Consider the following 115,343-nt stretch of genomic DNA (forward strand, 5'->3'; position numbering starts at 1 on the left):
AGTCGGACAGGAACGGGATCGCCGACCGGATGATGTGGGCCTTCTGCAGCCAGGTGTTGACCAGGCCCTGGTCGCTGAGCAGCCACTGCCAGCTCAGGCCGACGACCACGCTGGAGGCGAGGACCGGGGTGTAGAAGGCGGAGCGGAAGAAGCCGATGCCCGGCAGGTTCTTCTCCACCAGTACGGCCAGCATCAGCGGCAGCAGCACCATCAGCGGGACGACGATCAGCGCGTACAGCACGCTGTTGCGGGTGGCGAGCCAGAAGTCGGAGTCGCCCAGCATCCGCGTGTAGTTGTCCAGGCCCACGAACGAGGCGGCGCCGCCGAGCGGTTTGGCGTCGGTGAACGACAGCAGGAGCGTGTTCAGGAACGGATACAGACCGAAGACGCTGATGCCGATGATCGCCGGTGACATCCACAGCCACGGCAGCCACCAGCGGCGGTACAGCGCGGCGCCGCCCGCGTCGGCGGAGGGGCCCGGCCTGAGGGCCCGCAGCAGGCGGCGCCGGCCGCTCGGTTCCCCGGGGCGGGGGTCGCGGGAGGAGACCGCGACCCCCGGTCCCTTGGTGGGGGGAGAGAGGGTGGTCATACTCAGCTGCCCTGCTCGATCAGCTCGTTGGCCTTCTTCTGGGCCTCGTCGAGGGCGTCCTGGGCGCTCTTCTTGCCCTGCATGGCCAGCTGTATCTGGGCCGTGATGGCGTTCAGCTCACCCGGGGTCAGGGCGATCTCGTCGGCCGTGGAGGTCTTGCGGTCGCTCGCGACGATCTTGCGGGCCTCGGCGAACGGGTCGTCGCCCTTGACCGACTGGAAGAACGGGTCGTCCAGGGAGGCCGTGGTGGAGGGGAAGATGACGACGTTCGGGTCCTTCGCCCACTCCAGCTGGTTCTCCGCGTTGGTCAGGAACTGCGCGAAGGACAGCGCGGTCGCCGCGTTCTTGCTGGTGGACGCGACGCCGATGTACTGCGGGGCGCCGACGGTGTGGCCCAGGTCGTCCAGTATGAAGCGGGCGACACCCGTCTTCTTGTAGACGCTCGGGTTGTTCTGCTGGATGAAGCGCAGGAAGTTGGGGTTCGTCGGGCCGTAGACGAGTTTGCCCTGACCGTAGACGTTGGCCGGGTCCTGGGTGGAGGAGAGCGAGTCCCGGGGCATACCGCCGGCCTTGTAGAGCTTCGTCATCGCCTCGACCCACTGTGCGGTCTTCGGGTCGTCGGCGAAGGTGAACTTCTTGCCGTCGGACGACAGGACCTTGATGTCCATCTGCTGCCAGTCGGCCGGGATGCGCAGCTGCGGGTTGGCGAGGAACGCGTAGTACTTGCCGTCCGAGACCTCGGCGATCTTCTGGGCGTCCTCGAACAGGCCGAGCACGGTCGTCGGAGGTTTGGCCGGATCAAGGCCCGCCTTTTCCATCAGCTCGGTGTTGAAGGTCTGCACGATGCCGCCGGAGTACCAGGGGAGCACGCTGTGCACCTCGGCGCCGGAGGAGTCCGCGTACCTGCTCGACTTCCACAGGTTGGGCACGAACGGTTCGCCCGCGTCCGGGGCCTTCTTGTCCAGGTCGAGCAGATAGCCGTTCTTGGTGAGCGCGATCGCCGTGTTGACGTTGATGTTCACCACGTCCGGCAGTGTGCAGCCCTGCGCGTCGGCGACCAGACGCTGGGTGAAGGTGGCGTCGCCCGGGTCGTCGACCCACTTCACGGTGGTGTCCGGGTGCGCCTTCTCGAAGGCCTCGATGACGCCGTTGAAGTAGTCGCCGAAGTCTTTCTTCAGGTTCGTCGTCTGGAAGGTGATCGTCCCCTTGACGTCGCCGGTGAGCTTCCCGGAGCCGACGTTGCCCTTGTCGACCTTGCAGCCGCCGGCCGTGGCCTCCCCGCTGTCGGAGCCCCCGCCCGACAGGCCGCAGCCGGCGGCGGTCAGGGTGAGGGCGATGACACCCGCCACACATCCGGTCAGTCTTCTCGCGCGCATGTTGCCTCCTGCGATCAGTCAGCTGCTGGTTCAAATCACCAACTTGGACTTCGATTGATGAAAAGGTGGACCAGAATTCATCGGAGGTCAATGGCTTGCCGTGTTGCTTTTCGGTTCCGAGTCGTTTGCCGGGTGTTCGGGGCCGACACGCGAGCCTGCCCGCTGAGTTCAGTGCCGGTGCTCGTGATCCGGGTGGGACGGGTCGCCCGGGTGCTCGTGCCCCGGCGCGTACTCCACGCCGGCGCGGGCCCGGTCCAGCCAGTCGAAGAAGGCCTGCCGGCCCATCGTCCGCCGCAGCTCCCGTACGACCTCGTCGTGGACCTCGTCGTACGGCAGGAAGTCCCCGGGGCCCGCCCCGCCGTACGGGTCGACACCGCGCCGCAGCGCCTCGGCCGTGAGGAAACGGTCCGGATTGCGGTCGTAGTAGCCCCGCACGGCCTTCTCCGGGACCGCCTGCTCGGCCTCCAGTGCCGCCAGGAGGGTGCGCGCGGCGGGGGAGTGGGCGAGCGTCACCGCGATGATGCTGCCCAGGTCGGCGACCTCGGTCCCGGACACCGCGAGGACACTGGCCGGTGACACCTCGGCCGGCGGCGCGAGCCCGCGCGCGGCGCAGGCCCTGCGGGCGAGTTCGTCGGCGACCACGATCTGCGTCGCCCACCGCCGCCGCTGCCGCTCCGCCCGCGCCCGCCCCTCCGGCCTGGCCTCCCGGTCCCGCGCGGGCACGGCGTCCAGTACGGCGTCGACGCGCCCCCGGGGGACGGGCTCACCGCCCACGAGCACGGCGTGCCCGCCGGGAACCGGGTGCGCGTGCGACGCGGAGTGGCCGCCGTGGGCCGAGTGCCCATGGGGAGGGCGGTCGCCCGGCCCCGAGTGGCTGCCGTGTGCCGCATGTCCGATCCCGCTCTCCGGGTGGTCGTTCACGGCCTCACCTCCAGTACGAGCGCCTCGGTGTAGGCCACGCAGCCGTGCCAGCCGGCCTTCGCCATCAGCCAGTACGACCCCGGGGGCACCGCCGAGCCGTCCACCTCGACCAGGCATTCCGCGCGCTCGCCGGCCGCGAGGGCGAAGCCCTGGAGCCCTGGGGCGACACCCGCCCAGGTCCCCCAGGACGACAGCGCCCACAGCGCCCCGCTCACCGGCCCCCGGGTCGTGTTGCGCACGCTCACCGGCACCCGCACCCGTTCACCCCGGCGCACCTCGATCCGGTCGACGCCCAGCTCCATCACCAGACCCGGCCCGGTCCGCCCGTCGGCCTCGCCCCGCGCCGCCTCGCCGGGCACGTCCAGGGCGACCACGTCCTCGAACGTCTGCCCGCCGTACGTCAGCCGCGCGGCGAGCCGGTGGCGTCCGGGCGCCGGGTCCGGCGGTGGCGTCACGGTGACCTCGGTGAGCGAGAAGCCGCCGGGGCCGAGCGCGTACGGCAGTTCGGCGGGCTCGGCGCTCCAGCCGTCCGGCACCTCCAGCGCCACCGTGCCCGAGACCGGCGCGTCGGTCAGCTCGGAGGAGACGCGCACCGCCGCGGTGACCGGGCCGTCGGCGGTGAGCGAGGCCGGCGAGAGATAGACGGCCACGGGCATGTTGCCCCGGGGCGCGGGACCGGAGTTGTGCAGCCAGTACCGGGTGTGCACGGGCTGCGCGGGTTCGTACGCGGCGACGCCGGGACCCTCGGCGGGCCGTCCCTCGACCGGCGAGGCCAGCACGGTGGCCACCTCGAACCCCGTCAGGTCCAGCTCCAACGCCCCGTCCGCGCCGGGGGCCAAGGCCTCACCGGGCCGTTCCAGAACGTCCGCCCGCCTCCCCTCGGCCCACGCCGACGGCCCCGTCACCCGCGCCCGCACCGGCCGCCCGTCCACCTCGTGCGCCCGTACGACGACCCCGCGCACGGGGTCCGCCGGCGCCGTACCGCCACGAGCCAAGGGCGACCCGGCCGCCTTCAGCGCGTCCAGCAGCACCCGGCCCTCGGGCTCCAGCGAGAGCAGGGCGACGGTCCTCGGCAGGCCGGCCGGTGCCCCGGCGGGCTCCCGCAGCCGGGCCGTGAGCGGATGATCGGGCTTCCGCAGCCGCGCCGTCAGCGGATGGTTGAACGCGTGCCCCGCTCGCGGCCAGCCCAGGTCGCGCCAGTCGCCCTCGCCCGCGACTACCGCGTACGCGAAGGTGTGGGACCAGCGTTGGAGCTGGAAGCCGGAGCCGTCGGGGGCGGTGCGGCGCGGCGGGTCGACCCAGATGCCGGAGGGCCACCCGGTGCAGGAGCGCATCAACGACATGTAGAGGTCGCCCGACGAGGTGACCACACAGCCCGGCGTGCCCCGGTTGAGGAGCGCGAAGCCCCGCCCGTCCCAGGCGTCGCCCGGCGGCAGCGCCTCGCCGCCGCCCGCCGCGGTGGCCCGTACGGTCGCGTCGTCCAGGTCGGCGATCAGCGCGTCGACGGCCTTCGCGTCGTCCTCGGGGCGGGCGCCCGCCACCACGAGCAGCGGCAGCCGCTCCAGGTCGCGCAGGTCGGCGCCGGGCACCCACTCCTCGCGCAGGGAGGCGCGGGGTGCCACCCACACGGCGGCGAGGCCGTCCTCGGCGAGCTGACGGCGCACCTCGCGCGCGGCCGCCGGGTCCCAGCCGAGGGCCTCGGCGACCAGGGAGTTGCGCTCCGGTCCGCCGACGGCGATCCGGATGTCGGGCAGGTTGGAGTCCACCTCCAGGTCGCCGTAGCGCGGGCCGCCCGCGATGGTCGAGGTGGCCGTGACACCCGTGCGCACCAGGGCAGCCGCCAGTGGGGTACCCAGTTCACCGGCGGTGTCCCAGTCGCTGAAGACCAGCTCGGCGACGCCGATGGACCGGTGGCCGAGCAGCGCTCCCGTGCCGTCGTGGACGGCGACGCGGGCCGTGGAGCCCAGCCCGAACCAGGTGTTCGCGGGGTTGTCCAGTGTCCATGGGAACTGCTCGCTGTCCACCTCCACGAAGCCGAAGCCACGCCCGATCACCGCGTCCGCGACCTCGTGCACCGGCAGCCCGCCGCGTACGTCCGAGGGCCAGCGCACCCGGATCAGCCGGTCGGCGCCGTCGTAGCCGTCGACGGTCGTCGTCACGTCCAGCCGGTCGACGCCCGCCCACAGCGTGAGCCGCTGGGTGTACCGGAAAAGGCCCAGGTCGGCCCGGACGGTGATGCGGGAGCCGGCCGGTGAGTGCTCGACATCGATGTCAGCGGTCACGTCCCGGCTCCGGGCGGCGGTGGTGCCGGTCGGGGTGAGGTGCCAAGGGCCCTCGCCGAAGCGCGGGTGCCTCGGGTACTCCTCCTGCACCACCAGCTCGTTGCCGATGTCGCCGGCGCGCAGCAGCTCCCGGCCGCCCCCGCCGCCGCCCCGGGCTTCGGTGAGCGCGCGGAGACTGCTGACGCCGCCGCCTCGCGCGGGGTCGACGGTCACCTCGTAGAACTCGTTGCGGATCGTCGTCCCCTCGCCGGCCGTCCAGCCGGGGACAGCACCCTCCGCGAGGGAGAGCGCCTTGAGGCCCATGCCGGGCACCTCCGGCACGACGACCTTCAGTTCGCCGTCCTCGCTCACGGCCGGCAGCGGCAGCCCGGTGTGGTCCAGCGGGATCCGGCCGGGGTCGGCGACGGTCAGGACGTCCTTCCGCTGCCAGGTCGCGGAGTTGAAGACGACCAGGTCGGCGCCGTCGCCCGGCAGCGGCACGACACGATCGGCGAGCGCCTGGGTGGCGTCGGCGTGCACCTCCTCCGCCAGGTCGTGCAGCTCCCGCCAGCCGGTGAGCAGGTCGATATAGACCTGGTCGGACTCGGAGCCGGTGATGGCGTCGTGATGGGCGCCGTAGATCAGCTGCCGCCAGGCCTTGTCGAGGGCCGCGTCGGGATAGGGGTGCCCGGTGGTGAGGGAGGCGAGGGTCGCCCAGGCCTCGGCGTCGGCGAGCAGCGCCTCGCCGTGGCGCTGGGCCTGCTTGGTGTCGATGTAGGAGACGTCCTTGCCGGTGTAGACCGGGTTCATGTCGCGGGTCTGCGGGGACGCCGTGCGCCCCTCCCGCTCCAGCTCCTCCCGTACGGCGGCGAAGAAGTCCCGGGGGACGCCGCTGATGAACCGGGGCCAGACATACCGCTCGTTCCAGTCGCGGTGGATGCCCATCACCCAGCGGCACGGCGGCGCGTAGTCACCGCCGACCGGCAGCAGCACGTTGCGGGTGAGCGCGACCTTCTTCAGCCCCCGGAAGAGCTTGAGGGCCGCGGCCTCCGCCTCGGGGAGCGTGGGCGCGTTGTCGATGGCCCAGCCGGCGCCGTAGTGGTTGACCATGTAGGCGGTCAGCAGGCCGCGTCCGCTGGGGGCGATCCAGCTGAACTCGGCCGGGAACTGCATCCGCCGGGGATCGCGCGGTTCCTCGCCGAACACCGACAGGGTCGGCCCCCACTGGTGGAAGGGCCCGCGCGCCCACGAACTCGACGTGACCCCCGCGTCCGCCATCAGCCCAGGGAACTGCGGGTCGTGCCCGAACGCGTCCAGCTGCCAGGCGGTCTCCGGGGAGGCCCCGATGATCCCCCGCTGGAAGCCGTCACCGTACAGCGCGTTGCGCACGGTCGCCTCGGCGCCGGTGAGGTTGGTGTTGGGCTCGTTGTAGGTGCCGCCCATGATCTCGACCCGGCCGGTGCGGATCAGCTGCCGCAGGAACGCCCGCTCCTCGGGGAAGGCGTCCCAGTAGGGCTTGAGGTAGTCCACCTCGGCGAGCACGAAGGTGTACGCGGGGTCGCGCCGGGCGAGGTCGCAGTGGGCCCGCACCAGGCTCATGCCGCTCTGGCCGCGCGAGTCGAAGGTCCGGGCGGGCAGACCCGTGACGGCCGGGTCGTCGGCGACGTCCCAGGTCTCGGTGTAGGCGGCCTGGGTGTTCCACCAGACGGGGTCGTAGTGGAAGTGGCTGACCATGAACATGGTCCAGCCGGGCTCGGCCACCGTGAACTCGGCGCTCTGCCGGGCCACTTGGTCCCCGTCGAGGGCGGTGACGGCGATCTCGCGGCGGTCGCCGGGAGCGAGGCCGTCCGTGGCCACGGGTAGCTCCGCGCGTACGGTCCCGTCCTCGCCGACGGTTACGACGGTCTCCCCGACGCCGTGGACGTCCGGGCCCTCCACGCTCAGCCGGACGGACCGGCCCGGGGTGTGCCCGACCTCGACGGCGACCACCTGGTGCGGCTGGTCCTCCGTCCCGACGAAAAGCTCGGTCGACTCGACAGAGATGACGCGCATGGGGCTCCTACGAGTGCTCGGCGGAGCCCCATCCTGGCAGCGCGGGATGGTTCAATCAACCATGCGTCGGAATATTGGTTGATTCATCCATGCAGGGCCGGTCGGGCGCGGCAGCCGTCCTTCCGGCAGGTCAGCGGCTGCGCCGGGACTTCACCGCGTGTGCGCCCGCGATGTGGTCGGTCAGTGCCAGGGAGGCGCTCGCGCGCTGGTAGGAGAGCTGGCCGACGCGGACGTAGAGGCAGTCGATGAGCATCAGCACCGAGTGGCGGGCGCCGATGCTGCCGGTGCGGAAGCTGGTCTCCGAGGAGGAGGAGATCAGCCGGATGTCGGCGGCGCGGGCCAGCGGTGAGCGCGGGTCGGCGGTGAGCGCGACGGTGGTGGCGCCACGCTCCTTGGCCAGCTCGAACGGCTCGATCACCTCGCGGGTGGCGCCGGAGTGGGAGATGCCGATCGCCACGTCCGCCGGGGTGAGCAGGGCGGCCGAGGTGGTCGCCGCGTGCACCTCGGTCCAGCCGCGCACCGCGCAGCCGATGCGGAACAGCCGGGTCTCCGTCTCCTGGGCGACCGCCCCGCTGCCGCCGACGCCGTACACGTCGACGCGCCGGGCGCGGGCCACGGCCTGGGCCGCGCGCTCGATCGAGTCCAGGTCGATCCGGTCGATGGTCTGCTGGATGGCCCGCAGATCGGCGGTGCCGACGACCTGGACGACCCGCTCCAGGCTGTCGTCGGGGGAGATGTCCGGGCCGATCTCGGCACTGCCCCACTCGCTCGACTCGCCCCGGCCCCGCTCCTGGGCCAGCTCGATCAGCAGGTGCTGGTAGGAGTCGAGGCCGATGGCCCGGCAGAACCGGGTGACGGTCGCCTGGGAGGTGCCGGTGCGGCGGCCCAGCTCCGCGGCCGAGCAGTGGGTGACGGCGGCCGGATCCTCCAGGATCAGCTCGCCGACCTTCCGCAGGGAGCCGGCCAGCCGGGGCAACTCGGTGCGGATCAGGGTGGTGACATCGGTCGTGGGCATGCAGAGAAGGTACCAGCCACCCGTTGACGCGGCGGCTGAATACCAGGACCGGGGAGCGCAGGCGCACGTGGGGGTGAACTGCGCCATTGCCCCCGATGCAGGGGCTGTGATTCAGTGATTCACTGATAGGTGTGTATGGGGTGGTTCAATCCACCAGTGGGGAGTCTCAGGTGTCCGTCGAGTCCGCCAACGAGTCCGGGACCGAGCCGGTGAGCGCCGACCGCTTCGCGCGCGAGGGCCTGGCCGTGCTGAACCGCCTCACCGAGTCCGCCCGCGCCGACGTGAGCGCCGCCGCCCGGCTGATCGCCGACTGCGTCCGTGAGGGCGGCGTCGTCCAGGCCTTCGGCACCGGCCACTCCCAGGCCCTGGTCCTCGAACTCGCCGGCCGCGCGGGCGGCTTCGTACCCACCAACCGCCTCCAGATGGCCGACCTCGTCCTCTACGGCGGCGATCATCCCAGCGGTCTCGACGACCCGCTCCTCGAGCGCGAGCCCGGCATAGCGGTCCGCCTCTACGAGCTCGCCGATCCCCGGCCCCAGGACCTCTTCGTCGTCATCTCCAACTCCGGCGTCAACAACGTCATCGTCGAGATTGCCCTGCACGCCAAGGAACGCGGCCACCGCCTCCTCGCTCTCACTTCCCTCGCCCACACCGGCTCCGTGCCCGCCACCCACCCCAGCGGCAAGAAGCTCGCCGACCTCGCCGACGTCGTCCTCGACAACGCGGCCCCGCGCGGCGACGCGCTGCTGGAGCTGCCGGGCGGCGGCGCGGTCTGCGCCCTCTCCACCCTGACCGGCGTGATGCTCGTCCAGATGACGGTCGCCGAGGCGACCGCCCAACTCCTCGCCTCCGGTGACCGCCCCCCGGTCTATGTCTCCGCCAACGTGCCCGGCGGCTTCGAGGGCAACCTGGAGCTGGAGAGGCGGTACGCCGGACGGATCCGGCGTACCGCCAGCTGATCACCCCACGGGTACGGGCGTCAGCGCGACCGCCAGCGGATAGGCCCCGGTCGTCAGCGGGGCCCCGGCGGTGCCGGAGGCCGTGTCGACCGGCACCAGCTTGTTGCCGTCGGCCGTGGTGACGTAGGCCGTGGAGCCGTTCCAGTCCAGGCCGACGTCGAAGGCGGACCTGTCGACGGTGACCTTCGCGCCGGGGGCGCCGGTCACCGTGTCGACGGGCGTGACGTAGTCCCCGGTGCTGGGGCTCACCCACAGCGTCCGCCCGTCCGGCGACAGACCGAGACCGTACGCCTGTCCGGAGACGAGCAGCGTCGGCTCGGTGTCGTTGGTGGCGGTGTCGATCGGAGTGACCGTCGAGCCACCGGAGTTGGACACGTACACGGTCTTCCCGTCCGGCGCGGCGACGACGTTGAAGGGGCGGGGCCCGACCGGGACCGCCGCCCCGGCCTTCCGGGCGTCGAGGTCGACCGGCGTGACGGTGTTGTCGTGGATGTTCGCCACGTACAGCGTCCGGCCGTCCGGAGTGATCGCCATGTTCTCCGGCCCCGACCCGACCGTGAGGGTCGCGCCCGCCTCCAGGGTGCCGGTGTCCACCGGCTGGAGCGTGCCGTCCGTGTAGTTGGCGACCCACAGCGTGCCGCCGTCCGGCGTCAGCGCGAGCCCGGCGGGGACGCGGCCCACGGCGACCGTGGCGGTGACCGCGCCGCGCGCCACATCGATGACGCTGACCGTGTCGGAGCCCTGGTTGGCGGCGTAGGCGGTACGGCCGTCGGCACTCACGACCACCTCGCCGGGGTTGTTCCCCACGGCGATGTCCGTGCTCCTCCCGGAGGAGAGATCGACCGAACTGACCGACGCCCCACTGAAGTTGGCGGTCAGGGCCCTCGGCGCGCCGTCCCCGTCGGTGACCTGGACCGGGAGCGCCCGCTCGAGGACGCCCGAGCCGGACACCACCACGGAGTGGACGCCCTCGGTGACACCGGTCAGGGTGACGGTGGCCGAGGCGCTGCCCCCGGCCGGGACGTCCGCGCTTCCCTCGGCCGGCGAGGCGGTGACACCGTCCGGCACGTCGAGCTTCCAGCCGACCGTCCGTGCCTCGTCGGACGAGAAGCGGAGGGTCACCGCCTCGGAGGCGCGGGGCTTCAAGGAGAGCGAGCCCGGGGCGAAGGAGGCGTCGACACCGGGGTCGGGGGCGTGCTGGAGTATCGCCGTGTAGAGGAACTGGTCCATCACGCCCGGCGACACCTGCTGCGGTATCGCGTCCAGCGCCTTCCGCTCGCCCCGCAGCCGGTTCCAGTACGTCGACACGGCCTCGGCGTCACCGCGCTTCCCGGCCAGCAGCAGATCCACGGCGGTCAGTCCGGCGGTGCCGTAGGACCCCAGCTTCTCCAGCCACGGCGAAGTCTCCTTCAGGAACCCGGGGTTGGCGAGCCGGGCGCGCAACTTCCCGGGCGTGGCGGCCATGTCCGTGAAGTACGCCCGCAACGCGACCGCCGCCCGGTCCAGTCCGCTGTCGTCCTCGTACGCCTTGCGGAAAGCTGCGATGAGCCGGGCCAGTGTGGGGGACTCGGTGGTGTCGAGCTGGGAGGAGTAGCTGTTCTCGGCGAAGATCCGCAGCCATGGCGCGGCGCCCGGCCCCGCCAGATCCCGGACGGAGGCCAGGAAGGCCGCCCGGGGGTCGTAGGAGTCCGGGTTCCACAGATAGGCCGCCGACGTGAACAGCGCGAGCTTGCTCGCCTCGGCCTGGACCATCGGGTTGGCGGTGACACCGACGGCCTCCCGCGCCACGCCGGCCTCCCTGCCCGTGTAGGGGCCGAGCAGCAGACGGCTGGTGACGTAGTCGTTGACCGGGTAGTTGTCCCAGACCAGGATCGGATGCCCGTAGACCTCGCGGGCCTGCCGCACCTGCGCGGCGGTGATGGTCGGCGCGATCACGCCCACGCCGGTCCACTCGACGACCACGTCCGGGTCCAACCGCTCCCGCAGCGCCTTCTTGTACGGGGTGTCGGCGAGGTCGGAGTACTCGGTGGGGACCATCTCCAGCGCATCGAGCCCGGTGCGGCCGGCGGAGAACTCCTCCCACACCCGGTTCAGCAGATAAGCCTGGGCGGCACCGGCGGCCCCGCCCCCGCTGCCGAACTCCTCCTCGTCCGCCGCGCAGTTCCACTTCGTGTAGCTGATGTCGTCCAGCGGGATCGCGAAGGAGCGCACGCCGATGTCGTAGAGCGAGGCGAACTTGCGGACCAGCGCGGTGATGTCGCTGTCCGAGGAGTAGCAGACCGACAGTCCGGGGGAGAGCGCGTAGGTGAAGCGGACGTGGTTGGCGGCGGCCCGGCCGACGAGTTCGCGCAGCCGGTCCAGGTCGGCGGCCGGGTACTCGTCGCGCCAGCGCTCCCGCAGATACGGGTCGTCCTTGGGGGAGTAGACGTACACGTTCTGCTTGGTGCGGCCGTAGAAGTCGAGTTGGCTCAGCCGCTCGGCGTGGGTCCACGGGGTGCCGTAGAAGCCCTCGATGACCCCGCGCAGCTTGGCCGTGGGCCAGTCGCGGACGGTCACCTCGGGGAGGCGCTTGCCGGTGAGGAGTTGGCGGAGGGTCTGGGCGGCGTAGAAGGTGCCGGTGGTGTCGGTGCCGGAAAGGGCGAGCAGGGCGCGGCCGGCGTGCCTCCCGGAGGCCAGTACGTACCCTTCCGCGGGTAGGCCGGCCGGAGACTTGACGCCGAGTCGCCGCAATGCGCCCTCGGTGGCCGGGTTCTCGCCGGCGCCGCCGACGAAGACGGTGAGTCCGGCGGTGGGCGGTCGCTCGCCGGCCGGGACGGTCACGATCCGGTCGGCCCCGGCGGCCCGTAGCGCCGCCTCGACGACCCTTCTGGCGGCGGGATCGGTGTCCGGGCCGACGACCTCCACCACCCGCCCGGGGACGGTGAGTTGACGTCCGTCGGACTCGATGTGGCGGGGCTTCGGCCACACCTGGGGGACAGCGGCGGCGGCCGACGCGGCGGGCGTGGCACCGGCCGGCTGGATGGAGGAGAGGGCCAGCCCCAGGGCCAGGAGGAAGGGCCGGTGTAGGCGCGGAGACCTGCGCAGTCCCTGAGACCCATGCGGTCTGCGGGGTTTGTGGGGTCTGCGGAGCCGTTCGGGGCGCGAAAGGAAGGAGATGATTGAAGCCATCGAGAAAGGCTAGGGCTGCTGAATCAAGCATTCAATAGCGCCGCTGCGCGCCAGCCCCGAGTCCTCGTGACAACCGCTGGCCCGGCAGCCGGGCGAGCCCCACAGCGGAGAACATGACGATCTCCGGCCCCGCCTTCGTCTACGGCCTCGAACTCTCCCGTCCCTCCGGAACAGCGAGCGCACGGCGTTGGTGTTGTGGCGGCGCGAAGGGGCCCTCGAGACGGCGGCGTTGACGCTGCCGCAGGTCGACGGCCGGTCTCGGTGCTGTTCGAGGCGGGGGAACGCACGAGGTTCGACTGGGACGAGGACGAACACACGCTGCGTGTGGGCCTGCCGGTGGAGGATTCGTGTACCCGACAGGCGAGGTGCACCTCGTCCCCGTCGGGGAACGCGAACGCTGTCACCTCGTCGGTGCACTCCCCCCACTCCAGGAACACGCACCGCGCGAGTGCCGCCTCCGCCCCAGACGCGGTCCCGGTACCGGCTTCGCCGTACATCCAGCTCTCGGCGATGCGGAAGGACTCGGACGGCGAGGTGAACCCCACCGGCGGCGCGGTCGGCGTGCGGAAGCGACTGAGCTCGTCCTTGAGCTTCTTCACCAGCAGTGGCGGGTAGAACGCGTTGTCCCACGTGTTCACATGCAGCCCGCCGACGAAGACGTCGACGCACAGCAGCCCCGGGTCCAGTTCGAGGTGGAACTCCAAGCCGAATCCGGCCCGCGATCCGAACAACACGGCGACCTCCCCAGCCCTGGCGTGACACCCGTCACGACCCGACCCTACTGATCCCCAGATCGCCCACGGGTGGGGACGCGAGCCGCAGTGGAGGTCCTACTCCCGGTCGTCGTCGAAGAGTGCCGCCGTGGCCGCTGGCAAGTCGATGATGTCGGTCAAGGTCCACAGGCCGCCGCCTGCGTGGGGATCGCTTCCGTGTGGTACCCCGACTCGGTTCACGCCAGGAAGTCCTCGATCAGCTCGGCTGGGTTGGCGGCCTTGGTGGCCTCCTCCTCCCAGCCTGGGCAGTCCATGTCGAACACGACCACGGGCAGTGGGCGGCCGAAGATCCTCTCGACGGTGCCGCTCGCGTGGAGGTGACGGGCGAGGTCGATGACGGCGTCGTGGAAGTGGAGTCGGAGGAGGCCGGACTTGGCGCGGAGCTCATCGTCCTCCAGCATCCGACCGAGATCGAACTCGCCGTCGTACCAGATGCCGAGGTCCCTGGCCTCCTCCTCGAAGAGGGGGCCGCCGGCCGGGTCCTCAGGGACGTTGCCGAGCTTGTCAAAGCCCTCGAGGATCCAGAAGGCATAGTTCCAGCGCACCTCCCGGGGATCGCCGTTCCGGCGCATCTCCTCCTCGTACTGGCTCTCCGTGTTGTAGCCGATGTCCACGTAGGGGTGGCGGCCGTCGGAGTCGATGCGCCAGACGTTGAGGGCCAGGACGTATATCTCCCGCTTCAGCTGCGCGGGGACGCGTTCCAGGATGCCGGTGGTGGCCTGCCGCAGATGCGTCTGGAAAGTCTTCCGTTGCGTCACGGCGACAGCGTCTCACTCACCCGCCCCGAAGCCCCACCGCCGTGGCTACGACCCTTGTGGGCGAGCATGGGATCCAGCGGTCATGTCGGCCGGGGTGACCACGGGCCGTCCGGCTGAGCGACCACGTCGCCGGGCCGCGCCCGTTCTGATGACAGTTCGCGAGCCGCCGGGACGCTGCCACCCACCGCTGCGGCACAACCCGCCTGTTCGGCGCAGGACGCTCCCCTCGGGTATTTTTCGGACGTCGTTCCCCCTCCGATCTCCGATGTGGCGTCGACCCGAACGGTGAGTACGGATGACCTCGAATCCCGCCGATGCCCCGCCTCCCGGGCCGACCCCCGGCACCGGCAACGGACCCGCCGTCTCCCGCCGGGAGTTCGACGCGCTCTTCGCGGCGGTTCGTACGTGGGGGCGCTGGGACCGGGCCGACCGTGGTGCCTGGAACCGGGTGACCGAGGACCACGTACGGCGGGCCGTGGCCGGCGTACGGTCCGGTGAGGTCGTCCCGCTGGCACTGCCCTGGAACACCCGGCCGGGCCCGGACAACCAGAAGCCCGCCCTGCACCACATGACCGATCTCGGTGACGTGGAGAGCCCGGAACCCACGACCCACAAGGACTTCATCGCCGCCGACTACCACGGGAAGGGCGTCACGCATCTCGACGCCCTCAGCCACATCGCCTACGAGGGGCGGCTCTACGACGGCCGGTCAGCGCGTGAGTCCGTCGACGCCGCGGGCGCCCGGTTCGGCGCGGTTTCGGCGCTCGGGCCCCTGGTCACGCGAGGTGTGCTTGTCGACCTCCCCGCCGTCCTCGGTGTCCGCTGGCTGGAGCCGGGCCGGGCGGTGCGCGCCGGCGACGTTCTCGCCGCGGAGCAGGAACTCGGCGTCTCGATCGGCGAGGGCGACGCGGTGCTGCTGCGCTCCGGACACGGCCGCCGCCGCGAGGAACTCGGCGCCTGGGATCCCGGCCAGGCGAGCGCGGGGTTCCACGTGGACGCCGTCCCCCTGCTGGCCGAACGGGGTATCGCACTGCTCGGCGGTGACGGCGACAGTGATGTGCGGCCCTCGCCGGTGGAGGGTGTGCACTCGCCCGTCCACGCCCTGGCCCTGGCCGCGATGGGGGTGCCGCTGTTGGACAACCTCGACCTGGAGGCGCTCGCCGACGCGACCGCCGAGGCGGGGCGGTACGAGTTCCTGCTGGTCGTGGCCCCGCTGAACGTCCCGGGCGGGACGGGCTCGCCCGTCAATCCCGTCGCGGTCCTGTGACACCGGCCGCCCCCCGTCACCGTGCGTGAGAGAAGCCGCCAACCGTGACTCACGTTGCCGATACCCGTATCCTCGTCAATGCCAGATATTTCCGATAAGCGGATTGTCCAGGGCGCGAGTGAGGCCAGCGTGGTGCGGTCCGACGGCGAGCCGGTACTCACGGGACGTGCGACAGACGGCACGGGCCCCACCCTTTTCCGTGAGCGCTTTCTGCAGGGGGAGCCGCTGCAGTCGGGCGTGCGCACCTCGATCCTCAACTCCTGGCGGCGCTGCCGGTCCCTGGGGCTCTCGCCGGACGCGTCCGACCTCCCTTTCCGTGACGACTTCGACCGGGACGGCCGGATCGCCCGCGCGGCGGCCCCGGTGCTCGACCGGCTGGAGGCCAGGTTCGCCGGCAGCGCGATGAACATCTCCGTCGCCGACGCCGACGGCACGGTCCTCCTGCGCCGCTTCGGAGAGGCGTCCCTGGCCCGAGACCTCCCGGACATCCAGACCGTCCCGGGGTACGTCTTCGCCGAGCGGTTCGCCGGTACCAACGGCATCGGTCTCGCCCTGGCGGAGCGGCAACCGATCCGGGTCTACGGCGCCGAACACTTCGCCGACCGCTCCCAGGCCAGCGCCTGCCGCGCGCTTCCCGTCCGCGACCCGCTCAGCGGCCGTATCGAAGGCGTCCTGTGCTTCGGGTATCCGCGCACCTTCGAGCACCCGGCGCTGGACGCCGTGATCCGCAAGGCGGCCGCGGCCATCGAGCGGCGGCTGCTCGGGCAGAGCTCCGCACGTGAGCGCTCCCTGCTGAGCGCGTACCTGGACGCCGGGGTCGCGGCCGGCGCCGGCCCGCATCACAGCGTCGGGGTGGACGAACTGGCCCTCGGGCTGCGCCCCGGCGACCGGGCTACGCTCCTGGAGAAGGCCGCCGAGCTGATCTCCCGCGCGCAGCGCGCCGCCGTCGAGGTGCCCCTGACGGACGGCCGGAGGGTCACCCTCGTGAGCCGCCCGATGACGAGCGTCTCCGGAGTGTCGGGCATCGCCGTCGAGGCCGTCCTGCCCGGCCTCCCGGCACACGAGCCCCTCTCCGTCCCGCGTGGGCTCGACGCGGTGCCGGGCTTCCCCGTCACGGCCGTCGAAGCCGTCGGGTCCGCCGGCACCCCGGGCGTCCGGCGCTTCGAGGACGTCCCCCTGCCTGTCGCGCCCGGTCCGCTGACCGCCGTCCCGGCGCCCGGCCACCTGCGCGACAGCGAATCCGGCGGCATCACGGTGGAGGTCGACGGCGCCGCGACCGGCACCGGCACCGGCCATGAGGCCCTGCCCACCACAGACGGCGCGTCGGACGGCGTTCACCCTTCCCCGCCCCCCGGAAGAGGACTCCTGATGGTGGGGGAGCCCCACGTCGGCACCTACGCCCTGGCCGCGCGTCACCGCCTGGAACTGCTGTCCGAGGCCAGCACCCGGATCGGCACCACGCTGGACGTGCGCCGCACCGCCCAGGAGCTGGCCGAGACGGCCGTCCCGCGCCTCGCCGACTTCGTCACCATCGACCTCGCCGAGCCCGTCCTGCGCGGCGAGGAGGCCGCCGACCCTCGCACCGACCTGCGCCGTACGGTGGTCCACGGCATCCGCGACGACCTCCCCTTCAGCCCGGTCGGCAAGCAGGTCGACTACGGCCCGACCGTGCCCCAGCTGCGCTGTCTGACCAGCGGGCAGGCGGTGCTGGAACCGGACCTGAAGACGGCCGCGGGCTGGCTCGCGCAGGACCCCGAGCACACCGAACGGCTGCTGAGCCACGTTCACTCCCTCATCGCGGTGCCCCTGGTCGCCCGCGGTGTCGTCCTCGGCATCGCCGCCTTCTACCGCGCGCAGGACCCCGCACCCTTCGGGGACGACGACCGCTCACTCGCCCAGGAGCTCGCCAACCGCGCCGCGCTGTCCATCGACAACGCCCGCCGCTACACCCGCGAACGCACCATGGTCCTGGCCCTGCAGCGCAGCCTGCTCCCGCAGGGCCTGCCCGACCAGGACTCCGTCGAGGTCGCCCACCGCTATCTGCCCGCCGAGTCCGACGTCGGCGGCGACTGGTACGACGTCATCCCGCTCTCCGGAAGCCGGATCGGCCTCTTCGTCGGCGACGTCGTCGGCCACGGCATGCTCTCCGCCGCGACCATGGGCCGCGTCCGCACGGCCGCCCGCAGCTTCGCCGAACTCGACTTCCCGCCGGACGAGGTCCTCACCCACCTCGACAACCTCGTGGGGCGACTGGACCGCGAGGACCCCGTCTCCGACGGCGGTGGCATCATCGGCGCGACCTGTCTGTACGCCGTGTACGACCCGACGTCGCAGCAGTGCACCATGGCCCGCGCCGGCCACCCGCCGCCCGCCCTGGTCGACCCCGACGGCACCGTCTCGTTCCCCGAGCTGCCCGCCGGCCCTCCGCTCGGCCTCGGGGGGCTGCCCTTCGAGGCAGTCGAGATGCACATGCCCGAGGGCAGCCAGCTGGTCCTCTACACCGACGGACTCATCGAGGACCGCGACCGTGACGTCGACGTGGTCCTCGACCAGCTGCGCGGGGCCCTGGCCCACCCCGAGCGCACACCGGAGGAGACCTGCCGGGTGGTCCTGGACACCGTCGCGCCCGCCCACCCCGGCGACGACATCGCCCTGCTCGTCGCACGCACCCACGCCTTCGACCCGCGCCGCATCGCCACCTGGGACCTGCCCGCCGACCCGGCCCGCGTCAGCGAGGTCCGCGCCGCCGCCCTGCGGCAACTGGCCGACTGGGGCCTCGACGAGGCCGCGTTCGCCGCCGAGCTGATGCTCAGTGAGCTGGTCACCAACGCGGTCCGCCACGGCGCCGGGCCCATCCGGGTACGGCTCCTCCACGACCGCTCCCTCATCTGCGAGGTCTCCGACACCAGCAACACCGCCCCGCATCTGCGCCGGGCGGCCACCACCGACGAGGGCGGCCGCGGCCTGTTCCTCGTCGCACAGCTGTCCCAGAGCTGGGGCACCCGCTACACCCAGGAGGGCAAGGTCATCTGGGCCGAATGCGGGCTCGACGGCGGCTGACGCGACCGACGCCCTGGGCGGCCCACTCACCCGTTGGGGTCACAGTGAACGGCGAAATGCCTTAAATGTGGTGATATGTGCGGCTAGTATCGCTGACGCAAGTCGGGAAGAACCCGCCAGGCCGAACCCCGGAGCTGTCCGTGCACGACGCTCACGACACCTCTGCGCAGCCGGCCCCGCCCAGCGGGGCGGAACCGCTGGTCCGCATCCGCGGGCTCGCCAAACGGTTCGGCGGAACCCAGGCACTGGCCGGGGTCGACCTCGACGTCCACGCCGGCAGCGTCCTCGCGCTCCTCGGCCCCAACGGGGCCGGAAAGTCCACCCTCATCAAGATCCTCGCCGGCGTCCACCACGCCGACTCGGGCCGGATCACCGTGGACGGACACGAACTCGGTACGCACGCCGCCTCCCGCCGTATGTCCTTCATCCACCAGGACCTCGGCCTCGTGGAGTGGATGACGGTCGCCGAGAACATCGCCCTGACCACCGGATACGCACGCCACGCCGGACTGATCTCCTGGCGGCGCACCCGGGAACGCTGCACGGAGGCCCTGGGGCTCGTCGGCGGCCACCTCGACCCCGACACGCCGATCGCCCACCTCGCCCCCGCCGAGCGGTCGCTGGTCGCCATCGCCCGGGCCCTGGCGGCCCGGGCGCGGCTCATCGTCCTCGACGAACCGACCGCCCGGCTCCCCGCCGCCGACTGCGCCCGGCTCTTCCGCGTCCTGCACGCCCTGCGCGACCGGGGCCACGGCATCCTCTACGTCAGCCACCGCCTCGACGAGGTCTACGAGGTCGCCGACACCTTCGCCGTCCTGCGCGACGGCCGCCTCGTCAGCCACGGCTCGACGGCGGGCCACAGCCCCGTCCGCCTGGTACGCGACATCACCGGCGAGGAACCGTCCGGCCATGGCCCCGTCACCGCCCCGTCCCGCCTCGGCCCCGTCACCGCCCCGGCGGTCCTGACCCTCGACGGCGTACGGACCTCCGGCGCGGGCCCGGTCGACCTGGAGCTGAGGGCCGGGGAAGCCCTCGGCCTGGTCGGCCTCTCGGGCGCCGGACACAGGGACCTGGGCCGGGCCCTCGCCGGTTCCCGGCCCCTCCTCGGGGGACGGGTCCTGCTCGACGGCCGCCCCTACCACCCCCGTACGGTCGCCGACGCCGTCGGACGCGGTGTCGGCTTTGTCCCCGGCGACCGGCAGCGGGAGGGCTGCCTCGCCGAGCTGAGCGTCCGCGAGAACCTGCTGGCCAACCCCCGCGCAGGAGACGGGCCGGCGCCGCGCTGGATCGGCCCCCGACGGGAGCGCGCCGAAGCGGCCGGCCTGATCGAACGGTTCTCGGTGCGGCCCCGCGACAGCGAGGCCCCCATCGCCACCCTGTCCGGCGGCAACCAGCAGAAGGTCATGATCGGCCGCTGGCTCCGGACCGGCCTGCGTCTGCTGATCCTGGAGGAACCGACGGCGAGCGTCGACGTCGGCGCCAAGGCCGCCGTCCACCGGCTGCTCGACCAGGCGCTGGCCGACGGGCTCGCGGTCCTCCTCATCTCCACCGACTTCGAGGAGGTCGCGGGAGTGTGCGGGCGCGCCCTGGTCCTCGTCCGCGGCTCCGTGACCACCGAGCTGAGCGGCCCGGCCCTCACCGTCGCGGGACTGACCCGGGCGGCCTCGGCCATGCCCTCCTCCGGCACCGCGACGCACCCGTGACCGCCCCGCCCTCCCCGCGCCCGCGCCGTCCGGCGCCGTCACGCGGGTCCGGCCCGCGCGGCGGCGCCGGCGGCCACTTCATCGGGGCCTACGGCCTCCTGGCCCTCACCGCCCTGCTCGTGCTGGTCTTCTCCCTCGCCCTGCCGCGCACCTTCCCCACGCTGAACACCGTCGACTCGATCCTCTCCACCCAGTCGATCCCGGCCGTCCTCGCCCTCGCCGCCATGGTCCCCATCGTGACCGGCGCGTTCGACCTCTCCATCGGCTACGGCCTCGGCCTCGCGCACGTCATGGTGCTGTACCTCGTGGTGGAGGCGGGCTGGACATGGCCGCTCGCCTGCCTCGCCGTGATCGTCGGCGGGCTGGTCGTGGGCGTCCTCAACGGCGTCATCGTCGAGTTCGGCCGGATCGACTCCTTCATCGCCACGCTCGGCACCGGCAGCATGATGTACGCCGTGACCGGCTGGATCACCGACGGCGGCCGGATCGTCCCCGGCCCGGGGGGCCTCCCGGCCGCCTTCACCGACCTCTACACCTCCACGTTCCTGGGGCTCCCGGTGCCCGCGTTCTACGTGCTGGCGCTCGCGGTCGCCCTCTGGCTGGTGCTGGAGCGGCTGCCCATCGGCCGGTACCTGTACGTCGTCGGGTCGAACCCGCGCGCCGCCGACCTCGTCGGCATCCCGGTCCGCAGGTACACCGTCTGCGCCTTCGCCGTGTCCGGTCTGATCGTCGGCTTCGCCGGAGTGCTGCTGGCGGCCCAGCAGCAGCTCGGCAACCCGAGCGTCGGCCTCGACTATCTGCTGCCCGCCTTCGTCGGGGCGCTCCTCGGCTCCACCGCGATCAAACCCGGCCGCCCCAACGCCCTGGGCACGCTCGTCGCCGTCGCCGTCCTCGCCGTCGGTCTCACCGGCATCGCCCAGATGGGCGCCGACTTCTGGACGGTGCCGCTGTTCCACGGCGGCACCCTGCTCCTCGCCGTCGGCCTGGCCGGGTACGCCGCGCGCCGCCGGGTACGCACCGGCGTCCACGCGGCCCGTGACGCCCCGGAGCCGCCCCCTGGCAGTGACCGGACGGGCCGCGCTCCATGACCCGGGCCGCGCACGACCCCGCCGTACCCCGGCCGCGTTCTCCCGCTCGTCCTTCCGCGAGGAGTCTCCGTGCACCATGACCCCAAGGCCGACTTCGGCGCGCACCACAAGGCCGACACCAGCGCGCGCCACGAGGCCGCCCCCGGCACGCGCCACAAGGCCGCCCCCGGCACGCGCCACAAGGCCACCCCCGGCGCACTCAGGGCCAGGCACGCGGCGGCCGCTCTGCTGGCCGCGACCTGCGTCGTCCTGGCCGGCTGCGAACGCGGATCGTCCAGCGGCGCGGACGACACCGCCTCGGGCACGAGCGGCTGCCCCGAGGCCCACGCCGAGGCCCGGGCGGCCGTCGCCCGGGCGGAGCGGACCGACGTCCCCTGGAACGGCCCGACGGCCGGCCCTCCGGCGGTGACGGGCGGACGGACCCTCGTCTACGTCGCCCAGACCATGACCAATCCCGGAGTCGCCGGCGCCGCCGACGGCGTCCGGGAGGCCGCGCGGGTCATGGGCTGGACCCTCCGGGTGATCGACGGAGGCGGCACCCCCGCCGGCATCCAGGCGGCGATGAGTGAGGCCGTCGCCCTCGGGCCCTCGGGCATCGTCATCGGCGGCTTCGATCCCAACGCGACCTCACAGCAGGTCACGCGGGCGAACGAGGCGGGCATCCCGCTCATCGGCTGGCACGCGGTCGCCGCCCCCGGCCCCAGCCGCCGGCCCGCACTCTTCACCAACATCACCACCCAGGTCGAGGACGTGGCCAGGATCAGCGCCCAGTGGGTCATCTCGACCTCCGACGGCGACGCCGGGGTGGTGATCTTCACCGACGCCTCGATCCCCTTCGCCAAGAACAAGTCGGACCTGATCAGAAAGGAACTCGCCACCTGCGCGGGCGTGAACCTGCTGTCGTACGAGAACATCCCGATCCCCGACGCGAGCAGCCGCACACCCCGCGAGGTCTCCTCGCTCCTGTCCCGCTTCCAGGACCGGTGGACCCACTCCGTCGCCATCAACGACCTGTACTTCGCCGACGCCGCGCCGGCCTTCCGCGCGGCCGGCAAGGACGGCGCGGGCCCGCCCTTCAACATCGGCGCCGGGGACGGCGACCCCTCCGCCTTCCAGCGCGTCAACGGCGAGCAGTACCAGTCGGCCACCGTCCCCGAGCCGCTCACCCAGCAGGGCTGGCAGATCGTCGACGAGTTCAACCGCGCCTTCTCCGGCCGCCCCGCCAGCGGCTATGTGGCCCCCGTCCACATCAGCACGGCCGACAACAGCGACGGTGCCACGAGCTGGAATCCCTCGGGCTACCGGGAGGGGTACCGGAAGATCTGGGGCAGGTGACGGCCGCCGCCGAGCCCTCGTCGGCCTCCGGCGGCCGGTCACAGGCGCAGGACGATCAGCGCGGTGTCGTCGGTGTTGCCCGAAGGGGGAAGGAGGTCGGCCAGGAGGGCGTCGGCCAGGGTCTCCGGGTCGTGCTTCCGATGGCGGGCGAGGGAGTCGGCGAGGCGGGCCAGCCCGGTGTCGATGCCCTCGGTACGGCGCTCGATCAACCCGTCGGTGTACAGGACCAGGGTGGCTTCGTCGACGAAGGGCGTGCGGGCCTCGGGGCGGGCGACCTGGGTGGGCCGGGCGGCGAGCGGCGGGTCGGTGGCGCGGTTGAGGAAGGTGACGGTGCCGTCGGGGTGCACGAGCGCGGGCGGCGGGTGCCCCGCACAGCTGTAGGTGATGGTGTGGCTGTCCCAGTCGATGAACGTCGTCACGACGGTCGTCGACTCGGCGCCGTCGACGGAACGGGCGTAGAGGTCGAGGGCCTCCAGCGCCTCGGCCGGGCCGTGGGCGACGCGGGTGGACCCGCTCAGGGCACTGCGCAGCTGGCCCATCGCGCAGGCGGCCGCCAGACCGTGGCCGACCACGTCACCGACGGCGACCGCGAGGCCCTCGCCGGGCAGGCCGACCAGGTCGTACCAGTCGCCGCACACGTTCAGTGCGCCGATGGCCGGCCGGTACCGCACGGCCGCGCCGTGGGGCCCGGTCGGGCCGGGCGCGGGCAGCATCGCCGCCTGCAGGGCGAGGGCAACCTCGCGTTCGTGGGCGTGTGCCGTGCGCAGCCGTTCGTTGACCTCCTGCAGCTCGCGGGCGCGGGTGTACAGCTCGGCCTCCAGCACCCGGGCCCGGTCGTCACCGCCGCCCGGGCCGCCGCGGGCCCGGATGAGCTCGGTGACCTCCTCCACCCGGTGCACGATCAGGGCGACCTTCCCGTCGGGGCCCAGGACGGGGGCGTTGACCGGGCTCCAGTAGTGCTCCTGCCAGTGACCGGGCCGCGCGCGGTCCTCGATGTCGTAGCGGAGCAGCGCCATCGTGTCGCGCTCGCCGGTGGTGACCGCGCGGAGCATCGACGCCTCGGTCTCCCGCATGCCCGCAGCGGCCGGTTCGTTCGGGTTCTCCGGGAAGACGTCGAAGATGTAGCGGCCCAGCAACTGCTCGCGGGTACGCCCGGCCAGTCGCAGGAAGTCCTCGTTGGCGTCGACGTACACCAGGTCGGGGGTGAGCAGCGCCACCATGCCGGGCAGGGCCCGGAAGACCTCCGCATAGTCGATATGCGGTTCCCTCATGTCCAGCCTGCCTCGGCGCCGAGCGTCAGTGTGCCGTTCCACGATAGGTGTGAACACCCCGTGGGACCCGACAGACCGAGTCTTCGGTGCCGAGACCCTCGCGATCCGCCGCTCCCGCCGTGGCCGGGGCCGGAGGCCGACGTCCGCCGGCGACCGGCCGTCCGGACCGCGGCTCCGGTGGGGACCGAAAGAGTGAAGCCCGTACGACAAGAGTGAAACCCGTACGACTCCTCTGCTGAGGCTCGGCGGCGGACGTACTGCGCCCCGGGCAGGCCCCTAGCGGCCCAGGCCCTCGACCGCCACCGTGGCGGCCTTGGCGAGGAGGGCGTCGTCGCGGGTGGCGCCCTGTTCGTCGCGGCTGGACATGACGGCCATGACGATGGGGTTGCCACCGTCGTCCGGCCACACCACGGCGATGTCGTTGCGGCCCCCGTACCCGGCCGTGCCGCTCTTGTCGGCCACGTCCCAGCCGTCGGGGACGCCCGCCCTGACGAGGGTCCGGCCGGTCATGTTGGTCGTCATCCACTGCCTGAGCAGCTCGCGTTCGTCCCGTTCCAGGGCGTCGCCGAGCAGGAAGGCCCGCAGGCTCCCCGCCATCGCACGCGGTGTGCTCGTGTCGCGGATGTCGCCCGGCCTGCCCTCGCTCATGTCCGGCTCGTACCGGTCCATCTCGGTGACGTCGTCGCCGAGATCCTCAAGGACCTTCTCCAGACCGTCCGGACCGCCGAGTTCGTCGAGGAGCAGATTGACCGCCGTGTTGTCGCTGTACCAGAGCGTCGCCGCGCACAGCCCCCGCAGGCTCATGCCGGTCTCGACGAAGTTCTCGGACACGGGCGAGTTCTCGACCAGGTCGTCGCGGGAGTACTTCACCACCTTGTCGATGCCCTCCGTCCCGTACTTCCGGAGCACCGCGCCCGCCGCCAGCGCCTTGAACGTGGAGGCGTACGCGAACCGGTCGTCCGCCCGGTGGCCGACGGACCGCCCCGTGCCGGTGTCCAGGGCGTAGACACCGAGCCGCGCGTCGAACTCCCGCTCCAGCGCCCGGAACTCGGGCGCCGTGCGCTTCGTGGCCGCCGTCGGCGACGCGGACCGCGTCGTACCGGCGGGGGAGCCGGCCCCGGACGCGGTCTCCTGACCGCACGCCGGAAGCGCGGCGAGCGCGAGCACGCCGGCCGCCGCCCAGGCGGCACGCCGGCGGATGCGAAGCGAATACGTCATGGAACGGACCTCCGAGGTGTCGAACGACAGGGGGAACCTGCGTGCCCCGGGGAAAGTCCCTGGGGCGAGGACCACTCTCCGGCCGGTGGGGTGCCGGGGTCCAAGACGCGGACGCTCAACTCCATGCTGTTTTGGCATAGTTGGGATCATGGATCTTGTCGCGGCATGCCGGGCCTTCGTCAGCGTGAGCGAGCACGGCAGCTTCACGGTGGGCGCCGCGGCGGCCCGTACGGCCCAGTCCGTGGTGAGCCGCCGGGTCGCCGCGCTCGAGCAGCGCCTCGGCGAGCGGCTTCTCGACCGGTCCTCGCGAGCGGTGACACTGACCCCCTTCGGCCGGGACATGCTGCCGACGGCGAGGCAGCTCGTGCGGCTCGCCGACCGGTTCGAGCACGAGGCGGAGGCCGCACGGCGCCGTCCGCTGCGGCTCGCCGTGCCGGCCGACTGCCCGGCCGGCGCCCTCGCCCGCCTCATGGCACGGGCGCGGGAGCGGGGAGTCCTCCTCGACCCGTTCCCCGCCGGGCCGGCCGAGCGGACCGACCTCGTCACGTCCCGGCAGGTGCGTGCGGCGCTGCTCGCGGTGGCTCCCACCGAGGCGATGTGGACGGTGCCGCTGGGGTTGGCGGTCGCGCACGACCCGGGCGTGGGGCCGATCTACCTGGACACGCTGCGGCCCGGCCGGGCCGACCGCGACCGGCGGCCCCGGCACGTGTGGCTCCAGCCGGAGGACGACGTGCCGCACGTCCGGGACCGGCTCGCCCGTCTGCGCGACGCCGTCGGACTGCGCCCGGCCCAGGTGGCCGTCGCCCCGGCCATGGCCGCCGCCGCGGCGGACGTGCTCAGCCATGGCGACACACTGCTCTGCTCGGCCGCCCAGGCCCGCGAACTCCGCCTCCACTGGCGGCCCGTCGGCGAACTGGGCCCCGGCTTCGCGCGCGGCTTCTCCCTGGCCGTCGCGGACGAGGCGGACGTCGACGCGGTCCGCGTACGCCAGGCGTGCGCCCACGACCTCGCCCGGTGCCTCGGCGCTCCGGAGCGCCCGGAGGCGGTCGCGTGATCACCGGCACCGAGCGACTGCTCGGGGAACTGCGCCGGGCCCTGCGCGACGGAGGTCTGCACGGCTCGTTCCTCGTCCGGGACCTGGAGACGGGCGAGGAGATCGGTATCGACCCGGACATCGAGTTGCCCGTCGCCTCCCTGGTGAAGATCCCGCTCGCCCTGGCGACACTGGAACGCATCCGGCGCGGGGAACTCGACGGCGCCAGGACGATCGAGGTGGCGCCGGGGCGGATCACCACGCCCGGTCCGACCGGCCTGAGCCGGTTCCGTCACCCCGCCCACATCGCCGTGGAGGACCTCCTCTACCTCAGCACCTGCATCAGCGACAACAGCGCCGCCGACGCCCTCTTCGAGCTGACGCCGCCCCACCGGGTCGGGGCGGTCCTGCACGCGTTCGGACTGCGCGGCATCGCCGTCCGGCACACCATGCGCGAGCTGATGGAAACCCCGGTGGAGCGTTTCGACCCGGCCGACGCGCATCTCGCCCATGCCCTCGCGATCGACGCCGGCACCCCGGGGCGCGGCCACCGGGTGCCGCAGCTCGACATCTCGCGGGCCAACACCGGGACGGCACGGGCCTTCGTCGACCTCCTCCAGGCCCTCTGGCGGTCACGGTCCGCGGACGAAGACGCCGGGTCCGTCTCCGAGGCCGCCGAGCCCCCGGCGATCCACCCCGAGGTCGCGGCACACGTCCGCGGCCTCATGGCCAACAACCTCGTACGCAACCGCCTCGCCCCGGACTTCGAATCCGACGCCTCCACCTGGTCGTCCAAGACCGGCATGCTGCTCAACCTGCGCCACGAGGTCGGCGTCGTCGAACACGCCGACGGCCAGACCTACGCGATAGCCGTCCTGACCGAGTCCCGCGTGGCCGCCGGCCGACAGCCCGGGGCCGACGCCCTCATGGGCCAGGTCGCCCGACGACTGCGCGACGCACTCCGTTCGCGATGGGTATCGGAGTAAACGGTTTCTGCTCCAGAGGGCTGCTGACGCTTAGGCCGACGTTCGTTCGGCCCTCATTCCGTGTGAGGTTTCTGCTCACGGGCGGTCGGGCCACGGTCACCGGCGATCCCGGCAACGCGGAACTCTGGTACGACTGCAACCCGGCTCTCCGAGTACCGGGAGCACGGCGCCCGCGCCGCCGTCACCTTCGTGGCCGGCGCCTTCTCCGCGCAGGCCCCGCCCGGCCTGCGTACCGCCCACATCCGCACCATGCTGGGCACACCGGACCACGTCGTCGCCCAGGTCTACGCCGGCCTGTACACCGACCCCGGCGCCGTGGGTGCCCGGCCGCGGAGCGAGGACCGCACGATCCGGCTCATCCACGCCTGGGCCACCGGGGAGCCGCCCGTCACGCGGTGACGGTCACACCGCGCACGGCACCAGCCTGACCACGACGCCCTTGGAGGTCGGGGTGTTGCTGATGTCGGCGACGCTGTCCAGCGGCACCAGCACATTGGTCTCCGGGTAGTACGCGGCCGCGGACCCCGGTGTGGTGGGGTAGGCGATCACGCGGAAGCCGTCGGCCCTGCGCTCCACGCCGTCGTGCCAGACGCTGAACAGGTCGACCATGTCGCGGTCGGCCAGCCCGAGTTCCGCCAGATCGGCCGGGTTGACCAGGACGACGCGCCTGCCTCTCTTGATGCCTCGGTAGCGGTCGTCCATGGCGTACGGGACGGTGTTCCACTGGTCGTGCGAGCGCAGCGTCTGCAGGATGAGATGCCCCTCGGGGGCCCGGAGCATCGTGAAGTCGTTGCGCGTGAAGACGGCCTTCCCGCTGGGAGTGTGGAACCGCCGCTGGTTGACCGGGTTCGGCAGACGGAACCCGCCCGGTCGTCGTACCCGGGCGTTGAAGTCGTCGAAGCCGGGGACGACACGGGCGATCCGGTCGCGGATGGTGTCGTAGTCGGCCTCGAACTCCTCCCAGGGAAGGGCGGGCCGACCGTCCAGGACGAGACGGGCCAGTCGGCTGATGATGGACACCTCGGCGAGCAGCCGGTCGGAGGCCGGAGCGAGTCGGCCGCGGGTGGGGTGCACCTCGCTCATCGAGTCCTCGACCGTCATGAACTGCTCGCCGCCCGCCTGCACATCACGGTCGCTGCGGCCCAGCGTCGGCAGGATCAGCGCGGTCCGGCCGCACACCGCGTGGGAGCGGTTGAGCTTGGTGGAGATGTGCGCGGTCAACCGGCAGTTGCGCAGGGCGCGTTCGGTGGCGTCGCTGTCGGGGGTGGCCCGTACGAAGTTGCCCGCGACCCCGAGGAAGACCTTCGCGCGGCCCTCCAGCATGGCCCGGATGGCGTCCACGGAGTCCAGGCCGTGCTCCGTGGGCGGGGTGAAGGCGAACTCCCGCTCCAGCGCGTCGAGGAAGGGCTGGGGCATGCGCTCCCAGATGCCCATGGTGCGGTCGCCCTGGACGTTGCTGTGACCGCGCACCGGGCACACGCCCGCTCCGGGACGGCCGATGTTCCCCCGCAGCAACAGGAAGTTGACGACCTCGCGGATCGTGGGCACACCGTGCTTGTGCTGGGTGAGTCCCATCGCCCAGCAGACGATGATCCTGCCACTGTCGCGTACGCGTGCGTGGACCTCTTCGATCTCCTCGCGGCTCAGCCCGGTGGCCTCCAGGACGTCGGCCCAGTCGGTCTTGCGGATGTGCGCGGCGAACTCGTCGAAACCGGTGGTGTGCGCGGCGATGAACTCCCGGTCCAGGACGGTCCCCGGCCGCTCGTCCTCGGCCTGGAGCAGCAGCAGGTTGAGCGCCTGGAACAGGGCGAGATCGCCGCCCGGCCGGATCTGCAGGAACTGGTCCGCGATGGCCGTGCCCCGACCGAGGACGCCGCGTGCCTTCTGCGGATGCTTGAAACGCAGCAGCCCCGCCTCGGGCAGCGGGTTCACGGCGACGACCCGGCCGCCCCGGCGCTTGGTCTCCTCCAGGGCCGACAGCATCCGAGGGTGGTTGGTCCCGGGGTTCTGCCCCACGACGAAGACCAGATCGGCGTCGTGGATGTCGTCGAGGCTGACGCTGCCCTTGCCGATCCCCAGCGTCTCGTTCAGGGCCGAACCGCTGGACTCGTGGCACATGTTGGAGCAGTCCGGCAGATTGTTGGTGCCGAAGGCGCGCGCGAAGAGCTGCAGCAGGAACGCCGGCTCGTTGGCCAGCCGGCCGGAGGTGTAGAAGAGGGCCTCGTCGGGGCTGTCCAGGGCGCGCAGTTCGTCCGCGAGCAGGCCGAGGGCCTCCTCCCAGCCGATCGACTCGTAGTGGTCCGCGCCCGGGCGCTTGACCATGGGCTCGGTCAACCGTCCCTGCTGGTTGAGCCAGAGGTCCGACGCCCGGCCGAGTTCGTCGACCGAGTACCGCCGGAAGAAGTCGGTGGTGATCCGTCGTGAGGTGGCCTCGTCGCTGATGTGCTTGGCGCCGTTCTCGCAGTACTCGTTGCGGTGGCGCTGCCCCGGCGCGGGCTCCGGCCAGGCGCAGCCCGGACAGTCGAAGCCCTTCGTCTGGTTCATGTTCAGCAGCGTCAGGGCCGTGCGCCGTACCGTGGTCTGCCCCAGGGCGTAACCCAGGGCGTGCGTGGCGCCCGGTACCCCGGTCGCCCATGTCTTGGGGGCCGAGACGGACAGGTTCTCCTCGCCGGGATCCTCGATGCCGTTCATCGAACCGCCACGCCTCTCGTCGACCGCGCGGGCCCGCTGCCCCGCCTCCCGGCACTCTGCTCCGTCGAATGATCACGGTCAAAGAGCTGTCTGCGATCACGTGATCGGCGGCGCTTATCACCAGGCGTGTGACGTGCCTGATGCGAGGGCGGCCCGACAGGAGGTAGACCAGTGACGTGCTACTTCGCCAACTCGAATACCTGGTCGCCCTCGCGCGCGTACGGCACTTCGCCCGGGCGGCCCAGGAGTGCTACGTCTCCCAGCCCGCGCTCTCCGAGGCCATCCGGAAGCTGGAGGAGGAGCTCGATGTGCCGCTGGTGCGTCGCGGCCGCAGGTTCGAAGGGCTCACTCCGGAGGGCGAGCGGATCGTGGTGTGGGCGCAGCGCATCCTCGCCGACCGTGACGCCATGAAGGAGGAGGTACGGGCGTTGCGGGGCGGGCTGAGCGGCCGGCTGCGGATCGGATCGGTGCCGACGGCCTCGACCGCGGTGTCCCTGCTGACCGAGCCCTTCTGCACCGAGAATCCGCTGGCCACCGTCCAGGTGATCGCCGATCTGCAGGCCGAGGAGATCGTGGAGAAGCTGCAGGCGTACGAGCTCGACGCCGCCGTCACCTACCACAGCCCCGCCGGCGCCGGCCGCTTCCGGTTCATCGACCTCTACCGGGAGCGGTATGTGCTGCTGACCCAGGCACCGGCCGACGGCACACCGTTGTCCGAGGTGAGCTGGGCGGAGGCGGCGACGAGGCCCCTGTGTCTGCTGCACCCGATGATGCAGGGCCGCCGGGTGCTGGACGCCGTCTTCGAGGAAGCGGGCACCGTCGCCCGGCCCCGCGTGGAGACCGACTCCATCGCCTCCCTCTTCGCCCAGGTCAGGACGGGACGGTGGGCGAGTGTCGTCCCGCACGCCTGGCTGCACGTCTTCGGCGTACCCGTGGGCATGCAGGCGGTCCCGCTGGTGCACCCGGTCCGCACGGAACGCATCGGACTCCTCGTCCCGCGGCGCGAGCCGGTCCCCGTGATGGGACAGGCCCTCGCCGAGATCGCGGACCGCGCGGACATGGCCGCCAGGCTGGAACAGGTACCGGGGCGCCTCTAGCCTCAACGCCGTGCCGCGGGAGGTGGATGGTTCCTTCAGGCGCAGAACTCGGCGGACACGACGGTCTTGCCGCCGCCGACCCAGTCGCCGTTGAAGTTCAGGGTGATCATGTGGCGGCCGTCCCGGGTGCCAAAGGCCTGAGTGGAGGAGCCGTGGATTCCGCCGGAGTGGCCCCAGACCTTGACACCGCAGGTCGTCTCGTACTCGATGAGGCCCAGACCGTAGCGCTGGCTCGGCAGGTTGCCCTCGGTCGAGACCGTGCTCGTCATCTGCCGGAGCTGGGCGGGGCGCAGCAGTCTGCCGCCGAGGAGTGCGGTGTAGAAACGGTTGAGGTCGGCGGAGTCGGTGACCATCTCGCCCGCCGCCCAGGCCCAGGACGGGTTGAGCTCCGTCACGTCGTAGGTCCTGCCCGGGTCCTCGGTGAAGGTGGAGTAGTGCCGGGTGGGCGCGGGCACGTGGGGGTCGCGGCCGGGGAAGTACGTGGCGCGCATCCCGAGCGGCCGGGTGACGCGCCGCTCGACCTCCTCGGCGTAGGGCCGGCCGGTCACCTTCTCGAGGATCAGCCCGATCAGGAGGTAATTGGTGTTGGAGTACCGCCAGGAGGTGCCGGGCTCGAACTGCGGAGGGTTCCGCAGGGCGAGGGCGATGACCTGCTGCGGGGTCCAGTCGTCGTAGCGGGTCTCGAGGAAGTCGATGCCCAGCACCTTCTTGGCGAACGTGGCGTCCTCGGTGAAGTTGAAGATGCCGCTGGTGTGGTTCATCAGCTGACGCACCGTGATCCTCGTACCGTCGTGGCCGTTGCCCCGTACGAGTCCGGGCAGGTAGTGGTCGACCGTGGCATCGAGGTCGACCCTGCCTTCCGCCTGGAGTTGCAGCATGACGGTCGCCACCAGCGACTTGGTGACGCTTCCGGTGCGGAAGCTGTCGTCGGCCCCGCGTGGTTGCCGTGTGGTGAGGTCGGCGACGCCCGAAGTCCCCTTCCACACACCGCGGGTGTCGCGTACTTCCGCCACGACTCCGGGTACGCCCGCCGCCACGGCCGCGTCCATGGCGGCCTGGGTGGCGTCGTGGGCCGACGCTCGCGTCTCGGCGGCGGGCACCGCGCGCTCGGCCGCCGCCGCGGGTGTGGCCCACAGGGCCGTACCCGCCGCCGCGATCGCTGTCACGCCCGCCAGCGTCGTCCGTATCAGGCGTGTCGACATCGACATGGGCACCAACCTCTCTCCGGCTTCGGGACTCGCCGCATCGTGTCGACCGCCCTTAACACGCCGCCAACGCGCCGCCAACAGCGATGCCCGTGGCGCCCGTTGATCACGGGCCGGTGCTGAACGAGGATGATGTCTTCGATCGACATCAGTCATCGACATCGACGTCGGCCATCGGACGTCGGCCATCGGACGTCGGCCGTCGGGCGTTCGGGGTGCCGGGTCCGGCGCGGGGGAGTGCCTTGAGGTTCTCAGTACTGGGATCGCTGACCGCGGTCGACGACGACGGCGTCGCCGTCGTCGTCCGAGGGGCGAAGCCCCGCGCGTTGCTCGCCGTCCTGCTGCTGGAGCCGAACCGCACCGTGCCGCTGGACACGGTGATGGCGGCGTTGTGGGACGAGGACCCGCCGCCGACGGCCACGGCCTCGCTGCACAACCACCTCGCCCGGCTGCGGCGCGGCCTCGGCGACACCGGCGGGACCCGGCTGCGCACCATGCCCCACGGGCTCGAACTGCGGGTCGATGAGGGCGAGTCGGACCGCGACGAGTTCGAGGGAAAGGTGCGCCGGGCGCAGGAGGCCCTCAACCGGGCCGACTGGGAGGCGGCGGAGCGCGAGGCCTCTGCCGCGCTCGCGCTGTGGCGCGGTACCCCGTTCGCGGACGTGCCCGCCCTCGCCGGCCACCCCGTCGTGACGTTTCTCCAGGAACAGCGGCTGCAGGCGCTGCAATGCCGTGTCGAGGCCCTGCTGCACCTCGACCGCCTCGACGGGCTCGCCGCCGAACTGGGTTCCCTGGTCGAGGAGCACCCGTTCCGGGAGACGCTGCACCGCCAGCTGATGCTCGTCCTCGGCCGCACGGGCCGCCAGGCCGAAGCCCTGGCGCTCTTCCGGTCCCTGCGCCGAACCCTGGTCGAGGAACTCGGGGTGGAGCCAGGCCCGGCCCTCCAGGACGCCCACCGGGAGGTGCTCCGCAGTGCGGCCGTCCCCGTCCCGCATCGAGAACCGCCCGGGCCCGCCGCCCCGGCCGCCGGCGCCCGGCCCCTGCCGGCGGGTGTGCCCGCGCGGCCCGAGCAGCTTCCCGCACCACCCGGTGGGTTCGTCGGCCGCGCCGAGCACATCGCCGAGATCCGGGCCGCGCTGGAGTCCGACCGCGGCCGTACCGCGCTCGCCGTGATCAGCGGAATGCCGGGCGTGGGCAAGACGGGCCTCGCCCTGCACCTGGCGGAACGACTCCGGCCTGCCTTCCCGGACGGCCAGCTCTACCTCAACCTGCATGGAGCCACACCCGGCATGACGCCCCTCGCACCGGCCGAGGCCCTCGCCGCGCTTCTGCACGGGCTGGGGGTGGACGCCCGGCGGATCCCCTCCGACGTGGCGGCCGGTTCCGCCCTGTTGCGCTCCGCGCTCGCGCCCACCCGCACGCTGCTCGTCCTCGACGACGCGGCATCGGTGAGCCAGGTACGTCCGCTGCTGCCGGCCGGCGCCGGGTGCGCCGTACTGCTGACCAGCCGGCAGCCGTTGGCCACCCTGGGAGCCTCCGCGCAGATACGGCTCGACCCGCTCTCACCGCAGGAGGGCGCCCTCCTGCTGGAGCGGGCCTCGGGCCGGTCCTGGGCCACGTCCGAGGCCGAACCGGTCGCCCGGCTCGCGGCCCTGTGCGGCCATCTGCCCCTGGCTCTGCGGGTCTGCGCGGCCCGCCTGAGGAGCCGGAGGGCGCTTCCGGTGCGGCATCTGGTGGAACGCCTCGCCCGGCAGGAGGACCGCCTGGACCACCTAGAACTGGAGGACCTCAGCGTTCGGCGCTCCCTCATGGCGGCCCACGAGGCGCTCCTCGGCTCGGGCGACCCGCGCGACGGTGACGCGGCCGTGGTCCTCCGCCTCATCGGCGCGCTGGACCTGCCCGAGTACGGCGCGCCGCTGATGGCCGTCGCGATGGACCGCACCGAGCGGAGCGCCGAGCAGGCCCTGGACCGTCTGACGGAGGTGGCGCTGCTCCAGGAGACGGGCTGGGGGCGTTACGCCCCGCACGACCTCGTCCGCGACTTCGCCAGGGAACTCGCCGCCCGACCGGACACGGAGGCCGTGCACGCCGACGCGGTCGAACGGTCCCTGCGGTGGTACCAGCAGCGGCTCACACGCTGCGCCACGACACTGCGGCCGGGACGCGGACGAGCGCCGGATCGGCCTGGGGGTGGTGGTGTGGGTGTGGCCGGGCAGTGCGGGGGCGGTGCGGGCGTGCCCCGGCAGTCCGGGGGTGGCGTGGATGTGGCCGGGCAGTGCGGGGGTGGCGTGGGTGTGGCCGGGCAGCCCCGGGACGGCGTGGGTAGGCCCGGAGAGCCCGGCGGCGGTGCGGTCTTCGCCGACGCGGCGGCGGCACTCGCCTGGGCCGACATGGAAGCGGCGAACCTGCTCCACCTGGCTGGCTCCGGTGCGCACGGGCCCCTGGGGCCGACCCGCACCCTGGACCTGATCCATGCCCTGTTCCCCTACCTGCACGACCGTGGCCGGGCGCGAGATCTCGAACGCCTGACCCGTCACGCCATCACCCTCGCCAGGTCCAGCGGCAACGCCGAGGCCGAAGCTCGGGCACTGGGCCAGCTCGCCGCCGCGCACTACTCGGCCGGACACGTCCGCCACGCGCTGCTCCTGCTCGACGAGGCCGTCGAACTCAGCGAGCACCTCTGCGACGACGCGGCCCGGGTACGTCACCTCGGCAACCGGGCCGCACTGTTGAGGGAGCTCGGCCGGGACACCGAGGCCCGGGCGACGCTGGCACGGTGCCTCGCCCTGCGCCCCGACACCCTCACCCCCGCCGAGGAAGCGACGCTCGTCGGTCACCAGGGGTACGTGGCCGAACTCTCCGACCTCTCCGCGGCCCTCTCTTTCCACCGGCGCAGCAGGGAACTCGCCCGCCGGGCCGGGAGCCCGGTGATCGAACAGGTCGCCCTGTGCAACACGGGCCGCGCCCACCTGACCCTCGGCGACCCCGCCCGCGCCCTGCGGAGTTTCGACGAGGCACTGCGCGTCATGGCGTCCGGCGCGACCCACTGGAACGCCGAACGCGAGACCCGCCTGGGCCGCGCCCAGGCCCTGCGGGCCCTGGGCCGGCTCGCACCGGCACGGGAGACGTGCACGGCGCTGCTCCGGGAAGCCACCGAGCGCGGCGACTCCTACGGTCGCGGCCTCGCCGAGTACGAGTACGGCCATGTCCTGAGCGCGCTGGGCGACGACCGGACGGCCCTGACCCACTGGCACAGCGCCCTGAACGCCCTCCAGGGCACGGACGCGCGGATCCTCCCCGACCTGCGGACCCTGACGAGGGACGGGACCGGGGCGCCGATGCGTTGAGATCCGGCAGGGCGCGGGTTCGGGCCGTGGGCGCGGATCTACCGCCCCCCGACGGGCTCGCCGAGCCGGTTCCGGGCTCAGCTCGCGGATCGGTCCAGGGCGTCGAGGTAGAGAGAGAGCTGACCGGCGGCGTACAGCTGGGCCGTTCCTCGGGACCTGAGGGCGAGCCGCCACTCTTCCAGTGCCGTGGCGAGCGCTTCGAGGCTGCCGGCGTCGCGGAGTTGTCCGAGGACGGTGGCGATGGTGCCCAGGGGCTGCCCACCTCGGCGCAGCAGGTGCGCCAGTTCGGCGTCGCGCACGTCGAGCGCGAGGTACTGGCGGTGCCCGGTGCGCGGGTCATGTCCTGGGGTGAGAACGCCGGCGCGTTCCCAGGCCCGCAGCGTGGCCGGGTTGAGCCCGAGGTGGCGGGCGAGTTCACCGATGCTGTAGGGCGCCCGAGTGCCGGCCGCCGCATCCGGGGTGACGGCTCCGAGAGGGGCGAGTGCCGCTTCGACGGTTCGCAGCGTGTCGCGGTCGCGAGCCAGGAGCGCGTGCCCGGCGTCGATGTGCTCCAGTGCCTCGTCGAGCTGACCGCTGGTGACGGCATGCATGACGCGCCGGCTCGTCGAGTGGCCGAAGGCGGGGACGAGCGCCAGGTAGGCCGTGAGGGCGGCGGCATGAGTGGCGGTGTAGTCCCGGTACCCCGTCCGGCTGCGGCGAGCAGGCGGAATGATGCCGGCGTCCTCGTAGTTGCGAACCGCCTGCGTGGAGAGGCCATGCTGACGGGCCAGATCCACGGGCCGCATCTGACCTCCGGTTGAGGGTTTTGGACACACACGCGCGGAAACCGGGCGCAAAGTCTCCACCGAGCATTCAAGAATACAATTCAGGGACATGGCACAGAGCACACACACCGTGTCCGGAGACTTCGAGCTGACGATGGACGAGCTGCGCGTCGTGGCGCGTTACGTGGTCCGGCACGCGGAGGACGTCCTGCCGGTCTTTGAACAGGCTGTTCCCGACGATCCACGCCCCCGTGCGGCGATCGACGCGGCCTGGGCGTTCATCGACGGCGCCAGCAGGACGAAGTCGCAGCGCGTCACTTCCCTCGAAGCTCATCGAGCCGCTCGGGCCGCGCCCACCGAAGCCGCGCGACTGGCCGCCCGGTCCGCCGGTGACGCCGCGTCGGCCGCCTACCTGCACCCCATCGCCCAGGCCGGCCAGGTCGGCCACATCCTGCGAGCCGCCGCCAGTGCGGCGCGCATCGGGGAGATACAGGCGGGCGATGACCCCGCGACGGGGGATGCCCTGGTGGAGCGGTCGCTGCGGCATGCGCCACCTGTACTCATCGACGTGCTCCGCCGCTACCCGCCCGTGACAGGCGGCAGCAATCGTGTCGCCGAGCTGATGAGCACTCTGGATCATCGCCTGCGCCAGGAGGCTGACCGTTCGGCAGGCCACCCCGCGGGGAGCCGCGCCCGTGCCGTCAGCAGGGAGCGCGAGTCATGATTCTCCCGGAGATCCGTGACCCTCGCTTGGTGACGATCCGCCGTGGGGGGACTCTCACCGATGCGGACCACCGGCTCCTTGCCCTCTGGGCCGCCTCGTGCGCGGAACACGTCCTTCATCTCTTCGAGTCGGTTCAGCCCGGGGACCCGCGACCGCGCCAGGCGATCGAGCACGCGCGGGCCTGGACACGCGGTGAGGTCAAGATGATGCGAGCGCGCGCGGCGGGCGGCCATGCGATGGGGGCCGCCCGAGACCTGCGTGGGGCGGCACGGCATGCCGCTTACGCCGCAGGCCAGGCCGGGGCGGTCGCCCACGTCGCCGCGCACGAACTCGGCGCCGCCGCCTACGCGATCAAGGCCGCACGTGCGGCGGCGCCGGAAGGCCGCGGGGAGGCCGCCGGGCGGCTTGAGTGCCAGTGGCAGCGTGATCAGCTCCCGGAGGAGATCCGCGAGCTCGTACTGGATGACCAGAGGTTGCGCAACGACATCTGCTGGTCGGTGTTCGACTGCTGAAGCCCAACCTCGGCGTCGTTGTCGGCCAAGCGACCGGAAGGCCCCGACCGGTGTCCGAGCCCGAGCTGTGCGGTGGCGTGCCCTGCGCTGCCCTGCCCTCACGACTCGTGCGCCCCTGGCCGCGGCGGCTCGATCACATACGGGCCGCCGCGGCGTAGGCCGTGAGGCCTGCGAGGAGCAGGACGTCGCATCCGCGCTCACCGGCGCCGACGGCGAGGTGCCTCGGGGGCGGGACCGGATCACTCCTCGGGCTTGACGCGCCCGCGCCAGGCGCCGGACTCGCCGCCGCGGCCCTCGATGTACTCCTTGAAGCGCCGCATGTCGCCCTTCACACGCCTGTCGATCATTCCCAGCATGTCGCCGGTCTTCTCAGCGGCGCCGGTGGGCTCGATGTCCATGACGAGCTCGACCCGGGTGTGCGTGTCGTCCAGGCGCTGGAAGCGGACCGTGCCCTTCTGCCTGGTGTCACCCGTGGTGGTGCGCCATGTGATGCGCTCGTCGGGGAGCTGGTCGACGATCTCGGTGTCGAATTCGCGTGCCACTCCACTGATCTTGGTGGTCCAGTGGTTGTGCCGGTCGTCCAGCTGCTTGACCTCCTCGACTCCTTCCATGAACCGGGGGAACTCCTCGAACTGGGTCCACTGGTTGTACGCGGTGCGCACCGGGACCTCGACTTCCACCGCTTCCTTGACCGTGCTCATCAGAGCCTCCTCTCAGTACTGGGGGCGAGCGGCCCCGCGGGCACCGGCCGGCCTGCCTCTGTGCCCGCAGTTCGCTGACGCTGACCCGAGGCAGAGGTGAATACCCGGACGAAGTACCCAGGACTCGCGCAGCTAACCGGCGCCCCTGCGGCGGCGTCCGGCTCCCGGTGGACCGGCCTCCGGCTGCCCATGGACCGGCGTCCGGATCTCCGTGGACTGGCCTCGCCTCCCGGTGGAACGGCCTTCGGCTCCTGCGGCCGAGCGCGACTTGAGCAACACCTTCGGTCATGGAGACGCGCCCGGCGGCTACGCCCAGTTCCAGTGAGCAGGCTTACCCCAGATGCCGGGCCGCCACCGCCTCGTCCTTCAGCCTTGTGCAGGGCCTCGGTCGGTCAACCTCCTAGCGACACCGGCTCCCGCCTCGTGGGACCTGCCGCCCAGCCCCGGGATCAGCACCGCCGCCACCGCCAGGTGCATCAGAGCGAGGGAGAACCGGGTGCCGCCGTCCATGCCGTCGCCGATGAACGGCAGGAAGGACACGGCCAGTACGGCGCCGGCCACCCCGGTCCAGATGGCGCGGGCGCGCCGCGCCCCGAACCGCTCCAGGGTGGCCAGCAGCCCCCAGCCGGAGAGTGACGCGAGCAGTGCGACGACCGCCACGGGCACGGCGCCGATGTCGAGCGTCTGCTCACCGTCGGCGATCCGCAGCCGGTACCCCAGCAGGGGGTCCGCGACCAGCCACACCAGGACGGGGGCCAGGACGGCCAGGGCCGTAACCCCCAGGCGCCTTCTTCGCGCGCTCACTTGGCGCCCCCCGAGAGCGCCCCGTGCAGGAAGACCTCCACCAGCTCCTGCGGAGTCAGGTCGGGCTCGTCCTCCGTACGCGGCTGGGTGAAGAGCAGCCCGAAGAAGAGGGCCGCGATCTGCTCCGGCGGTCGGCGCAGGGCGGCCTTCTCGGGCTCCAGCAGCTCCGCGAGGGCCGCGCGGATACGGGTCGTCGACTCGTTGCGGCCCGCGCCGCGCACCGTGCCGGGGTGCTTGCCGCCGCGATGCCCGAGCGAGCCGAGGATCGCGCCCATCCTGGACATGTGCGCCTGCAGCGCCTCGGCCGCCTCCGCGAGCCGGTCGGGCAGCGGCTGGGAGACGTCGATCGCGTCGAGCTCGCGGACCGCGTGCTCGGGGGAGAGCGCCTCGGCCACGCAGGCCTGCAGCAGCTCCTCCTTGTCGGCGAAGACCCGGAAGATCGTGCCCTCGCCGATACCCGCGGCGCGGGCGATCTTCGCGGTCGTCACCGCGGCGCCGTACTCGGCGATCAGGGGGATCGCGGTCTGGATGATCATTTCGCGGCGCCGCTCCGGCGACATGCCGGGGGCGCGGCGGCGGGTGGTCTGGTTCTCCTTGGGTGCTGTCATGACCGCAAGCGTACGGAGTGAGTACTCACTCCGTCAATGAGTGAGTACTCACTCCGCTCAGAGTCGCTCAGGGCCGACGTCCTGGTGCGCTGTCGAGCCCGAGGTCAATGGGGTGGCGTGACCGGGGGCCGCACGCCGAACCACTGCTCGGCGCCGTGGGCCTCGAACCGCTCCACCTTGATGGACGGGAGCCTCCACCAGGGCCGCCATCCGGACCGCCGGTGTGTACCGGAATCCCGCAAGACGGGAACTGCGCGACGGCCTTGTCCGCACCGGGGTCCAGCGCGTGGTGTCCCTCGGCGGAGCGGGCGGCATGCCGCCGGTCCTCTCCCGCGACGGCTTCTCCCCCCTGCAGCGCCTCATGCGCTGGGTGAACGGCGAGTGATCCAGGGCACCGCGAAAAGGGCCCGACTATTGACCGGTCAATTGAGTGATTGTACGGTCTAGGTGTGGCCGCTGCTCTATGTGCAGCAGGCGGGAGACCGGCATGACGAATCCGGCAGGGGCTCAGCCTCTTGCGCTCGACCGGCTGATGGAGGATCTCCACCGTGATGTTCCGGAACGCTCCAGATGTCCTGGCGTCATCGGCGGCTCGGCTCCGGGGTCCCCCGTGACCCCGCCGGCCGGGTGGTGACGCCCAGACCGACTGGTCAGCTCGCCAACACCAGTCAATTGAGGGAATGTACGGTCTCACCATGACCGTGCCCCTCTACGTACAGATCAGGCGAGAGATCGAAGCGAAGATCCGGGCAGGGGACCTTCCTCCCGGCGCGCGACTGCCGACCGAGAAGGACCTCTCCACCCGGCACGGCGTCAGCCGGGCCACAGCCCAACGGGTCCTCAACGACCTGGCCGAGGCGGGACTGGCGGTCCGCCTGCGGCGCCACGGGACGTTCGTCGCGGACGTGAAGCGGCAGATCAATCTGCTCAACTTCATCACCCCCGCGGTGGCCGCGAAGGGCGTACCGGGCAGACACGAAGTCGTCTCCGCGCGGATCGTCAGGGCCGCGGACGCCACCCTCGCTCTCCCCGGCGCCTCCGCCGACACGGCCGTGGTGGAACTGGTCCGCCGCAAGCTCGACGTGCGCGAGGAGCCACAGTCGGTCGAGCGGCACGTCGTTCTCTTCGCCGTGGCCCCCGATCTGCTGAACGAGAACCTCGAAGACCTCGTCAGCCTCCCGTATCTCCAGCGCAGAGGGGTACCGATCGACGCGATCCGGCTCTACCTCGACCCGGTGACTCTCGACGAACACGACGCCGCCTTGCTCCACAGCGAGATCGGGACGCCCGCCCTGATGAGGCGCAGGGAGTTGCGTGCCGATGACGGAAGCATCGTCGAGGTGGTCACGACCCTCGTGCGTCCGGGAACAGCCGAGTTCTTCCTGGAGCTGCCCGTCCCTTCCCCATGAGCAGCGTGTCGCTGCGAGAAAGGAAGTGCGTGAACAATGAAGGTCATCATCATCGGTGCCGGCGTGCTGGGCCTGAGCGTCGCGAGGCACCTCGCCGTCGCAGGCGAGGACGTTCTCCTGCTCGACCAGTGGGGAGCCGGCGCAGGTACGACGGCGACCACCTTCGCCTGGACCAACTCCAGCCGGAAGCGCGACCCGGACTACCACCGGCTGAACCTCGCGGGGATGCGGGAGCACGCCGGGCTCGCCGAGCAACTGCGCGGCGCGCCGTCGTACTTCCCCAGCGGGGCACTGCAGTGGGCGGACGCCGCGAACGAGCAGCGGCTCGCCGGCAACGTGGAACGACTGCGGTCCCTGGGCTACCCCGCACACTGGGTCACACCCGAGGAAGCGACACGGATCGCGGGCGACCTCCGCATCCCGGCGACCATCACGTCCATCGCACACTTCCCCAGCGAGGGATACGTTCTGCCGGACCTCTTCGTGGGCGCCTTGATGGCGGATGCCGAGCGGCACGGAGCGAAGTTCGCGATCGGCGAGGCCGTGGCCGTCGACGACAGGCCTGACGGAGTGTCCGTCACCCTGGCCGGAGGCCGGGTCCATACGGGCGACCGAGTCGTCCTGGCGGCGGGCCGCTGGACACAACGGCTCGCCGCGGGGGCCGGGATCGACATTCCGATGGTGACGGATGTCGGTCGCGGAGCGCAGACCGTCGGTCTGCTCGGCTACGCCAGGTCGCCGGAACTCGACCTGCGCTGCGTGATCCACAGCCCCGGCCTCAACCTCCGCCCCGCGGGCGGCGGGCGTACGGTCCTTCAGGCTCTCGATCTGAACGCCGACGTCGATCCGGCGGACCCTCCGTCCCCGGACGGCGACATCGCGAGCACCCTCGCGCGCCGGTTCTCCGCACTGCTGACCGATCCGAGCCGGCCACCGAGGATCGACCTGCGCATCGGTTTCCGCTCACTGCCCGCGGACGGCCACACCGTCGCCGGCTATGCCTCCGCGCCGTCCCGCGTCTACTGCCTCGTCTCGCACAGCGGGGTCACCTTGGCGCCGATCCTGGGACGGCTGGCCGCGACCGAGATCGCGACCGATCAGGAACAAGACCTCCTCCGGGCCTTCCGGCCCACACGATTCACCGGCGCACGGCGCTCGGACATCGAGGTGGATCAACACGCCACCAGCCTTGGTGAGCAGTAGCCGACACGTCCAGCAGGCTGGCGCGCGCGTCGGCGTCGAGGACGTGCTCGCGGCCGTTGACCCGCAAGGTCGCCCTCGCCGTCTCCGGCACTGCCTCGGTCGGCCCGGCCGGCGCCCCCGCCACGGCGTCACCCGCGCCCAACGCGGTCGCGGTCACCGCCGCCGCGCCGCCGACGGGCTACGAAGAGACAGCGGCCTTCAGCAAGGCGCTGGACAACCCCGACCCCGGCCGCTCGTCGACGAACTCCTCACCGACAGCCGCCTGTTCCGGGCGACCTCGCCATCAGCGCGTCAGCACCGATGTTCAAGGTCGAAGGTGACCTCGACGTCCCAGGTGTGGAAGTCGACTCGTTGAGCCGCAGGCCCGCCACCGTGGCCAGGTCCACGGGCATCGGCAGGAAGCCCAGGTCGATCCGCAGATCTTCACGCGTCCAGCGTGCCCACACCGATCTGTTGAAGTCCGCGTTCTTGGGGCCGGTGCCGTCCAGAGCGCCTTCGAGGACGGTCAGGCCGATCTCCGCGCCGCTGCCCAGGTGGCTGAGCACCTGGGACACGTCCCACACCGACGCCCGGGACTGCCGGGTGAGGTCGGCGGCGCCCAGGCAGCGCACCAGCGAGGCGAGATGGTCGTGTCCGCTGCGCAGGGCGGCGATGATCTGGTCGGCGCGCTCGCTCATGAGCGTCTCCGCTGTTCTCGTAAGGACTGGCGGGGCGGCGGGGCAGGGCAGGGCAGGGGGTGCTGCCGGTGGTTCGAGGGCCGGCGAGCCGACGGAAGCCGCTGGAGGACAGCGGGCGCGGGTTCCGGTGTCGGCGTGGGCCCCGCGGTGCCCACGCCGACGGAGGAGGTGGTGACCATGGTGAGCGCGACCGCGGCGATGATCCGGAACACGCCGGGGCATCCGACGGCTGGCGGGGGGATCGGGATCGAGTCCGAGACGGGGCAAGGTCTGGTGGTGATCAGGCAGGATGCGGAGGACACGAGCGCGGGTGGCTCACGTCACCGGCCGATGACGACGAGATATTTCGCCCGCTAGGGTGAGACGCAAGCGGACAGCAATCCGATATGGGGAACGTAGCGGACGGGAGTCCGGTTAGCGAGGGCTTCAGACGCAAGCCCGGAGGAGGGCACATGGAGCCGAGGGGCGAGGGACCCCAGCGGTCGGACGCGCAGCGCAACCGGGAGCGCATTCTGGAGGTGGCGCTGGTCGAGCTGTCGCGTTCCGTGGACGTCCCGATGAGCGTGATCGCCAAGAAGGCGGGAGTCGGGCAGGGCACGCTCTACCGCAACTTCCCCAGTCGTGAGGCGCTCATCCTGGAGGTGTACCGCCACGAGGTGCAGCAAGTCGCCGACCGCGCGGCCGAGTTGCTGAAGACCGCGGAGCCCGACCAGGCCCTGCGCGCATGGATGGACCGCCTCGCCCGCTTCATCATGGCCAAGACCGGACTGGCCGACGCGCTGCGTCAGGCCTCCAGTACCGCGGGAGGGCCGGAGTCGTCGGGGTACGCGCTGGTGGTCGAGTCGATCGAGCTCCTGCTCAACGCCAACCACGAGGCCGGCACCATCCGTCCGGGGGTGACCGCCGACGACTTCCTCCTCGCCATCGCCGGCATCTGGCAGATCGATGTCCGCGGAGACTGGCACGCCCAGGTCACCCGGCTGCTGGACCTCGTCATGGACGGCCTGCGCGCGGGGGCCCCGGGGCGGCGCTGAGGGTGGGTCAGGCCCCTGCGGGGCAACGGCGAGCGGCGGCTGGAGGATTCCCTCCGGCCGCCGCGCTTTGTTGCCCGCCCGCTGGTTCCGCCCGGTCCGCTCGGTGACTCCACCTGCCCGGTTCCTTGATTCCGCGCCCCGGCGCCGGTGCCTGTTGCCTGTGTCGGTCAGTGCCAGTGACGGTGCCAGTTGCCAGGCGCCACCGGGTGCCCGTACTCGACTCGCGCCCGGATCCGGCCTTGCTAACCGGACGGCAGTCCGCTACTTTCCCTCTAGTGGACAGTTGTCCGGAACGGCCCCCTCTCTGTGGTCGCGGCTGGCATACGGCCGACGCCGCGACAGGCCTACGCCCATCCCTGCTCCTCCACCCTCACGGAAGATTCCCTTGCCATGAAGCTGCTCATCCTCGGTGCAACCGGTCCCACGGGCCGTCACGTCGTCGACCTGGCCCTGCGGGCCGGTGACTCGGTCACCGCCTTCGTACGCAACCCGGCGGCTCTCGGTGACCTGGCCGACAACGTCACGGTGGTCACCGGAGACGCCACATCACACCGCGACGTCCTCGCCGCCACGGCCGGGCAGGACGCGATCGTCTCCGCCCTCGGCAGGGGTACCTCGATACGCGCCGACGAGTTCTTCACACGCTCCTCGGCGGCCGTGATCGGTGCGGCCAAGGAAGCGGGTGTCCCCCGGCTGGTGTGGCTGTCGTCGTTCGGCGTCGGCTACACCTTCGACGAATCGAGCACCACCCAGAAGGCGATCTACCGCACGCTGCTGCGGTCGATCTACGCCGACAAGGCGATCGCCGACGAACGCATCCGCAACAGCGGGCTGGACTGGACCGTCGTCTACCCCACCCGGCTCACCCACGGCCCCGCGATCGGCACATACAGCGCGGGGACCGACTGCCGATGAAAGGCAACCCGACCATCAGCCGAGCCGACGTGGCCGCCTTCATGCACCAGGCGGCCCACAGCAGCGAGTGGATCCACCGCAGCCCTGTCATCACCGACTGACGAGCCTCTTCCCGCCATCGATCCGCTCGCGCCCCGGGTGCCAGGGCAAGGAGGGCGCGAACCGCGCCGCGCCTCACGTGCCCAGGTTCTCGAACAGGACCATCCCGGCCGCCGTGTTGGAGGCGGGGACGTGGTAGGCGTCGTGCACGCGGCGGATCCGTGGCCCGAGGGCGCCGCGCATGATCAGCCACATGATGAGCTCGATGCCCTCGGAACCGGCCTCGCGGATGTAGTCCTCACGGGTCAGCGCGGCCAGCTTCTCCGGGTCGTGTTCGATGGCGTCGAGGTACATCCGGTCGAAATCCTGGTTGATCAGTCCGGCGCGGGCGCCCGCGAGCTGGTGGGACATGCCGCCGGTACCGAAGACGGCGACCCTGAGATCGTCGGGGAAGGAGCGGATCGCCTCGCCGAGGGCCTTCCCGAGGGCCAGACAGCGGGCAGCTGTGGGCTGCGGGTACTGGATGACGTTGACCAGGAGGGGGACCACGGCGCACGGCCAGCTCTCCCCGGGGTCGGGGCAGTACACCGACAGCGGCACGGTCAGGCCGTGGTCGACGGCGAGATCGTGGAACACCGTGAGGTCGAAGGAAGAGTCGATCAGGCTTTCGATCAGATGGTCGGAGAACTCCGGGGCGCCCACGACGGTGGGGACGGGGCGACTGCCCCACCCTTCGTCCGCCACCTCGTACGAGGCCGCCGCGCCGATCGCGAAGGTCGGCGTGAGGGACAGGTCGACGGCGTTGGCGTGGTCGTTGTAGACGACCACCGCCACGTCAGGAGTGTGCCGGGCCATCCACTCCCGGGCCGGCGTGTACCCGTCGAACAGTGGCTTCCAGTACGGGTCCTCGGTCTTGCCGCGGTCCATCGCCGCGCCGATCGACGGCACGTGCGAGGTGGCCAGTCCCCAGATCACCTCAGCCAAAGCTCCGCCCTCCCGCTCTCAGCGCCTGGGTGAACTCCTCGGTGCTCATGCCGGTGAACACCCCTCCGAGGTACTGCATGGACTTCTGGTCCAGGACCGCGAGTTTGAAGACGTAGAAGATGGAGCCGCCCAGCTCCAGCATCCTCGTCCAGTCCCGGCTCAGGACCGCCTTGCGCTGCTCGGCCGTGAGCCCGTACGCCTCGCAGTACGCGTCCTCGTCGGCGCTGAACCTCGCCCGGTTGCCGACGTCCTTCAACGACCCGCAGAGCCGGTTCAGTGCCCGGCCTCGACGGTTGTCGGCGGTGTCGAAGACGTAGGTGCCCGTGATCCGGGGCGTGCTGGTGGACATGGGTCTTCCTCTCCCTTCCTCTTCTTCCGCAGCCGTGCCACGGCCGGTCAGCGGAGCAGACCGCCGCCGTCGCAGACGAGCGTCCGGCCGGTGACCACGGCCGCGTCCGGTGAGGCGGGATACGAGGTCACAGCGCCTTCTCCTGCGGGTGGGTGGCCAGGGCCTCGACGGTGATGTCCATCCACTTCCACATGGGCAGGGACACCAGGGCGTCGTGCAGTTCCGCCGGGTCGGCCGCCTCGTACAGACCGATGGTCGCGTTGCGCCCCGGCACCCGCCACAGCCGTTTGAGGATCCCGGCCTCGCGGAGTTCCCGTGCCCGTGCGCGCTCGCCCTCGCGCAGGCCTTCGCGGACGTCGTCAGGGGTGTCGGGGGGCAGGGTGTTCTCGGTGCGGACGAGGAATTCCATGGGTGGTGTCCTCCCTTTCAGGGCCTTGAGCCTTCAGGGCGTTGAGCCTTCGGTGCTTCGGGCCAGATCCAGCAGCAGGTCCGCCAGTTCGTCGGGCGCGGTGACCATGGCCTCGTGTCCGGTGGCGATCTCGTGGACCGGCCAGCCCCGGGCGGCGGCCCGCTCGGCGTGCGGGGTGAACACCCGCATCCAGTCGGTGCACTCGACGAAGACGCCGGGTACCTGCTCGGCCTTGCCGGTCAGCCGCAACGGCTCGGTGTACGTCAGCCACGGGTGCGGGGTCAGCCGGGGGCCGAGCCAGTCCAGGTCCGACTGCTCCTCCACACCGAGAACGCTCAGTGAGCGCACCGGAATGAGCCAGCCGAAGCCAGGCCCTGCCACGGACTCCCGGTAGTGGCCCGCGATGGTGGCGGGCTGCAGGTCGATCGCCGCGTCCCCGTCGTCGCCGACGAAGGCGTCCAAATAGACCCGCTGGGACAGCCGCTCCGGGATGCGGTCCGCGACCCCGGTGACGACCTGGCCGGCGTAGCTGTGTCCGACGAGCACCACATCCCGCAGGTCGTGGGCCTCGATCAGGGCCACGACGTCCTGGATGTGCGTCGTCAGGCCGACTTGGGGACCGAGCAGATGGGCGCGGTCACTCACCCCGGTGAGGGTGGGGGCGTGCACCTCGTGTCCGGCGGCGCGCAGCCTCGGGGCCACGCGCTGCCACACCCAGCCGCCGTGCCAGGCCCCGTGCAGGAGGACGAAGACGCTCATGCCGGCACGTCTCCTCGCTGCTCGCGGGCGAGCATCTTCGCCAGCGCCCGGCGCCCGCGCAGGGCGGCCAGATCGGAGCGGATGCTGGACTCGACGGTGCCGCCCGGGTCCGTGGCGTACATCAGCTCCTGGGCCTCCAGGGCGTCGACGTCCTCCTGCATCACCGCGAGCTGCTGCTTGTGCTGGAACTCGGTGAGCTCCTCGTCGTCGATGAGGTAGTCGCGGGCCAGGGCGTAGAAGTCGTGGGTCTCGTTGCCCAGGCCGGGCGTCATGCCGTACAGCACCTTCATGTGGAAACCTTCCGGTTCCTCGGTGCCGGTGGCCGCGACGCGGATGTGGAGGACGAAGATGCCGGGAGGGTGGAACTCCCCGTCCTGCCAGCGGTCCACCGGTGAGGTCAGGCCGCAGGACTTCTCGTAGAACGGCGGGGCCTCGATGCCGGTCATGCGGCGGCTGAAGCCGACCCGGTCGCCGTCCACGGTGACGTCGATCGGGGTGGCGGCGACGGCCGCGTTGCCGATGCTCGTCGGGTGCAGGAACGTCTCGTGGGTGAGGTCCAGCAGGTTCTCCACCAGCAGCAGGTGCCGTGCCTTCAGCGGGACGACGCCGTGCACATGGGTCCAGGCCGGGTCGGTCAGCCACGAGGTGTCCGGCAGCAGGCCCGCGTCGGCCGGCTCGGGGTCGCCGGGCCAGATCCAGATGGCGCCGTCCTTCTCCACCAGCGGGAAGCGGCGCAGCGTGGCCTTGGGCCGGTCGGCCTGCTCGGCGACACCGACGCACACGCCCTGCCCGTCGAAGCGGTAGCCGTGGTAGTCGCACTGGAGGGTGCCGTCGTTGTCGAGATGGCCGAGCGACAGCGGGTACTTGCGGTGGGGGCAGCGGTCCTCGACGGCGGTCACGGTGCCGTCGGGCAGCCGGTAGAAGCAGACCGGGATGTCCGTGATCCAGCGGCGGGTGAGCGTCCGGCCGATCTCGTCGGACCAGGCTCCCAGGTACCAGCCGTTGCGCACGTGCTGAGTGAGCATGGAGGCTCTCTCCTTTCAGAAGTCCGGTCAGAAGTCCGGTCAGAAGTCCGGTCAGAGGTCCAGGACGAGGCGGCCGCCGCGGGCGCGGGAGACGCAGATCAGCATGGTGTCGCCGGCGGCCCGCTCGTCATCGGTGAGCAGGGAGTCCCGGTGGTCGATCTCGCCCGCCAGGACGGCGGTCTCGCAGGAGCCGCAGATGCCCTCCTCACAGGAGGACACGACCGGTGCGCCCGCCGCTTCCACGGCCCTGAGCACCGACTCGCCCGGCCCCACGGTGAGCATCACCCCCAACGAGCGCAGCTCCACCTCGAACGGTTCGTCGCCCTCGCCGTCACCGGGGTGCCGCCCCGGGACCGCGGCGAACCGCTCCACGTTGAGCGACCCCGCCGGCCAGGTGGCGCAGTGGGCCTCGACCGCGTCGATCAGCCCGGCCGGGCCGCAGCAGTAGACCAGGGTGGAAGGAGCGGGTTCACCGAGGTGGCCGGCGAGGTCGAGGAGGCCGTACTCGTCCTGCGGCCGCACGGTGACGCGTTCGCCGTAGCCCTCCAGCTCGGACAGGAAGGCCATGGTCGCGCGGCTCCGGCCCCCGTAGAGCAGGGACCAGTCGGCCCCGGTCGCGTCGGCCTCGGTGATCATCGGCAGCAGGGGGGTGATGCCGATGCCGCCGGCGACGAACAGGTACCGCCTGGCCCGCCGCAGCGGGAAGTTGTCGCGCGGGCCGCGTATCCGCAGCTCGCTTCCCTCGCGGACGTTGTCGTGGATCCACTGCGATCCGCCGCGTCCGTCGGGCTCCCGCAGCACCGCGATGCGCCAGCGGTCGGTGACGGCCGTCGGGCCGCACAGCGAGTACTGGCGGACGGCGCCCGTGGGGAGGACCACGTCGATGTGCGCGCCCGGCTGCCAGCGCGGCAGGGGTACCCCGTCGTGCGGTGCGAGCACCAGGGAGATGACACCGTCCGCCGCCGTCCGCCGGGACACCACGGTGACCGTGCGGTCGTACCCGGTCCCGCGTGACGCCGGGGTGGTGGCGGCCGCGACCGCCCCGGGCGGGAGCGCGTCCGGGGCGGCGGTCGACGGGCTCGTCATATGCGTCATCTCCTCGGCACGGTCGGTGGTGCGGTGGCACGTTCGACGCTAGTCGTGGGGAACGCGCAGGTCGTCGCGCTAATGACCGGACCCGGACGGCGGAAGGTCACAACCCGCCTACGTCATCCGTCGCGCCCGCCGGGCTTCCGGCCGCGGCCCGGGGGCTGGTCGAGGTGGATGTGCAGCGGGTGGTCCGTGGTCCAGAGGGCCTCCACCACGGCGTGCAGATACTCGGCGTCGACCCGCCACAGGGGTTCGCCGTAACGGTCGTCCCGCGTGACGCCGTCCGACGGGACGACGTCGGTCAGCAGCTCCTGGTGACCGGGGGCGCCCTCCGGGTCGTCCGCCCCCCGCGCGAACTCCACGAACAGGAACGTGTCGCGGAAAGGCACCCAGATGTGCGTGGCCGACGTCATGCCGGCACCCCCGTCGTCTCGGGGAAGAGCCGCACGTACGCCTCGCCCATGGTCCCGTGCGAAAGGCCCAGCCACTCCACGGCCGCGCGTTTCCTGTCGAAGACGGTCGTGATGCCGACCAGGACGTTCGGCTTGAAGCCGCACGGCTCGGGCAGGTGCGGCTCGAAGAAGAACTCCGGGGGAGCGCCGAGCGGTTGGAGGCTTCCCCGCCAGGCGAGGTCGCCCGCGTGGGCGCTGATCACCAGCGAGGCGCCGTCGGAGGCTCGGGACGTGGTGGGGGCCATCGGGACTCCTCGGGAACGGATCGAACGGACGCGCGCTCGGCGAGACGGGGTCGGTCTCACCGGGGATGGTCAGGGCCGGGCCGCCCGTCGCCGCCGCGGAGACGTGCTCGTCGCCCTGGGACACCGACCCGAAGCCGGCGGGTCGACGAGTCAGTCCCCACCGAGGCGAGGTCTACGGCGACGGCGCCGCTGGTGGGCCGGCGATCAGCAAGCGTTCGGTGCGTCTGCGCCCTGCCCTCCGCCTGGGCCTCTCCCTCCGCCTGCGCTTCCGCTTCCGGACAAGCCGGCCGAGGCCTTCTGGACCGTGCTTCTGGCCCAGGCGACTTCGAGCTTGCCCGTCGGTGTACGGGGCAGGGCGCCCGTCAGCACGACGGACCGCGGGACCTTGTAGCCGGCGAGGCTCCGCCGGACCCAGTCGGAAAGTTCCTCACCGGTGGTGGCGGCACCCGGCGCGACCGCCACGACGGCCCCGACCCGCTCACCCCATGTCTCGTCGGGTACACCCACGACCACGCAGTCCGTCACATCGGGGTGCGCCAGCAGCACGTTCTCCACCTCGTGCGGGTGCACCTTCTCCCCACCGGTGTTGATCACCCCCGAGCCCCGCCCGAGGAACCTGATCGCGCCGTCGGCCTCGATCCGGGCGAGATCGCCGGGGAGGGAGTACCGGACCCCGTCGATGGTGCGGAACGTCTGCGCGCTCTTCCCGGTGTCCTTGTAGTAGCCGAGCGGCATCGGCCCGCAGTAGGCGAGAATCCCCGTCTCACCGCTGCCGGGCTCGACGAAACGGTCACCGTCGCCGATCACCCTGGTCGCGGACACCGGATAGAACCGGGCCGGCAGCTCCTGCACCGACGAGGTGACCGCCAGGGCGAAGGGACCACCCTCGCTGGAGGCGATGGCGTCGACGACCGTGACGGCGGAGCGTTCGTGCAGCGCCGCCTTCAGCCGGTCGTCGAGCGCTGTGCCGGAGCTGAGGATCGTACGAAGGGAACCCAGGTCGTACGGAGTGCCGGCGCCTTCGGCGCGCACCAGTTCATCGACAAGCGGTCGGCAGACGGCATTACCGGCGACGAGCAGTGTGTCGACCTCACGTTCGGCGAGTGTCTTCCAGACGTGGACCGGATCCAGTCCGCCCTGCCGTGCCATGACCGCCCGGCCGCCCACCAGCAGGGTGCCCATGGTGTTGAACAGACCGGTGGCGTGCATCAGAGGCACGACCGGCATCGTGGTGGGCGCTCTGCCCGCGTGGCGGGCGGCGAACGCGAGCGACGCGGCTTCGTCGACCGTTTTCGGCAGTTCGACGACGCCGGCCTGCCGGAGGATCGGGATGGAGTGGAGCAGGTCGCCGAGCTGCCACATCACGCCCTTGGGCTTGCCCGTGGTGCCGCCGGTGTACATGAAGAGCCGGTCCGATGCGGGCCGGGGCCGGGCCGCGCGGGGGGCGTGCGCCGCGAGCAGCTCTTCCAGCTCGGGCACGTCCGGCCCGGCGGGGCCCTCGGCGGGCGGATCCCCCGCCCTCACGAGCAGCTTCAGGGTGCGCACGTGCCGGGCGGCGTGCGTGACCCGGTCGGCCAGGGCGCCGCTGAAGACGAGTGCCGCCGCGTCGGCGTCCGTGAGCAGCTCCGACAACTCCTCGCCCGTGTAGCGGTAGTTGGCGTTCGCGGGGACGGCGCCGATCTTGAACGCGGCGTAGACGGTCTCCAGATAGGCGGCGCCGTTGTACAGGTAGCAGGCCACCGTGTCGCCCGCCCGCACCCCGGCGCCTTCCAGCGCGGCGGCCAGCCGTGACGCGCGATCGTCGAACTCCCGGTAGGTCAGTTCGCGACCGGGCTCGACGATGGCGACGGCATCGGGCAGGGCGCGTGAGACCGCCTCCCAGATGGTGCCGATGGACACGTCCAATGCTCGGACCTCCTCGTCCTGTGAGCTCGGGCACCCGGTCGGCGCGGACTCGGACCGGCCGTGCGGCCGAGTCAACCCCGTGGGCTGCCTCGCTCATCCCGTCCGGAGCACCGGGACACGGCGAGGTGGAAGCCAGGCTAGGCACGTGCGACCCGCAGGGGAACGCGAGCAATGACTGAACCCGTTCGGCGCTTCGGCAGGCGATGAACAGGTCAAATGACGTAGCACCGCCCTGGGCGCGCCGGGCTACGATGCTGCCGTCGGCGTGCCCCGACCCCCTCCCCCCGGCCACCAGGTCCGTCCGCGAAGGCAAGAGCACCTCATCCCGTGGGGCGTCGCGCAGCTGAGGAGGTAGGCCATGCCCGGTTCACCACTCGTCGGGTGGGGAGATGTCGCCGCCGCGGCGATGGACGGCCTCGCCGTGGTGGACGGCGCCGGACGCTTCGTCCAGCTGAATCCCGCGGCGGTCGCGCTGTGCGGCGCACGCGAGGAGGCCGACCTGATCGGTGTCCCCGCCCCGTTCGCTCTCACGAGGAAGCCCACGGCCTGCCCGGGGTTGCTGGAGGACGAGCCGGACGAGCAGGTGGCCCCCTGGGCGACCGGCTCCGGGGAACGGCGCGAGTTCGCCTACCGGGCCCGCGGCCTGCCGGGAGACCCGAGTCTCAAGGTCGTCTCGTTTCGCGACGTGACCGACGAGGGACACCGTCACCGCAGGGTCGCGGCCATCGCACGGACCTCCGTCGCCCTGGCCTCCGAGGGATCACTCGGTGCCACCCTGGACGCCGTGGCCCGGCAGATCGTCCAGACCGACGGACTGGCCGGAGCGCAGATCCTGACCCTGGACAGCACAGGCCGGGAACTGCGCCTGATGGGCTCTGCGGGACTACGGCGCTCGGACACCTTCCTCGACCGCCTGCTGGAGTGCCGCGACCGAGGCGCCCGGCTGTGCATGCTGGACACCTTGAGGCAACGCCAACCGATCGTCGTCCCCCACCGGTGGGACCAGATCCGCGAGGACCCGGCCTGGGAACCGCTGCACGACTACCTCGCCGAACTGACGTGGGACTCCTTCGTCAGCGTCCCGCTGACAGTGCGCGGTCGTGCCGAAGGCGTGCTCAACGCGTACTTCGCACCGGGACAGGAAGTCGGCACCCGGACGTTGGAGTTCCTCGCCGCCATGGCCGAACAAGCCGCCCTCGCCGTCGACTACGCCACACTGCTCCAGAGCGAGCGCGACGGGGCCAGACAGGACGAACGCCAGCGCCTCGCCCGGGATCTGCACGACTCGATCGTCCAGCAGGTGTTCTCGATCGGCATGCAGGCCAACGCGGTGGGAGTCCTGGGGGCGCGTGGTGTGCCGGTGCCCGCCGAGGCCGTCCAGCGCTTCGCGGACGAGATCGGAACGCTCTCGCGGACCGTCCTCGCCGACCTGAGGGCGATGGTGCACGAGCTGCGCCCGTCCTCCACCGCCGGCCTCGGGCTGGAGGAGACGGTGAACACGCTCGTCAAGAGCACCGAGAACCGGACCGGTCTGTACTTCCGGCTGCGGTTCGGACAGGGGCTGGACACGCTCGACCCCGAACTCGCCGAGGACGCCTACCGGATCGTCGCGGAGGCCATCCACAACGTGGTCAAACACGCGGAGGCCACCTTCGCCACCGTCCGCCTCGGCGTCCACGGCCACACACTGACCGCGAGCGTCTCCGACAACGGTCGCGGACTGCGGGACCCGAGCGGGCACCCGGTTCCCCCGCAGGGCGACCGGAGCGTCGGCCCAGGGGGAGGCACGGAGGGCTACGGACTGACCACGATGCGGGAAAGGGCGGAACGATGGGGTGGCACCATGAGGATCAGGTCGCGCGCGGAGAAGGGCACGACCGTGCGCGTGGTCATACCCCTGCCCGTGCGGGTGCCGGACCCGTCCCCCGGGGACCCGGACAGCTCCCCGAACACCGCGCTGACGGTGTCGCTCTGAGCAGCGGACAACCCCGGCCGACCCGGGTGCTGATCGTGGACGACCACGCCGTCGTACGCCGCGGCATCCGCGCCTACCTGGAGGTCATGGACGACATGGAGGTCGCCGCGGAAGCGGCCGACGGACAGGAGGCGCTCACCCGGCTGGACACGATGGCGGCCCACGGCGAGGCGCCGGACGTGGTACTGATCGACCTGCTCATGCCCAGGATGGACGGGTCCACCGCGATCGGTCTCATCAAGGAACGCCACCCCGGGGTGCGCGTCGTGGTGCTCACCAGCTTCGGCGAGATGGAGCGTGTCCACGCCGCCCTCGCGCAGGGGGCCGCCGGTTATCTGCTCAAGGACGCGGAGGCCGGCGAGGTGGTCTCCGCGATCCGCGCGGCGGCCCGTGGCGAGGTCTTCCTCGACCCCGCGGTGGCCCGGGGGCTCACCCAGGAGATCGTCTCGCCGCCGACCGGGCTCGGCTCGCTCACCAGCCGGGAGCGAGACGTCCTCGTCCTCGTCGCCGAGGGACGGTCCAACCAGCAGATCGCCAACGAGCTGGTGATCAGCGAGCGTACGGCCCGTACGCACGTCAGCAACGTGCTGCGCAAACTCCGTCTCACGTCCCGGACCCAGGCGGCGCTCTTCGCCGTCCGGCAGGGACTGGTACCGCCCCGCGGCTGACCGCCCCGCGGTGCGCGTCGGCCCGCCCTATCCGCTCTGCCGCAGGAGATGGGAAAGTGCGAGCCGGGACGAGACCTCGAGTTTGCGGTAGACGCGGGACAGGTGTGTCTCCACGGTGCGGGGGCTGAGGAAGAGGCGTTCGGCGATCTGCCGGGTGCGCAGCCCCGTCGCCGCGAGTTCGGCGATCTCCCGTTCGCGGTCGCTGAGCAGGCCGAGGGGGTGTACGTCGTGCTCATCGTCCGACAACTCGGCACGCGTGTCGGTCACCCGCTCCTGGACGAGCAGTACTCCGTAGGCGTGGGCGACCGACTCGGCCGCGTCGAGGTGACCGAGGGCCGTGGCCCGGCCCTGTGCCTCCTGGAAGGAGCGGGCGCCGGTCGCCAGGGTCCAGGCGTACTGCACGGGCATGTCGGCTGACCGGAGGGCCTCGGCGGCGAGTTCGAAGAGTTTGGCCGCCGCGTCGTGTTCACCGTCGGCCATGTGGAGCTGGGCACGGGCCCCGCGCACGTGTGCCTCCTGCACCGGCAGCCCGAGCCGGTCGGCCTCCGCCTCGGCGGTCCGCACCAGTCGGTGCGCCTCCTCGCGGTCCCCGCACTCCAGTGTGGCCGTGGCCAGCAGGGTGAGCAGGAAGGGCCGGGAGAACGGCCGGACTCGCGGCAGCCGCTCGCCGCCCCCGCCCTCCAGCAGGGTTCGCCGGCACCCGGCGGCGTCACCGGCGAGCAGCCGGGCCTGGGCCAGCAGCCCCCTCGCCGAGGCGGCCCACCAGCCGTGGCCGTACGGGGCGGCGCTCGTCGCCTCCTCGACGAGCGCGATGCCCTCGTCGGCGTACTCCCGGCCACGGGCCCATACGAACGCCGTCGCGCGGATCGCCTGCGCCAGCGTGACCGCGGGCTGGGCGCCGAGGGAGCGGGCCAGGTTCTCCACCTCCCGGGCATGCCGCTGGGAGGCGTCCAGGCGGCCGGTCCACTGCTCGGCCATGGCGAGCCCCAGGAGCCGGTGGAGCAGGATGGGCCGCTGGGGACCCGCGTGGTCCGCTGCCAGCCCCCGGCTCAGATGGCGGGCCGCGTCCGTGAACCGCTCCGGATAGAGCTCGGCAGCATGTGATGCGCGCCAACCGGCGCGGCCGCGGTCAAGCCAGCACAGCGGCATCCGCACGCAGCGGGATCGGGCTGCGCTCTGGGGGAGGGGGTCCAGATGCCGATGGTGGCCCCAAAGGTGTGGCGATCCTGGGCGAGCTGGTACCAGCGGTCGGCGAGGACGTGGGGATCACCTTCGCCGGCCCCGGGGGTGATCGGTACGCCGATGCACAGGAGGCCGACATAGACGCCTTCGTCGGCGGGGCAGTTGTGCAGACGCTGGGCCCACGAGCGGAGGCCGGCCAGGGCGATGCCGGAGTTGCTCATGCCCGGAAGCGGGGTGAGGTCGGTGGGCCGGTGGTGAACAGCAGGGCGCCATCGAGGGCCTGGCGGCATGGGTGTTCGCAGAGCACACCGATGACACCAGCGACATCGTCCATCGACTGAACCCGTGTGAGACGTGGCCCGACAACGGCCGTGGCGTGAGGGAGAGTCTCGACCGGATCGGCGGCAAGTGGTCGGTCCTGGTCGTCGGCATCATCAGCCGCGGTCCACAGTGCATGTCGAACGCGACGGAGCGGTCTTCCGCACCGGTTACGCCGTGCTGGGTCCCGCCGATGCGAACCGGGTGCGGTGCGCGAGGCCGTGGACGCCGCTGCATGGCCGGAGTGCCGAAGGGGTATCTCAGCCGACGGGTCCGTGCGGCGCCGACGGCCGCCGACTTTACGGGGGGAGCCAATGGGACACGGCGCGCTCTTATGCCGCGCGGACGGTCGGCCTCACCGAGGCCCTTCGTGAGGCTGTCGCCGATCGGGACGCAGCGCGCGTGGGGTGGCGAGCGGCCATGGCGGGAAGCCTGGATGTGCGGTGGTCCATGAGGGAGTGGTCAGTAGGTGAGTGCGTCCTCGGCGGTGGCGAAGAAGCCGGTGACCTGGCCGTCGTTGACTGTGACGGGGCCACCGTCGATCGACACGGTCGCCGGACTCTCGGACGCGGTGAGCGCGACTTCCACCTTGTCGGCGCTCTTGCCGCCCGCCGTGTCGGTGCGGGAGAACATGATTCCGGCGTAGGCGCTCTCTCCGGTCTCCAAGATCCAGTCCGTGTTCTCCGGTCCCATGTGTTCGGCCGCGCCGTCGAGCCCCGGAATCGTGATTACCAGCTCGTTCGCCGGCAGCAGACAAGGGTCACCGCTCTTGTTGGTCGCGGTCAGCAGGGCGTGGTTGACGGGCTTGGACGCGACGGTGACCTTGTAGCTCATGTCGGTGGTCTCGCACATGCCCACGCCTCCGTCCTGGCCGTCGTCCACTCCGGCCTCCGTAGCGGGTGGGGCGCTGTCGGAGGCGTCGGACGAACCACCGCTGTCGTTTCCACCGTCACCCGGCTCGGCCGTCGAGGCCGTGCCGGCGTCCTGGTCCGACTCGGTGCCCGTAGCTGCGGACGAGCTCGCGGCCGCGCTTGGTGCGGCCGTGTTCTTGCCGTCCTCGCCCTTGCCGATGCCGTCGCAAGCGGTCAGTGCCATGAGGCTGAGCGAGAGAACGGCGAGTACGGCGGCGGTACGGCGTGAACGAGCTGTGTAAGCCATGAGAAGTCCCCCCGGGAATCAGAAACGTGCGGTGATCGTGCCGCATGTGAGCGGTACTTCGACCCGCTCACATCGAGAGGGAACCGTCTTCGAACAGATTGGTGACATTGTGGGCTTTGTGCCTGTACCGCGGCCGGGGCCTGAGGGGAGGCCCCGGCTGCGGTGGTGTCAGCCGGGAGGAGTCCCGGCTGACCGGGGGCGAGTCGCTCAGCAGGTCGAGTTGGTCTGGGTGAGGAGGCCGAGCCGCCATGGGAGCAGGTTGTAGTCGCCGCCCGCGTTGGGGTTCATGCCCTGATAGAGGTACTGGAGTCGGCAGGAGGGGATGGTCAGTGTCTGGTCGTAGCCGGCGCGGATCATCTCACCGTGGCTGACGTCCCTGGTCCAGGCCCCTGACGGGAACGTGACGTTGTTGGCCCTGGCGAACGGGTTGCTCTCGGACGCGGCCAGTTGTGTCCAGGAACCGGCCAGGCTGTTCGAGGTCCAGGAGCGGAAGTAGCGTCGGCCGTCCGATCCGATGGCCTCGACGAGGAGCAGGTACTGATGGGAGCCCTGCACCTTGTACACGTTGCTCGCTTCGAAGAGCGCGTACTTGGAGTCCCGGGCGGCGATGACGGTGTTGGTGAAGCCGTTGGGGAACTGGCCGACGGTCGTCTGGGACCGGTAGAGGTGCCCGTTGTCGTCGGACGAGAACAGGTAGCAGTTGGCGCTGTCGCAGATCACCCACATGTCGACCCAGTGGCCGTTGCCGATGTTCTGCTTGATGATGTCCGGCATGGAGGAGTAGAAGTGGCGCGGTGCGCTCCACCCGTTCGGATTGCTGATGTCGGGGTTGGTGGAGTACGACGCGTTGCCGGTCTGGTACACGAGGTACCACAGGCGTTGCGGCGCGTAGTAGAAGACCTGCGGGGCGGCCCGGTACCCGCGTCCGATGGCGCTGCGGTCCAGGTAGTGGTGCGTGGCCGAGCCGGCCTGCGACCAGTCGCTGAAGTTCAGGTACACCAGGTTGTATCCGGAGGAACTGGCGGTGCTGGCGAACACGTGGTACTTGCCGTTGTACCGGACGACCGTCGGATCCTTGATGCCGGCGATGTTGTGGGTGGCGTCCGACTTGGGGGAGATCAGCTGGCCGCTGGAACTCCAGGAGAAGCGGGAGGGCAGCGCGGCGGCGGAGGGGGGCGAAGAGGCGTCGGCCTGTCGTGTCGTGGGCGTAACGCCCATGGTGGTGAGCGTCGACCGGTAGGCCGGTTTCTTGTTGCCGTTGCGGTCGAACAGCAGCGGGTTCTCCCCGGCGCGCCAGGAGTCGCTGTCGCGGATGCCCCAGACGGTGATCCCGGTACAGCGCGCCACGTTCAGACAGGCCCTGACCGTGTTCGCGTACGCGTTCGGCGGTGCCTGCGCGATGTCCAGTTCGGTGATCTGGACGTCCACGCCGAGGGCGGCGAAGCTCGACAGCGTCGTCTGGAAGCTGGCGGGCGGGCCGCCGGCGCCGAAGTGGGCCTGGAGGCCGACGCAGTCGATGGGCACGCCGCGCGCCTTGAAGTCGCGGACCATGCGGTAGACGCCCTGGGTCTTCGCGGCGTTCCAGTCCTCGATGCTGTAGTCGTTGTAGCAGAGCTTGGCCGCCGGGTCGGCCGACCGGGCGGTGCGGAACGCCTGCTCGATGAAGCCGGTGCCCAGCACGTCCCGGAAGACCGAGCTGCGCATCTGTCCGCTGCCGCCGTCCGCGAAGGCCTCGTTGACCACGTCCCAGGAGTGGATGCGGCCTTTGTAGCGGTTCATCACGGTGGTGATGTGGTTGTTCATCACGCCGCGCAGCGTGTTGGCGTCCCTGATGGCGTTGACCCAGCCGGGGAGTTGGGAGTGCCAGACCAGGGTGTGGCCGCGGAGCCGCTGACCCCGTGCCGCCGCGCGGTTCACGATCTGGTCGGCGGCGCCGAAGGTGAACTGTCCGCGCGACCGTTCGGTCGCGTCCCACTTCATCTCGTTCTCGGGTGTGACCGAGTTGAACTCGCGGTCCAGGATGCCGGTGTAGGTGCCGTCACCGAGCCGTCCGGCCGCCACGGCCGTCCCGAAGTACCGCCCGGACTGGGCGGCTTGGGCGCCCAGGGTGGACGCCTTGACCGCGTCCGGCGCGCCGGACGCGGCGCCGGGCGTCACCAGTGCCATGAGGGCTGCCAGGCCTAACACCGAGGCCCGGCGCCGGCCGAGCCGTTTCAACGGGTCCATCGCTCTCCTCGTACGGTCGGGTGCGGGTGCGGGTGCGGGTGCGGGTGCGGGTGCGGGTGCGAGTGCGAGTGCGAGTGCTGGTGCTGATGGTGCTGTGGTGCGGGTGGTGCTGGTGGTGCGGGTGCGGAGCTTCAGGGTGTGGACAGCTCGAACCGCGTGACGCGGACCGCGCCGCCGAGTGCCTGTGTGGCGTGGTTGAAGAGGGCGAACCGGTAGCCCATGAAGAACCGCCAGTCGTTGCCCATGGCGAAGGCGGGGCCGAGACGGGTGAAGTTGACGCCGTCGGTGCTGTAGGAGAAGGTGCCGGGCCGGGGCGCTCCGGGCCGGATGTCTGCGTTCGCCCGCAGCCACAGGCGACCGCTCGGCGACGCGCTCGCGCTCGCCCGCTCGACCCCGGTGCCGGTGGTGTTCCAACTGCCGTCCATGGTCAGCCCGTCGACCATGACCACCCGTGTCACGCCGGCGTCGCGCTTGAGTCCGATCCACGCGGAGGAGTCCCGCAGCAGGGCCAGCCCGGCACGGTCGCCGTCCCGCATCGCCGAGTGGTCGAGCTGGACCGTGGCGGTGGAGGTGGGGCCCTGGATGCGGTGCGTGAGCGTGTTGCGGGCCCAGTAGAGGTCGCCGGTGACGGTCGCGGTCCGCAGGGTCAGGCCGTTGTTCACCGACCACTTGGTGTTGTCCGGGTTGTGGTTCCACTCCCACTTCGGCTTGAGGATCGTGCCGTCGAAGGTGTCGACGCCCACCATGGGGGTGACCGGGCGGGGTGGAGGGGGCACGGCCGGGCTGGGGTACGACGTGCCCCACGCGCCGTTCACCAGCTGCACCACCGGCCAGCCGTCGGAGGTCCAGGTGATCGGCGCCAGAGCGGGCACCCGGCCGCCCGGGTAGGCGTCCACGAAGGCCAGGTAGTACCAGGCGCCGCCCTGCGTCCGCACGAGCCCGCCCTGGTGCGGGACACCACCGCCGGGGATCGGCCCGCGCAGGTCGAGGAGGACCTGACGCATCGTGTACGGACCGAAGGGGCCGGTGGACGACTTCAGGATGTACTGGCCGTTGGCCGGCCGGGTCAGGAAGATGTAGTACTGCCCGTTGATCTTGTAGAAGCGGGCCCCCTCCAGGGTGCCGACACTCGGCGGAGTGGTGAACACCTGCTGTGCGCGGACCTGGGTGCGGCCGTCGGGCGAGAGCTGGGCCACGCTGATGGTGGTGTTGCCGTACGCCACGTACAGGGTGTCGTCGCTGTCCACGAGCAGTCCGGCGTCGTAGTACGGCGTGTTGATCGTGGTCAGTCTGCTCCACGGACCCTCGACGGCGGTGGCGGTGTAGATGTACGTCCTGGCGAAGTCGATCTGGCCGAGCCAGTAGAAGGTCCCGTTGCTCGGGCGGTGGGCCAGCGACGACGCCCAGATGCCCCGCACATAGCCACGGGCGCCGTTCAGGTCGTACTTGGCGCCGAAGTCGAGAGTCGGCACCGAGTGACCGGCGATCTCCCAGTTCACCAGGTCGTACGAGCGCAGGACGGGTGCGCCCGGCGAGTAGTGCATCGTGGAGGCGGAGGCGTAGTAGGTGGCGCCGACGCGGATGACGTCGATGTCCGCGAAGTCCTGCCAGACGACCGGGTTCGTGTACTCCGTGGCCGTCGGCCCTCGGGTGGAGCCGGAGGCCGCGTCGCCGCGCGATGCTCCGGCCAGGGGGAGGAGGGTGCCCGTCATCAGACCGGTGGCCGCGGCCAGCGCTTGACGGCGATCCAGATGCTGACGAGGGCATGACATATCCATGTCTTCTCCTTGCGCGGCCGGGCTGTTGTGGTGGGCACGTACGGCCGCCGTGAGCCTCACGGCTGAGGGGTGCGTGCTGTGCCGACGTGCGGTGCGCGGCGGTGCCCTGCTGCTTCTCGCGTTCCCACGTCCCCACGTCCCGCGGTGCGTGGCACCGGATGTCTCTGCACTCCACCCGGTTCGTGATGTCGGACACCGATCGACTCATCGAGCACTTCGGATGATAGGAGGCCGGTGAACCCCGTCAATACCTCTCGCAAAATTCGCTCGAGCCGTCGAAATTTTTCGTCACCCTGGACGGAGCGGAAAAGGCCCTCGTCGATCAGGCCTCCGGTGCAGGTGTTCCCTGGTCCGTGTGCGTTCGAGTGCCGGTGTCGCGATCGTGCGGTGGGGGAGTCCTCGGGTGTTGACATGTCCTCCCGCCTCTCTATGGTCCCCGACCACCTGGCGCCCGCACACGTTCGATCGCGAACGTGACCGAATCTTGCGCCCTTGATGCGACCGACCTGTCAGGTGCGCGACATGAGATCCCTTCCCGGAAAGGGGAGTTACAGCGCCCACCCTGTCTTCGGCTTCCACGGGCTGGGCGGCACTTCCACGGACGTCTCCACGGGCCGCACCGTGGAGACGGGCACGTGGGCCCACTACGGGCTGCAGCCGCTGGCGAACAACAGCGCCGTCCTCGTCGCGCCCCAGGGCCTCAACAACGGCTGGGCCAACGCCGACGGGGAAGATGTCACCTTCGTCGACGACATGATCAGGCGGATCGAGGCGGACCTGTGCGTCGACACGGCGCAGCGCTTCGCTCTGGCTTCAGCTACGGCGGCGCCATGTCCTGCGCGCTCGCGTGTTCCCGGGCGACCGTCTTCCGCGCGGTGGCGGTCCTGGCCGGCGGGCAGCTCAGCGGATGCGCCGACGGCACCCAGCCGATCGCCTACCTCGGGGTGCACGGCATCAGGGACAGTGTCCTCACCACCTACTCGGGGTGCTCGGCCGGACGTCCGGTCGCCTGGGCGCGTTCGACGAGGGGCACATCGCCGCTCCGCAGGACGGAGCCCCCGGTTGCAGCGGCTCCAGGACCTGGCTGCCCGCCGAGGTGTGGACGTTCTTCACACAGTTCCAGAACTCCACCCCGTCGTCCGGGACTTCGTCCTGCCGGGTCACTCACACCGTCACCGGATGGGCGACCGGGCTCACCTCGAACATCACCCTCACCGGGACCACCCCGATCGACGGCTGGTCCCTGGCCTTCACGCTGCCCGGCGGCCAGACCATCACGTCCGGCTGGAACGCCGACTACTCGACCGAGTCCGGCCGCACCGCCTGTGCGATGGCGGAGAGCTCGACGAGGTGAGCGCGGGAGGCGGTCACGCGTGATTCGCCCGTGGGGTTGGTGAGCGCCCGTTCCGCCGGGCCGCATTCCGGCCGGGTGCCTCGCGGCCACAGGCCGGCGCCGGACGCCGCGCGAGCGTCCGGCGCCGGTCACGTCATGTCCGGGTGCAGGCGGTCCCGTTCAGGCTGAAGCCGCCCGGTGCGGCGAAGGTGCCGCTGTAGGTGCCCTGGAACCCGAACGTCTGGCTGCCGCCGGGGGAGATGCTCGCGTTGTGCGTCAGACCGCTCGCCGTGACCGGTCCCGAGGACGGGGAGACGGAGGCGTTCCAGGAACTGGTGACGCTCTGGCCGGACGGCAGGGTGAAGGCCAGCCGCCACCCGTCGACGGGCGCCGAACCGGTGTTGGCGACGCTGACGTTCGCGGTGAAGCCGCCCTGCCACACGTTGGTGGTGTACGACACCGCGCAGGCCGTGGTGCCGCCCGGGCCACCGGGGCCGCCACCACCGGTGTTGACGGCCGACGAGAACGAGTTCACGGTCAGCCCGGTGCCGTTCTGCCAGGGCTCGAAGCCGGCCTGGACGCTGGTCAGGTACCAGTTGTTCTGGGCCAGTCCCCGGGACACGGCCTGGCGGACGAAGTCCATCACGTCGAAGCTCCAACCGCCGATCGCCGACGGGGCGACGAAGGACAGCACGTCATTGGTGCCGTTGCCGCCCGACCACACCTGCCATGAGCGTCCGCCCACCGTGGCCGTGCCGACCTGGGAGCCGATGGGCTGGATCGGGCCCACCTTGTTGAACCAGATCATGATCTCGGTCCGGTTCACCCCGTCGGTGCGGGGCGTCGGGTCCAGCCAGATGTCGTACGAGGCGTTGTACACGGCGTCGCCGACGTAACCGTACGAGATGCTGCTCGGCGCGCTGGAGATGGCCGAGAGCTGGGCCGGGAGGCTGGTTCCCGGCGAGCAGTTGGTGTAGTGGCAGCCGTTGAAGACGGACGGGTACGACTTCGGCGCGCCGTTGGTGGGGACGGAACCGTCGGCCCGGGTGACCCGGAAGCCGTTGTCGGTGGTGGTGACGCACTGGGGCTGGCTCGTGCCCCAGCGGTTGTTCTGGACGACGTAGCGCCCCTGGATGACGCTCGATCCGTACTGTTCGCAGACGGTCGTGTCGGCCTGGGCCGACGGTGTGGCGGCGAAGAGCGCCGCGAGGGTCGCGAGCGTGGTGACGAACGCGCCCCACACGGTGCGCGCGGTACGCGGGACATGCGGTAACGGTCGCATGGGGGACCTCTTTCGGAGGTACGGCCGGAGGCGGGGGTGCTACGGGCGCTCCTCGGTCTCCCCCGCTTGGGAGCGCTCCCATTCCGTTCTGCTCTGGGACTGTAGGAGTGAGGGCATGCCCCTGACAACCCTGCTGCGGACGTCTTCCTGTCGGGGGACGCCCCCGGCTGACGGCCGATGGTTGACCGGCTGACAGCTGACAGCTGACGGCCGACGCGTCCGCGCGCCGCCGGTTGAGCGGGATGCGCCGCGGCGGGATGCTGGAGGCATCGCCTTCGACCGGTGAGCAGCGCCGTGGACCTGCGGCAGGAACGACGTCGGTGTACGCCCATGGACAACGAGCCCGACACGACCGCACGAGCGGGGGGAACAGCCGCACCCGACGACTTCGCGGTGGTCATCGACGCCCGCGGAGCCGTCATGGTGTGCAGCGCGGGAGCCGGAAGGCTGCTCGGGTACGAGCCCGGGGACGTGGTGGGCCGGCCGGTCTCGGGCCTGCTCGCCTCGACGCTTCCCTTCGCGATGCGGCGCCACCTGGCCGCCGTCGAGCCCTGGACGAGCGATCTGGCGCTGCGCGGCCGCGACGGCGACCGTGTCACCGTGCGGCTCCGCGGCACCCCGCTGGGGGACGCGCGGGGCAGGACGCACTGGGTCGTCACACCGGCGACGGTGACCTACCCCTCCGGACCCTCGGACGTGGAGACGGCGGAGCTCTGGGACCTCACGCTCGCGCAGCTCCCGCTGCCGGTGGCCATCTACGACGGCGAGGCACGGTTCGTCACCTGCAACCAGGTGATGAGCCAGGCCATGGGCCTGAGACCGGAGGAGATGAGAGGGCGGACGCTGTGGGAGATCTATCCCGCACCGCCCCTGGACGAGATCGACCGCCTTCAGCACCAGGTGGTGCGCACCGGCGAGAAGATCTTCCGCGAGGAGCAGCCGTTCCGAGCCTCCGGCGAGGTCCGCGATCACGCGTGGTCGCTGTTCCTCTCCCCGCTGAAGGACCGGGCGGGCGGGGTGCTGGGCCTGTCGGCGCTGGTGATCGACATCACCGAGCAGTACTGGGCCCGGCGTCGCCTGGCGGTGCTCAACGACGCCGGTGTGCGCATCGGCAGCACTCTCGACGTGACCCGGACCGCCGAGGAACTGGCCGAGGTGGCGGTGTCGGGGTTCGCCGACTTCGTCACCGTCGACCTGCTGGAATCGGTCGTCCAGGGCCATGAGCCGCAGCCGGTACCGCCCGACACGCCGGTCGTCTTCCGCCGCAGCGCGCAGCGCTCGGTGCTCCCGGGATGCCCGGAGTCGGTGGTCCCCGCGGACGGCACCGACGTCTATCCCCCCGGCTCACCACCGGCGCAGGCACTGATCACCGGCCGGGGTGCCCACTACGCCGCGGGCGACCCACTGCTGCGCGCGTGGACGACGGCCTCCTCCGCCCGCGCGGAGAGCATGCGGCGATTCAAGATCCACTCGGTGATGATGGTGCCCCTGCGCGCCCGGGGGGTGAACCTCGGCGTGATGCAACTGATGCGGCACCGGACCGAGGACGTCTTCGGCCCGGACGACCTGATGCTCGCCGAGGAGATCGCCGCCAGGGCCGCCGTGAGCATCGACAACGCCCGCCGCTACACCCGCGAACGCCGGACCGCGCTCGCGCTCCAGCGCAGTCTGCTGCCCGAGCGGCTCCCGCACGCGGAGGCCGTGGACCTCGCCTACCGATACCTCCCCGCCGACGCGGGGGACGAGATCGGCGGAGACTGGTTCGACGTCATCTCCCTGTCCGGGGGACGGGTCGCGCTGACGGTGGGCGACGTGGTGGGCCACGGCGTGCACGCCTCGGCCACGATGGGCCGTCTCCGCTCCGCGGTGAGGACCCTCGCCGACGCCGATTTCTCGCCCGACGAGCTGCTCACCCGCCTGGACGACCTGGTCATCCGTCTCGACCAGGAGGAGGGCCCGGAAGCGCGAGGGGAGTCGGAGAGCGCCTCGGGAGAGGTGGGTGCCACCTGTCTCTACGCCGTCTACGACCCCGTCGCCGGCCGGTGCGACCTCGCGCGGGCCGGGCACCCGGCACCGGTCCTGGTGACCTCCGACGGCACCGTCCGCGTCCTGGACCTGCCCGCCGGCCCATCGCTCGGCCTGGGCGGACTGCCCTTCGAGTCGGCCCGGATCGACATGGACGAGGGCAGTCTGCTCGCCCTCTACACCGACGGGCTGATCGAGGCGCCGGGCCGCGACATCGACGTCGGACTGGACCTGCTGGGCGAAGCGCTGCGCCACCCCGCCGCCACTCTGGACGAGACGTGCGAGGAGGTGATGCGCAAGGTACGGCCCGACCCCCCTGCCGACGACATCGTCCTGCTGCTGGCCCGCACGTCCACGCTCGGCGCGGACCAGGTACGCACCTGGCAGCTCCCCCCGGATCCCGCGGCCGTCGCCGGGACCCGCCGGATGGCGGGCGAACAACTGGCCGCCTGGGGCCTGGCCGAGCTGGAGTTCGCCACCGAGCTGATCGTCAGCGAGCTCGTCACCAACGCCATCCGCTACGGCGCCGCCCCCATCCAGCTGCGGCTCATCCGTGCCGGCGCGCTCATCTGCGAAGTCTCCGACGGCAGCAACACCGCCCCCCACCTGCGGCGCGCCCGCACCTTCGACGAGGGCGGCCGCGGGCTGCTGCTCGTCGCCCAGGTCGCCGAGCGCTGGGGCAGCCGCCAGACCCCCGTCGGCAAGACGATCTGGGCCGAACAGCCCCTGCCGGATCAACACCCGCACGAGGACGGCCGCCGGCTCGGCCGCTGAGGTCCGGTCCGTGGCCGCGCGGGTCAGTTCCCGCCGGACGGCGAGTGAATACGTTGCCTCCCAAGACCCGTGAAGCGGGATGGACGAGGAGGCAGGCCCGTGAAGAAAAGCCAGTTGGACACGTGCGTGATCGGGGCCGGACCCGCCGGGCTGGCCGTCGCCAGGGCCCTGGCGGAGCGCGGGCTGCCGTACACGCACCTGGAGCGGCACACCGGGCCCGGCGGGATCTGGGACATCGACAACCCCGGCAGCCCGATGTACGAGTCGGCCCACTTCATCTCCAGCAGGACCCTCTCCGGCTTCGGCGGCTTTCCGATGCCCGACCACTTCGCGGACTACCCGCCGCACCGGCAGATCCTGTCGTATCTGACATCGTTCGCGGACGCCTACGGGCTGACGGACCGCATCGAGTTCGGCACCGAGGTCGAGGCCGTCGAGAAGAACGCGGACGGCACCTGGACGGTCACCCGGGCTGACGGGCGGGAGAGCGTGCACGGGCAGGTCGTCGTGTGCACGGGCTCGCAGTGGCACCCCAACATCCCTGATCTGCCGGGGGAGTTCAGCGGGGAAATACGGCACACCGTCGGCTACCGGGACGCGGAGGAGCTGCGGGGCAAGCGGGTCCTGGTCGTGGGCGCGGGGAACTCCGGCTGCGACATAGCCTGCGACGCGGCCCGGACCGCCGACCACGCGGTGATCAGCATGCGACGCGGATACTGGTTCATTCCCAAACACCTGTTCGGCCGACCCGTGGACACCATCGCCGACAGCGGGCCGCACCTGCCCATGTGGCTGGCGCAACGGCTCTTCGGAACCCTCCTGCGGATCATCAACGGCGACCCGGCACGCCTGGGGCTGCCGAAACCGGACCACAAGCTGTTCGAGACCCACCCGGCCATCAACTCGATGCTGATCCACCACCTCCAGCACGGCGACATCACCGCCCGGCCGGGGATCGCCCGCGCCGAGGGCAGGACCGTGCACTTCACCGACGGCACCAGTGACGACTTCGACCTCGTCCTGCTGGCCACGGGTTACGTCCACAGAGTGCCGGTCGCCCAGCGGTACTTCGGCGACGAGCAGCACCCGGACCTGTACCTGTCGTCGTTCTCCCGCGAGCACGAGGGCCTGTTCGGCATCGGCTTCGTCGAGACCAACTCCGGCGCGTACCGGCTCTTCGACTCCCAGGCGCAGTTGATCGCCGCATTCCTTCACGACGCACGGCACCGGCTGCCGAACGCGGAGCGGTTCGCCCGGATGATCCGCGCCGACCGGCCGGACCTGTCCGGCGGACTGAAGTTCGTCGACTCGCCCCGCCACACCGGCTACGTCGACAGCGGGGCCTTCGTGAAGTACCTCGGCAAGGTCGCCCGCGAGATGGGCTGGCGTACCGAGGGCCGGCCGCCGGCCGTGCGGTCCCCGCGACGCGTGGAGGCGACGGCATGAGCCGGTACGACTTCACCGACAAGGTCATCGTGGTGACCGGCGGCGCGGGCGGGATCGGCAGCGCGCTGTGCCGGCGCTTCGCTTCCGGCGGCGCCCGCTGCGTCGTCGTCGACATCGACGCGGTCCGGGCCATGAAGGTGGCCGCGGACCTTCCCGGCGCCGGGCACACGGGCATCGGATGCGACCTGACGGACCGCGCCCAGGTGGAGCGGCTGTTCGAGCTGGTCGCCGATGACCACGGCCGCCTCGACGTACTCGTCAACAACGTCGGCATGACCAGCGCCCAACGCTTCGACGTCCGCAGTGTCGAGAGCATCGAGCGGGAGATCACCCTCAACCTGACCTCACCGCTGGTCGCCACCCGTATCGCCGTCCCGCTGCTGCAGGCTTCCACGGACCCCCGGGTGGTCACCACGGTCTCCCTGGGCGGGATCTTCCCGCTGGGCGAGACCCCGATCTACACCGCCTCCAAGTTCGGGCTGCGCGGCGCGATGCTCGCCATCGGGCTCGACCTCGGGAGCCGGGGCATCCGGGCCGGTTCGGTCCTGCCGTCGGCGACCGACACCCCGATGCTGCGCCAGGAGGCCGTGGACAGCGGGAACTCCCTGCAGTTCCAGGACCGGCCGCAGCAGCCCTCCGACGTGGTCGCGGCCGTGGTGAGCCTGCTGAACAGACCCCGGCTGGAGGCCTACCCCCGGCCCGGCGAGTCCCGTCTGGTGCGGTGCGCGATGCTCGTGCCCAACCTGCTGCCCCGGATCCTGCCGCTGTTCCGCAAGCGCGGAGACCGGGGCATGGCCCGCTATCTGGAGGAGCTGCGCCGACGCGGACTGGCCCGTCGGACGGACGGGCGCTGGGAGCTGGTGGAGGAGGCATGACCAGGAACGACATGCTCCGGGTCGTCAACCCGGCCACCGGGGAGCCGATCACCACCTTGCCCGCCGCGAGCGCGTACGACGTCACCAAGGCCGCCGAGCGGGCCCGCCAGGTCCACGAGGCCGGGGTCTGGTCACGGCTGCCCGTCCGGGAACGCGGCGCGGTCCTGCTGCGACTGGCCGACCTGATGGAACGCGACGCCGAGATCCTCGCCCGGCTCGACAGCGAGGACGCGGGCAAACCGATCACGGAGTGCCGTACGGGCGACGTACCGGGCGCGATCGAGTCGATCCGCTGGTTCGCGGAGGCCGCCGACAAGGTGTTCGGCCGCCTCGCGCCGAGCGGACCCGACGGTCTCGGCCTCGTGAGCCGCGAACCGGTCGGGGTCGTCGCGGCGATCCTGCCGTGGAACTATCCGCTGGCCATGACCGCCTGGAAGGTGGGACCGGCCCTGGCCGCCGGCAACTGTCTGCTGGTCAAGCCCGCCGAGGCGACCCCGCGTTCGGCGCTGCACCTGACCGCCCTCGCGGCCGAGGCGGGCCTGCCCGACGGGGTACTCACGGTGTTGCCCGGATACGGCAGGGAAGCCGGAACAGCCCTCGCTGTCAACCCCCTCGTGGGGGCGCTCTCCTTCACCGGGTCCACCGCGACGGGGCGCCGCATCCTCAAGGACGCTGCCGTGAGCAACTTCAAGCGGGTCTCGCTGGAGATGGGCGGCAAGAGTCCTCAGGTGCTGATGGCCGACGCGCTCTCCTACGGCGACGAGCTCATCGACCACATGATCGAGGCCGCGTTCCTGACCATGGGGCAGAACTGCACGGCCGGCTCCCGGATCCTGGTGCACCGCGGCATCGCCGAGGAGGTTCTGGAGCGGTTCACGGCCGCGGCGCGCGAACTCGTCGTCGGCGATCCGGCCGACCCGCGCACGCGGATGGGTCCGCTCATCGACCGCGCCGCGTTCGACCGGGTCTCGTCAGCCGTGGAGGCCGCCCGGTCCGGCGGGGCCCAGATCCACACCGGGGGACTGCCTCACGGGCTCCCACCGCGCGGCGCCTACTACCCGCCCACCGTGATCACCCGGGCGCCCGACGGCAGCGACGTCCTCACCAAGGAGCTGTTCGGTCCCGTCGTCACCATCCAGACCTTCACGTCGGAGGACGAGGCGGTGCGGATGGCCAACGCCACGGACTACGGTCTCGCCGCCTCGGTGTGGACCCGTGACCTCGACACCGCGCTGGGGCTGGCCCGGGGCATCGAAGCCGGCGTGGTCTCCGTCAACGCCTACAGCGAGGGTGCCATCACCACGCCTTTCGGCGGCTGGAAACAGTCGGGATTCGGCGGAGTGGAGAAGTCCACCGACGCGTTCGACCAGTGGACCCGGCAGAAGACGGTCTGGATCCGCACGCGTTGACGTGACGTGACGACATGTCATTCCGTGTGCCCCGCCCTCCGGAGCATCCGCTCCCGCAGCTGGACGGGGGAGCTTCCGTGCCAGCGGCGTACCGCGCGACGCAGGGCCCGCTCGTCGGAGAACCCCGCCCGGCGGGCGACGTCGCGCAGCGTCAACTCCGGTCTGAGCAGCAGCTGTTCGACGCGTTCCCGTCGCACCCCCTCGACGAGTGCCTCGTACGTCGTGCCGCACTCGGCCAGTCGGCGGCGCAGCGTCCGCTCGCTCGTCGCGTGCCGCCGCGCCTGCTCGCCGAACGAGGGCACCACCGGCAGGCTCTGCGCGACGGAGATCTCCAGCACCTCCAGCAGGTCCTGCTGGTCGCGGCGGGAGGCCACCTGCGCGTCGAGCGTCTCCAGCGTGGAGGCGTAGCTCACCGGATCCCGGCCGGGCATCCGCGTACGGGCCCACGTTGCGTCGAACACCATACGGTTGGCGGGGGCGCCGAAGCGCACCGGACAGGCGAACAGGGCGCCGTACAGGCCGGGTTCGCGCGGTGGCGGAAGGACGAACTCCACCGCCCTCGGCGTGAGGGCGGGGTCGACGGCCAGCCGGGACAGGGTGATCACGGAGGCGAACGCCTCCTCGACCAGGAAGGCGGCCACGGCCGGGTCCATGGCGGGATCGGGAAGGTCGGCGCGCAGCACGAAGGCGTCGTCCTCCTCGCCCGCGCCCGCCGACCACACCACCATCGCACCGGACAGGTTCTGGTACTTCACCCCCGTCTCGATGGCGTGCCGCAGCGTGTCGTCGGCCATCAGGGCGAAACCGAGGAGCCCCCATGCGGTCAGGTGCTGCGCGGCGCCGACCCTCAGCCCCAGGCGCTCGTCCCCGGTGAGCTCCAGCGCACGGCGGATGACCGCGCTGCCCTGCCGGTACGACACCCGCAGGGCGGCGGAGCGCATGACCGTCTCGTCCAGTCCCATCCGCTTGAGCAGAGGCCGCAGATCGACGCCGCGCTCGTCGGCGACCGCGACCAGATAGCGCAGGATGTTCGGCTGGATGGTCGCCGACGTGCTGCGGCTCGTCCCGGGGGAGTCTGGGGGGCCGGAGCCAAGGGACATCGCACTCACCTTCTTCTCGGACGTCCACGGTAGGCAGCGGACATCGCCGGTCGCACATCGTGGCCCCCGAGGTCCCCTGTACGGCCTCCGGCGTCCTGAGCCCGTCCTCCGCGCCCTGGCTACGGTTTCCGCGACCCGCACGGTATGCGGCTCGCCGGTCCTCGACCGACCGCTCCAGCGCACACAGGAAACGAAGGTGCCGGCACCATGTCCCTCAACGCTCCAGCCCGGACGAGGGCCGGACTCCCGGTCTCCAGGCACGGCGCCCGAAAGGGCGCGACCCTGGCCTTCGCCGCACAAGGTGTCTCCGTCGCCGCCGTCTACACCACCGTCCCGGCTGTCACCGAACGCTTGGGACTGGCCCCCCTCCTGACGACCACCCTGATGGTCGCGGTGGCGCTGGCGGCGGGGGCCGGCAGCTTCCTGGGTCTGGCGGCGATCCGCCGCTCCGGTCCCGTCGCCACGATGCGCGGGGCCGCGCTGACGGCCGCCGTCGCGCTGGTGCTGATCGCGTGGGCTCCCGACGAGGCGACCGTCGGCTGCGCGTACATCCTCTTCGGCCTCGCGGTCGGCGCCCTCGACGTCGGGGTCAACACCCGGGCCGCGGCGATCGAACGCGCCTACGGCCGCAGCATCTTCGGCTCCTTCTACACGGCATGGAGCGTGGGTGGCGTGGTCGCGGCCCTGCTCACCGCCGGGGCCGCCCGACTGGAGTGGCCCCCGGCGGCCGGCCTGAGCACGCAGGCCGGCATCGTGCTGCTCCTCGCCCTGGGCATACGAGCGCACGCCCTCCCGTCCTCCGTGCCCTCCGCATCCGCGAAGCCGTCGGACACGCAGCCGCAGCCGGGGCGTCGCCTGTGGATCCGGCTCATCCCCTTCGGCCTGGTCCTCCTCGTCGTCTACGTCGTCGACTCCACCGTCTCGGCCTGGTCGGCGGTGTACCTGCGCCAGACCCTCGCCGCGTCCCTCACGGTCGCACCGCTGGCGTACGCGTCCTACCAGGCCGGCACGGTCGCCGGCCGGGCCGCGACCGACCGCCTGGTGCGACGGTTCGGCGCGGTCGCCGTCGTCCGCACCGCCGCCCTGCTGGTAGCGGTCGCCCTGGCCGGCATGGCCGCCGCACCGAGCTGGCCGTTCGCCGCTCTCGCGGCCGGGGCGGTCGGTCTCGGCGCCTCCGTACTGGCCCCGCTGTGTCTGGCCGCCGCCGCGCGGCTGCGCCCCGCCGACTCGGAGACGGTCCTCGCACGCCTGAACCTCTTCAACTACGTCGGTGTCATCACCGGCGGTGCGGTGAGCGGACTCCTCGGCGCCACGGGCGAGTTCCGTCTCGCCTACGCGGCACCGGCCGTCCTCGCGGTCCTTCTCCTGGCCGCCGCCCGCCACTTCACCCCGCCGCCTCCGAGCCCGGCCGTCGACGACTGATCGACAGCGTGGTGAAGCCGGCGCTCGGCGACCACGTCTTCCCGGGCGGGGCACCGGCCCGTGTTCAGGACGTCGTGCCGGTGACCGTGCTTCCCGACGTGGTCACGTAGTGCGTCGTCGTGGCGCCGCTCCAGAAGTGAAAGGTGAGTTTCACGCGCGTGTCACTCTGCACCGCGTCGAGGAAGGCGGGGGTGAGGCGGATGGCCTTCTTGGCCGGGTCCGGCGCGAACGCGGTGTTCCGCCAGGGGACGCCCCGGGAGAACCCGGCCCGCAGTGTCGCGTCGACCCCGTGCGAACGGTCCCCGACGAGCCGGGTGAGCGCGGCCGACTTCAGGGGCAGCCTGTTGTCGGCAAGGCTGTAGTCCCTGCCCTTGACCAGCTTGGTCGTGCCGTGCAGGAGGGCCTTGAAGGCGGCGCCGTTCAGGCATCGCCTGAATGCGGGGGCGACGGGTGCGCCCCGTGCCGGTCGAGGACGAGGCGAGCCGTACGGGCCATGGCCTCGTCGACCATCTCCCCCCGGAACGTCACCGCGCCCGTCCCGTTGCGCTGGGCCGTCTCGACCGCCGCGATCAGGTCCGCGCAGCGGGCGAGTTCGGCCGGGCTGGGAGCGAACACCTCGTTGATCACGGGGACATGGGAGGGATGGATCGCCATCATCCCCTCGTAGCCGAGGGAACGGTTCTGTTCGGCGAAGGCACGCAGCCCCGCCAGGTCTCCGACACGCGTCCACAGTCCGCCGACGGGACACGGCACTCCGGCTGCCCTGACGTCCAGCAGAACCCGGGAACGCAGTGCCACCGTTTCGGTGCCCTCAGGGCTCCAGCGGTAGCCGACGGCACGCTCCACATCGCCGCCGGGAGCGGTGAGAGCGCCCAGGTAGGCGATGCGCGGGGCGGCTCGCGCGATGTCGTACGCCTCGCGCAGGCCTCGGGCCGTCTCCAGCAGGGGCACCAGGGCGACCCGTCCCGGGGGCAGCCCCTGTTCCCGCTCGCACCAGTTCAGCAGCTGGTCGGCGAGCCTCACGTCCTGGGCGGAGCGGACCTTGGGGAGCACGATGCCGGCGAGCCCGGGCCGTACGACCGCGCGCAGTTCCTCGGCGCCCGCCCAGCCGTCCAGCGGGTTGACGCGGACGAACAGTGCCATCCGTCCCGCCTGATCGGCCGGCGCGGTGGTGGCCCGCGTGATGGCGTCGGCCACCTCTGCACGGGCGGCGGGCTTGTCCGCGGCGGGCACCGCGTCCTCCAGGTCGAGGACGGCCGCGTCGGCGCCCGCCGCACGGGCCTTGGGCAACCAGTCGGTTCTGGTGCCGGGGACGAAGAGCAGCGAGCGCAGCGGGGGCCGGTCGCGCGCTTCCGCGTCGCCCCCCGGAGAACTCCGCGCGCACGCCTCAGATGACACCGCTCTGCTCCAGGTCGGCCAGCTCGTCCGCACCGAGTCCGAGCCACTGCCCGTAGACCAGGTGGTTGTCCTGCCCGAGGGCGGGCCCCGTCCGCCAGATCCGGCCCGGCTGCCGGCGGAAGTGCGGGATCACCGCCTGCATACGCACCGGCCCGAGGTCGGGGTCCTCGACGGTGACGATGTCTTCCCGTTCGGCGTACACGGGGTCGGCGGCGATGTCCGCCGCGTCGAACACCCGTGAGGCCACGACCTCGGCACGGGCGAACGCGTCGAGGCACGCGCCCGTGCCGCGCTCCGCCACCCAGTCCCGCAGCCCCTCGTCCAACTCCCCACGTCTGTCGTACTGTTGCTCCGCCGTGGCGAACTCCTCCTCCGGCAGCCCCAGCAGGCGGGCCACGTTGCGCACCGAGCGCAGCGTCGCGGAGGTCACCGTGATCCACTCACCGTCGCGGGTGCGATAGGTGTTGATCACGGCCCCGGGAGCGACCGCCAGCTGGTTGCCGGAGCGCTCGGGCACTCGTCCCAGCTGGTCGTGGACGATGACCTGCCACTCGACCAGACGGAACAGGGACTCGAAGAGGGCCAGGTCGATCCACTCGCCGTCGAACCCCGGGTCGTGGTCGCGGCGGTGGAGGGCGGCCAGGACGGCGTAGGCGCCCATCAGGCCGGTCACGGCGTCGCCGTGCGAGAAGCCGGTGTGGACGGGCGGGCCGTCGCGAAACCCGGTCAGATGGACGACTCCGCTGCGCGCCTCGCCCATCTTGCCGAAGCCGGGGGCGTCCGCCTGCGACGAGGTGGCACCGAAGCCGGAGATCTGCAGCAGTACGGCCCGGGGGTTGATCCGGTGCACCGAATCCCAGTCGAGCCCCCACGCGCGCAGGCGTCCGGCGCGCAGGGTGACGATGACGACGTCCGCCCAGGCGACGAGCCGGCGCGCCACGCTCCGGCCGGCCTCGTGGTGCAGATCGAGGGTGACCGAGCGCTTGTTGCGGCCGGCGACCTTGAACCACAGCGGGACACCGTCACGTCGGGGCCCCATGGCACGGGCCGCGTCACCGGCTCCGGGGGGTTCCACATGGACGACGTCGGCCCCTTGGTCGGCGAGCATCGAGCCCGCCAGTGGCCCGGCCACCACATGGGCGAACTCGACCACTCTCAGTCCCCGCAACTGACCCCGTCCGGCGCTGTTCCGCTCGTCGTCCGACACCGATGCGCTCCCTCACGGTCGTTGCGGTCCCGGACCTCAGACTGCCGGAGCGGCGAAATGCCTGTCGAGCAACAGAAGGCCATCAATCAATGCGGAAAACGCATGAATCGGGGAGAGGGCGTACGAGGGCTCATGCCCACGAAAGACCTGGCGGTCTGACGCGGCCTCATGTCCACGAAGCGCTGGGAGGTCTCACGCGGCCTCATGCCCACGCAACCCCGGGCGGAAGAGCGCGCCTGTGGCGGCGGAACTCCTCGAGCGTCTCCAGGAACCGCTCCGTGACGGTCGGGAGCGTTCGCCGCACGCGCACCGCGATGTCGAGGCGCCGGTCGACCACGGGGTCCACCAGAGGGCGACAGACGACGGGCCCGGCACCCATCAGCGGAAGCACGAGGGCAGGCATCGCCGACACCCCGAGACCGGCCGTCACCAGTCCGCCCACGGTCGCGACACTGCCCGCCTCGGCCGCCGGTACGGCACGCGCGTCGATCTGGGCGAACGCCGCGTCGGTGAGCCGTCGCACGCTCGAATCGCGCCCGACGGCCAGGAACGGGTGGCGAGCGAGGTCGTCCCAGGCGATCTGGTCGCGTTCGGCGAGCGGGTGGTCCTGCGGCAGCACGGCGACGAAGCGGTCCCTGACCAGGGGGCGGTGCTCCAACTGCTTCGGAGGGTCCCCGACGGTGGTGATCGCGAAGTCGGCGTCACCGGACAGGACCCGGTCAAGTACCGGCCGTTCCAGGCCGTCGAGGAGGCGTACCGCCACCTGCGGCCGTCGATGGCGGAAGTCGGAGATCACCTGCGGCAGGAGCACCGCGGCGACCGACGGGAGGGTGGCCACGGCGACCGTTCCCGACTCGCCGAGCAGATAGCGCCTGAGCTCCCGCATGCCCGCCCGGTGAGCGGTGACGATCTGCTCGGCGACACGCAGGGCCTCGACACCGGCCGCGGTCAACTGCACGTTACGGGTGTCCCGTTCGAGGAGCTGGACGCCGAGCTGTCGCTCCAGATCCGCGACCGCACGGCTGAGCGAGGACTGGGACACGTGCATCTCCGCGGCGGCCGCGGTGAAGCTCGCGGCGCGGGCGACCGCCGCGTACGCAGCCAGTTGACGCAGGGTGGTGGCCTCCATGGCGGACGAGCATAGGGCGCGCCCCCGCATTGATGCGCTTATCGCATGGACAGATCTCGGTTTGATGCTGGACACCGATCCACCGGTGCTCCGAAACTCTCGCGTAACACCTCGGCCTGCCCGCTCAGCTCCAGCCCACCGCCGCCGAGGGCCGTCCCGGAGAAAGCGAGCGCCGCCATGCTGGCAGCCCTGGGCTTCGCCACGATCGCCGTCCTCCTGCTGCTCACCATGACCAGGCGCGCCTCGGTACTGGTCGCCCTGATCCTGCTTCCGGTGCTGGCGGCGCTCATCGGCGGCTTCGCGGGCGATCTGGGCGAGCTCATACTCGGCGGGCTGTCCAAGGTCGCCCCCACCGGCATCATGATCGCCTTCGCGGTCCTGTACTTCAGCCTGATGGTGGACGCCGGACTCTTCGACCCGCTGATCCGCGGGCTGCTGCGGGTGGCGCGTGGAGACCCGTTGCGGATCACCGTCGCCACGGCCGTCCTCACACTGTGCGTGGCCCTGGACGGCGACGGCGCCTCCACCTTCCTCATCACCGTCTCCGCGCTGCTGCCGGTCTACAAGAGGCTCGGCATGAACCCCCTGGTGCTGTCCGGAGTGGTCTGCCTGGGCGCGGGCGTGATGAACATGGTCCCCTGGGGCGGCCCGACCGTACGAGCCATGGCGGCCCTGAAGCTGGACAGTTCCGAGGTCTTCAACCCCGTGCTGCCGGCGATGGGCTTCGGTATCGCCTGGGTGCTGGTGGCCTCCTACCTGCTCGGCCGCCGGGAACGCGACCGTCTCGCCGCGCTGTCCTCGACGACGGCCCCGGCCGCCGCGACAGCTGAGCCGGGCGGACAGGCCACGACCGCCGCGACAGCCGAGCCGGGTCGACAGTCCACGCCCACGACGGCCGACGCGCAGGAGCCCGAGGCCCTCCCATCCCCCGGGGACGGGCCCGGCACCGTACGGGTCGTGCCCCCGCCGCGGACCTGGCTGAACATCTTCAACCTCCTGCTCACGATCGCCCTCGTGGTCTGCCTGATCCAGGAAGTGATGCCGCTTCCGGTGCTGTTCGTCCTTGGCTTCGCGATCGCGCTGCTGGTCAACCACCCGACCTGGGAACAGCAACAGGCGCTGCTCGACAAGCACGCCAAGAACGTGGTCCTGGTCACCACGATGATCTTCGCGGCCGGCGTGCTCACCGGAATCCTCAGCGGCACCCGGATGATCGACGAGATGGCCGAGGCCTTCGTCGCCGTCGTCCCCGACTCCGTCGGATCGCACCTGCCCGTCGCGGTGGCCGTCACCGGCATGCCACTGAGTCTGGTCTTCACCCCGGACGCCTACTACTTCGGGGTGCTGCCCGTCCTCGCGGAGACCGCGAACGGCTTCGGCACCGACCCGGCCGAGGTCGCCCGGGCCGCCATCCTCGGTCAGATGACCACGGGGTTCCCGCTCAGCCCGCTCACCGCGTCCACGTTCATCCTGGTCGGCATGAGCGGTGTGCCGCTCGGCGAGCACCAGCGCTTCATCTTCCGCTGGGCCTTCGCCACGACCCTCGTCATGACCGCCGGCGCCCTGCTGACCGGCGCCTTCTCCCTCTGACCGCCGAGAGCCCGGAGCCGGGCGACCGGAGATCCCCACCCAACAGGCACCTGGTCCGGGTGCCCCACCGAACGAGACGAGGCCCCATGACACGGATCAGCAGACGTACGGTGCTCGCCGGCACCGCCGGTGCGGTCGCGGCACCTGCCGTGAGCACGGCGGGTGCCGCCGCGGCCGACACCACGAGATCCGACACCACGAGATCCGACACCACGACGGGCGCGCCCGAAGGGCGACCAGCGGCCCCCGGACGAAATCCCGTCCTGCGCACCGACCTTGTGACACGCGTGACGCCGAGGAACAACTGGCTGGTGACAGCCGTGGCCCTCCAGTACGCGCATCGCATCGACTTACGCGGCGGGGTCGTCCCGCCCTCGGCCTTCGAGGTGAAGGCAACGGTCGGCGGACAGACAGCGGCTCGCAAGGTCACCCGCGTCTACACCAACTCCACCGCCGCGGTGGACGTCCGACCTCACCCCGGACGGCCGGGGGACCGCCTGATCCTCGAACTCGACCCGAACGACCCCAACGCGCGGGCCGCCGGCACCGACCCCCTGCCACTCGACCGCGCCTACTCCGTCAGACAGACGGCGGACGTGCACACCCCGGAAGGCCAACCGGTGCTCAGGGCCGGTCCGTTCGCGAGCCGGAACGACGACGTCATCACTCCCGTCGTCGACGACTTCGCCGCAGGCTCCTTCACCGACTCCGCGGGTTTCGAACTGGACTTCCGGCTGTACCGGCCCGAGGGCTTCGTACGCGACCCGCGAACCCGCACCCGATACCCGCTCGTCGTCACCCTGCACGGCGGTGGTGAAGTCGCGGACAACAACATGACCCAGCTCACGTCCAACCGCATCGCGGTCACGTTCGCCGGAGCGCGACGCCGGCGCCGCGACCCCGCGTTCGTCCTCTCCCCGCAGATCCCCCTGCCCCGTCCCATGGACGGACCCGACGGCACGGACTGGACCGACGCCAGGGTCCAGGCGGCGCTGATCGAACTCATCGACACCTTCGTGAGCGAGCACTCCCGGAACGTGGACACGGCCCGGCTCTATCTCGTCGGCCTGTCCTCCGGCGGACGCGGCATCTACAGCCTGCTGGCCAAGCGACCCGACACCTTCGCGGCCGCCCTGCCCACGGCCGGCTGGGGCGAGACGGCCGCCATGGAACGCATCACGCACATCCCCATCTGGGCCGACCACTCCGTCGACGACCCGGTCGTTCCCTACCGGGAGGGCCGGTTCGGCAAGCCGGGCACCTGGACACTGATGAACGCGCTGGAGACGGCCGGCGCACGGGTCACCCGTGGGGAATGGGCCAACGATCTGCCGAAGGAACAGTTCGAGGCCCGATCCCGGGCGCTCCTGCGGCAGGCCCGGGCCACGCGCAGCCATGTGCTCTTCACGAGCTACACCCCCGGAACGACACCGGTGAACCCCCACCTCTCATGGGCCCAGACCTACGAGAACGACGTGGTCATCGACTGGCTCTTCGAACAGTCCCGCTAGCCGCCGCACGCGGCGAGCAACCTCGCTGTCCGGTTACCGCGCTCTCACCGCTATCCGGAGGTAAAGCAATGCGTCCAACCACTCGTTCGAACCACACAGCCACGCCGTTACGGACCCGACCCCGTGCCATGACGGCACTGATCGCCCTCGCGACCAGCATCGGCCTGGCGCTGGCCCTGCTGACGGTCGCCGCCCCGCCGGCGGCCGCCGCCGACCTGCTGTCCCAGGGCAAGCCCGTGACCTCCTCGTCCACCGAGACCGCGTCCACCCCCGCCTCGGCGGCGGTGGACGGCGACACCGGGACACGCTGGTCGAGCACGTTCAGAGATCCGCAGTGGCTGACCGTCGACCTGGGCGCCACCGCCACCCTCAGCCAGGTCGTGCTGCGCTGGGAGACCGCGTACGCCCGTGCCTTCCAGATCCAGACCTCCGACAACGGCACCGCCTGGACCACCCTCTACTCGACCACGACGAGCACCGGCGGCGTGCAGACCCTCGACGTGAACGGCAGCGGCCGGTACGTCCGCCTCCACGGCACCCAGCGCGGCACCGCTTACGGCTACTCCCTGTGGGAGTTCCAGGTGTACGGCTCCGGCGGCACCCCTCCGGGCGAGCAGATCCCCGACCCGACGACCGCGTCTCTCGAGGCCGATGCCGGGCCGCTGACCACCGCCACCTACACCGTTCCCAGCCCGAGCGGATACGGCTCCGGCACGGTCACGTACCCGACGACGAGCGGCTCGTACCCGGGCGTCGTGCTGATGCCCGGCTACCAGGGCACACAGCAGAACCTGCGGTGGCTCGCACCCCGCCTCGCGTCCTGGGGCTTCGTCGTCATCAATGTCGGCACCAACACGCTCAACGACGATCCCGCCTCCCGTGGCCGCCAGATCACCGCCGCCGGCACGCAGTTGCTCGCGCTCGGCAACGCCACCGGCAACCCGATATCGGGGAAGGTCAACGGCACGCTGGGCGCGGTCGGGCACTCGATGGGCGGCGGTGGCGTCATGGCGGCACTCCGGGACGATTCGCGCTTCCGGGCGGGAGTACCCACCGCTCCCTACTACCCGAACCAGAACTTCTCCGGGGTCACCGACCCCACGTTCTTCCTCACCTGCCAGAGCGACCCCGTCGCCCACGGCAACAGCTACGCGGTGCCCTGGTACACCTCCATGTCCCAGGCCGAGAAGCTCTACATCGAGGTTCCGGGCGACCACCTGTGCCCGATGACGGGCTCCGGCGACAAGGCCAAGCAGGGCAAGTGGATCGTGTCGTTCCTCAGCCTCTGGCTGCGTGCCGACACCCGCTTCGGCCCGTTCCTGTGCGGCCCCGTACGTGACGCGGACAAGAACGACCCGTCCCTGGTCACGCGCTGGATGGACACCTGCCAGTTCTGAGACCGACGACAGGCGCCCCGTACGGGCCGTACCCGTACGGGGCGCCTGCCCGCGCTCGTCAGGCCAGGCCGAACCGCTCGGCGTGCACCTGCCGCTCGGGAACCTCCAGCCCGCGCAGGGCGCCCAGCACGGCCGAGGTCATCGCGGGCGGGCCACAGACGTACACGTCGCGTTCGGAGATGTCGGGGACCAGGGCACGGAGACTGTCCGGTTCGAACGGCGGTGTTCCCTCACCCCTGCGGCCGGTGAGCAGGTGCAGTCGCCCGCCGCGGTTCGCCACCAGGGCCCGTACCTCGTCGACCAGCACGGCGTCGGCCTCGCTGCGCACCCGGTAGAGCACCACGACATCGCCGGTGGGGTCCTCCTCCAACAGGGAGCGGACCGGAGTGATTCCCACCCCTCCGGCGATCAGCAGGGCGCCGGGCCGCGTGCGGTGCAACGAGGTGAACGCCCCGTACGGCCCCTCGACGAACGCGCGGCTCCCGACGGGAAGGTCGCGCAGGCCGGCGCTGGTGCTGCCGACCGCCTTGGCAGTCAGGCGCAGCGTCCGGCCGTCGGGCGCCGCCGACAGCGAGAACGGATTGGCCAGCCACCAGTGGTTGTGCCCGGGGAACCGCCAGATGCAGAACTGGCCGGCCCGGGCCGGCAGCCTGTCGAGGTGGCGGCCGGTGACATGCACCGACACCACGTCGTCCGACTCCCGCACCACCGCCGCGACCTGGAACCGGTGATAGGCGTTGCGCCACAGCGGCATGACGATCCGGCCCGTGACCAGGGCACCGAACGCGAACAGCCACATGGCCCACCAGTAGGCCATCGCGAACCCGGAGGAACTGAAGGTCGTGGTCTCCTGCAACTGGTGGACGAACGCCAGCCCCAACGCCAGGTACACCAGCAGGTGCAGGCCGTGCCACGTCTCGTACCGCAACCGCCGCCTCACCTGTCGGGCGGAGACCGCGGCGACCACGACGACGAGCGCCGCGGCCAGCATCCCGAGCAGGGAGGCCGGTACTCCGGCCAGCGCGAAGAACGTCTTCGTCATCGACGCGTCATCGAGTCGCGCGTAGCCCAGCACCACCAGCACGGCGTGGGTGAGAAGGGTCCACAACAGGGTGAAGCCGACCCACCGGTGCCACACCGTCAGCCGGTCCATGCCGATACGGCGGTCGAGCCACGGCAGCCGGGCCACCAGCAGCAACTGGAACAGCATCAGCACGGCGGCGTGCAGGCCGAAGAACTTGGCGACCGTGAGCACCCCGTTCTTGCCCGTGCCCGCGGTGAGGAACAGAATCTCGACGATCGCCAGGTTGACGATCACAAACGTCCACAGCGCCCACCGCGCCGCGACGACCGGAGGTATGGTGCTCTGCCGCACCCGTGTATTCGTCGCCTCCACCGCTTCCCCTTTTTTGTTCCATGTGAGGTACTGCCGCCCGGCACCCGCGAGGTCGCGGGCACTCGGGCGTCGGATCTGATACGGCCCCTGGGCGGGGCAAGAATACGGAACGTGGCGAGAAGTCGGCCCTGCTCGGCCTCGACCGTTCTCGTTCCGCGACCGGCACGCCGGCCGAGTGGACCACACGTGCCTCATGGGGTGCTCTGCGACCGCCCGATGTCCGGCCGGAGCCCAGGGAGCCCGGGACCTTGACGGCGCGAATCTCCTTCACCAGCACCTTGCCGAGGTCCCTGCCGGGGAGGGCCGGCCGGTCGCGGCCAGGAACGTCCGCCGGGGCGGGGGCCGTCCGAGGGCGCCGCGGAGGTGCCGTCGAGAACGACTGGCATGCGATGACTCCTGACCCGGCGGCCCTCGTCCCGGCCGCCGTCGCCGGGTACGCTGCGTGATTAAGGTGTTAACCACAAGCCGTCATGGGGCTGTTGGGGTACATGGGGTACACACATGACGAGTTCGCGTGTCTGGCGGCGCCCCACACTCGGCGCCGTGGCGGCACGGGCGGGGGTCTCCACGGCCACGGTGTCGAACGCGCTCAACGGCACCGGACGGCTGTCCGATGCGACCAGGCAGCGCGTGCTCGCCGCGGCACGCGAACTCGGTCACGCGCCGGCCAGCACCGCCCGGGCCCTGGCCCGGGGAAGCACCGGAGTGCTCGGCCTCACCACGACGACGTACGGCGACCTTCCCGTCTCGTACCTGGAGATTCCCTACTACGCGCAGCTGACGCTGGGCGCGATGGCGGCGGCGCACGAGCGCGGCTACATGGTCATGGTGATGCCGAACTCCCTGTCACCGTGGATGTGGCTCAACACGCCCATGGACGGCGTCATCCACGTCGCACCGCGCGCCGATGACCCGGTACGTTCCATCCTCCGGGAGCGGGGCGTCCCGATGGTCACCGACGGCCGGCCTCCCCAGCCGCACTGGGGCGACGCGTGGGTGGACATCGACTACGAAGCCGGCATGCGCCTGCTGCTCGACCACCTCACGGAGGCCGGCGCCCGACGGATCGCGCTCTCCCGGCCCCTTCACGACGACGCGTACCCCCACCAGGTCGAACGTGCCTACGCTTCCTGGTGCGCCGAGCGCGGTCTGCCCGCCCTCGTCGAGGAGTACGCCTCCATGCCCGACTACCTCACCGCCGAACGGGACGCGGTCGGCCGGCTGCTCGACCGCGATCCGCGACCGGACGCCGTCATCGGCGTCTACTCCGACTCCGGTCACAACATCCTCGCCGCCGCCCGGCACCACGGGCTCCGGGTGCCCCAGGACCTGCTGGTGGCCTGCGTCAGCGAGGACCCGGACTATGCGACGACGACCCCGCCCGTCACCACGCTCAGCCTCCGCCCGGACCGGGTGAGCGACGAAGCGGTCGATCTGCTGATCGCACTCATCAACGCCCGCCGCGGCGTGGAACGGCACCGGCTCGTGCAGCCGGCGCTGGTCCCTCGCCGGTCCACACGACGCGCGATGACGCCGCACGACGACGGCAGCGACAGCAGTGACGCGGTTTTCGCATGAACAGGCCCGTCGGGCCGGCACCGTGTCGGGATCCGAGTCCCCCGATCGCTGGGCAAGGCCCATCACCACGGCCTGACTTGACCGGTCAGACGCACACTGCGGCACTGGTACCGCTTGAGCACCCCCTGGGTCTGCTCCACGGAAGGGTGTGAGGACGTCGCACTCGCTTCGACGGCGCCCGTACACCGGCAAGGGGGGCCCGCCCTCGCCGGTCGCGGGGTTGTTCTGGCCGTTACAGGTCACAGGATCAGCTCGCAACCGTTGGCTGTTGCGGCCCCGAAGCGTCGAGGCTACGGAATTCGGATCACGCGGAGGATGGCGACACGACCACGACCGGCTCATAGTCGTCCCTACCCGCATCCCGCTGTCCGGATCGCCGCGCAGATGGTCGGCTCGCACCTGCCCGGAGTGCCTGTCGTGGAGGCCAACCGGTCGCTGTCGACGGCACGTCGAACGAACCGGCGATGCGGCCGTGACTGAACGACACGCGGGAACCCAGGCAGTCGCCGATATGGCGGTGCTCACGCGGTGTAATCCTGAAGCGCATCGCCTATCGCGTACCGAGGTGGATATGGGCCGAACCGTAGCGATCTTTGCCGCAGGGTCCCGCGGGGATCTCCAACCGTGTTTGGCACTGGGGCGAGGACTGAATCGGCAGGGCGATGTCGTGCGAGTGCTCGCCAGCCACCGCTATCAGGAACTGATCACGCAGGCCGGCCTGGAATTCCACCCGCTCTCGCTGGATCCCGCCGAGATCATCGCGTCGCCGGAGGGGCAGGAACTACTGGCCGGTGGGCGCAGCGCGACAAAATTCGTGCGCGGTATGCACCGGATCCTGGAGCCGCTGATCGCCCGTATGCTCGCGGAGGTACAGACGGGCGTCGCAGGAGCCGATCTCATCCTGACCCCCAGTCTGAGTTTTCTGGGCCTCCATCTGAGTCAGTACCTGGCCGTCCCGTACGTGGTCATCCACTTCCAGCCGAGCCACCCTTCCGGGGCATTCCCGCATCCCATGCTTCCCGCTGCGCGCTTCCTGGGCGCCTTCGGTAACCGGCTGAGCTTCTATGCGGTCGATCTGGCCTCCTGGATGTCATGCCGCCGAGTCGTCAACAGGTGGCGGCGCGAGAGCCTCGGTCTTCCCCCGATGTCCCTCCTCGGCCCTTTTCACCACGCCCGTCTCACGCCCGTGTTGTGCGCGTTCAGCCCCGTCGTCGTACCCCGGCCGAACGACTGGGGACCGAATGTCCATCTGACCGGCTACTGGTTCCACGAGGAGCCGTTCTGGACCCCGTCGCCGGACCTCGTCGCCTTCCTGGACAGTGGACCGCCGCCCGTGTACGTGGGCTTCGGCAGCATGAGCTCCAGTGCCGGAGAGGCCACCGGTCGCCTGGTACGGGCGGCACTTCGGCGTGCCGGTCTGCGCGGCGTCCTCACGGGAGACCCTGCGACGAGCGAAGACGATGTCCTGGTCGTCGGGGACGTTCCCCACAGCTGGCTGTTCCCGCGCATGGCGGCGGTGGTTCATCACGGAGGGGCGGGCACCACTGCTGCGGCGCTGTCGGCCGGAGTGGCCTCCCTGGTATGCCCCTTCTTCGGGGACCAGCCCTACTGGGCCGAGCGGGTGCACCGTCTGGGCGCGGGCCCGAAGCCGCTGCCGGCCCGGCAGTTGACGGTCTCGGCCCTTACCGAGCGGCTGCGCGCCGTCGCCGGGAACAAGAAGTACGGTGAGACCGCGCGACGGCTGGGCCGGGCACTGAACGCCGAGGACGGTGTGGCCAAGGCCTGCCGAGCTCTTGAGCGGTTTGCCCGATGAGGGGCACCGTGCGTGCCGACCGGAACCGTCAGCAGAGCCGTTCCCAGGACCGGTCTAGCATCTGAGCTCGTTCATCACCGCGGGCCAGATGAGGTGCAGTTCGCGTTGCCAGTAGGGCCAGGAGTGCGTCCCGGGCTTGTAGATGTGCGTCGTGACGTTCACACCTACCGCGCGCAGTGCCCGTGCGAACCGCTCCTGGCTGGGGGCGAGGAGGCCTTCCGACATCGACGGGAGCACCGTGGCGAAGTCTCGGCCCTGGTCCAGCGGACCCACATCGCCGGTCCCTGCGGCCAGGTGGACCTTCGTGCCGCGGTAGGCGGTCACCATGGCGGACGGGTTGTGCGCCTTCCAGACGTCCGCATGCTCTGTGGGGTCACCCCAGGCGCTGATCACCTCGTTGCCGTGGAATGCGCTGTAGAGCCAAAGGAAGGCGCGAACCACCGGGTCATCGAGGTCGACGAATCCGCTGAAGCTGGCCGCGTAGCGGAACATGCCCGGGTGCCGGCCCGCATAGTTGAGCGCGCCGAGTCCGCCCGACGAGAGGCCGACGACCGCTCGGGAGGAATTCGCTCGGAGCTTCTGTTCCATGAGACGGGGCAGCTCGCGGGTGTGGAAAGTCTCCCAACGCGGCCCGCCGGCGAGCCAGTCGGAGTATTGACCGTTCATGCCGCCGTCCGGCATCACGATCAGCGCTTCGGAATCCTTCGCCAGATCTTCGATGTCCGTCTCACGGGACCAGGAGGTGTAGTCATCCTCCCCACCGTGGAGCATGTAGAGCGTGGGGAATCTGTGTGTCGGCTCGCTGCGCCAGCTCTTGGGAAGGATGACACGGACAGGCACCGTGCCGCGCATGGCCGGTGACAGCACGGTCAGATCCAGCATCCGGGCACTGATTCTCTTTACGCCCGTAATCCGGGCGCTGGGGTCCGGCGTGCCCGTGTGACCGGCGGCGAATGCGGTCGGTCCGGCAAGGAACGACAGCGTGACAAGGATCAGAAATGCGAGGGTGAAGAAGCGGATCAGCTTTGCTGGGCCGATGCTTTTCTCGAAGTGGCATGGCATGGGCTGGTGGACCGCCTTTGCATGTGACCCGGTGCGGACGAATCGAGAGCCCCCTGGCATGGTGGCGTGGGACGGGTTTCCCGTTACCGCGGAAGCCTCCGAGCGCATGCTGGCACGACAGGACGTCAGAGTTCCGTCGCGTTCCGTCGATCATCATAGAAATAACTCGTTCGGCCGCGGTTTCCGTCGCCGTCACGATTCGGCGTCCGGCGACGAACCCGCGACCCGGCCGCTGGTGGCCCCACTCGTTTCATGGGAACGGCGCAGCGCCCATACGGCGACGGGGGCTCCCATGCCGACGATCACCGCCGCGATGCAGAGCCCGGCCTGATACCCGGTCAGCGAGGCTTCGGCGCGGGACACCTGCTGGGAAAGGCACAGGTGCTGCACGAACGTCATCACGGCGCCTACGAGCACGATGCCGAACACGCCGGACAACTCACGTGTGGCACCGAAGAGGCCGGCCGCGAAGCCGGAAAGGCGGTCGGGTGAGGACGCCAGAGCTCGCGTGGTCAGGGGGAGGGCAAGCGAGGACCCCACACCGACGGCCGCCAAGCCGGGCATCAGGTCGGCCAGTCGGCCCTGTTCACTGCCCAGCGCGACCAGCAGCAGCCCCAGGGCGACCAGGAGCAGACCTGTAGCGGAGACACGGTCCTCTCCCCACCGCCTGGCCATGGCGGTGACGAACGGGGCTGTGAGAAAGAGAGCCGAGAAGACGGGAGTGAATGCCAGGCCTGCCTGTGTGGGGCTGAGTCGTAAACCGCTCTGCAGAAACTGACAGGTGTAGAAATAGACACCGCTCACTCCCAGGCCCCACAGGAGCTGGGTGACGAGCCCGCCACTGTAGGCCCGCTCCCTCAGGAGCTGTCCCAGGGCGGGATGGCGTGCGAATTTGGCCCGGCGCATCGCGATCAGGCTCGCCATGGCCACCATCCCGCAGAGTACGACGGGTGGCCTGGTGAATCCGTCAGCGGGTCCCTGCACCAGGCAGTAGACGAGGGCAGCCAGAAAAACGCAGGCCAAGAGGATCTGATGGTTCGGCACGAGGGCCGTGGTGCGCGACTCCGGGCGGTTCCGGCGGTCGGACGGGCCGGGGACGGCCACAGCGCCGACAACGAAAGCGGACACCCCCAGGGGGATGTTCATGAGGAAAAGCCATTCCCACCCCAGGTGCTGCGTCACCACACCGGAGAGCACAGGCCCGAAAGCCAGCGCACAGGCCAGAACGGCGGTTGTCGCACCGAACGCGGTAGTGCGCACCCTTGCGGGCAGGTCGTGGGCCATCAACGCCAGAGAAGCCGGCAGGATGAAGGCGGCGCCGATGCCCTGCAAGGCGCGGAAAACGACCAACATCACCCCGGTGGCCGACACCGCACAGCACGCCGACGACGCGGTGAACACGGCCACTCCGGTGAGGAGGGACCAGCGCCGACCTCTGCTGTCCGTCAACTGGCCGGCTCCCAGGAGAGAACCGGCAAGTGCGAGCGGGTATGCGGTCCCCACCCATTTCACGTCGGTTTCCGTCATGCTCAGCTGGGCGCGGATCTGAGGCAGGGCGACATTCACCACGGTGTTGTCCAAAGCCGTCAGGAAAGTGCAGCACATGACGGCTGTAATGACGCTCCACAGATGCAGTCGGGTCATGGCTGTTCCAAACGGTGAGCCCGGTATGCGTGGACGGCGGCTGGGCCGCCCAGAGCCTGCACCGTCCTCCCGTTCTGGTGCTCGATTACTCACCGATATGCCTATGTGTGAAACCTAAGCCTTTCCCCAACAGAGGGGTGCCTCAACGGGATCCCCCATATCGGCGTGTCGACGCTATAAGATGACTGCTCCGTGTTTTGCTGCTTCCTGCCTCCTTATCTCCCGGGACCGCGTCGAGCTGCGGCGCGCACAGTCCGTGCGGCCGTCGCAGAGGTTTCTTTCGCAGGCGCCATTGCTGACAGGCCCGCTTCTGCATGCTGAAAAAGAAGGTTCGGTAAGCCAGTGCCATCATCGGTGACAGACACGCTCAGCCACCATCTCGCCCATTCCGCTGCTCTCACACCGCATGAAACCGCTTTCACATTCGTCGACTACAGCGCTCAGATCGAGGGAGAATCCTCCTCGCTGAGCTGGCGGCAGTTGGAGGACCGGGTTCGTGCCGTTGCCGCCGGACTGCGTCAGTTGGTCGCAGAGGGCGAAACGGTGGCCATCGTCGCGCCGCAGAGTCTCGAGTACGTCGTCGGCTTCCTCGGCGCTGCTTGTGCCGGAACGATCGCCGTCCCGCTGTTCTCCCCGTCCCTGCCCGGACACGAGGAGAAGCTGGCGGCGGTGGTCAAGGAGGCCGCCCCCGCGGTGCTGCTGACCGTCGAAGCCCAACGCGGGCTGCTCACGGACTTCTGCGCGGCACACGGTCTCGCCTCCGGCAGCCGCATCGTCACCGAGGGAGAGTTGCGTCAGGAGGCGGCGCATTCTCCAGCCGAGTACGGTCGGCCACGGCCCGACGACGTCGCGTACCTGCAATACACGTCGGGGTCCACCCGTATGCCGTCCGGTGTGGAGATCACGCATGCCAACGTGTGCGCCAACGCGCGCCAGGCGCTGGAGGCCTATGACCTGCGCCAAGGCCGCAACTGCACCGTGGGGTGGCTGCCCCTTTACCACGACATGGGCCTCATGCTGGCGATCGCGATGCCGGTCATCGGCCACGTGCCCTCGGTTCTCATGGATCCTCTGGCCTTCATCCAGCAACCTGGGCGCTGGCTGCGCCTGCTGAGCCGGCACACCGGGGCCCTGACCGCCGCTCCCAACTTCGCCTACGACTACTGCGCCCGGCGAGTGGACGCCGATGAGCGTACCGGGCTGTCACTGGGGTCGGTTGCCGCCATGGTCAACGGCAGTGAACCCATCACACCGGACACCCTCGAACGCTTCCAGACGGCCTTCGCGCCGGCCGGCATGATGCGCAGAATCATGCGGCCGTCCTACGGACTGGCCGAGGCGACCGTGTTCGTGTCGGCCTCTCCCGCGGGCGAGGAACCGACCGTCATCGCCGTCGAGCGGGAGGCGCTCGGCCAGGGCATCGCCCGCCCCGTGGAGATGACCGACCGGGCGTCGGTGGTCGAACTGGTGGCATGCGGCCGGCCGGCCGGTCAGGAGATCGCGATCGTCGATTGGGCGACGTGCAGGCGCAGAGACGACGGTCGGATCGGTGAGATCTGGGTGCGCGGCCCCAACATCGGACGCGGTTACTGGCGACGGCCCGAGCAGAGCGAGGCCACCTTCCGCGCGGTCCTCCACGGCGAGGAACAGGGCGGGCCCTGGCTGCGCACCGGCGATCTCGGAGTGTGGCACGACAAGCAGCTGTACGTGACCGGCCGGTTGAAGGACCTGGTGATCATCGACGGCGCCAACCACTATCCGCACGACATCGAAGAGACGGTCCAGCACGCCCACCCAGCCATCCGCCGCCACCGCGTCGCCGCCTTCGCCGTGGCCACCGGCGACGGCGAGCGCCTCGTCGTCGTGGCCGAACACAGCCGGGACGCGAGCCCCGGGGACATCGCCGAGCCGGAGGTGACGCGCGCGGTCCGGGCGGCGGTCGCCGCCAGACATGGCGTCGCCGTCCACGACTTCGTGCTGGTGCCGCCCGGCAGCGTGCCGCACACCACCAGCGGCAAGGTGGCCCGCAGCGTATGCCGCGAGCAGTACCGGGCGAGCGCCTGGAAAACGGACGCCGGGACCTGAGAAACCGGGCACGGCACCATCTCAGGGGACAGGCAGGGAGAGGCAGATGCAACCACACAGGGATTCGGCCACAGCGTCCGGGCAGACGCCGGTCGGCGCCGCCGAGCTACGGGCAACCCTGCGCACACTCATCACCGATGTCTGCGGCATCCCCGCGGAAGAACTCGACGACACCCGTCCCCTGATGGACTACGGTCTCAGCTCGCGTGTCGCGGTCGGCCTGACCGGACGTCTGGAACGCGCACTCGGCCGGCCGCTGCCGCCCACCCTGCTGTGGGAGCACCCGACCGTCGAACAACTCGCGCAGCACCTGAGCACGACCCGGCAGCCCGCGCCGGAGGCCCGGCAGGACCACCAGGAGGGCCGGCAGGACCACCAGGAGCATGCCGCGCCCGGCGGCTCCCGCACGACCGTGTCCGCCGTCCGGTCGGCTTTCACCACCGGCGGCGACGGTCATGGACCGGCCTGGGACGTGTGCCCCGTCGCCGTGATCGGCATCGGCTGCCGCCTTCCCGGTGGCATCAACGGGCCCCACCAGTTCTTCAAGCATCTCCTGGCGGGCAGCGACCTCGTCGGCCACGTGCCCGCCAGGAGATGGCGGGACTTCGCCACCGGCCCCGGCTCCGGTGCGCTGCTGGAACGGACCACCCGTCAGGGGGCCTTCCTCGACGACGTCGAGGCCTTCGACGCGGGCCACTTCGGTATCACCCCGCGCGAAGCCGACGTGATGGACCCCCAGCAGCGCCTGCTGCTGGAAGTCGCCTGCGAAGCGCTGGACCACGCCGGACGCCCCGCCTACACGTTCGAAGGCAGCAATACTGGAGTGTTCGTCGGCATCAGTGCGCTGGAATACGGGCAGCTGACCACCGCAGACCCCGCTCGTCTGACCCCGTGGACCAGTACCGGGGCCGCCGGCAGCATCACCGCCAACCGGCTGTCATACGTGTTCGATCTGCGCGGTCCGAGTCTGACCATCGACACGGCCTGCTCCTCGTCCTTGGTGGCGGTGCACCAGGCATGCCGGAGCCTGGGCAGCGGTGAAAGCGACACCGCGCTCGCAGCGGGCGTCAACGTCCTGCTCTCACCAGCGGTCATGGCCTCGATGGGGCAGATGGGGGCGCTGTCGGCGGACGGACGGTGCAAGCCGTTCGACGCCGCCGCGAACGGTATCGCCCGGGGCGAGGGCTGCGGCGTCGTCGTACTGAAGCGACTGGCGGACGCCCAGCGCGACGGCGACCGGATCCTGGCCGTCGTCAAAGGCACAGCCGTCAACTCCGACGGCCGCTCGGCGGGCTTGATGGCCCCCAACCCCGCGGCCCAGGAGCGCTTGTTGCGCAGCGCGATCAGCAACGCGCAGGTCGACGCCGCCGACATCGACTACGTCGAGACACACGGGACCGGGACACTGCTCGGAGACCCGATGGAGGCATCCTCGCTGGGAGCCGTCGTCGGCGGTGGCAGGCCCGCCGACCAGCCACTGCTCATCGGTTCCGTGAAGAGCAACGTGGGCCATCTGGAAGGTGCCGCGGGCATCGTCGGCCTGATCAAAGCAGTACTGGCACTGCACCATGAGGTCATCCCGCCCAGCCTTCACTTCCACACGCCCAACCCGAACATCGACTTCAAAGCGCTTCGCCTCCGCGTCGTCACAGCACCCACTGCCTGGCCCGAGCGAGACCATCCACGCCGGGCCGGCGTCTCCGCCTTCGGCTTCGGCGGCACCAACGCACACGTCGTCCTCGAACAGGCACCCACGAGCCCACCCGGCGGCAGCGTCTCCCCAAGTGGTGACGGCGAGACGGCATGCCCTCATGCGCTGGTCGTATCGGCCCGCTCCCGGCAGCGCCTCGGCGACGTCGCGGCCGGCCTGGCCCGGCAGACGGCGGCCGATGACCCGCCGGCGTTGAAAGACCTCGCGCACACCCTGGCCCGTCACCGAAGAGGCCCGGAATGCGCCGCCGTCGTCGCACGCACCCACCAGGAGGCGGCCGATCGGCTGGCCGCGCTGACAAGCGACCAAGAAGGCCCCGGCATCCTCGCGCCCTGCACCGACCATCCCACTGCCCGCTCATCCGGTACCCGCCGCCCCGTGTTCGTCTTCTCCGGCCACGGCTCGCAGTGGGAGGGCATGGGCGCACGCCTCCTCCAAGACGACCCTCTCTTCGCTGCCGCCGTGGACGAGCTGGACCCCCTCTACCAGGAACAGACGGGCCTGACGCTACGGCAGATGCTCACCCGGCCGGATCCCGGCAGTGGCTTCGAGCACCTCCAGCCCGCGCTGTTCGGCATGCACATCGCCCTGGCCCGAACCCTGCAGGCCTACGGAGTGCATCCTGCCGGCGTCATCGGCCACTCGATGGGAGAAGCCAGCGCCGCGGTCGTAGCCGGAGCCCTGGACCTGGCCGACGGCCTGCGTGTCATCCTCACCCGCTCGGCGCGACTGGCCACCCTCGACACCGAAGGCCTCGGCGCGATGGCCGCCGTGGAGCTGGCCGTCGAGGAACGCGCAGAGGTTCTGCGGCGCTTCCCCGGCGTGGAGATCGCGGTGGATTCCTCCCCGCGCCGATGCACTGTCGCCGGACCCGGACCCACCGTGCGGCAGCTGGCCGACGAACTCGCCGCCGAGGGCCGTTACGCCCGCGTTCTGGAGATCGGGGCAGCCGGCCATTCTCCCGCGGTCGACCCCCTCCTGCCCGAGGTGAGGCAGACCCTGGGCACGCTGAGCACCCGTCCGCCCGGTCTCGCCTGGTACACCACCGTGCTCGACGACCCACGATCCGACGTGACCGCCGACGCCGCCTACTGGTGCGCCAATCTGCGTCGCCCCGTACGCCTGCGCCAGGCGGTCGCCGCCGCCGCGGCTGACGGCCATGATCTCTTCCTTGAGGTCTCGCCGCACCCCATCGCCCTCATCCCGCTCAGCGAGACCCTGCAGACGGCGGCGAACGGTGCGGATGCGGTCGCGATGTCCACCCTGAGCAAGCAGGGTGACGAGGCAGTCGACCTGCGCACAGCACTGATCCGGCTGCACTTCGCCGGGGTACGGGTGGCAGAGGACCGGCTGTGGCCCCAGGGCAACCGGGTCCCGCTGCCCAGCCCCGTCTGGCGTCATGAGCGCCACTGGTTCCGCCGCCGCAGCCCGGCAACCGGCGCCACCGGTTTGTCCCACACCGTGCTGGGTCGCCGTATCGACGACCCACGCTCGGGCGCCGTCCTGTGGCAGACGGACCTCGGCCCCGGCGATGCACAGGCTGCCGGACGACACCTCTACGGTCGGCCCCTTTTGGACCTGCCCGCAGCCGCCGCGCTCATGATCAAGGCTGCCCAGGAGATCCACGGTCGGGACTGCCTCGCGGGCCTGCGCGTCGAGGAACTCGCCGTTCATCGGTGGCTGCCGCTCTCCAGCAGCACACCCGTCACCATCACCTGGGAGCCCGCGGACCCGTGTGCGGCCGTCGCCATCAACGCCCGGGCGGCGGACGGCACATGGCACTGTCACGCATCGGCACGGCTGCGCACCGACCTCACACCTTCCAAGGAGGAGACCCCCGACGTCCCGCCCGCCGTCGTGACGCGCTGGACCCCGGTCACACCGGAGGAAGCAGGCCCGCGCTCGTACGAGGAACTCCTCGCCGCCGTGCTGTACGCACCGGCCGAAACCGGCCCGGCCACCTCGGCCGGCGACGCCGCACACGACGACTCCCGCACCGAGATCGTCCCCACCCGCGTGCAGAGTCTGCGGCTCGAGGACCTCACGTCACTCGGCACCGACTACACTATTCAGGCCTTTCCCACCTCCTTCGCGGCCCACGATCTCGCCGTCGACGCACCCACCCCGGGCAGTGAGCACGGCCTGAGATGGACAGTCGTGGCCGACGCGGCACCATCGAGGATCACCGTGACAGGCCTTCAGCTCGGTCCTGCCTCGCGTGACGACGTGCCCAAGCCCCTGGAGGCACTCACCTACGAGATCGAGTGGCAGAAGTCGCCGGTTCCGCTCCCCGCCCGGCTGGGCAGCGTCCTGCTGCTCGTCGACGAGCCCACAGCCGGGGCGGGCAGCACCCTGACGGCCGCTCTCGGCGCGGCGCTGGAGGCGAGGAACGTCTCCACAGCCATCGAGTGCGCTTCGGCCGACCGCGTCGGGCAACTGGTCGACGACTGGCTGCGGAGCAACCCGCCGGAGGACCCCAGGGCGGTGGTGCTGCTGACCCGCCCATCCGAGGCCCATGACCTCAAGGTTCTGTACACCGCCACACAGATCGCGCGTCGCCTCGCCTCCCGCCCCGACGGAGAGCAGCCTCCCCGGCTGTGGCTGGTGACCGAGCGTTCCCGCTGCGCCGCACCGGGCGAAGCCGGCCGCCCCGACCTGGCCTGCCTGCGGGGTCTGGTACGCACACTCGCCATCGAGGACCCCGCGCTGCGGGCCTGCCTGCTCGACCTCGACACCCAACCCGACGCGGCCGACAACCTCCTGCAGGAACTGCTCGGCGACAGCGCCGAAGACGAAGTCGTCTGGAGGGCCGGAACCCGCCTCGTCGCCCGTCTTACCTCCGCCGACCTGTCGGGACAGCAGTACGAGGCGCCGTTCGTCCGCGGCAACGGCGCCTACCTCATCACCGGAGGACTCACCGGTCTCGGCCTGGAAACGGCTCGCCGCCTCGCCGAACAGGGAGCCGGCCGCCTCGTTCTCAACGGCAGGCGGCCCCCCGGCCCCGAAGCCGAGGAGGTCATCGCCCGGCTCCACGCCGGCGGAACCTCCATCGCCGTGGTGCAGGGAGACATCGTCGACCCCGGCGTGGCCGAGCGCCTGGTGCAGGCCGCGCTCATGGAGGGACACACCCTGCGCGGAGTAGCCCACTGCGCGGGCGTCCTGCACGACCGTATGATCACCGATCTCGACACCACCGACCTCGACGCCGTGCTGCGGCCCAAGGCCACCGGCGCGCTGAATCTGGAGGCCGCCCTGGCCGGCCATGACATCGACTGGTGGGTGTTCTACAGCTCGGCGGCGGCTCTGCTCGGCTCACCCGGGCAGGCCGCACACGCGGTTGCCAACGCCTGGCTGGACGCGATGGCGCAGCGCCGCAGGGCGGAAGGCAAGCCTGCCACGTCGATCGCCTGGGGGCCCTGGCGTGACGCCGGTGCCGTCGCCGACGATCGCGTCCTCGCTCTGGACTCCCTCACCGTGGATGAGGGACTGGACGCCCTGCAGACGATCGTCTCGCACAACCGCACGCACACCGGCGTCCTCCACCTGGACGCTCCGCGCCTGTTGGAGGCGTTCCCCGGCTTTTCGGGCATTCCCTTCTTCGCCCACAGCCTGCGCACCGACGACCTGCCCCCGGAGGACTGGAAGGGTCCCGCCGGCATCGACTCCCTCGGTGACGGGGCGGCGGACAAGGTACTCCAGCGCCTGGCCAAACGCACCGCCGCCATCATGGGCTTCAGCGCATCGGGGCTCGACGCAGCCGTGCCGTTGCCGCAACTCGGCCTGGACTCGCTGATGGCGGTGCGCATCCGCAACGCCGTCCAGCAGGACTTCGCCGTCGACGTGCCCCCGGACCTCATGCTGCGCGGCGCGACGCTGCGCGACCTCGGCGACAACGTCCTGCGAGCACTCGGACTCCGCCGGGACACGGCCGACACCGCCACGTCACCCGTACAGCCCGACGCAGGCGGCGACACCACGCCACTCCGCCCTCCCTCCGCGACGCTGCCGTCCACCGCCCAGCCGCGCGATGCCGCCGAGCGCCTGGTGGCCGGTGCGTGGGCGAAGGTCCTGGGGCAGCCCCCCACCGACGTCCACGCCGACTTCGTCCTGGCGGGTGGCAGTCAGCGCACGGCCGAAGACCTCATCGGCCTCATCCGCTGCCGGCTGGGCGGCGCCCAGCTGAACCTCACCGCCCGGACGGTACTCGAACAGCGCACCGTCGCCGCCCTCGCGGAGCTGGTTCGCCCGACCGTCAACCCCGCGGGCGACCGCGTGGTGAGTGTCCTGCGTCCGCATCGAGCAGGTGCCGCCAAGCCCCCACTGTTCGTATTCCATCCAGGTGGCGGTCCCACGTCCGTCTACCACCCCCTGACCCAGCTCCTGCCGTCGGACCAGGCCGTGTACGGAATGGAACGACTGGACGCGCTGGGCACGATGGAGGAGAAGTCCGCCCACTACCTCACCCTCATGAAGGAGATTCAGCCGCAGGGGGCCTATCGGCTCCTGGGCTGGTCCTTCGGTGGATGCCTCGCCTACGAGACCGCGCAGCAGCTGACGGACGCCGGGGAAACCGTCGACTTCCTCGGCCTCATCGACACCATCCTGCCCGCATCCGGACCGGATCTGGATTCGTCGCAGATGCTGCTCGAACGCTTCGGCCGCTTCGTCGAATACATCGAGAGGACCTACGGCCACCACGTGCGACTGCCCTACGAGGAATTGGCTGTCACCCCCGAGGAGGAGCAGATCGACGTCGTCATGCGCGTGGTGGCCGAGGCCGGACTCGACATGAGCCCGGCAATCCTGGAGCACCAGCGGACGTCCTACATCGACGCCCGTGTCGGCGAGCGTTACCGGCCCCGCCCCTACCACGGCCACGTGGTGCTGTACCGCGCCCGGCAGCCCCACAAGCTCATCACCGCGCTCGACCCGCGCTACCTGAGGACGGACGCCGACCTCGGCTGGGCGTCTTTCTGCCCGCGCCTGGAAGTGGTGCCTGTCGAGGGCGACCACCTCTCCCTCATCGACCCGCCCCACGTAGCCACCATCGCCCAGCACCTCCTGCGGTCCTTCGGAGCGTGAAGGTTCGCCTCCGCGCCGACGCGAGCGAGACGCCATAGCAGGACCGTTGACCCGGAGACGCCCCGGAGCTGTTGGTCGGAGCTGGGATACCTGGTGCCTTACGGGATGGGACCCTGCACGCCGCAGCCGATCCGGTGCGGCGGCAGGTCCGGTCCGGCCAGGGCTGCTCGACGCCGAACCGGCGGCGCACGGTCTAGGCGATCCCGGCGACGACCGCTCCCTTCTGCACCACGGTCCGGAGGAACCCCGCGTTGCCGTCGTGTGCGCCGGCATTCCTCCGACTGGCGGGTACTCCAGACCGCCTCCTCGCCCTGAGTACCTTGGCCGTTCCGTGGCGGGCGTCACCGACTCGGACATCGCCGCCGCGGTCGGCATTCCACCGCGCGGCAACGCATCGCTGACCTGCGCACAACCAAGAAGGACGCCTGCCACTGGACCGCCGGTGCCTCCGACCCCGAGCCCGCCATGCCCTGAACTATGACGACAGCTACGCGAACTACCGCTGAGAAGCTCCCCTGACGGGACAATTCCGGCTTCCGAAAGCCGAGGTCGTCTGGTGAAAGCAGGTCCCAGCGGGCTGCTCCGGGCCGTTTCCGACTGACCATCCGTATCGGGTCTGTTCGACTGCGAGGACCCTTAAGACTCGCCGATATCCGATCACAAGGCGACCAAAGTCAGTCCTACAATGCCCTCTTGCAGTCGCACGCTACCGACGCCGCATCGCGCTCCGGTCCGTGTGGTTGGAAACCGGGGGGTTTGGTGGGGGAACGAGCGGCGCCCGCGGGCGTGTTGCGATTCATTGTGCTGCGAGCGTGGGTGTATCGCGCGCTCCTCGGTGCCGTGCTGCTGACCGTGCTGCTGACCACGGCCGTGCTGGCCGCGCTCACCGCCTACTCGGGTGCGATAGGCGACGCGGCGCTGCGGCGGTCACTCGCGGAGCAGCGCACCGCTGCCGAGGCCGCTCTGGTGCTCAAGGCCGACGTGCCGGCCGACGAGCGGCAGGCGGCCGACGACGCCGTGCGCGAGGGGGCCCGTACCGTCTTCGCCGGGTTGCCCGTGCGGGTACGTACCCTGCTGCGGTCCGGGCCGTACGCCCTGCCGGGTGCGCTGCGGCCGCCCGCCGAGCGGGACGGGAACCCGAACCTCACGTACTTCGCGGCCCTGGATCGCACACAGGTGCGGACCGTCGCCGGGCGGCTCCCCCGTGAGGCGGTGACCGCCGGGCCCATCGAGGTCGCACTGCCGCAGAGCGCCGCCCGGCGGCTCGGGGTGGGGCCCGGCTCCCGGCTGACCGTCACCGACCAGTTGGACGGCCCGGCGGTGCGCGTGCTGATCACCGGCGTGTACCGGCCGGTGGACCTCCGGGCACCCTACTGGCAGTTGGACGACCTGGGCGGCCGCGGCGTGAAGGCGTCGAGCTTCACCACGTACGGTCCTCTGCTCACCGCAGCGGGCGTGCCGACGTCGGGCCGGGTGAGCGTCGGCGCGTCGGGCTGGCTGGTCTCGGCCGACTACTCCTCGCTGACGACGGAGCGGATCGGCGCGCTGCGCGAGGCCGCCCGCTCGGGGAGCGCGGAACTGCGCGAGCGCCCAGCGCTCAGCAGCGCGACCGTAGCGGACACCGCGTTGCCCGAGGTACTGGACCGCATCGAACGCTCCCTGCTCGTCACGCGTGCCGGCATGCTGATCGTGGCCGGTCAGCTCGGACTGCTCGCGGCCTGCGCCCTGTTGCTCGTCGCACGGTTGCTCAACGCCGACCGCACGGCCGAGACCCGGTTGCTGCGTGCGCGGGGTGCCACCCGGGCACGGCTGGCGGGCCTGGCCGCGCTGGAGGCCCTGCTGATCTCTTTGCCGGCGGTGGTGGTGGCGCCGCTGTTGTCGGGGCCGTTGACGCGGCTGCTGGCCGCGCAGGGGGCGCTGGGCAGGACCGGGGTGCGCGTCGACGTGCCGGTCGGGGGCCGACCCGAGGTGTGGGCGGTCGCCGCGGGCGTGGCCGCGCTGTGCGCGCTGGCGGTGGCCGTCCCGGCGTGGCGGGCGTCCTTCGCGGGCACCGTCGCGGTGCGGGCAGGGGCGCTGGCCGCACCGCTGCGGGCCGGGGCGGACGTCGGGTTGCTCGCCGTGGCCGGTGTCGCCTTCTGGCTGCTCGGCAGCCAGGACTCCGGTGCTGTCACCGCCGACCGCGAGGGTGTCCTCGGCGTCGACCCGCTGCTGGTGGTGGCGCCCGCTCTGGTGCTGCTCGCCGGAACGGTTCTGGTGCTGCGACTGCTGCCCTTGCTGGCGCGTGTCGGCGAGCGCCTTCTGACCCGCGGGCACGGACTGACCGCGGCCATGGTCGGCTGGCAGTTCAGTCGCCGACCGATGCGGGGGGCGGGTCCGGTGCTGCTCCTGGTCATCTCCGTGGCGCTGGGCGTGGTGGCGATCGGGCAGGACGCCTCCTGGCACCGTTCCCAGGCCGACCAGGCCGACTTCCGCGTGGGTGCCGATGTGCGCGTCCTGGCCTCCGGGGGCGGCGGTGTGGGCCGTGCGGACGTCTACACGGACCTCCCGCACGTCGACGCGGTCGCCCCCGCGGTCCGTGGCACGGTCTCGCTCTCCGGCAGTCGAAACGCGACCGTCCTGGCTCTGAACACGACGGAGGCCGCCGGAGCGATGCTGGCGCGGCGCGATCTGACGGACGGTCCGCTGCTCGCCGGGCTCGCACCGCGCGGAGCCCCCGCGGGCATCGAGGTACCTGAGGGCACCACCCGGCTCACACTGACCGCTGCCCTGCACAGCACCACGCCGGGGACGGAGGCGGACGTCACGCTCACGGTGCGGGACCGTCACGGAACCTCCTACGAGTTACCGTCCGGCCACCTCGCCGCCGACGGCCGCCCGCACCGACTGACCCCGGATCTGAACGGCGCCCGGGGCCCCCTGGCGTTGACCGGGCTCCGACTCGGTACGCCGCAGCCGACCGACCGTCCACACCGGCACCGCCTGGTCCTCGGCGCGCTCACGGCGACAGCGGGCGACGGTGACGTCCGGCAGCTGACCCTGCCGACGAGGTGGACGACCGCCGTCGAGGCCGACTCGGCCGCCGCCCCACCCGACGACGACGCCCGGCCGACCCGCCCCCGGCTCACGTCGACAACACCCGTCACCCTCATGTACAGCACCGGGTACCAACTGCCCGAGTTCTCGCCGCTCGCCCTGCCGCTGGAGGTCCGGCTCAACATCACCCAGCCCGCGCCGCCCGAGATCGTCGCGGTCGCCACCGACCAGTTCCTCACCGCGTCCGGTGCGCGCGAAGGGCAGCGCGTGGAGGTGACGTTCGACGGCCGTTCCGTTCCCGTACGCATCGTCCGCACCGCGAGCGCCCTGCCAACGACGGAAGCCACCACGCGGGACGGCGGGGCGCTGCTGGTCGATCTCCGGGCCGTCAACCGGGTGCTGCAGGACCGCTACGGAACCAGCCTGAAGCCCACCGAGTGGTGGCTGAGCACGGCCGCGCCCGGTGCCACCGCGGCGGCCGCGCGGGCTCTGCCCGACGTCGATCCGGAGCGGGTGATGGTGCGCGACGAGACGGCGGCGAAACTGCGCGACGACCCGTTCGGGGCGGCCCCGGAAGCAGCGCTGATCGCCGCTGCGGCGGTGACGGTGCTCTTCGCCACGCTCGGCTTCGCGGTGAGCGCGGCAGGGGCGATGCGCACCCGGGACGGCGAGTTCGCCGTGCTGCGCGCCCTGGGGACACCGCGCCGTCGGCTGGCCCGGCTGGTCGCCGTGGAGCACGGCGTACTGGTGACCCTGGCGCTGCTGGTCGGCACGGCCCTGGGCACGGTGCTGACGCACGCGCTGGTTCCCCTCGTCGTCCTGACCGGGCAGGCCACCCGGCCGCTCCCACCGGTGCTGGTCGAACTCCCGCTCCCGCGCCTGACCGCCCTGCTGGCGGCCCTCGCGGCGGGCCCCGCACTCGTGACCGTGGCCCTCGCCCTTCGGCGGGCGAAACCCGTGACCGCTCTCAGGGACGAGGTGACGCAGTGACCACGCAGCCGGTGCCCCCTCAGGACGGGCGGACGAAGGCGGTGCCCCCTCGGGACGGGGAGACGAAGACCGCGCCACCGCACGTACGGGCCGGGTTGCGGACCCGGCTGAGGGCCTTCGCCGGTACCTCCGTGGCCCTCGCGCTCCTGGTGGCCGTGACCACGGCGCTGGCCGCCGCGTACCCGCGCGCCGTCGACCGGTACGGGGACGCGGGGCTGCGCCGGGCGGTCGAGCAGGCCCTGCCCGACCAGACGACCGTGCAGACGCATGTCCCGCTGCCCTGGATGGACACGGTCGAGGAGTTGGAGGCCGCCCTGCGCGTCGGTCCGCTGACCGCGGCGCGGGCCGAGATTCTCGCCACCGCCGAGGCGCCGCTGGTTCCCGACCCCGCGCAGTCGTCGTACGGCGTGCGCACGACCGTCGCCCTCGAGGCGTCCGACCCCTGGCTTCCCCAACCCGCCGGCCGGCCCGCCCAAATGCTGCTCGCCGCCCAGCAGGACCTGGCCTCCCACGCCCGGCTCAGCGAGGGCCGGTTGCCGCGCACAACGGGAGCGCCGGTGACCGCGGCGACCGTGCAGGTCGAGGCCGCCGTCACCATGGACACCGCCCGCACGCTCGACATCCGGGTGGGCTCGGTGATCCACGTACCGGGCTCGGCACGCGCCCCGCTCGCCGTCCGGGTCACCGGAATCGTCGTCCCGCGCGTCCCCGAGGGCGCCTACTGGTCGGCGATGCCGGTGCTGCGCACCCCCGCGCTGAGCCGCCGGCCCGATCTTCCGCCGTCGGAAGTCCACTGGCTCGGTGGCCTGCTCCTCGCCCCCGATGCCGGCCCGGTGCTCCTGGGCACCCCCGGCCGCCCGGAACGGTACTGGAATGTGGCCCCCGACGTCGCCACCCTGCGCGCCCACGATCTCGACGGTCTGGCGTCCGCCGTGGCCGCCCTTGAGTCGGGGCCGGGAGTGCAGCGACTGCGGGCGGCCGTGGACGAGGGCCTGGAGGCCCAGACGAATCTCGACGAGGTCCTCGCGGACCATGCCCGACTACGGTCGGGGATCGACCCGCTGCTTCTCCTCGCCGCCGTCGGGACCGGCAGCCTCGCCGTGATCGTCCTGGCCATGGCCGGCGGCGTGGCAGCCGATCGCCGGCGCGCCGAGCTGGCCCTGCTGCGTGCCCGCGGCGCCTCACTGCCCGGCCTGGCCGTTCGGCTGCTGGCCGAGACGGCGGTGGTGGCAGTGCCGGCCGGCGCCTTCGGACTGACCGCCGCACTGCTCGTCCTGCCCGGCGCCCGCACCGCGCCGGCGGTCGCCGCCGCCCTCGCCGTCACCCTGCTCGCCTGCGTCGCGTTCCCCCTGCGCGCCGTGGCGGCGCACCGCACGGTACGGATGCACGACGGGCGGGAGGACCTCACTGCCGCCCGGCCGCCGCGGCGCCGTACGGTGGCGGAACTGTCCGTGCTGGTGATCGCGTCGGGGGCGGTCGTCGCACTGCGCCGACAGGGGTCCGGCAGCACCGGTCTGGTGGCCGCCGCCCCGCTGCTGACGGGCGTGGTCGCGGCCCTGCTGCTGGCACGCCTCCACCCCCTGCCGCTGCGTGCGCTGAGCAAGGCGACCACGCGCATGCGAGGCCTGGTGATTCCGCTGTCGCTGGCCCAGGTGGCCCGCGCCCCCGGCTTCGCCGTGCTGCCCCTGCTCGCCCTGCTCAGCGCGCTGACCACGGCCGCGTTCGGCGGCTCGGTCCTGGCAGGGGTCACGGCGGCCCGCGACCAGGCCGCGCTCCGCTACGTCGGCGCCGACGGCCGGATCGAGACCACCACCGGCGAACTCCCGCGAGCCCTGCCCGACCGCGTACGCCGGCTGCCCGGCGTACGGGACATGACGGAAGCGAACGTCACCTACGACGCGAAGCCACAACAGGGCAGTCAGCCGGTACCGCTGGCCGGTGTGGACCCCGACGCCTATGCGCACCTGTCGCACCACACGGGCCTGGGGCCGTTCGACGCGCCGAGCCTCCGCCAGGCGGACACCGGCACGACGGGCAGCCCCGACCGGCCCCTGCCCGCGCTGGCCTCACCTCGCGTGGCCGACGAGTACGGCACCGGCCCCTACTCCGTCCTGCTCCCGGACGGCACCTCCGTCACCGTCCGGATCGTCCTGGTCCGGGACCGCACCCCGGCCGTGTTCGGTGACGACTTCCTGATCGTGGACCGTGCCGGCCTTCCCCACGACGCGGCGCGGACGACGACCCTGCTGCTGACCGGTGACGCCCTGAACGGCCGGGTGCTGCGCTCGGCGGCGGAAGGCACAGCGGCAACCGTCCGGCTGCGCACCGAGGAACGCACGCGGCACGTCGACTCACCGCTGCAGTCCGGCGCGGAACGCCTGTACGGTGTCGCGGTCGCCGCGGGCGCCGGGTACGCGATCCTCGCGCTCGTGCTGACCGTGCTGCGCACCGCGCCCGAACGCGGCGCCCTGCTCGCCCGGTTGCGCACGATGGGCATGACCCGGTCCCAGGGCCGCCGCCTGCTGATCCTCACGGCCCTCCCACAGGCGTTCCTGGCCGCGGCCGGCGGCGTGCTGACCGGCTGGGTCGCCATTCACCTGCTGTCGCCCGGCGTCGACCTCACGACCATCGCCCTGGCCTCCCCGTCCGCTCTAGAAGGGGCCGTACTGCGCACCGACCCGCTCTCACTGGCGGTTCCGGCACTCGCCGTGCTGCTCCTGGCCATCGGTGTGCCCGCCGGCCAGGCCTGGTGGACCGGCCGACGTGGCTCGGTGCGCGAACTGAGGCTGGGTGACAACTAGACAGTGAGCAGAATCCCGAGACCAAGCCCCCTCCGGCACCGGCCCGTGCCCCTCCGACCGCCCAGGAGCAGCCGATGACCAGCACTCCGACCTTCCACGAACTCGCCGACCGTGCCCTCGCCGCGCGCGACGCCGCCGCCTACGGTCACGACGCCCTGATCGCCTGCGACCGGCTGGTACGGATCTTCTCCGCCGACGGAGTGGAGGTCCAGGCACTGCAAGGCCTCGATCTCCTCGTTCGCCAGGGCGAGCTCATGGCCCTGGTCGGCGCCTCCGGCAGCGGCAAGTCCACCCTCATGAACATCCTGGCCGGACTGGACAGACCCACCGCCGGCGCGGCCCGCGTCGCCGACCACGACCTGGTCACGATGTCCTCCAAGGAACGACTCGCCTACCGTCGCAAGACCGTCGGCTTCGTCCGGCAGCAGACCTCCCACAATCTCCTGCCCTATCTCACCGCCGCGCAGAACGTCGCCCTGCCCCTGCAGTTGGCTCGCGCCCGAGGCCGACGCCGAGCCCGGGCCGAGCGCTCCATGGAACTCCTCGACCTGCTGGGCGTCGCCGAATGCCGCGACCGTCGGCCGCACGAGATGTCCGGCGGCCAGCAGCAGCGCGTCGCCCTCGCCGTCGCCCTCGCCAACGATCCCGCGGTCCTGCTCGCCGACGAGCCCACCGGCGAACTCGACTCCCACACCGCCGAACAGGTCTTCGCCGCGTTCCGCACCGCCAACGAGGAGTTGGGGACCACCATCGTGATCGTCACCCACGACCAGTCCGTCGCCGGTGAGGTCCGCCGTACGGTCGCCATCCGGGACGGCCGCACGGCGACGGAAGTCCTGCGCCACAGCGAAGTCGACTCCGCCACCGGCCAGGAGAACCTGGTCGCCCGCGAATACGCCATGCTCGACCGGGCCGGCCGCCTCCAACTCCCCGCCGAGTACACCCGGGCCCTGGGGATGCGCGACCGCGTCGCCCTGGAACTGGAACCCGACCACATCGCCGTCCGCCCGGACGACGCCCGCAACGCCCGTCACGGCCAGGACTCGGCCGACGAACAGCCGGGGTCCTGAGACTCACCGTCACGACTCGGTGATCTCGCCGTCCTTCAGCTCCAGCACACGATCGGCGAGGTCGAGAAGGGTCGTGTCATGGGTGGCCACGAGAGCCGTGATCCGCTCGCTGCGGACGACCGCGCGCAGCAGTTCCATCACGGAGTGCCCGGTCTCCGCGTCCAACTGGCCGGTCGGCTCGTCGGCGATGAGAATCGAGGGACTGTTGGCCAACGCCCGGGCGATGGCGACCCGCTGGCGCTGCCCGCCCGACAACTCGCCCGGACGCTGCGCGGCATGGTCCGCGAGCCCCACGAGGGACAGCAGCAGTTCGACGCGCTCCCGCCGCTCGCGCGGGTCCGCCCTGCGCAACCGCAGGGGTACGCCCACGTTCTCGGCGGCCGTGAGGATGGGGATGAGCCCGAACGACTGGAAGACGAAGCCGATGCGCTCCCGGCGCAGCGCGAGGAGGGCGTCCTCACCCTGGTCCCGAAGGTGCAGCCCGTCGATGGTGACACGTCCGCTGTCCGGTTCGTCCAGGCCACCGACGATGTTGAGCAATGTGGTCTTGCCCGAGCCCGAGCGTCCCTTGAGAGCGACGAGTTCCCCCCGAGGGACCTCGAAGGAAACGCCACGCAGGGCATGAACGGCGTTGACGCCTCGGCCGTACGACTTGTGTACATCCGCCACCCGCAGCATGGCCGCGGTCACCGCCTGGCCCATCACGCCCCCGTATGCTCCGCTGATTCCGCAGCGCGCCAGTATCTCACCCGGCACAACGACCGGCAAAGCTCTGATCGTTGCCGGGACCGCCATGTCCGTGTGGCTGCGTGAGTTCGCCCTGAGGGGTGCGCGGATGAAGCCGGTGCTGCGTTGTGGCCGCCCCTTCAGGCCTGTGGTGCCTGCCGCACGGTCGGTGTGGCGACATCCTCGATTCGAGCCGTGCTCTCCGCGGCACGCCGACGGCGCCGATGCCTCAGTTCTCCAGGACGAAGATCGGCTTGTGGCCGGCCCGGCCGGAGGTCAGCACGTCGGGGATCTCGTCCCAACCGTAGATTCCGCTGGTGACCATCTGGGGGTGGAGCGTGCCGGCGGCCACCGCCTCCAGGGTCGGTGTCATGTTCGGCCGTGCGTGGCCCTTGCCGTTGTGGAAGTGGACTCCACGCTGGTACAGCGCGAGCAGCGGGAGCTGGACCTCGTCGAAGTAGATGCCGACGCTGTTGACGTGTCCCTCGGGCATGACCGACAGCAGTGCCTTGCGCAGCCGCTCGGGGTCGCAGCTGGCGTCCACGGCGAGGTGGAAGTCCTTCTCGCGCTTGCCGTGGATGTCGTGGACCTCGGCGCCGAGTTGCTCGGCGACCTTCATCCTGACCGGGTCGTCGTCGTAGTACACCGTGTGGGCGCGGGCGCAGTGAACCGCGACGTCGACACAGTAGAGGCCGATGGAACCGGTTCCGCCGAAGACCGCGACCCTCGGGTCGGAGATCCCGGCGACGGTCGGCATCACCGTCTCCCAGCCGAGGGCGAGGTTGTCGCCGATCGACGCCAGGTGCACGGGGTCGACGCCGGCGGGCAGCTTGGCGAGGTTGAAGTCCGCGTAGGGGACGCGGATGAGTTCGTCGAAGGTCCCGCCCCAGGCCCCGTTCACCGGAAGGCCGTACTGGGCGTCACCGTGGAGGAGACAGCGGGCGGTGTGTCCGAGCTCGCACCGCGCGCAGGTGCCGCAAGCGATGTGCCACGCGACGCCGACGACGTCACCGACCGCGACGTCCGTGCAGTCGGGGCCGGCCTCGACCACCGTGCCCACGCACTCGTGGCCGATAGGGAACGGGCCGAATCCGGAGAACGGCGTCTTGTCGTCTATGACATGGTGGTCGAGGTCGCACGTCGTCGCCGCGAGCGGGCGCACGAGCGCGTCCGTGCCCTCGACGAGGGTGGGGGCGTCGATCTCGTCGAAGCGCAGTTGCCCGGGGGCGACGAACATCAGGCTCTTCATGGGGAAAGCTCCTCGGTTTGCGTGGGGATCCCGGGCCGGGCGGTGTGATCGTCGGCCCGGTGCCCGCGTGCGGTCAGATGGCGCCGGACTCCGGGGCGCCGGCGGGGATCGCCTCCAGGAAGAGCGCGTCCGGGGGGCCGGCCAGTGCCTGCGCCAGGGCGACGCCGATCTCCCGCATCGCGGCGCCCTTCATGTGCGCGCCCAGTGCCTCCTGCGAGGCCCACTTCTCGATCATGACGAACTCACCGGTGGTGCCCGCCTTGCGGTGCAGCGCGTACAGCAGGCACCCGGGTTCGGCGTGCACCGCGGGTATGGCCGCCTTGAACGTCTTCTCGACCAGCTCTTCCTGACCCGGCTTCGCGACCATCGTCGCCACCATCACTACGGGCTCGGCCATGGGTACACCCCTTTCGGTATAACACTCGTTATAATTATGACAGATGTTTTAGACCGCTGGTCACAGTGCTGGTCGGATCTCGAGGGCCGCGAAAGCGGCCTTGACGTACTGGGCCGTGCGGTCGCTGCCGAGCAGTCCGGTGCCCATGCCGTTCATGACGTACGAGATCGCGGCCCGGCGTTCGGTGTCGATCACGACCACCGACCCGCCCCATCCGGTCCAGAAACAGATCCGTCCCGGTGGGAGATACGGCACCGCCGGGGACGGCAGTCCGAACCCGATGCCGAAGCGCAGATGCGCCCCGAGCACCAGGTCCGGTCCGTCGGTCTGCTCACTGAAGATCAGGTCGATGGTCCGTGGGGACAGCAGCTCCACGCCGTCGAGCGTGCCGCCGCAGGCGATGACGGAGTGGATCCGGGCGAGCGACCGGGCGCTGCCGTGGCCGCCCGCCGCACCGATCTCGGCACGACGCCACTCCGGGCGCCACGACTCGTCGGCACCGCCGAGGGGACCGGTGAAGGTCTTCATCGCCACACCGTTCGGATCGGCGCCGGCGAGACCGCTCGACCGGAGCGGCGGCGGTACGACATCGGCGACCCTGGCGAACTCCGAGTCCGGCAGGCCGACATGGAAGTCGGCGCCGAGGGGGCCGGCGATCTCCTCGGCGACGAACCGGCCCAGGGTGCGCCCGTCGATCCGCCGGACCAACGCGCCCACCAGATGCCCGTAGTTGAGCAGGTGGTAGCCGGACGACGTGCCCGGAGGCCACCACGGCGCCTGAGCGGCCACCCGGGCCGTCGACGCCGGTACGTCACGGATGTCCGCGACGGTCACCGGCCGCTCCCACCCCGAGACACCGGACGTGTGCGACAGCAGGTGCCGGACCAGCACGCCCTCCTTGCCTCGTGCGGCGAACTGCGGCCAGTACCGGGCCACGGGGGCGTCGATGTCGAGCAGTCCTCGCTCCACCAGCAGCAGCGCCGCCAGCGACGTGACCGTCTTCGTGCACGACCAGACGTTCGTGATCGTGTCGCGGCGCCACGGCGCCGTACGGCCCTGGTCGGCCCATCCGCCCCACAGGTCGACCACCAGCTCCCCGTCGACCAGAACCGCGATCGAGGCGCCGAGTTCGTCGCCCGCGTCGAGGTTCCCGGACAGCAGCGCGGCCACCTTCGCGAAGCGCTCGTCGCACACGCCGTGCAGATCCGCCATGGTCAGCCTCCCGTCCGGATGTCGTCGCCGGCCGGCCGCACCGACGCACGGGGCACACCGCGCAGCTCGCGACGGAGGCTGGCGCGCGCGATGTCGGCGGAGTCCAGCAGATAGGTCTGGCGCATCCGCCACGGCGCGCGGTGGCCCTGCCGGGGGAAGCTCTGCACGCCCCGATGGACGTAGCCGGCCGCCAGTTCGATCATGGGTCGTTCCCGGACGCCGGGCTCCGCGGGCGGAGTGACCGCCGCGAGGTCCGCGCGGCGCATGTGGTTGAGGATGCGGCACACCAGCCGCGCGGTGAGATCCGCCCGCATGGTCCAGGACAGGTTGACCTAGCCGAAGCAGAGCGCGAAGTTCGGCACGTCGCTGAGCATGGTGCCCCGCCACAGCAGGTGACGTGCGGGCTCGACCGGCTCGCCGTCGACGCTCACCGCGATGTGGCCGAACGCCAGCATGCTCAGCCCGGTCGCCGTCACCACGATGTCGGCCGGCAGTACCTTGCCCGACCGCAGCCGGATCCCCTCGGCCACGAAGCCGTCGATGTGGTCGGTGGCCACGTCGACCTCCTCGCGCTTGATCGCCTTGAACAGGTCCGCGTCGGCCGTGATGCAAACCCTCTGGTCCCACGGGGCGTACGAGGGGGTGAAGTGCTCGCGTACCGCCTCCTCGATGCCGCGGATCGCGGCGGCCCGGATCTCCATCTGCATGCGTCAACCGTCTCGTCGTCGGCCGTCTCGTCGTCGGCCGGCGGGGCGGGCTCCAGGGAACCAGCCCGGCCGCTGTGGTCGGGGTGCCCGACCGGGCCTCGAAAATGGCCCCGCTGTCACGTCTCTTCCCGCAGGCCGGGGAACAGCGCGCGGGCGCGGTCGGGGTCGGGCGTGATGAAGACACCGTCCGCTGTGACCAGGTTGATGGAAGGGGCCGCCTGGGTGGTGATCGTCCCGGTCACGAAGACCTTGCGGTTGTCCGTGCCGGTGACGCGTCCGAGGATGCGCAGTGGTGTCTCCAGCGGGATGGGCTGGTGGTAGCGCATCTGGAGGGAGACGGTCAGGCCGGGCGTTCCGGCGGCGGTGCAGGCCTGGCCCATGAGTTCGTCCAGGAGCATGGCGCTCATGCCGCCGTGGCCGTAGCCGGGCGGGCCTTCGTGGGCGATGCCCAGCGTGCAGTGACCGATCAGGCCGTCGTCGGTGGGCGTGATGCTCACGGGCGGGGCCAGCGGGCTGCCCGCCCCGACGGCAGGGCTGTACATCCGCGGCCCCCCGGGGAAGCCGTCCACTTCGGGGATTTCCGCTCGTGCGCGGCGTCGCCCGGTCAACTGGCCGGTGACATGACGGACGCCGTCCGCCACGCGGTGGAGAGTGTCCGGCGAGGCAGTGGTGCGGACCGTGGCTTCCACCAGTGCGCGCAGTTCGTGTCCCAGACGGGTGATGGCCGCCTTCTGGTGCTCCAGGGACTCGGCTCCCGCTCCTGCGGGCGGCTGGGTGAGGGGGGTGTGCATCGGCTTTCTCCGTGAGGGCGAGGTCTGGGCGGTGTGGTCAGCCGTCACCCAGGACGAGATGGGCTTGAGAGGCATCTCGTGTCCGTTTCGGCGACGTAGCAGGACGGTTGGGCGACGCAGCAGGACCGTGACAGTCGCTACTGGAGACGATGACAGCAGGTTATGACGATTGTTATATCTCAGGGAGCGGAGGGGTCCGGGGTGACCGAGTCCAGTCCGTCGGCGCGTGAGCGACGAGCATCCGCGAGACGGCCGAGCACGCCAGGTCACCGCTCGGCTCGACGTACCGCTACTGCCCCGAGGGCAAGCAGCAGCTGGTCACCGAGGCCGTGTGCCACACGGGTGAGTGGACCGCGCGCAGCCTGCGTCACCACACGGGAGGGACTGCTCGCCGACTCCCTGTGTGAGCACGGTGCGGAGCCCTAGTGGGCGGCGAACCTCGCGACGCTCATCGTCGCGGCCGTAGAGGGAGCCATGGCAACAACTGGGCCCGGCCGCGCCCCAACAGCTTGGGCTTCAGGTGCCCAGCGCGGCACGGACCGCCTTGACCCGCTCCTGCGTGAACACTCCGCTCTGCAGGAGCGGCAGGATCGACAGCACACCGCTGGACGAGCCCCAGCTGCCCTCGTCGATGACCCGGAAGTTGACCCACCAGGCCGGCGCCGGCTTCTCCAGCCCGCAGGCCGCCGCCAGCGCGGCCAGCACACGTTCGATCACCTCGGCCCGTACCTCCGGCTGCCAGGCGGCCTCCATGACGGCGAGGTCGATCACCATCACGTCGAGTTCCGGGTCGGCGTCCGCCAGCAGTCGGCCGCCGATGGCCATCATGTCCCGCTCGCGCTCGACGAAGTGCACCTGGAACCCGGGCCGGGCGGCCGGAGCGAACTGGCCCACCTCGGGCACCAGTACCGCGTCCGTCAGCGTCTCGGCCAGCTCGCGGCGCTGCTCCAGGCTCAGGCGCCCCTTGGGTGTGTTCACGGTGATGATGGTCACGACATCCTCCTATGACAGTCGTTATAAACTGAAGGCTACACCCCCATGACGATCGCCAACACGCTGGGAGCCGCTCGGATCCCAGCAGGGAGCCTTTGCCGCATCTGCGTGAGAGCCCTGATGGTCAGGAGGCCGCGGCGGTGATGTGTGAGCGTTCGTCGCTGACACCGGCCAGCAGGGCGACCTCCTCGCGGCGCAGCCCGGGCACGCGGCGGGCCCCGCCGCCGGAGGGCAGTCCGGCGGTGTCGGGGGTGAGGCGTGCGCGATGGGAGCGCAGGAAGTTGCCGAGTTCGCTGTTGTGCTCCGTCTCTCCAGTATTGGCGGGGTGTGAGGGCGATGCGTGGCATGAGGGTGGCCCAGCTGGACCCAGGTTCGCCTGGCTGCTCATTTCATGCGCACTCGACCCGACGAGGCAGAGAAGATGGTCGTCGGCCTCGCAGACACCGAAGCCGCAGCACACATGGAAACCGCCCCCGGGCTTGCCCACCAAGCACGCCAAGGCAGCTTCGAAGCCACTGCCGAACTGCCGCTGCACTGTATGGGATTCAGCGGGGTGGGGCTGTTTGCGGTTGGCCTGTCGTACCGCGATCCGGATGCCCGGCAGTCCGGCTGTGGCCGCCAGCAGCCGGGGCAGCGTGTGGCCTTCAGGTCGTCGGACATCCCCAGAGCGAACACCTGCCGGGCGGTGGCGGGGTCGAACATGTCCCGGCCGGTGACCGCGCCCTGGATCACGAGGGCGGGTTCGATACGGCGGGCCAGTTCGAGCGCCCGGCGCGTGGGCTCAACGCCCTTGCGGGTGCGGATGAACAGTTCGGCGCCGAAGAGCCTGCGCAGGCGGCCCGAGCGCGGCAGCCGGCGAGCGCACGGCGGCTGCCGACGACGAACTGGCACGGGGTGGTCGCCGGGTCACCGGCGAACGCCTCGATACGCCGGCCGACGTGATGCGCGATGGTCCGGATGGAGCGCTGGAGGGTCCGCCGGCCCCAGTACTCAGCGGAACCGGCCCATGCGCCGAAGAGGAGCGGACGCGCGGCGCGTGCAGACCGGCCCGGTCGGCGTCGACCCTGAACGTCGCGGTGTCTGCGTTGCCCGGCGCACCGCCGATGGCGGTAACCGCCGTGCCGCCGGTGGCCAGCGCGGGCGGGGGCGGCTTGGCATAGCCCACCAGGAGGGAGTCGCTGGTTGCGTATATGTCCAGGCGTAGGTATTGGCCTTCGCGCAGATCCCCGGGGTTCCCGGTTGAATCGCCTGTCCCCGCCGGCGGTCGGCGGGGACAGGCCCGGCCCAGTCTCCGACGCCCCGGAAGCCACGTGTTCTCGGCCGGCACGGCCAGGGCCGTCATCGTCAGCACCACGGGCTGGGTCGCCTTCCACGGGCGACCCGGTGCGCCTGGACCGTGAGCAAGCGCTACCGGCGGGGGCACCGCGTTACGGGATGGTCCTCGGGCGGGCCCGGCCTTCCGCCGAGCCCGCCCCCCGACCCCTACCGGAGTCGGACCTGTGTCATGCCGTCACCGTTGCCGTGTCAGCAGACCCGGACGGTAGGGCAGGAGTCCGTAGTCGCCGCCTGAGTTGGGGCTGCGCCCCTGGTAGAGCAACTGCAGGTTGCAGGGATCGACGGTCATGGTCTGATCAGGGCTGGTGCGGAGCAGTTCGCCGTGGCTGATGTCGTTGGTCCAGGTGGCGCCACTGTTGGCCTTGCCGGCGAAGGGATTGCTCTCGGTCGCGGCCTGGGGCGTCCATGAGCCGTTCAGACTGGTGGCCGTGAACGAGCGGAAGTAGCGGTGGCCCTGCGCGCCGATAGCCTCGACGATCATGAGGTAGCGGTTCTGGCCTTGCAGCTTGTAGACCTGCGGGGCTTCGAACAGGTTGTTCTTCGTGTCGCTCATGATCACGGTCGAGGTCGAGCCGAAGCTGCCCGGGAAGTTCCCGATCGGCATGCTGGCCCGGTAGATCTTGCCGTTGTCACCGGCGAAGAACAGGTACATGTTCGTCCCGTCACCGATGAGCGTCTGGTCGATGGGCCCGGTGTCGGAGCCGGAGATGCTTCCGGAGAAGAGCACCTGCTCGGACGACCAGCCGTTCGGGTTGGTGGGGTCGCTCGACGTCCGGTAGGAGAAGGCGGTCCTGCCCCATTGGTAGGCGAGTACCCAGATGTTCTTCGGTGCGAAGTAGAAGAGCGTGGGCGCGACGGTGGAAGTCGACATCGTGTTCTGGCTGGCCGAGGCCATCTCCGACCAGTTGGTGAACAGGCCGAAGTTCATCGAACCCCAGCGCGTCCCCGTGTCGTGCGTCGTCGCGTAGACGAGTTGCCTGCCGTTGTAGGGGACGACGGTGAAGTCCTTGAGCGAGACCCACCCCGGCTTGGGCTGCGCCAGCGCGCCCGTTGATGTCCAGCGGTATGTCGATGGAAGATCGCACGGGCCGGGGTTGCCGGCGCCGACCTTGACGAACTGCCACTGCTGGTTGGTGCCGCCCCAGTCGTCGTACTGGACGACGTTCGCGTTGTCGGCGGTGGAGGCACCTTGCACTTCGAGAGCCTTGTTGCTGTGGCGCGAGATGAGCCGCACGTAGCCGTCCGAGCTGTCGGCCAGCCGCCACTGCTGGTTGGTGGCGTTCAGGTCGGCCCACTGGACGATCGAGCCGCCGTTCGCGGTGGACCAGTTGTGGACGTCCAGCACCTTGCCCGAGTGTCGGGACTTGATGCGGTAGTAGCCCTCCCCGGAATCGACGAACTGCCATTGCTGCTGGTTCTGATCGTTCCTGGTCCACTGGGTGATGCGGGCGCCGTCGCTGGTCGCCATGTTGTAGACGTCCAGGGCTTTGCCGCTGTTGCGGTTGACCAGCACATACGAGGCGTTGGGGTCTACGGTCGCCGCGCGGGCGGGCTGGGCACCGAGGAAGGTCGCCACGAGCAGCAAGGGCGCGAGCACGGCGAGTAAGCGTCTTAGGTGGACCGGGGACGGGTGGCGAAACCACATCAGAGGGCCTCCTTGGGGGCGGGGTGAGGTGACGCCGATGGAACGGCGGAGCGGCCGTACGGGGGAGGGGCGGACGATTTCGAAACTTTCGAAGAGCCTTCCGAACCTTTGACGCCACAAGCTAGGAATGCGGGGCCATCTGGTCAAGGTCTGTCGCCGATCTGTCTACAAACAGTTCCTCCAAGGGCCGTGCGGATGGGAAGTTGAACAAGCGGCGTCCGCCAACTCGTCCTGGTCCCGGCCTTACGGCATCCGCCGACGGTGGCGGCGCAGGGGTCGTCGTCCTGCTCGACCTATTCCGAATGTTTCGGATTGCGAGCAGAAATTTTCTCTGCGGTGAGGATTGACGATAACCGTCAATCCCTCAATCATCCCTCTCTGAGCGACCGGCCGTAGTTCGGCATTTCGAACTGCGTCGGCCCTGAGCGAGCTGTGCCAACCGGCAGATCCACGCACAGCCCCACCGTAGATCCGCGCACAGCCGCACCGTAGATCCGCGCACCAAAGCACCTGCGCCACCCCGTTTCGTTCCGGTGAGGTTCGCACCAGCGCATCCTGGCTCTTCGTGCAGTTGGAGAGGTACGCGACGCCGCGTGACGGTCCCCCGGTGAGCCGCAATGGAGTACCCCATGCCTGTGTCGAAACACCGCCGGCACCCGCCGTAGGTCAGCCGACGGCCGACCGGGTGCCGTCTCGTGCCGGTTGAGATCGTCCCGGTCCCATGACCGCGGTGTCCGGCGATTCCGTGCTGCCCGGGTTCCGGCCCGCCCGCCCCGTCCGTCTGCCGAGTGGGAGCGGATGACGCATTCCCCTGCGCTTCAGTCCTTCCGTGATTTCTACCTTGGAGGCACAGTCATGGGCTCGTATGCCCTTCCCAGACCCGTTATCCGCCGGAAGATCCGCGGCCTGCTGTTGGCGCTGGTCGTCGGCGTCCTCGGTGTGGTCACCGCACTGGTCACGCCGCCGACCGCACACGCCGCGGAGAACACGCTCGGCGCCGCGGCGGCGCAGAGCGGCCGCTACTTCGGCACCGCCATCGC

Annotated in this window: 84 protein-coding genes and 3 pseudogenes (2 of these 87 only partly in view); 38 read left to right on the forward strand and 49 right to left on the reverse strand. The window is 71.2% G+C overall.

Annotated elements, in window-relative coordinates:
- The 5 genes from ACWD26_RS00460 to ACWD26_RS00480 form a co-directional block, all read right to left on the reverse strand.
- Positions 1-589 carry the 5' portion of a carbohydrate ABC transporter permease gene (locus tag ACWD26_RS00460; RefSeq protein ID WP_451264639.1) on the reverse strand. 431 nt of this gene lie to the left of the window's left edge, so the window shows 589 of its 1,020 coding nt (coding positions 1-589); its start codon is at positions 587-589; the stop codon falls past the left edge of the window.
- Positions 590-591: 2 nt separating this feature from the next.
- Positions 592-1,965, reverse strand: coding sequence for an extracellular solute-binding protein (locus ACWD26_RS00465; protein ID WP_451264641.1), 1,374 nt, complete (start codon positions 1,963-1,965; stop codon positions 592-594).
- Between the two features lie 168 nt (positions 1,966-2,133).
- Positions 2,134-2,886, reverse strand: a complete 753-nt coding sequence (locus tag ACWD26_RS00470; protein WP_451264643.1) for a peptidyl-prolyl cis-trans isomerase — start codon at positions 2,884-2,886, stop codon at positions 2,134-2,136.
- Entirely contained in the window at positions 2,883-7,199 is a 4,317-nt protein-coding gene (locus ACWD26_RS00475) for a glycoside hydrolase family 38 N-terminal domain-containing protein (protein ID WP_451264645.1), read from the reverse strand. Before ACWD26_RS00475 ends, ACWD26_RS00470 begins: the two co-directional genes overlap by 4 nt.
- A gap of 130 nt (positions 7,200-7,329) precedes the next feature.
- Positions 7,330-8,214, reverse strand: coding sequence for a MurR/RpiR family transcriptional regulator (locus ACWD26_RS00480; protein ID WP_451264647.1), 885 nt, complete (start codon positions 8,212-8,214; stop codon positions 7,330-7,332).
- Between the two features lie 170 nt (positions 8,215-8,384).
- On the opposite strand from ACWD26_RS00480, the gene ACWD26_RS00485 reads away from it, so the two are divergent.
- Entirely contained in the window at positions 8,385-9,173 is a 789-nt protein-coding gene (locus ACWD26_RS00485; protein ID WP_451264649.1) for a sugar isomerase domain-containing protein, read from the forward strand.
- Here the strand turns inward: ACWD26_RS00485 and ACWD26_RS00490 are convergent, their stop codons facing one another.
- Positions 9,174-12,341: a beta-N-acetylglucosaminidase domain-containing protein gene (locus ACWD26_RS00490; protein WP_451264652.1), complete on the reverse strand. Its 3,168-nt coding sequence runs from the start codon at positions 12,339-12,341 to the stop codon at positions 9,174-9,176.
- Between the two features lie 949 nt (positions 12,342-13,290).
- Complete coding sequence (locus tag ACWD26_RS00495) at positions 13,291-13,872, reverse strand: hypothetical protein (protein ID WP_451264654.1); 582 nt, start codon at positions 13,870-13,872, stop codon at positions 13,291-13,293.
- 295 nt (positions 13,873-14,167) lie between these two features.
- Between ACWD26_RS00495 and ACWD26_RS00500 the strand changes: the two genes are divergently transcribed.
- The 5 genes from ACWD26_RS00500 to ACWD26_RS00520 all read left to right on the forward strand — a co-directional run bounded on the left by ACWD26_RS00500 (position 14,168) and on the right by ACWD26_RS00520 (position 22,325).
- Complete coding sequence (locus ACWD26_RS00500; RefSeq protein ID WP_451264656.1) at positions 14,168-15,139, forward strand: cyclase family protein; 972 nt, start codon at positions 14,168-14,170, stop codon at positions 15,137-15,139.
- Positions 15,140-15,268: 129 nt separating this feature from the next.
- Positions 15,269-18,199, forward strand: coding sequence for a SpoIIE family protein phosphatase (locus ACWD26_RS00505; RefSeq protein ID WP_451264658.1), 2,931 nt, complete (start codon positions 15,269-15,271; stop codon positions 18,197-18,199).
- Between the two features lie 140 nt (positions 18,200-18,339).
- Positions 18,340-19,902, forward strand: a complete 1,563-nt coding sequence (locus tag ACWD26_RS00510) for a sugar ABC transporter ATP-binding protein (protein WP_451264660.1) — start codon at positions 18,340-18,342, stop codon at positions 19,900-19,902.
- A complete protein-coding gene (locus ACWD26_RS00515; protein WP_451264662.1) occupies positions 19,899-20,990 on the forward strand; it encodes an ABC transporter permease in 1,092 nt (363 codons plus the stop codon). The genes ACWD26_RS00510 and ACWD26_RS00515 overlap by 4 nt, the downstream gene beginning before the upstream one ends.
- A gap of 225 nt (positions 20,991-21,215) precedes the next feature.
- Complete coding sequence (locus ACWD26_RS00520) at positions 21,216-22,325, forward strand: substrate-binding domain-containing protein (protein WP_451265245.1); 1,110 nt, start codon at positions 21,216-21,218, stop codon at positions 22,323-22,325.
- A gap of 38 nt (positions 22,326-22,363) precedes the next feature.
- On the opposite strand, the gene ACWD26_RS00525 is transcribed toward ACWD26_RS00520, so the two are convergent.
- The gene (locus tag ACWD26_RS00525) at positions 22,364-23,596 is read right to left on the reverse strand and encodes a PP2C family protein-serine/threonine phosphatase (protein ID WP_451264664.1); all 1,233 of its coding nucleotides are present in this window, start codon (positions 23,594-23,596) and stop codon (positions 22,364-22,366) included.
- A 276-nt stretch (positions 23,597-23,872) separates the two neighbouring features.
- Positions 23,873-24,814, reverse strand: coding sequence for a class A beta-lactamase (gene bla, locus ACWD26_RS00530; protein ID WP_451264666.1), 942 nt, complete (start codon positions 24,812-24,814; stop codon positions 23,873-23,875).
- A gap of 148 nt (positions 24,815-24,962) precedes the next feature.
- Here bla and ACWD26_RS00535 point away from each other — a divergent pair, with 148 nt between their 5' ends.
- The 3 genes from ACWD26_RS00535 to ACWD26_RS00545 all read left to right on the forward strand — a co-directional run bounded on the left by ACWD26_RS00535 (position 24,963) and on the right by ACWD26_RS00545 (position 27,232).
- Positions 24,963-25,868 carry a LysR family transcriptional regulator gene (locus ACWD26_RS00535; protein WP_451264668.1) on the forward strand — a complete coding sequence of 302 codons (906 nt, stop codon included), beginning with the start codon at positions 24,963-24,965 and terminating at the stop codon, positions 25,866-25,868.
- On the forward strand, positions 25,865-26,833 hold the full coding sequence (locus tag ACWD26_RS00540; protein ID WP_451264670.1) for a serine hydrolase: 969 nt from the start codon (positions 25,865-25,867) through the stop codon (positions 26,831-26,833). Before ACWD26_RS00535 ends, ACWD26_RS00540 begins: the two co-directional genes overlap by 4 nt.
- Positions 26,834-27,022: 189 nt before the next feature.
- The gene (locus tag ACWD26_RS00545) at positions 27,023-27,232 is read left to right on the forward strand and encodes a hypothetical protein (RefSeq protein WP_451264672.1); all 210 of its coding nucleotides are present in this window, start codon (positions 27,023-27,025) and stop codon (positions 27,230-27,232) included.
- Positions 27,233-27,235: 3 nt separating this feature from the next.
- Here the strand turns inward: ACWD26_RS00545 and ACWD26_RS00550 are convergent, their stop codons facing one another.
- Positions 27,236-29,524: an FdhF/YdeP family oxidoreductase gene (locus tag ACWD26_RS00550; RefSeq protein WP_451264674.1), complete on the reverse strand. Its 2,289-nt coding sequence runs from the start codon at positions 29,522-29,524 to the stop codon at positions 27,236-27,238.
- A 176-nt stretch (positions 29,525-29,700) separates the two neighbouring features.
- Between ACWD26_RS00550 and ACWD26_RS00555 the strand changes: the two genes are divergently transcribed.
- A complete protein-coding gene (locus ACWD26_RS00555) occupies positions 29,701-30,621 on the forward strand; it encodes a LysR family transcriptional regulator (protein WP_451264676.1) in 921 nt (306 codons plus the stop codon).
- A 35-nt stretch (positions 30,622-30,656) separates the two neighbouring features.
- On the opposite strand, the gene ACWD26_RS00560 is transcribed toward ACWD26_RS00555, so the two are convergent.
- Entirely contained in the window at positions 30,657-31,829 is a 1,173-nt protein-coding gene (locus tag ACWD26_RS00560) for a serine hydrolase domain-containing protein (RefSeq protein ID WP_451264678.1), read from the reverse strand.
- A 239-nt stretch (positions 31,830-32,068) separates the two neighbouring features.
- Between ACWD26_RS00560 and ACWD26_RS00565 the strand changes: the two genes are divergently transcribed.
- Positions 32,069-35,173: an AfsR/SARP family transcriptional regulator gene (locus ACWD26_RS00565; RefSeq protein ID WP_451264680.1), complete on the forward strand. Its 3,105-nt coding sequence runs from the start codon at positions 32,069-32,071 to the stop codon at positions 35,171-35,173.
- Positions 35,174-35,250: 77 nt separating this feature from the next.
- Here the strand turns inward: ACWD26_RS00565 and ACWD26_RS00570 are convergent, their stop codons facing one another.
- Complete coding sequence (locus ACWD26_RS00570; RefSeq protein ID WP_451264682.1) at positions 35,251-35,958, reverse strand: MerR family transcriptional regulator; 708 nt, start codon at positions 35,956-35,958, stop codon at positions 35,251-35,253.
- A gap of 88 nt (positions 35,959-36,046) precedes the next feature.
- Between ACWD26_RS00570 and ACWD26_RS00575 the strand changes: the two genes are divergently transcribed.
- Positions 36,047-36,661 (forward strand): putative immunity protein, encoded by a 615-nt coding sequence (locus ACWD26_RS00575; RefSeq protein WP_451264684.1) that lies wholly within the window; start codon positions 36,047-36,049, stop codon positions 36,659-36,661.
- A complete protein-coding gene (locus ACWD26_RS00580) occupies positions 36,658-37,173 on the forward strand; it encodes a putative immunity protein (protein WP_451264686.1) in 516 nt (171 codons plus the stop codon). The genes ACWD26_RS00575 and ACWD26_RS00580 overlap by 4 nt, the downstream gene beginning before the upstream one ends.
- 239 nt (positions 37,174-37,412) lie before the next feature.
- Here the strand turns inward: ACWD26_RS00580 and ACWD26_RS00585 are convergent, their stop codons facing one another.
- From ACWD26_RS00585 to ACWD26_RS00595, 3 genes are all read right to left on the reverse strand, one after another.
- Positions 37,413-37,874, reverse strand: a complete 462-nt coding sequence (locus ACWD26_RS00585; RefSeq protein ID WP_451264688.1) for an SRPBCC family protein — start codon at positions 37,872-37,874, stop codon at positions 37,413-37,415.
- 366 nt (positions 37,875-38,240) lie between these two features.
- The gene (locus ACWD26_RS00590; RefSeq protein WP_451264690.1) at positions 38,241-38,678 is read right to left on the reverse strand and encodes a DUF6069 family protein; all 438 of its coding nucleotides are present in this window, start codon (positions 38,676-38,678) and stop codon (positions 38,241-38,243) included.
- Complete coding sequence (locus ACWD26_RS00595) at positions 38,675-39,286, reverse strand: TetR/AcrR family transcriptional regulator (RefSeq protein ID WP_451264692.1); 612 nt, start codon at positions 39,284-39,286, stop codon at positions 38,675-38,677. The genes ACWD26_RS00590 and ACWD26_RS00595 overlap by 4 nt, the downstream gene beginning before the upstream one ends.
- 223 nt (positions 39,287-39,509) lie before the next feature.
- Between ACWD26_RS00595 and ACWD26_RS00600 the strand changes: the two genes are divergently transcribed.
- From ACWD26_RS00600 to ACWD26_RS00610, 3 genes are all read left to right on the forward strand, one after another.
- Positions 39,510-39,671, forward strand: coding sequence for a hypothetical protein (locus ACWD26_RS00600; protein WP_451264694.1), 162 nt, complete (start codon positions 39,510-39,512; stop codon positions 39,669-39,671).
- A 310-nt stretch (positions 39,672-39,981) separates the two neighbouring features.
- Positions 39,982-40,695: a GntR family transcriptional regulator gene (locus tag ACWD26_RS00605; protein ID WP_451264696.1), complete on the forward strand. Its 714-nt coding sequence runs from the start codon at positions 39,982-39,984 to the stop codon at positions 40,693-40,695.
- A gap of 36 nt (positions 40,696-40,731) precedes the next feature.
- Positions 40,732-41,898: an NAD(P)/FAD-dependent oxidoreductase gene (locus tag ACWD26_RS00610; protein ID WP_451264698.1), complete on the forward strand. Its 1,167-nt coding sequence runs from the start codon at positions 40,732-40,734 to the stop codon at positions 41,896-41,898.
- 248 nt (positions 41,899-42,146) lie between these two features.
- Here ACWD26_RS00610 and ACWD26_RS00615 read toward each other — a convergent pair whose 3' ends face one another.
- The gene (locus ACWD26_RS00615; protein WP_451264700.1) at positions 42,147-42,575 is read right to left on the reverse strand and encodes a maleylpyruvate isomerase N-terminal domain-containing protein; all 429 of its coding nucleotides are present in this window, start codon (positions 42,573-42,575) and stop codon (positions 42,147-42,149) included.
- Positions 42,576-42,752: 177 nt separating this feature from the next.
- Between ACWD26_RS00615 and ACWD26_RS00620 the strand changes: the two genes are divergently transcribed.
- From ACWD26_RS00620 to ACWD26_RS00630, 3 genes are all read left to right on the forward strand, one after another.
- Complete coding sequence (locus ACWD26_RS00620) at positions 42,753-42,932, forward strand: hypothetical protein (protein WP_451264702.1); 180 nt, start codon at positions 42,753-42,755, stop codon at positions 42,930-42,932.
- A gap of 95 nt (positions 42,933-43,027) precedes the next feature.
- Positions 43,028-43,609 carry a TetR/AcrR family transcriptional regulator gene (locus tag ACWD26_RS00625; protein WP_451264704.1) on the forward strand — a complete coding sequence of 194 codons (582 nt, stop codon included), beginning with the start codon at positions 43,028-43,030 and terminating at the stop codon, positions 43,607-43,609.
- A 390-nt stretch (positions 43,610-43,999) separates the two neighbouring features.
- On the forward strand, positions 44,000-44,524 hold the full coding sequence (locus ACWD26_RS00630) for an NAD(P)-dependent oxidoreductase (RefSeq protein WP_451264706.1): 525 nt from the start codon (positions 44,000-44,002) through the stop codon (positions 44,522-44,524).
- Between the two features lie 174 nt (positions 44,525-44,698).
- Here the strand turns inward: ACWD26_RS00630 and ACWD26_RS00635 are convergent, their stop codons facing one another.
- The 9 genes and pseudogenes from ACWD26_RS00635 to ACWD26_RS00675 form a co-directional block, all read right to left on the reverse strand.
- Positions 44,699-45,538 carry a class III extradiol dioxygenase subunit beta gene (locus ACWD26_RS00635; RefSeq protein WP_451265247.1) on the reverse strand — a complete coding sequence of 280 codons (840 nt, stop codon included), beginning with the start codon at positions 45,536-45,538 and terminating at the stop codon, positions 44,699-44,701.
- Between the two features lies 1 nt (position 45,539).
- On the reverse strand, positions 45,540-45,896 hold the full coding sequence (locus ACWD26_RS00640; RefSeq protein ID WP_451264708.1) for a protocatechuate 3,4-dioxygenase: 357 nt from the start codon (positions 45,894-45,896) through the stop codon (positions 45,540-45,542).
- Positions 45,897-46,023: 127 nt separating this feature from the next.
- Positions 46,024-46,305, reverse strand: coding sequence for a muconolactone Delta-isomerase family protein (locus ACWD26_RS00645; RefSeq protein WP_451264710.1), 282 nt, complete (start codon positions 46,303-46,305; stop codon positions 46,024-46,026).
- Between the two features lie 33 nt (positions 46,306-46,338).
- A complete protein-coding gene (locus tag ACWD26_RS00650; RefSeq protein WP_451264712.1) occupies positions 46,339-47,064 on the reverse strand; it encodes an alpha/beta hydrolase in 726 nt (241 codons plus the stop codon).
- On the reverse strand, positions 47,061-48,089 hold the full coding sequence (locus ACWD26_RS00655) for a Rieske 2Fe-2S domain-containing protein (protein ID WP_451264714.1): 1,029 nt from the start codon (positions 48,087-48,089) through the stop codon (positions 47,061-47,063). The genes ACWD26_RS00650 and ACWD26_RS00655 overlap by 4 nt, the downstream gene beginning before the upstream one ends.
- A 51-nt stretch (positions 48,090-48,140) precedes the next feature.
- On the reverse strand, positions 48,141-49,175 hold the full coding sequence (locus ACWD26_RS00660; RefSeq protein WP_451264716.1) for a PDR/VanB family oxidoreductase: 1,035 nt from the start codon (positions 49,173-49,175) through the stop codon (positions 48,141-48,143).
- Positions 49,176-49,297: 122 nt separating this feature from the next.
- Complete coding sequence (locus ACWD26_RS00665; protein ID WP_451264718.1) at positions 49,298-49,591, reverse strand: hypothetical protein; 294 nt, start codon at positions 49,589-49,591, stop codon at positions 49,298-49,300.
- Positions 49,588-49,782 (reverse strand): annotated as a pseudogene (locus ACWD26_RS00670) (PIG-L family deacetylase); the annotation flags it as partial. The pseudogene ACWD26_RS00670 and the gene ACWD26_RS00665, both read right to left, overlap by 4 nt.
- Before the next feature lie 297 nt (positions 49,783-50,079).
- The gene (locus tag ACWD26_RS00675) at positions 50,080-51,774 is read right to left on the reverse strand and encodes an AMP-binding protein (RefSeq protein WP_451265249.1); all 1,695 of its coding nucleotides are present in this window, start codon (positions 51,772-51,774) and stop codon (positions 50,080-50,082) included.
- Between the two features lie 364 nt (positions 51,775-52,138).
- Between ACWD26_RS00675 and ACWD26_RS00680 the strand changes: the two genes are divergently transcribed.
- Both ACWD26_RS00680 and ACWD26_RS00685 read left to right on the forward strand, forming a co-directional pair.
- Positions 52,139-53,755 (forward strand): ATP-binding protein, encoded by a 1,617-nt coding sequence (locus ACWD26_RS00680; RefSeq protein WP_451264720.1) that lies wholly within the window; start codon positions 52,139-52,141, stop codon positions 53,753-53,755.
- A 26-nt stretch (positions 53,756-53,781) separates the two neighbouring features.
- Positions 53,782-54,423: a response regulator gene (locus tag ACWD26_RS00685; protein WP_451264722.1), complete on the forward strand. Its 642-nt coding sequence runs from the start codon at positions 53,782-53,784 to the stop codon at positions 54,421-54,423.
- 27 nt (positions 54,424-54,450) lie between these two features.
- Here ACWD26_RS00685 and ACWD26_RS00690 read toward each other — a convergent pair whose 3' ends face one another.
- The 5 genes from ACWD26_RS00690 to ACWD26_RS00710 form a co-directional block, all read right to left on the reverse strand.
- Complete coding sequence (locus tag ACWD26_RS00690) at positions 54,451-55,401, reverse strand: response regulator transcription factor (protein ID WP_451264724.1); 951 nt, start codon at positions 55,399-55,401, stop codon at positions 54,451-54,453.
- A 71-nt stretch (positions 55,402-55,472) separates the two neighbouring features.
- Positions 55,473-55,826, reverse strand: coding sequence for a hypothetical protein (locus ACWD26_RS00695; protein ID WP_451264725.1), 354 nt, complete (start codon positions 55,824-55,826; stop codon positions 55,473-55,475).
- Positions 55,827-56,385: 559 nt separating this feature from the next.
- Positions 56,386-57,081 carry a DUF4232 domain-containing protein gene (locus ACWD26_RS00700; protein ID WP_451264727.1) on the reverse strand — a complete coding sequence of 232 codons (696 nt, stop codon included), beginning with the start codon at positions 57,079-57,081 and terminating at the stop codon, positions 56,386-56,388.
- Between the two features lie 207 nt (positions 57,082-57,288).
- Complete coding sequence (locus ACWD26_RS00705) at positions 57,289-59,307, reverse strand: non-reducing end alpha-L-arabinofuranosidase family hydrolase (RefSeq protein WP_451264729.1); 2,019 nt, start codon at positions 59,305-59,307, stop codon at positions 57,289-57,291.
- 131 nt (positions 59,308-59,438) lie between these two features.
- Entirely contained in the window at positions 59,439-61,079 is a 1,641-nt protein-coding gene (locus ACWD26_RS00710; protein ID WP_451265251.1) for a glycoside hydrolase family 43 protein, read from the reverse strand.
- A gap of 528 nt (positions 61,080-61,607) precedes the next feature.
- Here ACWD26_RS00710 and ACWD26_RS00715 point away from each other — a divergent pair.
- A pseudogene (locus tag ACWD26_RS00715) lies at positions 61,608-62,403 on the forward strand (cellulose binding domain-containing protein); the annotation flags it as partial.
- A gap of 169 nt (positions 62,404-62,572) precedes the next feature.
- Here ACWD26_RS00715 and ACWD26_RS00720 read toward each other — a convergent pair.
- Positions 62,573-63,700, reverse strand: a complete 1,128-nt coding sequence (locus ACWD26_RS00720; RefSeq protein WP_451264731.1) for a GH12 family glycosyl hydrolase domain-containing protein — start codon at positions 63,698-63,700, stop codon at positions 62,573-62,575.
- Between the two features lie 330 nt (positions 63,701-64,030).
- Between ACWD26_RS00720 and ACWD26_RS00725 the strand changes: the two genes are divergently transcribed.
- The 4 genes from ACWD26_RS00725 (at position 64,031) to ACWD26_RS00740 (ending at position 70,229) form a co-directional block, all read left to right on the forward strand.
- Positions 64,031-66,499 (forward strand): SpoIIE family protein phosphatase, encoded by a 2,469-nt coding sequence (locus ACWD26_RS00725; protein WP_451264733.1) that lies wholly within the window; start codon positions 64,031-64,033, stop codon positions 66,497-66,499.
- 99 nt (positions 66,500-66,598) lie between these two features.
- Positions 66,599-67,945: a flavin-containing monooxygenase gene (locus tag ACWD26_RS00730; protein WP_451264735.1), complete on the forward strand. Its 1,347-nt coding sequence runs from the start codon at positions 66,599-66,601 to the stop codon at positions 67,943-67,945.
- Positions 67,942-68,820, forward strand: coding sequence for an SDR family NAD(P)-dependent oxidoreductase (locus ACWD26_RS00735; RefSeq protein WP_451264737.1), 879 nt, complete (start codon positions 67,942-67,944; stop codon positions 68,818-68,820). The genes ACWD26_RS00730 and ACWD26_RS00735 overlap by 4 nt, the downstream gene beginning before the upstream one ends.
- Entirely contained in the window at positions 68,817-70,229 is a 1,413-nt protein-coding gene (locus tag ACWD26_RS00740) for an aldehyde dehydrogenase family protein (protein WP_451264739.1), read from the forward strand. The genes ACWD26_RS00735 and ACWD26_RS00740 overlap by 4 nt, the downstream gene beginning before the upstream one ends.
- Before the next feature lie 17 nt (positions 70,230-70,246).
- Here the strand turns inward: ACWD26_RS00740 and ACWD26_RS00745 are convergent, their stop codons facing one another.
- Entirely contained in the window at positions 70,247-71,329 is a 1,083-nt protein-coding gene (locus ACWD26_RS00745; RefSeq protein WP_451264741.1) for an AraC family transcriptional regulator, read from the reverse strand.
- 207 nt (positions 71,330-71,536) lie between these two features.
- Between ACWD26_RS00745 and ACWD26_RS00750 the strand changes: the two genes are divergently transcribed.
- On the forward strand, positions 71,537-72,751 hold the full coding sequence (locus tag ACWD26_RS00750; protein WP_451264743.1) for an MFS transporter: 1,215 nt from the start codon (positions 71,537-71,539) through the stop codon (positions 72,749-72,751).
- 64 nt (positions 72,752-72,815) lie between these two features.
- On the opposite strand, the gene ACWD26_RS00755 is transcribed toward ACWD26_RS00750, so the two are convergent.
- From ACWD26_RS00755 to ACWD26_RS00770, 4 genes are all read right to left on the reverse strand, one after another.
- Positions 72,816-73,175 (reverse strand): X2-like carbohydrate binding domain-containing protein, encoded by a 360-nt coding sequence (locus tag ACWD26_RS00755; RefSeq protein ID WP_451265253.1) that lies wholly within the window; start codon positions 73,173-73,175, stop codon positions 72,816-72,818.
- Positions 73,172-74,149, reverse strand: coding sequence for an HpcH/HpaI aldolase/citrate lyase family protein (locus ACWD26_RS00760; protein ID WP_451264745.1), 978 nt, complete (start codon positions 74,147-74,149; stop codon positions 73,172-73,174). The genes ACWD26_RS00755 and ACWD26_RS00760 overlap by 4 nt, the downstream gene beginning before the upstream one ends.
- Complete coding sequence (locus tag ACWD26_RS00765; protein WP_451264747.1) at positions 74,139-75,356, reverse strand: CaiB/BaiF CoA transferase family protein; 1,218 nt, start codon at positions 75,354-75,356, stop codon at positions 74,139-74,141. Before ACWD26_RS00765 ends, ACWD26_RS00760 begins: the two co-directional genes overlap by 11 nt.
- A gap of 202 nt (positions 75,357-75,558) precedes the next feature.
- Positions 75,559-76,485 carry a LysR family transcriptional regulator gene (locus ACWD26_RS00770; protein WP_451264748.1) on the reverse strand — a complete coding sequence of 309 codons (927 nt, stop codon included), beginning with the start codon at positions 76,483-76,485 and terminating at the stop codon, positions 75,559-75,561.
- A 177-nt stretch (positions 76,486-76,662) separates the two neighbouring features.
- On the opposite strand from ACWD26_RS00770, the gene ACWD26_RS00775 reads away from it, so the two are divergent.
- The 3 genes from ACWD26_RS00775 (at position 76,663) to ACWD26_RS00785 (ending at position 80,983) form a co-directional block, all read left to right on the forward strand.
- The gene (locus ACWD26_RS00775; RefSeq protein ID WP_451264750.1) at positions 76,663-78,075 is read left to right on the forward strand and encodes a CitMHS family transporter; all 1,413 of its coding nucleotides are present in this window, start codon (positions 76,663-76,665) and stop codon (positions 78,073-78,075) included.
- Between the two features lie 86 nt (positions 78,076-78,161).
- The gene (locus ACWD26_RS00780) at positions 78,162-79,586 is read left to right on the forward strand and encodes a phospholipase (protein WP_451264752.1); all 1,425 of its coding nucleotides are present in this window, start codon (positions 78,162-78,164) and stop codon (positions 79,584-79,586) included.
- A gap of 128 nt (positions 79,587-79,714) precedes the next feature.
- Positions 79,715-80,983 carry a poly(ethylene terephthalate) hydrolase family protein gene (locus tag ACWD26_RS00785; protein ID WP_451264754.1) on the forward strand — a complete coding sequence of 423 codons (1,269 nt, stop codon included), beginning with the start codon at positions 79,715-79,717 and terminating at the stop codon, positions 80,981-80,983.
- A 58-nt stretch (positions 80,984-81,041) separates the two neighbouring features.
- Here the strand turns inward: ACWD26_RS00785 and ACWD26_RS00790 are convergent, their stop codons facing one another.
- Entirely contained in the window at positions 81,042-82,358 is a 1,317-nt protein-coding gene (locus tag ACWD26_RS00790) for a ferredoxin reductase family protein (RefSeq protein ID WP_451264756.1), read from the reverse strand.
- Between the two features lie 522 nt (positions 82,359-82,880).
- Here ACWD26_RS00790 and ACWD26_RS00795 point away from each other — a divergent pair.
- Together ACWD26_RS00795 and ACWD26_RS00800 are read left to right on the forward strand one after the other, a co-directional pair.
- A complete protein-coding gene (locus tag ACWD26_RS00795) occupies positions 82,881-83,957 on the forward strand; it encodes a LacI family DNA-binding transcriptional regulator (protein ID WP_451264758.1) in 1,077 nt (358 codons plus the stop codon).
- Between the two features lie 571 nt (positions 83,958-84,528).
- Complete coding sequence (locus ACWD26_RS00800; protein ID WP_451265255.1) at positions 84,529-85,770, forward strand: glycosyltransferase; 1,242 nt, start codon at positions 84,529-84,531, stop codon at positions 85,768-85,770.
- 54 nt (positions 85,771-85,824) lie between these two features.
- On the opposite strand, the gene ACWD26_RS00805 is transcribed toward ACWD26_RS00800, so the two are convergent.
- Complete coding sequence (locus ACWD26_RS00805; RefSeq protein ID WP_451264760.1) at positions 85,825-86,832, reverse strand: alpha/beta hydrolase; 1,008 nt, start codon at positions 86,830-86,832, stop codon at positions 85,825-85,827.
- A 192-nt stretch (positions 86,833-87,024) separates the two neighbouring features.
- Entirely contained in the window at positions 87,025-88,476 is a 1,452-nt protein-coding gene (locus ACWD26_RS00810) for an MFS transporter (RefSeq protein ID WP_451264762.1), read from the reverse strand.
- 354 nt (positions 88,477-88,830) lie between these two features.
- Here ACWD26_RS00810 and ACWD26_RS00815 point away from each other — a divergent pair, with 354 nt between their 5' ends.
- From ACWD26_RS00815 to ACWD26_RS00835, 5 genes are all read left to right on the forward strand, one after another.
- Complete coding sequence (locus ACWD26_RS00815; RefSeq protein WP_451264764.1) at positions 88,831-90,561, forward strand: fatty acyl-AMP ligase; 1,731 nt, start codon at positions 88,831-88,833, stop codon at positions 90,559-90,561.
- Between the two features lie 46 nt (positions 90,562-90,607).
- Complete coding sequence (locus tag ACWD26_RS00820; protein ID WP_451264766.1) at positions 90,608-97,354, forward strand: SDR family NAD(P)-dependent oxidoreductase; 6,747 nt, start codon at positions 90,608-90,610, stop codon at positions 97,352-97,354.
- A 786-nt stretch (positions 97,355-98,140) separates the two neighbouring features.
- Entirely contained in the window at positions 98,141-101,377 is a 3,237-nt protein-coding gene (locus ACWD26_RS00825; protein ID WP_451264768.1) for an FtsX-like permease family protein, read from the forward strand.
- A complete protein-coding gene (locus ACWD26_RS00830; protein ID WP_451264770.1) occupies positions 101,374-104,178 on the forward strand; it encodes an ABC transporter permease in 2,805 nt (934 codons plus the stop codon). Before ACWD26_RS00825 ends, ACWD26_RS00830 begins: the two co-directional genes overlap by 4 nt.
- A gap of 74 nt (positions 104,179-104,252) precedes the next feature.
- A complete protein-coding gene (locus ACWD26_RS00835; protein ID WP_451264772.1) occupies positions 104,253-105,248 on the forward strand; it encodes an ABC transporter ATP-binding protein in 996 nt (331 codons plus the stop codon).
- Between the two features lie 9 nt (positions 105,249-105,257).
- On the opposite strand, the gene ACWD26_RS00840 is transcribed toward ACWD26_RS00835, so the two are convergent.
- From ACWD26_RS00840 to ACWD26_RS00885, 10 genes and pseudogenes are all read right to left on the reverse strand, one after another.
- Positions 105,258-105,950 carry an ABC transporter ATP-binding protein gene (locus tag ACWD26_RS00840; protein WP_451264774.1) on the reverse strand — a complete coding sequence of 231 codons (693 nt, stop codon included), beginning with the start codon at positions 105,948-105,950 and terminating at the stop codon, positions 105,258-105,260.
- A 253-nt stretch (positions 105,951-106,203) separates the two neighbouring features.
- A complete protein-coding gene (locus ACWD26_RS00845) occupies positions 106,204-107,223 on the reverse strand; it encodes a zinc-dependent alcohol dehydrogenase (protein ID WP_451264776.1) in 1,020 nt (339 codons plus the stop codon).
- Between the two features lie 73 nt (positions 107,224-107,296).
- Positions 107,297-107,620 carry a putative quinol monooxygenase gene (locus ACWD26_RS00850; RefSeq protein ID WP_451264778.1) on the reverse strand — a complete coding sequence of 108 codons (324 nt, stop codon included), beginning with the start codon at positions 107,618-107,620 and terminating at the stop codon, positions 107,297-107,299.
- 60 nt (positions 107,621-107,680) lie between these two features.
- Complete coding sequence (locus ACWD26_RS00855) at positions 107,681-108,832, reverse strand: serine hydrolase domain-containing protein (RefSeq protein ID WP_451264780.1); 1,152 nt, start codon at positions 108,830-108,832, stop codon at positions 107,681-107,683.
- 2 nt (positions 108,833-108,834) lie between these two features.
- Positions 108,835-109,146 (reverse strand): hypothetical protein, encoded by a 312-nt coding sequence (locus tag ACWD26_RS00860; RefSeq protein WP_451264782.1) that lies wholly within the window; start codon positions 109,144-109,146, stop codon positions 108,835-108,837.
- An 18-nt stretch (positions 109,147-109,164) separates the two neighbouring features.
- Complete coding sequence (locus ACWD26_RS00865; RefSeq protein WP_451264784.1) at positions 109,165-109,539, reverse strand: hypothetical protein; 375 nt, start codon at positions 109,537-109,539, stop codon at positions 109,165-109,167.
- A gap of 116 nt (positions 109,540-109,655) precedes the next feature.
- Positions 109,656-110,330, reverse strand: coding sequence for a PaaI family thioesterase (locus tag ACWD26_RS00870; protein ID WP_451264788.1), 675 nt, complete (start codon positions 110,328-110,330; stop codon positions 109,656-109,658).
- 516 nt (positions 110,331-110,846) lie between these two features.
- Positions 110,847-111,323 (reverse strand): tautomerase family protein, encoded by a 477-nt coding sequence (locus ACWD26_RS00875; RefSeq protein ID WP_451264790.1) that lies wholly within the window; start codon positions 111,321-111,323, stop codon positions 110,847-110,849.
- A 160-nt stretch (positions 111,324-111,483) separates the two neighbouring features.
- Positions 111,484-111,600 (reverse strand): annotated as a pseudogene (locus ACWD26_RS00880) (transcriptional regulator); the annotation flags it as partial.
- A gap of 1,233 nt (positions 111,601-112,833) precedes the next feature.
- A complete protein-coding gene (locus ACWD26_RS00885; RefSeq protein WP_451264792.1) occupies positions 112,834-114,303 on the reverse strand; it encodes a non-reducing end alpha-L-arabinofuranosidase family hydrolase in 1,470 nt (489 codons plus the stop codon).
- 855 nt (positions 114,304-115,158) lie between these two features.
- Here ACWD26_RS00885 and ACWD26_RS00890 point away from each other — a divergent pair.
- On the forward strand, positions 115,159-115,343 hold the beginning of the coding sequence (locus tag ACWD26_RS00890) for an endo-1,4-beta-xylanase (RefSeq protein ID WP_451264794.1). It continues 1,246 nt past the right edge of the window; 185 of the gene's 1,431 nt are visible here — the first part of the coding sequence; it begins with the start codon at positions 115,159-115,161; the stop codon falls past the right edge of the window.

This window comes from Streptomyces sp. NPDC002787, from assembly GCF_053592095.1.

Excerpts from the sequence above, each read along its gene's own strand:
- ACWD26_RS00805 (WP_451264760.1), bottom strand. The coding sequence starts at position 86,832 with ATGCCATGCCACTTCGAGAAAAGCATCGGCCCAGCAAAGCTGATCCGC.
- ACWD26_RS00610 (WP_451264698.1), top strand. The coding sequence starts at position 40,732 with ATGAAGGTCATCATCATCGGTGCCGGCGTGCTGGGCCTGAGCGTCGCG.
- ACWD26_RS00725 (WP_451264733.1), top strand. The coding sequence starts at position 64,031 with ATGGACAACGAGCCCGACACGACCGCACGAGCGGGGGGAACAGCCGCA.
- ACWD26_RS00570 (WP_451264682.1), bottom strand. The coding sequence starts at position 35,958 with ATGCGGCCCGTGGATCTGGCCCGTCAGCATGGCCTCTCCACGCAGGCG.
- ACWD26_RS00655 (WP_451264714.1), bottom strand. The coding sequence starts at position 48,089 with ATGCTCACTCAGCACGTGCGCAACGGCTGGTACCTGGGAGCCTGGTCC.
- ACWD26_RS00885 (WP_451264792.1), bottom strand. The coding sequence starts at position 114,303 with ATGTGGTTTCGCCACCCGTCCCCGGTCCACCTAAGACGCTTACTCGCC.
- ACWD26_RS00735 (WP_451264737.1), top strand. The coding sequence starts at position 67,942 with ATGAGCCGGTACGACTTCACCGACAAGGTCATCGTGGTGACCGGCGGC.
- ACWD26_RS00465 (WP_451264641.1), bottom strand. The coding sequence starts at position 1,965 with ATGCGCGCGAGAAGACTGACCGGATGTGTGGCGGGTGTCATCGCCCTC.
- ACWD26_RS00780 (WP_451264752.1), top strand. The coding sequence starts at position 78,162 with ATGACACGGATCAGCAGACGTACGGTGCTCGCCGGCACCGCCGGTGCG.
- ACWD26_RS00845 (WP_451264776.1), bottom strand. The coding sequence starts at position 107,223 with ATGAAGAGCCTGATGTTCGTCGCCCCCGGGCAACTGCGCTTCGACGAG.
- ACWD26_RS00820 (WP_451264766.1), top strand. The coding sequence starts at position 90,608 with ATGCAACCACACAGGGATTCGGCCACAGCGTCCGGGCAGACGCCGGTC.
- ACWD26_RS00810 (WP_451264762.1), bottom strand. The coding sequence starts at position 88,476 with ATGACCCGACTGCATCTGTGGAGCGTCATTACAGCCGTCATGTGCTGC.
- ACWD26_RS00680 (WP_451264720.1), top strand. The coding sequence starts at position 52,139 with ATGCCCGGTTCACCACTCGTCGGGTGGGGAGATGTCGCCGCCGCGGCG.
- ACWD26_RS00750 (WP_451264743.1), top strand. The coding sequence starts at position 71,537 with ATGTCCCTCAACGCTCCAGCCCGGACGAGGGCCGGACTCCCGGTCTCC.
- ACWD26_RS00795 (WP_451264758.1), top strand. The coding sequence starts at position 82,881 with ATGACGAGTTCGCGTGTCTGGCGGCGCCCCACACTCGGCGCCGTGGCG.
- ACWD26_RS00595 (WP_451264692.1), bottom strand. The coding sequence starts at position 39,286 with ATGACAGCACCCAAGGAGAACCAGACCACCCGCCGCCGCGCCCCCGGC.
- ACWD26_RS00870 (WP_451264788.1), bottom strand. The coding sequence starts at position 110,330 with ATGCACACCCCCCTCACCCAGCCGCCCGCAGGAGCGGGAGCCGAGTCC.
- ACWD26_RS00615 (WP_451264700.1), bottom strand. The coding sequence starts at position 42,575 with ATGAGCGAGCGCGCCGACCAGATCATCGCCGCCCTGCGCAGCGGACAC.
- ACWD26_RS00650 (WP_451264712.1), bottom strand. The coding sequence starts at position 47,064 with ATGAGCGTCTTCGTCCTCCTGCACGGGGCCTGGCACGGCGGCTGGGTG.
- ACWD26_RS00800 (WP_451265255.1), top strand. The coding sequence starts at position 84,529 with ATGGGCCGAACCGTAGCGATCTTTGCCGCAGGGTCCCGCGGGGATCTC.
- ACWD26_RS00860 (WP_451264782.1), bottom strand. The coding sequence starts at position 109,146 with ATGCGGGCGGATCTCACCGCGCGGCTGGTGTGCCGCATCCTCAACCAC.
- ACWD26_RS00500 (WP_451264656.1), top strand. The coding sequence starts at position 14,168 with ATGACCTCGAATCCCGCCGATGCCCCGCCTCCCGGGCCGACCCCCGGC.
- ACWD26_RS00630 (WP_451264706.1), top strand. The coding sequence starts at position 44,000 with ATGAAGCTGCTCATCCTCGGTGCAACCGGTCCCACGGGCCGTCACGTC.
- ACWD26_RS00645 (WP_451264710.1), bottom strand. The coding sequence starts at position 46,305 with ATGGAATTCCTCGTCCGCACCGAGAACACCCTGCCCCCCGACACCCCT.
- ACWD26_RS00690 (WP_451264724.1), bottom strand. The coding sequence starts at position 55,401 with ATGGCCGAGCAGTGGACCGGCCGCCTGGACGCCTCCCAGCGGCATGCC.
- ACWD26_RS00585 (WP_451264688.1), bottom strand. The coding sequence starts at position 37,874 with ATGAGCACGGTCAAGGAAGCGGTGGAAGTCGAGGTCCCGGTGCGCACC.
- ACWD26_RS00710 (WP_451265251.1), bottom strand. The coding sequence starts at position 61,079 with ATGTCATGCCCTCGTCAGCATCTGGATCGCCGTCAAGCGCTGGCCGCG.
- bla (WP_451264666.1), bottom strand. The coding sequence starts at position 24,814 with ATGACGTATTCGCTTCGCATCCGCCGGCGTGCCGCCTGGGCGGCGGCC.
- ACWD26_RS00850 (WP_451264778.1), bottom strand. The coding sequence starts at position 107,620 with ATGGCCGAGCCCGTAGTGATGGTGGCGACGATGGTCGCGAAGCCGGGT.
- ACWD26_RS00575 (WP_451264684.1), top strand. The coding sequence starts at position 36,047 with ATGGCACAGAGCACACACACCGTGTCCGGAGACTTCGAGCTGACGATG.
- ACWD26_RS00620 (WP_451264702.1), top strand. The coding sequence starts at position 42,753 with ATGGTGAGCGCGACCGCGGCGATGATCCGGAACACGCCGGGGCATCCG.
- ACWD26_RS00640 (WP_451264708.1), bottom strand. The coding sequence starts at position 45,896 with ATGTCCACCAGCACGCCCCGGATCACGGGCACCTACGTCTTCGACACC.
- ACWD26_RS00525 (WP_451264664.1), bottom strand. The coding sequence starts at position 23,596 with ATGAGGGAACCGCATATCGACTATGCGGAGGTCTTCCGGGCCCTGCCC.
- ACWD26_RS00855 (WP_451264780.1), bottom strand. The coding sequence starts at position 108,832 with ATGGCGGATCTGCACGGCGTGTGCGACGAGCGCTTCGCGAAGGTGGCC.
- ACWD26_RS00835 (WP_451264772.1), top strand. The coding sequence starts at position 104,253 with ATGACCAGCACTCCGACCTTCCACGAACTCGCCGACCGTGCCCTCGCC.
- ACWD26_RS00775 (WP_451264750.1), top strand. The coding sequence starts at position 76,663 with ATGCTGGCAGCCCTGGGCTTCGCCACGATCGCCGTCCTCCTGCTGCTC.
- ACWD26_RS00720 (WP_451264731.1), bottom strand. The coding sequence starts at position 63,700 with ATGCGACCGTTACCGCATGTCCCGCGTACCGCGCGCACCGTGTGGGGC.
- ACWD26_RS00625 (WP_451264704.1), top strand. The coding sequence starts at position 43,028 with ATGGAGCCGAGGGGCGAGGGACCCCAGCGGTCGGACGCGCAGCGCAAC.
- ACWD26_RS00605 (WP_451264696.1), top strand. The coding sequence starts at position 39,982 with ATGACCGTGCCCCTCTACGTACAGATCAGGCGAGAGATCGAAGCGAAG.
- ACWD26_RS00740 (WP_451264739.1), top strand. The coding sequence starts at position 68,817 with ATGACCAGGAACGACATGCTCCGGGTCGTCAACCCGGCCACCGGGGAG.
- ACWD26_RS00475 (WP_451264645.1), bottom strand. The coding sequence starts at position 7,199 with ATGCGCGTCATCTCTGTCGAGTCGACCGAGCTTTTCGTCGGGACGGAG.
- ACWD26_RS00695 (WP_451264725.1), bottom strand. The coding sequence starts at position 55,826 with ATGAGCAACTCCGGCATCGCCCTGGCCGGCCTCCGCTCGTGGGCCCAG.
- ACWD26_RS00660 (WP_451264716.1), bottom strand. The coding sequence starts at position 49,175 with ATGACGAGCCCGTCGACCGCCGCCCCGGACGCGCTCCCGCCCGGGGCG.
- ACWD26_RS00560 (WP_451264678.1), bottom strand. The coding sequence starts at position 31,829 with ATGTCGATGTCGACACGCCTGATACGGACGACGCTGGCGGGCGTGACA.
- ACWD26_RS00550 (WP_451264674.1), bottom strand. The coding sequence starts at position 29,524 with ATGAACGGCATCGAGGATCCCGGCGAGGAGAACCTGTCCGTCTCGGCC.
- ACWD26_RS00770 (WP_451264748.1), bottom strand. The coding sequence starts at position 76,485 with ATGGAGGCCACCACCCTGCGTCAACTGGCTGCGTACGCGGCGGTCGCC.
- ACWD26_RS00490 (WP_451264652.1), bottom strand. The coding sequence starts at position 12,341 with ATGGCTTCAATCATCTCCTTCCTTTCGCGCCCCGAACGGCTCCGCAGA.
- ACWD26_RS00785 (WP_451264754.1), top strand. The coding sequence starts at position 79,715 with ATGACGGCACTGATCGCCCTCGCGACCAGCATCGGCCTGGCGCTGGCC.
- ACWD26_RS00480 (WP_451264647.1), bottom strand. The coding sequence starts at position 8,214 with ATGCCCACGACCGATGTCACCACCCTGATCCGCACCGAGTTGCCCCGG.
- ACWD26_RS00865 (WP_451264784.1), bottom strand. The coding sequence starts at position 109,539 with ATGCAGATGGAGATCCGGGCCGCCGCGATCCGCGGCATCGAGGAGGCG.
- ACWD26_RS00700 (WP_451264727.1), bottom strand. The coding sequence starts at position 57,081 with ATGGCTTACACAGCTCGTTCACGCCGTACCGCCGCCGTACTCGCCGTT.
- ACWD26_RS00665 (WP_451264718.1), bottom strand. The coding sequence starts at position 49,591 with ATGACGTCGGCCACGCACATCTGGGTGCCTTTCCGCGACACGTTCCTG.
- ACWD26_RS00705 (WP_451264729.1), bottom strand. The coding sequence starts at position 59,307 with ATGGACCCGTTGAAACGGCTCGGCCGGCGCCGGGCCTCGGTGTTAGGC.
- ACWD26_RS00840 (WP_451264774.1), bottom strand. The coding sequence starts at position 105,950 with ATGGGCCAGGCGGTGACCGCGGCCATGCTGCGGGTGGCGGATGTACAC.
- ACWD26_RS00745 (WP_451264741.1), bottom strand. The coding sequence starts at position 71,329 with ATGTCCCTTGGCTCCGGCCCCCCAGACTCCCCCGGGACGAGCCGCAGC.
- ACWD26_RS00535 (WP_451264668.1), top strand. The coding sequence starts at position 24,963 with ATGGATCTTGTCGCGGCATGCCGGGCCTTCGTCAGCGTGAGCGAGCAC.
- ACWD26_RS00580 (WP_451264686.1), top strand. The coding sequence starts at position 36,658 with ATGATTCTCCCGGAGATCCGTGACCCTCGCTTGGTGACGATCCGCCGT.